Annotated in this window: 102 protein-coding genes and 1 pseudogene (2 of these 103 running past the window's edge); 63 read left to right on the top strand and 40 right to left on the bottom strand. The window is 75.5% G+C overall.

Annotation, left to right across the window (positions count from 1 at the left end; genetic code table 11):
* Positions 1-3058 carry the 5' portion of a methionine synthase gene (gene metH / locus A2CP1_RS00515; protein ID WP_012631549.1) on the bottom strand. It extends 395 nt beyond the left edge of the window, so 3058 of the gene's 3453 nt are visible here — the first part of the coding sequence; the start codon lies at positions 3056-3058; the stop codon falls past the left edge of the window.
* Positions 3059-3232: 174 nt separating this feature from the next.
* Between metH and amrS the strand changes: the two genes are divergently transcribed.
* Positions 3233-4303, top strand: coding sequence for an AmmeMemoRadiSam system radical SAM enzyme (amrS, locus tag A2CP1_RS00520; RefSeq protein WP_012631550.1), 1071 nt, complete (start codon positions 3233-3235; stop codon positions 4301-4303).
* A 391-nt stretch (positions 4304-4694) separates the two neighbouring features.
* Here amrS and A2CP1_RS00525 read toward each other — a convergent pair.
* A pseudogene (locus A2CP1_RS00525) lies at positions 4695-5403 on the bottom strand (IS1182-like element ISAde2 family transposase); the annotation flags it as partial.
* A gap of 65 nt (positions 5404-5468) precedes the next feature.
* Positions 5469-5831 (bottom strand): hypothetical protein, encoded by a 363-nt coding sequence (locus tag A2CP1_RS00530; protein WP_012631552.1) that lies wholly within the window; start codon positions 5829-5831, stop codon positions 5469-5471.
* A 263-nt stretch (positions 5832-6094) separates the two neighbouring features.
* Between A2CP1_RS00530 and lolA the strand changes: the two genes are divergently transcribed.
* The 5 genes from lolA (at position 6095) to A2CP1_RS00555 (ending at position 11338) form a co-directional block, all read left to right on the top strand.
* Entirely contained in the window at positions 6095-6775 is a 681-nt protein-coding gene (lolA, locus tag A2CP1_RS00535) for an outer membrane lipoprotein periplasmic chaperone LolA (RefSeq protein WP_012631553.1), read from the top strand.
* Between the two features lie 16 nt (positions 6776-6791).
* Complete coding sequence (locus tag A2CP1_RS00540) at positions 6792-8264, top strand: helicase HerA-like domain-containing protein (protein ID WP_012631554.1); 1473 nt, start codon at positions 6792-6794, stop codon at positions 8262-8264.
* 100 nt (positions 8265-8364) lie between these two features.
* Positions 8365-9783: a sensor histidine kinase gene (locus tag A2CP1_RS00545; RefSeq protein ID WP_012631555.1), complete on the top strand. Its 1419-nt coding sequence runs from the start codon at positions 8365-8367 to the stop codon at positions 9781-9783.
* A 9-nt stretch (positions 9784-9792) separates the two neighbouring features.
* Positions 9793-10647: a DUF1684 domain-containing protein gene (locus A2CP1_RS00550; protein WP_012631556.1), complete on the top strand. Its 855-nt coding sequence runs from the start codon at positions 9793-9795 to the stop codon at positions 10645-10647.
* A gap of 256 nt (positions 10648-10903) precedes the next feature.
* A complete protein-coding gene (locus A2CP1_RS00555; protein WP_245529936.1) occupies positions 10904-11338 on the top strand; it encodes a bacteriohemerythrin in 435 nt (144 codons plus the stop codon).
* Between the two features lie 12 nt (positions 11339-11350).
* Here A2CP1_RS00555 and rimO read toward each other — a convergent pair whose 3' ends face one another.
* From rimO to A2CP1_RS00570, 3 genes are all read right to left on the bottom strand, one after another.
* Positions 11351-12760: a 30S ribosomal protein S12 methylthiotransferase RimO gene (gene rimO, locus A2CP1_RS00560; RefSeq protein WP_012631558.1), complete on the bottom strand. Its 1410-nt coding sequence runs from the start codon at positions 12758-12760 to the stop codon at positions 11351-11353.
* Positions 12761-12844: 84 nt separating this feature from the next.
* Positions 12845-13333 carry a YajQ family cyclic di-GMP-binding protein gene (locus A2CP1_RS00565; RefSeq protein WP_012631559.1) on the bottom strand — a complete coding sequence of 163 codons (489 nt, stop codon included), beginning with the start codon at positions 13331-13333 and terminating at the stop codon, positions 12845-12847.
* Between the two features lie 39 nt (positions 13334-13372).
* Positions 13373-15025, bottom strand: a complete 1653-nt coding sequence (locus A2CP1_RS00570; protein WP_245529938.1) for a ribonuclease J — start codon at positions 15023-15025, stop codon at positions 13373-13375.
* Positions 15026-15121: 96 nt separating this feature from the next.
* On the opposite strand from A2CP1_RS00570, the gene A2CP1_RS00575 reads away from it, so the two are divergent.
* The 5 genes from A2CP1_RS00575 to glgC all read left to right on the top strand — a co-directional run bounded on the left by A2CP1_RS00575 (position 15122) and on the right by glgC (position 21763).
* On the top strand, positions 15122-16249 hold the full coding sequence (locus A2CP1_RS00575) for a hypothetical protein (protein ID WP_012631561.1): 1128 nt from the start codon (positions 15122-15124) through the stop codon (positions 16247-16249).
* Between the two features lie 22 nt (positions 16250-16271).
* Positions 16272-18665, top strand: a complete 2394-nt coding sequence (locus A2CP1_RS00580; protein WP_012631562.1) for an ATP-dependent helicase — start codon at positions 16272-16274, stop codon at positions 18663-18665.
* A 96-nt stretch (positions 18666-18761) separates the two neighbouring features.
* Complete coding sequence (gene add / locus A2CP1_RS00585) at positions 18762-19892, top strand: adenosine deaminase (protein ID WP_012631563.1); 1131 nt, start codon at positions 18762-18764, stop codon at positions 19890-19892.
* Positions 19889-20374, top strand: coding sequence for a methylated-DNA--[protein]-cysteine S-methyltransferase (locus A2CP1_RS00590; RefSeq protein WP_012631564.1), 486 nt, complete (start codon positions 19889-19891; stop codon positions 20372-20374). Before add ends, A2CP1_RS00590 begins: the two co-directional genes overlap by 4 nt.
* Before the next feature lie 147 nt (positions 20375-20521).
* On the top strand, positions 20522-21763 hold the full coding sequence (gene glgC, locus A2CP1_RS00595; protein WP_012631565.1) for a glucose-1-phosphate adenylyltransferase: 1242 nt from the start codon (positions 20522-20524) through the stop codon (positions 21761-21763).
* Between the two features lie 130 nt (positions 21764-21893).
* Here the strand turns inward: glgC and A2CP1_RS00600 are convergent, their stop codons facing one another.
* On the bottom strand, positions 21894-22280 hold the full coding sequence (locus A2CP1_RS00600) for a response regulator transcription factor (RefSeq protein WP_011419161.1): 387 nt from the start codon (positions 22278-22280) through the stop codon (positions 21894-21896).
* 138 nt (positions 22281-22418) lie between these two features.
* On the opposite strand from A2CP1_RS00600, the gene A2CP1_RS00605 reads away from it, so the two are divergent.
* The 3 genes from A2CP1_RS00605 to A2CP1_RS00615 all read left to right on the top strand — a co-directional run bounded on the left by A2CP1_RS00605 (position 22419) and on the right by A2CP1_RS00615 (position 26515).
* On the top strand, positions 22419-23795 hold the full coding sequence (locus tag A2CP1_RS00605) for a M16 family metallopeptidase (protein ID WP_012631566.1): 1377 nt from the start codon (positions 22419-22421) through the stop codon (positions 23793-23795).
* A complete protein-coding gene (locus A2CP1_RS00610) occupies positions 23792-25354 on the top strand; it encodes a M16 family metallopeptidase (protein ID WP_012631567.1) in 1563 nt (520 codons plus the stop codon). Before A2CP1_RS00605 ends, A2CP1_RS00610 begins: the two co-directional genes overlap by 4 nt.
* Positions 25355-25585: 231 nt before the next feature.
* Positions 25586-26515 carry a PD-(D/E)XK nuclease family protein gene (locus A2CP1_RS00615; protein ID WP_012631568.1) on the top strand — a complete coding sequence of 310 codons (930 nt, stop codon included), beginning with the start codon at positions 25586-25588 and terminating at the stop codon, positions 26513-26515.
* Here the strand turns inward: A2CP1_RS00615 and A2CP1_RS00620 are convergent.
* From A2CP1_RS00620 to A2CP1_RS00665, 10 genes are all read right to left on the bottom strand, one after another.
* On the bottom strand, positions 26512-26931 hold the full coding sequence (locus A2CP1_RS00620) for a GNAT family N-acetyltransferase (protein WP_012631569.1): 420 nt from the start codon (positions 26929-26931) through the stop codon (positions 26512-26514). The genes A2CP1_RS00615 and A2CP1_RS00620 overlap by 4 nt on opposite strands.
* A gap of 74 nt (positions 26932-27005) precedes the next feature.
* A complete protein-coding gene (locus A2CP1_RS00625; protein WP_012631570.1) occupies positions 27006-28385 on the bottom strand; it encodes a sigma-54-dependent transcriptional regulator in 1380 nt (459 codons plus the stop codon).
* Between the two features lie 2 nt (positions 28386-28387).
* Positions 28388-29884: an ATP-binding protein gene (locus A2CP1_RS00630; protein ID WP_012631571.1), complete on the bottom strand. Its 1497-nt coding sequence runs from the start codon at positions 29882-29884 to the stop codon at positions 28388-28390.
* Complete coding sequence (locus tag A2CP1_RS00635) at positions 29881-30810, bottom strand: cytochrome c3 family protein (RefSeq protein ID WP_012631572.1); 930 nt, start codon at positions 30808-30810, stop codon at positions 29881-29883. The genes A2CP1_RS00630 and A2CP1_RS00635 overlap by 4 nt, the downstream gene beginning before the upstream one ends.
* Positions 30811-30927: 117 nt before the next feature.
* Positions 30928-32628, bottom strand: a complete 1701-nt coding sequence (locus tag A2CP1_RS00640; RefSeq protein ID WP_012631573.1) for a cytochrome b/b6 domain-containing protein — start codon at positions 32626-32628, stop codon at positions 30928-30930.
* A gap of 254 nt (positions 32629-32882) precedes the next feature.
* Positions 32883-33191, bottom strand: a complete 309-nt coding sequence (locus tag A2CP1_RS00645) for a hypothetical protein (RefSeq protein WP_012631574.1) — start codon at positions 33189-33191, stop codon at positions 32883-32885.
* Positions 33192-33386: 195 nt separating this feature from the next.
* Positions 33387-35132 (bottom strand): M14 family zinc carboxypeptidase, encoded by a 1746-nt coding sequence (locus tag A2CP1_RS00650; protein WP_012631575.1) that lies wholly within the window; start codon positions 35130-35132, stop codon positions 33387-33389.
* Positions 35133-35390: 258 nt separating this feature from the next.
* A complete protein-coding gene (locus A2CP1_RS00655; RefSeq protein ID WP_012631576.1) occupies positions 35391-36425 on the bottom strand; it encodes a rod shape-determining protein in 1035 nt (344 codons plus the stop codon).
* Positions 36426-36557: 132 nt separating this feature from the next.
* A complete protein-coding gene (locus A2CP1_RS00660) occupies positions 36558-37592 on the bottom strand; it encodes a rod shape-determining protein (protein WP_012524199.1) in 1035 nt (344 codons plus the stop codon).
* A gap of 50 nt (positions 37593-37642) precedes the next feature.
* On the bottom strand, positions 37643-39667 hold the full coding sequence (locus A2CP1_RS00665; RefSeq protein WP_012631577.1) for a dipeptidyl-peptidase 5: 2025 nt from the start codon (positions 39665-39667) through the stop codon (positions 37643-37645).
* A 96-nt stretch (positions 39668-39763) separates the two neighbouring features.
* Here A2CP1_RS00665 and A2CP1_RS22720 point away from each other — a divergent pair, with 96 nt between their 5' ends.
* On the top strand, positions 39764-41536 hold the full coding sequence (locus tag A2CP1_RS22720; protein ID WP_012631578.1) for a serine/threonine-protein kinase: 1773 nt from the start codon (positions 39764-39766) through the stop codon (positions 41534-41536).
* A gap of 51 nt (positions 41537-41587) precedes the next feature.
* On the opposite strand, the gene rplI is transcribed toward A2CP1_RS22720, so the two are convergent.
* From rplI to ispE, 8 genes are all read right to left on the bottom strand, one after another.
* Complete coding sequence (rplI, locus tag A2CP1_RS00675) at positions 41588-42037, bottom strand: 50S ribosomal protein L9 (protein WP_012524202.1); 450 nt, start codon at positions 42035-42037, stop codon at positions 41588-41590.
* A 12-nt stretch (positions 42038-42049) separates the two neighbouring features.
* Positions 42050-42451 (bottom strand): 30S ribosomal protein S18, encoded by a 402-nt coding sequence (gene rpsR / locus A2CP1_RS00680; RefSeq protein WP_012631579.1) that lies wholly within the window; start codon positions 42449-42451, stop codon positions 42050-42052.
* Positions 42452-42453: 2 nt separating this feature from the next.
* On the bottom strand, positions 42454-42900 hold the full coding sequence (rpsF, locus tag A2CP1_RS00685; protein ID WP_012524204.1) for a 30S ribosomal protein S6: 447 nt from the start codon (positions 42898-42900) through the stop codon (positions 42454-42456).
* 106 nt (positions 42901-43006) lie between these two features.
* On the bottom strand, positions 43007-43585 hold the full coding sequence (gene pth / locus A2CP1_RS00690; protein WP_012631580.1) for an aminoacyl-tRNA hydrolase: 579 nt from the start codon (positions 43583-43585) through the stop codon (positions 43007-43009).
* 9 nt (positions 43586-43594) lie between these two features.
* The gene (locus A2CP1_RS00695; protein ID WP_012631581.1) at positions 43595-44317 is read right to left on the bottom strand and encodes a 50S ribosomal protein L25/general stress protein Ctc; all 723 of its coding nucleotides are present in this window, start codon (positions 44315-44317) and stop codon (positions 43595-43597) included.
* 379 nt (positions 44318-44696) lie between these two features.
* Entirely contained in the window at positions 44697-45662 is a 966-nt protein-coding gene (locus tag A2CP1_RS00700) for a ribose-phosphate pyrophosphokinase (RefSeq protein WP_012524207.1), read from the bottom strand.
* A 147-nt stretch (positions 45663-45809) separates the two neighbouring features.
* A complete protein-coding gene (gene spoVG / locus A2CP1_RS00705) occupies positions 45810-46115 on the bottom strand; it encodes a septation regulator SpoVG (protein ID WP_012524208.1) in 306 nt (101 codons plus the stop codon).
* Complete coding sequence (gene ispE / locus A2CP1_RS00710) at positions 46055-46996, bottom strand: 4-(cytidine 5'-diphospho)-2-C-methyl-D-erythritol kinase (RefSeq protein ID WP_012631582.1); 942 nt, start codon at positions 46994-46996, stop codon at positions 46055-46057. The genes spoVG and ispE overlap by 61 nt, the downstream gene beginning before the upstream one ends.
* Before the next feature lie 149 nt (positions 46997-47145).
* Here ispE and A2CP1_RS00715 point away from each other — a divergent pair, with 149 nt between their 5' ends.
* The 13 genes from A2CP1_RS00715 to A2CP1_RS00775 all read left to right on the top strand — a co-directional run bounded on the left by A2CP1_RS00715 (position 47146) and on the right by A2CP1_RS00775 (position 61103).
* Positions 47146-47499, top strand: a complete 354-nt coding sequence (locus tag A2CP1_RS00715) for an SH3 domain-containing protein (RefSeq protein ID WP_012631583.1) — start codon at positions 47146-47148, stop codon at positions 47497-47499.
* 161 nt (positions 47500-47660) lie between these two features.
* Entirely contained in the window at positions 47661-48008 is a 348-nt protein-coding gene (locus A2CP1_RS00720) for a cupredoxin domain-containing protein (RefSeq protein WP_012524211.1), read from the top strand.
* A 94-nt stretch (positions 48009-48102) separates the two neighbouring features.
* Positions 48103-48918 (top strand): uracil phosphoribosyltransferase, encoded by an 816-nt coding sequence (locus tag A2CP1_RS00725; RefSeq protein ID WP_012524212.1) that lies wholly within the window; start codon positions 48103-48105, stop codon positions 48916-48918.
* A complete protein-coding gene (hpt, locus tag A2CP1_RS00730; RefSeq protein WP_012524213.1) occupies positions 48911-49438 on the top strand; it encodes a hypoxanthine phosphoribosyltransferase in 528 nt (175 codons plus the stop codon). Before A2CP1_RS00725 ends, hpt begins: the two co-directional genes overlap by 8 nt.
* A gap of 59 nt (positions 49439-49497) precedes the next feature.
* Positions 49498-50304: a hypothetical protein gene (locus tag A2CP1_RS00735; protein WP_012631584.1), complete on the top strand. Its 807-nt coding sequence runs from the start codon at positions 49498-49500 to the stop codon at positions 50302-50304.
* Positions 50305-50393: 89 nt separating this feature from the next.
* Positions 50394-53231, top strand: a complete 2838-nt coding sequence (locus A2CP1_RS00740) for a coiled-coil domain-containing protein (RefSeq protein ID WP_012631585.1) — start codon at positions 50394-50396, stop codon at positions 53229-53231.
* A gap of 12 nt (positions 53232-53243) precedes the next feature.
* Positions 53244-53777, top strand: a complete 534-nt coding sequence (locus A2CP1_RS00745) for a PilZ domain-containing protein (RefSeq protein ID WP_012631586.1) — start codon at positions 53244-53246, stop codon at positions 53775-53777.
* A 50-nt stretch (positions 53778-53827) separates the two neighbouring features.
* Positions 53828-56008 (top strand): glycoside hydrolase family 57 protein, encoded by a 2181-nt coding sequence (locus tag A2CP1_RS00750; RefSeq protein ID WP_012631587.1) that lies wholly within the window; start codon positions 53828-53830, stop codon positions 56006-56008.
* A gap of 47 nt (positions 56009-56055) precedes the next feature.
* Positions 56056-56925, top strand: coding sequence for a diguanylate cyclase (locus A2CP1_RS00755; RefSeq protein ID WP_012631588.1), 870 nt, complete (start codon positions 56056-56058; stop codon positions 56923-56925).
* A 131-nt stretch (positions 56926-57056) separates the two neighbouring features.
* Entirely contained in the window at positions 57057-58253 is a 1197-nt protein-coding gene (locus A2CP1_RS00760; protein ID WP_012631589.1) for an MFS transporter, read from the top strand.
* A 6-nt stretch (positions 58254-58259) separates the two neighbouring features.
* Positions 58260-59261 (top strand): galactose-1-phosphate uridylyltransferase, encoded by a 1002-nt coding sequence (locus tag A2CP1_RS00765; protein ID WP_012631590.1) that lies wholly within the window; start codon positions 58260-58262, stop codon positions 59259-59261.
* A gap of 28 nt (positions 59262-59289) precedes the next feature.
* On the top strand, positions 59290-60723 hold the full coding sequence (gene glgA / locus A2CP1_RS00770; RefSeq protein WP_012631591.1) for a glycogen synthase GlgA: 1434 nt from the start codon (positions 59290-59292) through the stop codon (positions 60721-60723).
* Between the two features lie 50 nt (positions 60724-60773).
* Positions 60774-61103 carry a hypothetical protein gene (locus tag A2CP1_RS00775; RefSeq protein ID WP_012631592.1) on the top strand — a complete coding sequence of 110 codons (330 nt, stop codon included), beginning with the start codon at positions 60774-60776 and terminating at the stop codon, positions 61101-61103.
* An 18-nt stretch (positions 61104-61121) separates the two neighbouring features.
* Here the strand turns inward: A2CP1_RS00775 and A2CP1_RS00780 are convergent, their stop codons facing one another.
* The 4 genes from A2CP1_RS00780 to A2CP1_RS00795 all read right to left on the bottom strand — a co-directional run bounded on the left by A2CP1_RS00780 (position 61122) and on the right by A2CP1_RS00795 (position 65386).
* Entirely contained in the window at positions 61122-62363 is a 1242-nt protein-coding gene (locus tag A2CP1_RS00780; RefSeq protein WP_012631593.1) for a metallopeptidase family protein, read from the bottom strand.
* Positions 62364-62572: 209 nt separating this feature from the next.
* Positions 62573-63493: an SIR2 family protein gene (locus tag A2CP1_RS00785; RefSeq protein WP_012631594.1), complete on the bottom strand. Its 921-nt coding sequence runs from the start codon at positions 63491-63493 to the stop codon at positions 62573-62575.
* A gap of 57 nt (positions 63494-63550) precedes the next feature.
* On the bottom strand, positions 63551-64681 hold the full coding sequence (thiO, locus tag A2CP1_RS00790) for a glycine oxidase ThiO (protein WP_012631595.1): 1131 nt from the start codon (positions 64679-64681) through the stop codon (positions 63551-63553).
* 93 nt (positions 64682-64774) lie between these two features.
* The gene (locus A2CP1_RS00795) at positions 64775-65386 is read right to left on the bottom strand and encodes a TetR/AcrR family transcriptional regulator (RefSeq protein ID WP_232288331.1); all 612 of its coding nucleotides are present in this window, start codon (positions 65384-65386) and stop codon (positions 64775-64777) included.
* 91 nt (positions 65387-65477) lie between these two features.
* Between A2CP1_RS00795 and A2CP1_RS00800 the strand changes: the two genes are divergently transcribed.
* Genes A2CP1_RS00800 through A2CP1_RS00810 form a run of 3 tightly spaced genes read left to right on the top strand, consistent with a single transcriptional unit; the run spans position 65478 to position 68334 of the window.
* Positions 65478-66734 carry a DNA polymerase IV gene (locus A2CP1_RS00800; protein WP_012631596.1) on the top strand — a complete coding sequence of 419 codons (1257 nt, stop codon included), beginning with the start codon at positions 65478-65480 and terminating at the stop codon, positions 66732-66734.
* 48 nt (positions 66735-66782) lie between these two features.
* A complete protein-coding gene (locus A2CP1_RS00805) occupies positions 66783-67646 on the top strand; it encodes a nucleotidyltransferase family protein (RefSeq protein ID WP_012631597.1) in 864 nt (287 codons plus the stop codon).
* Positions 67579-68334, top strand: a complete 756-nt coding sequence (locus tag A2CP1_RS00810) for a metallophosphoesterase family protein (RefSeq protein ID WP_012631598.1) — start codon at positions 67579-67581, stop codon at positions 68332-68334. Before A2CP1_RS00805 ends, A2CP1_RS00810 begins: the two co-directional genes overlap by 68 nt.
* 139 nt (positions 68335-68473) lie before the next feature.
* Here the strand turns inward: A2CP1_RS00810 and A2CP1_RS00815 are convergent, their stop codons facing one another.
* Together A2CP1_RS00815 and A2CP1_RS00820 are read right to left on the bottom strand one after the other, a co-directional pair.
* Positions 68474-68854 carry a response regulator gene (locus A2CP1_RS00815; protein WP_012524230.1) on the bottom strand — a complete coding sequence of 127 codons (381 nt, stop codon included), beginning with the start codon at positions 68852-68854 and terminating at the stop codon, positions 68474-68476.
* Entirely contained in the window at positions 68851-69816 is a 966-nt protein-coding gene (locus tag A2CP1_RS00820; protein ID WP_012631599.1) for a DHH family phosphoesterase, read from the bottom strand. The genes A2CP1_RS00815 and A2CP1_RS00820 overlap by 4 nt, the downstream gene beginning before the upstream one ends.
* A 298-nt stretch (positions 69817-70114) precedes the next feature.
* On the opposite strand from A2CP1_RS00820, the gene hprK reads away from it, so the two are divergent.
* The 20 genes from hprK (at position 70115) to A2CP1_RS00920 (ending at position 95299) form a co-directional block, all read left to right on the top strand.
* Complete coding sequence (gene hprK, locus A2CP1_RS00825) at positions 70115-71080, top strand: HPr(Ser) kinase/phosphatase (RefSeq protein ID WP_012524232.1); 966 nt, start codon at positions 70115-70117, stop codon at positions 71078-71080.
* Positions 71077-71961, top strand: coding sequence for an RNase adapter RapZ (gene rapZ, locus A2CP1_RS00830; RefSeq protein WP_012524233.1), 885 nt, complete (start codon positions 71077-71079; stop codon positions 71959-71961). The genes hprK and rapZ overlap by 4 nt, the downstream gene beginning before the upstream one ends.
* Positions 71962-72073: 112 nt before the next feature.
* Positions 72074-72490: a PTS sugar transporter subunit IIA gene (locus tag A2CP1_RS00835; protein ID WP_012524234.1), complete on the top strand. Its 417-nt coding sequence runs from the start codon at positions 72074-72076 to the stop codon at positions 72488-72490.
* Between the two features lie 43 nt (positions 72491-72533).
* On the top strand, positions 72534-73028 hold the full coding sequence (locus A2CP1_RS00840) for a PTS sugar transporter subunit IIB (RefSeq protein ID WP_012631600.1): 495 nt from the start codon (positions 72534-72536) through the stop codon (positions 73026-73028).
* 16 nt (positions 73029-73044) lie between these two features.
* Positions 73045-73740 carry a PTS sugar transporter subunit IIC gene (locus tag A2CP1_RS00845; protein WP_012524236.1) on the top strand — a complete coding sequence of 232 codons (696 nt, stop codon included), beginning with the start codon at positions 73045-73047 and terminating at the stop codon, positions 73738-73740.
* The gene (locus A2CP1_RS00850; RefSeq protein WP_012524237.1) at positions 73737-74504 is read left to right on the top strand and encodes a PTS system mannose/fructose/sorbose family transporter subunit IID; all 768 of its coding nucleotides are present in this window, start codon (positions 73737-73739) and stop codon (positions 74502-74504) included. The genes A2CP1_RS00845 and A2CP1_RS00850 overlap by 4 nt, the downstream gene beginning before the upstream one ends.
* Positions 74505-74506: 2 nt before the next feature.
* A complete protein-coding gene (locus tag A2CP1_RS00855; RefSeq protein WP_012524238.1) occupies positions 74507-74779 on the top strand; it encodes an HPr family phosphocarrier protein in 273 nt (90 codons plus the stop codon).
* Entirely contained in the window at positions 74776-76572 is a 1797-nt protein-coding gene (gene ptsP, locus A2CP1_RS00860; RefSeq protein ID WP_012631601.1) for a phosphoenolpyruvate--protein phosphotransferase, read from the top strand. The genes A2CP1_RS00855 and ptsP overlap by 4 nt, the downstream gene beginning before the upstream one ends.
* A gap of 157 nt (positions 76573-76729) precedes the next feature.
* Positions 76730-77902, top strand: coding sequence for a methionine adenosyltransferase (gene metK, locus A2CP1_RS00865; protein ID WP_012631602.1), 1173 nt, complete (start codon positions 76730-76732; stop codon positions 77900-77902).
* 267 nt (positions 77903-78169) lie between these two features.
* Entirely contained in the window at positions 78170-79150 is a 981-nt protein-coding gene (locus A2CP1_RS00870) for an ArsR/SmtB family transcription factor (RefSeq protein ID WP_012631603.1), read from the top strand.
* Between the two features lie 52 nt (positions 79151-79202).
* Complete coding sequence (gene ahcY / locus A2CP1_RS00875) at positions 79203-80678, top strand: adenosylhomocysteinase (RefSeq protein ID WP_012631604.1); 1476 nt, start codon at positions 79203-79205, stop codon at positions 80676-80678.
* 12 nt (positions 80679-80690) lie between these two features.
* Positions 80691-81569: an undecaprenyl-diphosphatase gene (locus A2CP1_RS00880; RefSeq protein ID WP_012631605.1), complete on the top strand. Its 879-nt coding sequence runs from the start codon at positions 80691-80693 to the stop codon at positions 81567-81569.
* A complete protein-coding gene (locus A2CP1_RS00885) occupies positions 81566-82156 on the top strand; it encodes an NUDIX hydrolase (RefSeq protein WP_012631606.1) in 591 nt (196 codons plus the stop codon). Before A2CP1_RS00880 ends, A2CP1_RS00885 begins: the two co-directional genes overlap by 4 nt.
* On the top strand, positions 82153-83241 hold the full coding sequence (locus A2CP1_RS00890; RefSeq protein WP_012524245.1) for a mannose-1-phosphate guanylyltransferase: 1089 nt from the start codon (positions 82153-82155) through the stop codon (positions 83239-83241). Before A2CP1_RS00885 ends, A2CP1_RS00890 begins: the two co-directional genes overlap by 4 nt.
* Before the next feature lie 169 nt (positions 83242-83410).
* A complete protein-coding gene (locus A2CP1_RS00895; RefSeq protein WP_012631607.1) occupies positions 83411-84781 on the top strand; it encodes a phosphomannomutase/phosphoglucomutase in 1371 nt (456 codons plus the stop codon).
* A 3-nt stretch (positions 84782-84784) separates the two neighbouring features.
* Entirely contained in the window at positions 84785-85747 is a 963-nt protein-coding gene (locus A2CP1_RS00900; protein WP_012524247.1) for an ROK family protein, read from the top strand.
* A 549-nt stretch (positions 85748-86296) separates the two neighbouring features.
* Positions 86297-87841, top strand: coding sequence for an NFACT RNA binding domain-containing protein (locus tag A2CP1_RS00905; RefSeq protein WP_012631608.1), 1545 nt, complete (start codon positions 86297-86299; stop codon positions 87839-87841).
* 41 nt (positions 87842-87882) lie between these two features.
* Complete coding sequence (locus A2CP1_RS00910) at positions 87883-88626, top strand: hypothetical protein (protein ID WP_012631609.1); 744 nt, start codon at positions 87883-87885, stop codon at positions 88624-88626.
* Between the two features lie 116 nt (positions 88627-88742).
* A complete protein-coding gene (locus tag A2CP1_RS00915) occupies positions 88743-90776 on the top strand; it encodes a BamA/OMP85 family outer membrane protein (RefSeq protein ID WP_012631610.1) in 2034 nt (677 codons plus the stop codon).
* Positions 90776-95299 carry a translocation/assembly module TamB domain-containing protein gene (locus A2CP1_RS00920; protein ID WP_012631611.1) on the top strand — a complete coding sequence of 1508 codons (4524 nt, stop codon included), beginning with the start codon at positions 90776-90778 and terminating at the stop codon, positions 95297-95299. The genes A2CP1_RS00915 and A2CP1_RS00920 overlap by 1 nt, the downstream gene beginning before the upstream one ends.
* Here A2CP1_RS00920 and A2CP1_RS00925 read toward each other — a convergent pair.
* A complete protein-coding gene (locus A2CP1_RS00925; protein ID WP_012631612.1) occupies positions 95277-96467 on the bottom strand; it encodes a membrane protein in 1191 nt (396 codons plus the stop codon). The genes A2CP1_RS00920 and A2CP1_RS00925 overlap by 23 nt on opposite strands.
* 102 nt (positions 96468-96569) lie before the next feature.
* Here A2CP1_RS00925 and A2CP1_RS23180 point away from each other — a divergent pair, with 102 nt between their 5' ends.
* The 4 genes from A2CP1_RS23180 to A2CP1_RS00940 all read left to right on the top strand — a co-directional run bounded on the left by A2CP1_RS23180 (position 96570) and on the right by A2CP1_RS00940 (position 99175).
* Entirely contained in the window at positions 96570-96722 is a 153-nt protein-coding gene (locus A2CP1_RS23180; protein ID WP_012524254.1) for a lmo0937 family membrane protein, read from the top strand.
* A gap of 71 nt (positions 96723-96793) precedes the next feature.
* The gene (locus A2CP1_RS00930; RefSeq protein WP_012631613.1) at positions 96794-97456 is read left to right on the top strand and encodes a DedA family protein; all 663 of its coding nucleotides are present in this window, start codon (positions 96794-96796) and stop codon (positions 97454-97456) included.
* Complete coding sequence (locus A2CP1_RS00935; RefSeq protein WP_012631614.1) at positions 97453-98436, top strand: transglutaminase domain-containing protein; 984 nt, start codon at positions 97453-97455, stop codon at positions 98434-98436. Before A2CP1_RS00930 ends, A2CP1_RS00935 begins: the two co-directional genes overlap by 4 nt.
* A gap of 67 nt (positions 98437-98503) precedes the next feature.
* A complete protein-coding gene (locus A2CP1_RS00940) occupies positions 98504-99175 on the top strand; it encodes a tetratricopeptide repeat protein (protein ID WP_012631615.1) in 672 nt (223 codons plus the stop codon).
* Between the two features lie 95 nt (positions 99176-99270).
* Here A2CP1_RS00940 and A2CP1_RS00945 read toward each other — a convergent pair whose 3' ends face one another.
* Positions 99271-100419 (bottom strand): M20 family metallopeptidase, encoded by a 1149-nt coding sequence (locus A2CP1_RS00945; RefSeq protein ID WP_012631616.1) that lies wholly within the window; start codon positions 100417-100419, stop codon positions 99271-99273.
* Positions 100420-100534: 115 nt separating this feature from the next.
* Between A2CP1_RS00945 and argC the strand changes: the two genes are divergently transcribed.
* The gene (argC, locus tag A2CP1_RS00950; protein WP_012631617.1) at positions 100535-101599 is read left to right on the top strand and encodes an N-acetyl-gamma-glutamyl-phosphate reductase; all 1065 of its coding nucleotides are present in this window, start codon (positions 100535-100537) and stop codon (positions 101597-101599) included.
* On the top strand, positions 101596-102414 hold the full coding sequence (gene argB, locus A2CP1_RS00955; protein ID WP_012631618.1) for an acetylglutamate kinase: 819 nt from the start codon (positions 101596-101598) through the stop codon (positions 102412-102414). The genes argC and argB overlap by 4 nt, the downstream gene beginning before the upstream one ends.
* 22 nt (positions 102415-102436) lie before the next feature.
* Here argB and A2CP1_RS00960 read toward each other — a convergent pair whose 3' ends face one another.
* From A2CP1_RS00960 to A2CP1_RS00975, 4 genes are all read right to left on the bottom strand, one after another.
* Complete coding sequence (locus A2CP1_RS00960; RefSeq protein WP_012631619.1) at positions 102437-102970, bottom strand: hypothetical protein; 534 nt, start codon at positions 102968-102970, stop codon at positions 102437-102439.
* A gap of 82 nt (positions 102971-103052) precedes the next feature.
* A complete protein-coding gene (locus tag A2CP1_RS00965; RefSeq protein WP_012631620.1) occupies positions 103053-104918 on the bottom strand; it encodes a sulfatase-like hydrolase/transferase in 1866 nt (621 codons plus the stop codon).
* 12 nt (positions 104919-104930) lie between these two features.
* The gene (locus A2CP1_RS00970) at positions 104931-106085 is read right to left on the bottom strand and encodes a sensor histidine kinase (protein WP_012631621.1); all 1155 of its coding nucleotides are present in this window, start codon (positions 106083-106085) and stop codon (positions 104931-104933) included.
* Positions 106086-106269: 184 nt separating this feature from the next.
* Positions 106270-106698, bottom strand: a complete 429-nt coding sequence (locus A2CP1_RS00975) for a hypothetical protein (RefSeq protein ID WP_012631622.1) — start codon at positions 106696-106698, stop codon at positions 106270-106272.
* A gap of 77 nt (positions 106699-106775) precedes the next feature.
* On the opposite strand from A2CP1_RS00975, the gene A2CP1_RS00980 reads away from it, so the two are divergent.
* Entirely contained in the window at positions 106776-107369 is a 594-nt protein-coding gene (locus tag A2CP1_RS00980; RefSeq protein WP_012631623.1) for a class I SAM-dependent methyltransferase, read from the top strand.
* Between the two features lie 230 nt (positions 107370-107599).
* Here A2CP1_RS00980 and A2CP1_RS00985 read toward each other — a convergent pair whose 3' ends face one another.
* Both A2CP1_RS00985 and A2CP1_RS00990 read right to left on the bottom strand, forming a co-directional pair.
* A complete protein-coding gene (locus tag A2CP1_RS00985) occupies positions 107600-108397 on the bottom strand; it encodes an outer membrane protein OmpK (protein WP_012631624.1) in 798 nt (265 codons plus the stop codon).
* Positions 108398-108442: 45 nt separating this feature from the next.
* Positions 108443-109489 carry an arginine N-succinyltransferase gene (locus A2CP1_RS00990; RefSeq protein ID WP_012524267.1) on the bottom strand — a complete coding sequence of 349 codons (1047 nt, stop codon included), beginning with the start codon at positions 109487-109489 and terminating at the stop codon, positions 108443-108445.
* Positions 109490-109644: 155 nt separating this feature from the next.
* Between A2CP1_RS00990 and dtd the strand changes: the two genes are divergently transcribed.
* Both dtd and A2CP1_RS01000 read left to right on the top strand, forming a co-directional pair.
* On the top strand, positions 109645-110094 hold the full coding sequence (dtd, locus tag A2CP1_RS00995) for a D-aminoacyl-tRNA deacylase (protein WP_174315299.1): 450 nt from the start codon (positions 109645-109647) through the stop codon (positions 110092-110094).
* A 12-nt stretch (positions 110095-110106) separates the two neighbouring features.
* The gene (locus tag A2CP1_RS01000) at positions 110107-110451 is read left to right on the top strand and encodes a histidine triad nucleotide-binding protein (protein ID WP_012631626.1); all 345 of its coding nucleotides are present in this window, start codon (positions 110107-110109) and stop codon (positions 110449-110451) included.
* Between the two features lie 16 nt (positions 110452-110467).
* Here A2CP1_RS01000 and A2CP1_RS01005 read toward each other — a convergent pair whose 3' ends face one another.
* On the bottom strand, positions 110468-111286 hold the full coding sequence (locus A2CP1_RS01005; protein ID WP_012631627.1) for a hypothetical protein: 819 nt from the start codon (positions 111284-111286) through the stop codon (positions 110468-110470).
* 106 nt (positions 111287-111392) lie between these two features.
* Between A2CP1_RS01005 and A2CP1_RS01010 the strand changes: the two genes are divergently transcribed.
* From A2CP1_RS01010 to A2CP1_RS01020, 3 genes are all read left to right on the top strand, one after another.
* Entirely contained in the window at positions 111393-112286 is an 894-nt protein-coding gene (locus A2CP1_RS01010) for an HpcH/HpaI aldolase/citrate lyase family protein (RefSeq protein WP_012631628.1), read from the top strand.
* Between the two features lie 72 nt (positions 112287-112358).
* Positions 112359-112712 (top strand): chorismate mutase, encoded by a 354-nt coding sequence (gene aroH, locus A2CP1_RS01015; RefSeq protein ID WP_012524272.1) that lies wholly within the window; start codon positions 112359-112361, stop codon positions 112710-112712.
* A gap of 28 nt (positions 112713-112740) precedes the next feature.
* Positions 112741-113548, top strand: partial view of a prephenate dehydrogenase gene (locus A2CP1_RS01020; protein WP_012631629.1) — the 5' portion only. Its footprint extends 59 nt past the window's final position; the window shows 808 of its 867 coding nt (coding positions 1-808); its start codon is at positions 112741-112743; its stop codon lies off the right edge, out of view.

Below are 113548 nucleotides of genomic sequence, written 5' to 3' on the forward strand. Positions count from 1 at the left end.
CGGCGCCGCGCTCCTCGCGGAAGTAGTCGGCGAGGCAGAGGTTGCGGTCGTCGGGCTGGCGCGGGAACTGGAGGCGCGCCACCTCGGCCTTGCGGTGCGCGGGGTCGAGCACCACGAGGTCGTTCCCCTCGGCGTGGCACGGGAAGTAGCCGTAGACCACCTTCGGCACCAGCCACCCCTGCGCCTGCGCCTCGGCCTTCAGCTCCTCGAGCTTCGGGCCGAACTCCTCGCGGATGAGCCGCTCGTACTCGGCCCCCTTCGCCTTCACGCCCCACTGCAGCTTGAACAGCTCGGCGAGGTCGAGGTGCGGCCACACGTCGGCGAGCGCGATGCTGCCGGACGGCACCACCCGCGGGCCCCAGAACGGCGGCGCCGGCACGCGCGCGGCGGGCGCGACCGAGCCGGTGCGCCGCGCCGGCGCCTGCGCCACCGGCTCGGCGGCGGGCCGGGACTTCTCCGCGACGGCCTTCTGCAGCACCTCGCGCCGGAGCGCCTCGCGGCGGGCCGGGTCCACCAGCGCCTCCACCACCTCCAGCCCCTCGAACGCGTCCTTCGCGTAGAACACGCCGCCCGCGTACGGGGTGCCGTCCTGCGCGAAGTGCGTGCGGTAGCCGAAGCGGCGGTTGATGGCGGCGCCGCCGATGATCACCGGGAACGAGAGGTTGCGGCGGTGCAGCTCCTCCACGCAGAACGGCATCTGCTTGGAGGTGGAGACGAGCAGCGCGGAGAGGCCGATCGCGTCGGCGTTCACCTGCAGCGCCTTGTCGAGCACGGTGGCGACCGGCACCTGCTTGCCGAGGTCGTGCACGGTGAAGCCGTTGTTGGAGAGGATGGTCTTCACCAGGTTCTTGCCGATGTCGTGGACGTCGCCGTAGACGGTGGCGAGGACCACGTTCCCCTTGGTGGCGCCGGCCTTCTTCTCCAGGAACTGCTCCAGGTGGGCGACCGCCTTCTTCATCACCTCGGCGGACTGGAGCACGAACGGCAGGATCAGCTCGCCCGCGCCGAACCGGTCGCCCACGTCCTTCATGGCGGGCAGGAGCACCTGGTTCAGCACGTCCACCGCGGAGCGGCGGGTCAGCGCCTCGTCGATGAGCGCCTCGATGCCCTCCGGCCGGCGGTGCAGGATCTGGAGGTGGATACGCTCCTCGGCGCTCTTCCCGCCGGCGCCGGCGAGCGGGTCCACCGCGGCCTTCTCCGGCGCGCCCTTCGCGCCGAAGTGGGCGATGAGCCGCGCCAGCGCGTCGGGCCGGCGGTCGAACACCAGGTCCTCCGCGAGCGCCCGCTCCGCCGCGTCGATGGCGGGGTAGGGGAGGATGTCCTTCGGGTTGACGATGGCGAGGTCGAGGCCGGCCTGCACCGCGTGGTACAGGAAGACCGAGTTCACCACCTCGCGCGCGCTCTTCGCCAGGCCGAAGGAGACGTTGGAGACGCCGAGGGTGGTGAGCACGCCCGGGTTCTCCGCCTTGATGCGGCGGATGCCCTCCAGCGTCTCGACCGCGCTCCGGCGGTACTCCTCGCCGCCGGTGGCGAGCGTGAAGGTGAGCGCGTCGAACACCAGGCTGTCCGGCGGGATGCCGTGGTCCTTCGCCACCGCCACGATGCGCCGGGCCACCTCGGCCTTGCGCTCGGCGGTCTGCGCCATGCCCTTCTCGTCGATGGTCATCGCGACCACCGCCGCGCCGTAGCGGCGCACCAGCGGCAGCACCCGGCGCACCCGCTCCCCGGACTTCTCCAGGTTCACCGAGTTCACGATGCAGCGGCCCGGGTAGACCTTGAGCGCGCCCTCGATCACGTCCGGCTCGGTGGAGTCGATCATGAGCGGCGCGTCCACCGACTGCGCCAGCAGCTTCGCGAGCGTGCGCATCTGCGCCGCCTCGTCGTCGCGCTCGTTCAGCGCCACGCACACGTCGAGCACGTGCGCGCCCGCCTCCACCTGCCCGCGCGCGATCTGCACCAGGCCGGCGTAGTCGTCGGCGAGCAGCAGCTCCTTCACCTTGCGCGAGCCCTGGCTGTTCAGCCGCTCGCCCACCACCAGCGGCCGCGGCTCCATGGCGAGCGGGACCGCCTTCATGGCGGAGGAGAGCTCGGCTGCGGGCGCGGGGCGGCGGCGGCGCGGCGCGGGCCGGGCGCGCAGCGCCTCGACCACCTTGCGCAGGTGCTCGGGCGTGGTGCCGCAGCAGCCGCCCACGATGTCCACGCCGTACTCGGCCACGAAGCCGACGAGCGCGCGGGCGAGGTCGTCGGGCGAGAGCTTGTAGACCGCCCGCCCGTCCACGTTCTCGGGCATGCCGGCGTTCGGCAGCACCGAGACGAAGTGCGAGCACTTCTCGGCGAGCGCCTTCACCGAGGCGCGCATCTCGTCCGGCCCGGTGGAGCAGTTGAGGCCGACCGCGTCCACCGGCAGCCGCTCCAGCGTGGCGACCGCGCTGCCGATGTCGGTGCCGAGCAGCATGCGGCCGTTCGCGTCGATGAGCGTGGGCTGGGCGATGACGAACACGTCGCGCAGCGCCTCGCGCCGGACCGCGTCGCAGGCCAGCACCGCGGCGCGGAGCTCCAGCATGTCCTGCTGCGTCTCGATGATGAGGGCGTCCACCCCGCCCTCCACCAGCCCCTTCGCCTGCTCGAAGAAGATCCGCTCCAGCGCGTCGGAGGTGATGTTCCCGAGCGCCGGGTCGGAGGACGACGGCAGCATGCCGGTCGGGCCGATCGAGCCGGCCACGAAGCGCGGGTGGTCCGGAGTCGAGTAGCGGTCGGCGGCGCGGCGGGCCAGGATGGCCGCCCGGCAGTTCACCTCGTAGGTGCGGTGGCCGAGCCCGTACTCGTCGAGCTTCAGCCGCGAGGAGCCGAACGTGTTCGTCTCCACCACGTCGCAGCCCACCGCGAAGTAGCGCGCGTGGATCTCCTCGATGAGGTCGGGGCGGGTCAGCGTGAGCAGGTCGTTCGCGCCCTCCTTCCCGCCGAACTCCGCGGCGGTGAGCTGGTGGCGCTGGATCTGGGTGCCCATGGCGCCGTCGAACACGAGCGGGCGGCGTTCGAGGGCTTCGCGGAAGTTCACGGGGTCGTCCGTTCGGAGAGGGCGGGGCGGAGGGCTGGAGGCGCGTCCGCAAAGTTAGAGAGATAACACCCTGGCCCCGCGCGATCGAGCCCGCCTGCAGGCCCACCGCACCGGCGGGAGGGGCCCCGCCCGCCCCCCGGTCGCTTCGCGCGGCCGCGGCGCTAGGATCGCTCCATGATCCACGAGGCGCGCTACTGGGAGCCCGCGGCCGCCGGAAAGGTCCGCTGCACGCTGTGTCCGCGCGACTGCCGGATCGGGGAAGGGCAGGCCGGGTTCTGCTTCGTCCGGCGGAACGAGGGCGGCAAGCTCGTCACCTCCGCCTGGGGCCGATCGACGGGGTTCGCCGTCGATCCCATCGAGAAGAAGCCGCTCGCGCACTTCCACCCGGGGGCGCGGGTGCTCTCGTTCGGCACCGCCGGGTGCAACCTCGGCTGCCGCTTCTGCCAGAACTGGGACATCTCCAAGGCGCGCCTCGACGAGCTGCACTCCGAGGTGGACTGGACGCCGGAGCGGGTGGTGGCGCTGGCGCGCGAGGCCGGCTGCCCGGGCATCGCCTTCACCTACAACGACCCCATCATCTGGGCGGAGTACGCCATCGACGTGGCCGACGCGGCGCGCGCGGCGGGGCTGTTCACGGTGCTGGTGACGAACGGCTACGTCTCGCCCGACGCGCGGCGCGATCTGTTCGCGCGCGCCGACGCGACCAACGTGGACCTGAAGGCGTTCACCGAGGAGTTCTACCGGCGGCAGACGTTCTCGCACCTCGCGCCGGTGCTCGAGACGCTGGAGTGGCTGGCGCGCGAGACGGACGTCTGGACCGAGGTGACGACGCTCCTCATCCCCGGCCTGAACGACGGCGACGCCGAGCTGCGCGACCTGGCCGGCTGGATCCGCGATCACATGGGCCGGGAGGTGCCGCTCCACTTCAGCGCGTTCCACCCGGCGTACAAGCTGACCGACCGGCCCCGCACGCCGCCCGCCACGCTCACCCGCGCCCGCGCGATCGCCCGGGCCGAGGGGCTGCGCCACGTCTACACCGGCAACGTCCACGACCCGGAGGGCGACACCACCTTCTGCCCGGGCTGCGGCGCCCGGGTCATCGAGCGCGACGGGTTCGCGGTGAGGGCGGTGCGGATGAAGGGCGGCGCCTGCGCGGCCTGCGGGACGCGCATCGCCGGGCGCTTCGGCGACGAGGGGGTCCGGCTCGACGACGGGATCCCGCTGCCGCTCGGCGTCCCGGTGTGACCGGGCCGCGCGGGAGGCTCAGAGCGCGTGAATCCATCCCCGGACCGAGCCAGGCGGTCGAGCCGCGAGCAGCGCGAGGCGCGACGACCGAGCATGCCCCGAGGCATGTGAGGGAGGAGCAACGACGCGATGCGACGCGGATCGGCCGCCGCGGCGACCGGAGGGGATGGGTTCACGTGCTCTCAGGGACCGTGAAGTAATCCGTCCGCGCTGCGGGTGCGGCGCGGGCAGGCGCCCGGGGTCGAGACGCGCCCACCTTCGGGGACGCGGGGGCGTCGGAGGGCTCGTTCAGCCGGCGGAGCTCGGTCCGGCGCCGGGAGTCCCGTCCGGAGGCGATTAGGCCGAGAGTCTGCTCGCGATGAGACGCATGATGTTGAAGCTGATCGCGGCGAGCAGCACGAGGGCTTCTTCTCGTCTCGCTCGACGCGCTGCTTCTCGACGACTTCGACCTCCGCAAGTGCGGCCTCGACGGCATCGAGCCGAGCTTGCGCGGCCCGCTCCTTCGCAGCCTGAACACGCTTCGTCGAAGCTGACGGATCGCTCTCGATCTCGCGCCTGAGCTTTCGGACCTGTTCCTCGGCTTCTTTGCGGCAGCGCTCCAGTGACTGACGACGCCGGAAGCTCGCCGCGCCGGCGCTCGCCCGGACCTTCATCCCGTCCTGCGCCACGCGCCGGAGCTGCACCACGCCTTCCTTCATGAGCGCGGCCAGCACCTGCGTCATGAGCCGGTCGAGCTTCTTCCCGTGCTCCACGCGAAAGTCGGCGAGCGTATGGTGGTTCACCGGCACCCCGCCGCAGATCCAGCGGTAGGGCGCGTCCCGCTCGCACAGCCGCTCGAGCAACCGCGCGCTCCCCACGCCCTCCGAGTTGGCGAACAGCCACAGCGCGAGCAGCACCGCCGGGTCCGTCGCTGGCCGCCCAGCATTGCTGCCGCGCGACGCGATCTCGTCGTAGAACGCCGACAGGTCCAGCCGCTCGACCAACGTCCAGATGGCGCGAACCGGGTGCTCGTCCGGGACCAGCGCTTCGAGGTCCGTCGGCTGCAGCGAGAGTTGATTTCGGACCGGCCTCACCACCCGCGGCGCGTCGTGTTCGCTCACGCCCCGAGAAGATCACGGCCGGCGGCCACAGTCCATGGGGCACCGGCCGATTCCTTCACGCTCTCTCAGGGCTCGACCGACTGGACCGGCTCGCCCTCGAGCGCGGCGGCCGCGGCGGGGATGCAGGCCGTCTCCGGCTCGTCCGACGACAGGCCGCAGGAGGCCTTGCCGCAGGCGGTGTTGATCCACTCGCAGAACTCGGCCCCGTCCGGCGCGCGGCAGGTCTTCAGCCGCTGGTCGCAGAGGTGCTCGACGTCCTTCGACGGGTTGTGGTTCTGCAGCTGCTCCTTCACGCTCCGCTCGCAGGCGTCGCGCGTGGTGCCGACGCCCACGCACCGGCAGAGCCGATCGCCCAGGTCCTGGCAGGGACCGGAGCAGCCGGCGAGGGCGAACGTCAGGGCGATGGGGACGAGGAGCAGGCGGCGCATTCGGAGGGCGGGAGGATCACCCGAGCGTCCCCGGCCGTCAAGGACCGCCGACCGGCTGAGAGCACGTGAACCCATCCCCTCCCGTCGCCGCGGCGGCCGATCCGCGTCGCATCGCTTCGGTTGCTCCTCCCTCACATGCCGACGGGCATGCTCGGTCGTCGCGCCTCGCGCTGCTCGCGGCTCGACCGCCTGGCTCGGTCCGGGGATGGATTCACGCGCTCTGAATGCGCCGCCGCGACGGGCCGTCTGGTATCTAGACCGCCATGACCTCGAGCTTCCTCCTCGCCCTGCCCGTCGCGCTCGCCCTCGCCGCGTCCGGTCCGGCCCCTGCCGCGGCGGAGCCCGGCGGCGCCGCGGCGGCGCGCACGCTCGAGGATCCGCGCGCGCTCGCCCGGAAGGTCCAGGCGTTCTACGAGCGGACCCGCGACCTCGAGGCGCGCTTCCGCCAGGCCTACACCTACGCCGGCTTCGGCCGCCGGCAGACGTCCTCGGGCACGCTGCGCGTGAAGAAGCCCGGGATGATGCGCTGGGACTACGAGAAGCCGGCGGCGAAGACGGTCGCGGTGAAGGGCTCGCGGCTGGTGCAGTACGAGCCGGAGGAGAACCAGGCCTACGTGGACGAGGCGTTCGACAGCTCGGCCATGAGCGCGGCGGTGACGTTCCTGCTCGGCAAGGGCGACCTCCTGCGCGAGTTCGACGTCTCGCTCGACGGCTCGGGCGCGCTGCTGCTCCGGCCGAAGGAGTCCGATCCGCGGGTCGAGTCCATCGCGCTCACCGTGGCGGCGGACGGGCAGGTGACCGCCACCCGCGTGGTGGACGGCGCCGGGAACGCGAACGAGATCCGCTTCGAGGACGTCCGGCGGAACGTGGGCCTGCCCGACGCCGCCTTCGAGGTGAAGCTCCCCCGGGACGTCCGCCGGATCGCGGCGCCGAAGGCCCAGTAGTCGTATCCTGGGGCCCATGTCCGACCCCATCCTCGTCGCGAAGGCCGCCCGCGCGGGCGCCGGCTTCACCGACCTCGCCCTGCTGCCCCGGCTCGCCAACCGGCACGGCCTGGTGGCCGGCGCCACCGGCACCGGCAAGACCGTCACGCTCCGCGTGCTGGCCGAGGGCTTCAGCCGCCTGGGCGTGCCGGTGTTCCTGGCCGACGTGAAGGGCGACCTCTCCGGCATGGCGCGCCCGGGCGGCGAGGCGCCGAAGCTCGCCGAGCGCGCGCAGCAGCTCGGGATCGCGCTCGCGCCCGAGGCCTGCCCGGTGGCGTTCCTCGACGTGTACGGCGAGGCCGGCCACCCGCTCCGGACCACCATCTCCGAGATGGGGCCGCTGCTGCTGGCGCGCGTGCTCGGGCTGAACGACGTGCAGGCCGGCGTGCTGAACGTGGCCTTCCGCGCGGCGGACGAGGGCGGGCTGCTCCTGCTCGACCTGAAGGATCTGCGCGCCATGCTGGAGCACGTCTCCGAGAACGCGGCGGCGCTCCGCGCGCGCTACGGGAACGTCTCGCCCACCAGCGTGGGCGCCATCCAGCGCGCGCTCCTCGCGCTCGAGTCGCAGGGGGCCGACCGGCTCTTCGGCGAGCCGGCGCTGGCGCTCGAGGACCTGCTCCGCACCGACCTCTCCGGCCGCGGCCAGGTCACCATCCTCCACGCCGAGAAGCTGATCCGCGCGCCCACGCTCTACGCCACGCTGCTCCTGTGGCTGCTCTCCGAGCTGTTCGAGCAGCTCCCGGAGGTGGGCGACCCGGAGAAGCCGCGCCTGGTGTTCTTCTTCGACGAGGCCCACCTCCTGTTCGACGACGCGCCGGACGAGCTGCGGCAGAAGGTCGAGCAGGTGGTCCGGCTGGTCCGCTCGAAGGGCGTGGGCGTCTACTTCGTCACCCAGAACCCGCTCGACGTGCCGGACGTGGTGCTGGGCCAGCTCGGCAACCGGGTGCAGCACGCGCTGCGCGCGTTCACCCCCCGCGACCAGAAGGCGGTGCGCGCCGCCGCCGAGACGTTCCGGGCCAACCCGGGGGTGGACGTGGAGCGCGCCATCACCGAGCTGGGCGTGGGCGAGGCGCTGGTCTCGTTCCTGGACGAGAAGGGAACGCCGCACCCGGTGGAGCGGGCCTGGGTGCTGCCGCCGCGGTCGAGGCTCGCCCCGCTCACCGCCGAGGAGCGCGCCCAGGTCGTGGCGTCCTCCCCGCTGCGCGGGCGCTACGACGCGCCGGTGGACCGCGAGTCGGCCTACGAGCTCCTGCAGCGCCGCGCCCGGGCGACCGTCGCCGAGCCCGCCCCGGGCGGCCGGGCCGCGCCGGCGCCGCGCACCGTCGGCACCGAGGCCGCCTCGGCCCTGGGCAAGATGGCGCAGAGCGCGATGCGCGCGGCCGGGACGCAGCTCGGCCGGGAGATCATGCGGGGCATCCTCGGGTCGATGTTCGGCGGGCGCCGGCGGTGAGCGTCCCGCCGCCGGCGTGGGAGGCGGCGGCCCGATCTCCGTCGAGCACGTACCCGGAGCGAACGCGCCCGCCGTTATGATGGCGGGCGGGGGTTCTGGGATGCTCGAAGCGGCAGACGCGGCGCTCCGCGCGGCGGTGGCGGACGCGGTGCGCGAGGCGCGGAGGCGCAGCGCGGAGGCGGTGGCCTGGATGCGCGTGGCGCTCCGCGGCGCCATCCTGCTCGTCTACCTGCCCGGCTGGCACGAGCCCGCCCCGTGGCACGCCGCGGCGCTCCGGGTGAGCGTCGCCTACCTGGCCTTCGCGGGGGGCGTCCTGGCGCTGCTGCGCCGTCGGTGGCGCTGGGAGGCGGTGGCGCTCGGGGCCGCCGCCATCGATCTCGCGGTGGTCGCGGTGGGCAGCTGGCGCGTGGTCGCGCTGGCGGGCGGCAACCTGGCGCTCGCGGTCGCGGCCGGCGCGGGCAACGGCATGATGCTGATGGTGATCCTGTTCGCCGCGCTGGCGCTGCCGGCGGCCCCGGCCGCGGCGATCTCGGCGGTCGCGGTCGCGAACCAGATGGCGCTCGCGGCGCACTCCGACGTGTCCTGGCGGCTGGTGCTGGTGGTCGGCCTGATGCTGTCGGCGGCCGCGTTCGTCGCCATCCGGAACACCATGCGCGCGACGGCGCTGGCGGCGCGGCTCGCGGCCGAGACCTACACGGCCTCGCTCTGCCGCGCGCACGGGGAGGCGATGGCGCGGGCGAGCGCGGAGGCGGTGGCGCAGCGCGACGAGGTGGTGGCCGCGCACCGCCAGGCCCGCGACCTGGTGCGCCTGATGGTGCACGACCTCAAGAACCCGCTCGCCGCGCTGCTGCAGTACCTGCGCCTCGCCGAGGTCGAGCTGCGCGGCCAGCCGGGGGCGGGGCCGGTGCGCGAGGACCTGGCGCAGGCGGAGGGCGAGGGGCAGCGGCTCTCCGAGATGATCGGCGACCTGCTCGCGATCTCGCGCCTGGAGACGGGGCCGGTCCGCCTGGCCGCGGATCCGGTGTCGGTCGGGGACCTGCTGCAGGCGGTGGCGCGGAGCTGCGCGCCGCACGCGCGGGAGCGCGGGGTGACGCTCTCGGTGCGCGGCGGGGAGGACCTGGTGGTCCGGATCGACCGCGACCTCTCGCGCCGCCTGCTCGAGAACCTGGTCTCGAACGCGCTCCGGCACTGCCGGACCGGGGACCGGGTCGAGCTGGCGGGCGAGGCGGACGGGGAGGGGGTGCGGCTCGCGGTCCGGAACTCCGGGCCGCCGGTGCCGGCCGCCATCCGCGCCCACCTGTTCGAGAAGTTCGCGCCGGGCGAGGCGCGCGAGTGGACCAGCGCCGGCCTGGGGCTGTACCTGTGCCGGCTGGTGGCGGAGGCGCACGGCGGCGGGGTGGCGCTGGTGGACACGCCGGGCTGGACCGTCAGCTTCGAGGCGCGCCTCGCGCCGCCGCAGGCCGGCGGGGAGGCGGCGCCGCACGCGGCCGCGCTGGCGCCGGAGCGCCGGCCGGGCTAACACCCGGCCATGCCCGGGAACCTCGCGCCGCTCTCGCTGGTCCTCCTCCCGCTCGTGCTCGCCGCGTGCAACCGCCGCCCGCCCGCCGACCCGGCGTTCGCGGCGGAGTGGAAGGCGTGGCACGACCGCCGCGAGGAGCGGCTGCGGACGCCCACCGGCTGGCTCGCGCTCACCGGCCTGCACTGGCTCGAGCCGGGCGAGAACCGCATCCCCGGCCTGCCGGGGACGTTCACGCTGGAGGCCGGCCGGGTGACGCTCGCCGCCGCCCGGTCCGACGGGTACGTGCTGGGCGGCGCGCCGGTGGAGCGGCGGGCGCTGGCGCCGGACAGCGCCGGCGAGCCGGATCGGGTCCAGGTGGGCTCGGTGACGCTGGCGGTGATCGAGCGCTCGGGCCGGTTCGCGGTGCGGGTGTGGGACGCGGCCGCCCCGGCGCGCACCGGGTTCCGCGGCATCGAGGCCTACCCGCCCGATCCGCGCTGGCGGATCGAGGCGCGCTGGGAGGCGTATCCCTCGCCGCGCGAGGTGGAGGTGCCGAGCGTCATCGGCGTCGCGACCCGCGAGCTGGCGCCCGGGCGCGCCCACTTCACCGTCGAGGGCCGGGAGCTCACGCTCGAGCCGACCGCGGAGGAGGACGGCGGGCTGTTCTTCGTGTTCAAGGACGCGACCTCGCGCGACGCGACCTACGGCGCCGGCCGCTTCCTCTCCGCCGGGGCGCCGCGCGAAGGGAAGGTGGTGCTCGACTTCAACCGCAGCGTGAACCCGCCCTGCGCGTTCTCCGCGTTCGCCACCTGCCCGCTCCCCACGCCGGAGAACGTGCTCCCGGTCCGGATCGAGGCGGGCGAGAAGCGGTACTCGGATCACTAGGGGTTCACGCAGCGTCCGCGCTCGCGCCGTCCCCCGGCGGCGCCCGATATCGCCGATCCCCCGGGCGGGCGAGTCGCCGGGCACGCACGGCGTGACCCGGGGGTCGCGCCTGGCGGCAGGTCTTGCGCGGGCCGCGCCCGCGGCGGTGGCGTGCGATCCAGGGATTCCGCGGCCGTGCTCGCGGGGGCCGCACGGTGCGTGGAATGGGCCGGGTGCTTGCACGGACGTGCGGCCGGAGGGGGCTCCGCACATGGGCATGGAATGGACCGCGCGCCTCGCGGTCGGCATCGACGACATCGACGCACAGCACCGGGAGCTGTTCCGCCGGGTGAACGGGCTCGTGACCGCCATGGGCGAGCGCCGCGGCCGCGAGGAGCTCGCCGAGGTGGTGGCGTTCCTGCGCGCGTACGTGGACGTCCACTTCGAGGCGGAGGCGCGGCTCATGGCACGCACCCGCTACCCGGGCCGCGCGTTCCACGCGGCCGAGCACGCGCACTTCCGCGCGCAGGTGGAGGAGGTCGCGTCGCGCATCGCCGCGGATGGGGCCGAGTCGCACCACGCGGTGAAGCTGGCCGGGCTCCTGTGCGAGTGGCTCCGGCAGCACGTGCTGCTCACGGATCGGCAGCTCGCCGATCACGTCCGGGCGGAGGACTTGCTCGACGACCGGTGGCGGGGCGGGGGGGAGGGTTGACGCGGGCGCCGGCTAGCCGAGCACGTTCAGGCCGCCCTTGCGCGGCGCGGGGGGGCGCGGGGCGGCGGGCAGCGGGCGGGCGGCGCGCGACGGGTCGCGGGCGACCACGCGGCCGACGAGGTCGTACTCGGCGGCGTCGGTGATCTCCACGGTCACGATCTCGCCGGGGTACGCCACGCCGTCGTTGATGTACGTGAGCCCGTCGATCTCGGGCGCCTGCTGGGCGTGGCGGCCGGCGAGCAGGTGCTCGGTCTCCTCGGCGCGACCCTCCACCAGCACCTCGACGCGGCGGCCGATCATGGCCTGCTGGTGGGCGCGCGAGATCGCCTGCTGCACGGCCATGATCCGGTCGCGCCGCTCGCGCTTCAGCGCGTCGGGCACCTGGTCCGCCATCTCGGCGGCGGGGGTGCCCTCCTCGGCGGAGTACTCGAAGACGCCGAGCCGCTCGAAGCGCTGCTCCTCCACGAAGCGGAGCAGGTCCTCGAAGTCGGCCTCGGTCTCGCCGGGCAGGCCGACGATCAGCGCGGTGCGCAGCGCGAGGCCGGGGATCCGGGAGCGGAGCCGCGCGAGCAGGTCGCGCAGGAACACCGAGTCGCGGCCGCGCTTCATGGCCCGGAGCAGCCGGTCCGAGCTGTGCTGGAGCGGCATGTCCAGGTACTTCACGATCTTGGGCTCGTCGGCGATCGCGGCCACCAGCGCGTCGGGCACGTCGCGGGGGTAGGCGTAGTGCAGGCGGATCCAGCGGATGCCGTCCACCTTCGCGAGCTCGGGCAGCAGGTGGTGCAGGCGCACCTTGCCGGGCAGGTCCTGCCCGTACGCGGTGAGGTCCTGCGCGACGAGCGACAGCTCCACCGTCCCCTGCGCGGCGAGCGCGGCGGCCTCGGCCACCAGGTCGTCGATGGGGCGCGAGCGCTGGCCGCCGCGCAGCTTGGGGATGATGCAGAACGCGCAGGCGTTGTCGCAGCCCTCCGCGATCTTGAGGTAGGCGGTGTGCGACGGCAGCGAGTTCACCCGCGGCGTCGCGGACGAGTGCACGAAGTCGGGGTCGGGGACGACCAGGCGCTTCGCCTGCGCGTCGGAGACGATCCGGGCCACGTCCTGGTAGGCGCCGGTGCCGAGGAAGTGGTCGACCTCGGGCAGCTCGCGGGCGAGCTCCTCGGCGTGCCGCTGCACCAGGCACCCGGTCACGACCAGCTTGCGGCACCGCCCCTCGCGCTTCTGGTCGGCGAGCTCGACGATGGCCTCGACCGACTCCTCCTTGGCGCTCTCGATGAAGCCGCAGGTGTTGACGACGATGACCTCGGCCTGCGCCGGGTCCTGCACCAGCCGGTAGCCGGCCTCGGCGAGCGTGCCGAGCATCACCTCGCTGTCGACCCGGTTCTTCGGGCAGCCGAGGGTGTGCATGTAGACGCGGGTGGCCATGGGGAGGCGCGATCTAACAGACCGGGGGGCCCGGGGCAATCCAGCCCCCTCCCCAGGCCGGGGGAGGGGCGGCGCGGCGCCGGGTCAGTCCCGGAAGTTCTGGAACTGCAGCGGGATGGGGAACGCGGCCGCGCGGATGGCGTGGATGGCGGCCTGCAGGTCGTCGCGCTTCTTGCCGGTCACCCGCACCGCCTCGCCCTGGATGGCGGCCTGCACCTTGATCCCGCTCTCCTTCACCTTCGCCACGATCTTCCGGGCGTCCTCGATCTTCAGCCCGCGCTTCAGCTTCACGAGCTGGCGCACGTGGCCGCCGGAGGCGGGCTCGAGCTTCTGCGGGTCGAGCGACTCGAGCGCCACGCCGCGCTTCGCCAGCTTCTCCATCAGCACCTGCAGCGCCGCCTCGGCCCGCCCCTCCGAGCCGGCCCGGATCAGCACGTTCTGCTCCTTGTCGCGCTCGAGCTCGGTGTGGGTGCCCTTGAAGTCGAAGCGCTGCGCGATCTCCTTGCGCGCCTGGTTGAACGCGTTCTCGACCTCCATCAGGTCCACCTCGGACACGACGTCGAAGCTCGGCACGGCTGCCTCCAGGCTCTCGGCGGCGCGGGGCCGCCCGGTTCACAGCTCCAGGACCACCGGTAGCACGGGCGGCTTCTTGCCGGTGGTCCGGCGGAAGAAGCGGCGCACCGCGAGGCGCACCGCCTCCTGCACCTCGGCGGGATCGGTGCGCGCCTTCGGCGAGAGGTCGCCCAGCCCGGCCAGGATCTCGGCGCGGAGCTCCTCCTCCGCCCCCTCGAACCCGGCCACGCCGCGCGCGAACAGCTCCGGGCCGCGCACCACCGCGCCGGTGGTCCGCTCGATGGCCAGCACCGCGATGCACAGGCCGGTCTCGGCGAGCAGGCGGCGGTCGCGCACCACCAGCGCGCCGATGTCGGCGCCGAGGAGCGCGTCGCGGTCCGTGTACACGCGGCCGGTCGCCACCGGCTCGTCCAGCACCCGCACGCCGGCGTCGGCGAGCTCCAGCACCTGCCCGTCCACCAGCACGTCGCGTCCGGCCACGCCCTCGGCCGCGGCGTGGGCGGCGTGCCGGGAGAGGTGCCGGTACTCGCCGTGGATGGGCACGAAGTGGGCCGGGCGGGCGAGCCGGATCAGTCGGCGCTGCTCGTCCGCCTGGGCGTGGCCGGACACGTGGAGCGGCGCGAGGCCCTCGTACGCGACCTCGGCGCCGCGCCGGCAGAGCTCGTTCACCACCTGGCCGATCGCGATCTCGTTCCCGGGGATGAAGCGCGACGACAGCACCACCAGGTCGCCCGGCGAGACGGCGAGGTCCGGGTGCTCGCCGCGGGCGAGGCGCGCGAGCGCGCTGCGCGGCTCGCCCTGGGTGCCGGTGGTGAGGACGCACAGCTCGCGCGGCGGCAGCGTCCTCGCCTCCTCGGGCGACACCGGCATCCAGCCGGGCAGCTCGAGGTACCCGAGCTCCTGCGCGAGCCGCGCGTTCGCCTCCATGGAGCGGCCCAGGAACGCGACCCGCCGGCCGAAGGCGCGCGCCGCGTCCACGATCTGCTGCAGCCGGTGGACGTTGGAGGCGAAGCAGGCCACGAACACCCGGCCGCGCGCCAGCTCGAACGCCTGCTCCAGCGCCGGGCCCACCTGCGACTCCGAGAGCGAGGTCCCCTCGCGCTCGGCGTTGGTGGAGTCGGAGAGCAGGAGCCGCACGCCCTTGCGCCCGAGCGCCTCGATGCGGCCGAGATCCATGCCGGGGCCGCGCACCGGCGCCGGGTCGATCTTGAAGTCGCCGGAGTGGAGCAGCGTCCCCTGCGGCGTCGAGAGCGCCAGGCCGCAGGCGTCGGGGATGGAGTGGGTGACCGAGAAGAACTCGGCCGCGATGGGCGAGGCGTCGCCGGCGGGCCGGACGTCGCCGGGGCGGACCTCGCGCAGATCGGCGCGCACGCCCGCCTCGTCGAGCCGCGGGCGGAGCAGCGCGAGCGTGAAGCGCGTGCCGTAGACCGGCACCGGGACCTCCCGGAGCAGGAACGGCAGCGCGCCCAGGTGATCCTCGTGGCCGTGCGTGAGGAACACCGCGCCCACCTGCTCGCGCCGCTCGCGCAGCCAGGAGAGGTCCGGCGCGATCAGGTCGACGCCCAGGCTCTCGTTCGGGAAGAGCACGCCGCAGTCCACCACGGCGATCCGGCCGTCGCACTCGACGGCCATGCAGTTCATCCCGATCTCCCCGAGCCCGCCCAGGGGCACGATCCGCACCGGCGCCGCCACGGGCCCAATCTACCGCCGGTCGCGCCCGGACGCAGCGCGCGCGCGCCGGCCCTCCGGGCTGCGGCCCCCCGGCGACCGTGGTAGCCTGCCCGCCCCGTGGTCGCCGCACGCCGCATCCTCGCGCTCCCGCTCGCGTTCGCGCTCGCCGCCCTGCCGGCGGCGCCCGGCGCCGACGGGCCGGCCCGCGGCGCGACGCCGGCCCCGCCCGCGGCCGAGGCCGAGCCGCGGGCCGCCGGCCCCGAGCTCGTGCGCCTCCGCTGGGCCTGGCCCGCGCCGCTCGAGGCGCAGGTGACCTGCCGCCGGACCCGGGTCCGCACCGGCGCGCCGCCCTCGGTGTTCACCGCGCGTTATAGGCAGCGCGCCGCCCTCGCCGGCGCCGGCGAGCCCGGGCTGGCCATCTCCACCCGCGGCACCACCTGGGAGGGCGATCTCCCGTGGGCGCCGCCGGTGGCGCGGCAGGCGCTGCACGCCTCCGAGCAGCTGGTGCAGCGCATCGGGCCGGACGGCGCGTTCGCGGCGCTGGAGGGCGCCGAGGCGCTGCGCCCGGCGCTGCGCAGCCTCGTGGACGGCGCGGGCGTGCAGGGCGCGCAGGCGGAGCGCGCCGTGGCGCGCGCGGAGGCCGCCGCCCGCGGCGAGGCCGAGGAGCTCTGGAACCTGTCGGTGGGGTTCTGGATCGACGCCGACCTGGTGCTGGGGCAGGAGTACGTGATGCCCTCGGAGACCGAGCTGCCGCTCCTCCCCGGCGTGCGCGGCCCGGCCTCGGTCGAGTTCGCGGTGCGCCGCCGGGTGCCCTGCGCCGCCGCCGAGCGCGCCGCGCGCTGCGTCGAGATCGTGCTCCACGCCACCCCGGAGCCGGCGGCGCTGGCCCGCCACGCGGCCGCGCTCCGGGCGCGGCTCGCCGAGGGCGCCGAGGGGCCGGTGGCGGTCCCGGCGGCCCACGGCCGCGACGGCGGCGAGCTGGAGGCCGAGGGCACGCTGGTGCTGGTGACCGATCCGGCCACGCTGGTGCCGCGGCGGGTGGCCTGGACGCGCGCGGTGCGGCTCGCGACGGGGGACGACGGCGCGCCCGCGCTCGAGCACGTGGACCGGGTCGAGTACGACTACCGCTATCCGGGGAAGGCGCCGGCCGCCCCGCCCGCCCATCGCCGCCGCCGCGTCCCGGGCACGCCGCTCGAGCCCGCCCCGGTGCCAGCCCCGGTGCCCGTGCAGTTGCCGGCGGCGTAGACCCCCTGCGGCCGCCGCCGCGTTGGGCTATCTTCCGGCCCCCGTGGCCGAGGACCTGCTCCAGGATCTCAACGACGCCCAGCGCGAGGCGGTGCTGCACGACGACGGCCCGCTGCTCGTGCTCGCCGGCGCGGGCAGCGGCAAGACGCGCGTCATCGTGCACCGCATCGCCCGGCTGGTGCGCGATCGCGGGGTGGTGCCCTGGCACGTGCTCGCGGTCACGTTCACCAACAAGGCCGCCGGCGAGATGCGCGAGCGGCTCGAGCGCCTGCTCGGCCCGCTGGCGCGCGAGCTGTGGGTCCAGACCTTCCACGCGTTCGGCGCCCGCTTCCTGCGCCGGGAGGCCGCCCGGGCCGGCCTCTCGCCCTCGTTCGCGATCTACGACGACGACGACCAGCTCCGGCTGGTGAAGGGGCTCCTCTCCGAGCTGGGCCTCGACGAGGGCGAGGGGCTCACCCCGCGCCAGGTCCTCTCGCAGATCGACCGCTGGAAGAACCAGGCGCTCCGCGCCGCCGAGGTGAAGGTCGCCGGGCTCGATCCGGAGGCCGCGCGCACGAAGGAGGTCTACCACCGCTACGAGCAGGCGCTGGCGCGCGCGGGCGCGGTGGACTTCGGCGACCTGCTGCTCCGGCCGGTGCGGCTGCTGGAGGAGGACGCGGCGCTGCGCGCCCGGTGGGCCGGCCGCTTCCGCTACCTGCTGGTGGACGAGTTCCAGGACACGAACCCGGTCCAGTACCGGCTGCTGCAGCTCCTCACCGGCCCGCGCCGCAACGTCTGCGTGGTGGGCGACGACGACCAGGCCATCTACCGCTGGCGCGGCGCCGACGTCTCCAACATCCTCGGCTTCGACGGCGACTTCCCGGGCACGAAGGTGGTGAAGCTGGAGCAGAACTACCGCTCCACCCGCACCATCCTCGACGCGGCGCACGCGGTGATCTCGCGGGCCCGGCGCCGGCGCGACAAGCGGCTCTGGACCGAGTCCGGGGCGGGCGCGCCGCTGGCGCTGCTGGTGGGAGAGGACGAGCACGCCGAGGCCGAGCGGATCGCGCGGGCGGTCGCGGCGGAGCGCGGCCGCGGCACCTCCGGCGACGAGATCGCGGTGCTGTACCGGACGAACGCGCAATCGCGGCCGCTCGAGGCGGCCATGCGGGCGGCGCGCATCCCGTACGTCATCGTCCGCGGCACGAGCTTCTACGAGCGGGCCGAGGTGCGGGACGCGGCCGCGTACCTGCGCCTCGCGCTCTCGCCCGCGTCCGACCTCGACCTCGAGCGGGTGGTGAACCGGCCGCCGCGCGGCATCGGGGACAAGACGGTGGAGCGGCTGCGGGCCCACGCCGCCGCCCGGGGCCTGCCGCTCGTCGAGGCGGTGGCGGAGCGCGACGCGGTGGCGGAGCTGAAGCCGGCCGCGCGCCGGGCGCTGGCCGAGTTCCACGCGCTCGTCACCGGCCTCGCCGCCGACGTCCCGGCGCTCGACGCCGGCGTGGCGGTGCAGGAGGTGCTGAAGCGCTCCGGCATGCTGGCGCGCCTCGAGGAGGAGCACACCGACGAGGCGGTGGAGCGGGCCGAGAACCTGGCCGAGCTGGTGGCCGCCGCGCGCGAGTTCGACGAGTCCATCGCCGGCGAGCCGCCGCCCGGCGATCCGGAGGAGGTGCGCCCGCCGCCGCTGGCCCGCTTCCTCGAGCAGATCGCGCTGCTCGGCGAGGCCGACGCCGCCACGCCGGAGGGGCGCGTCGCGCTCATGACGCTGCACGCGGCGAAGGGGCTCGAGTTCGAGGCGGTGTTCCTGGCCGGCATGGAGGACGGGACGCTGCCCTACGAGCGGCCCTGGGCCGACCAGACCGCGTCGGAGCGGGACGAGTCGCTCGACGAGGAGCGGCGCCTCTGCTACGTCGGCATGACCCGCGCCAAGCGGCGCCTCACGATCTCGCTGGCGCGGCGGCGCATCGGCTACGGCGAGAACGGCCCCTCCTACCGCAACATGGAGCCCTCGCGCTTCCTGCGCGACCTGCCGCCGGAGCTGTTCGGCGACGCGGTGGCGCGCGAGGTGCGCGCGCGCGAGGCGGCCCGGGCGGCGCCGGTGGCGCGCCCGCCCACCATCCGGCGGCTCCCCGGCGCGCTCGAGGGCGAGCCGCACATCGAGCTCGACGGCGACGAGCTCTCGCAGCCGGCCGCGCCCGCGCCGCGCGCCCGCCCGGCGGCGCCGCGCGGCGAGCCCACGGTGGACTACTCGTTCGACCAGCGCGGCGACGCCGGCGCGGCCGCCTTCTCGCGGGGCGAGCGGGTGGCGCACGCCTCGCTCGGCGAGGGCGTGGTGCTCGCCTGCGACGCGGGCGGCGCGGACGCGAAGGCCACCGTGCGGTTCGCCTCGGCCGGCGACAAGCGCGTCCTGGCGCGGTTCCTCCGGAGAGCCTTCTAGCGCGCCTGCCCCGTTCGCCGGGCGCGGGCCCCACCTCGCCGGGCGGCGCCCCCACCCGCCCCTCCCTCCGAGGCGGCGGCGGCGTATGATCCGGGCATGGCCCAGGCCGCCGCGACGACGCTCCCGCAGGTGACGGAGGCGCTCGTCCGCGACCTCCCCAAGACCGACCTGCACTGCCACCTCGACGGCTCGGTCCGGCTCGCCACCGTGCTGGACCTCGCCGCGCAGCAGGGGGTGCGCCTGCCCGCCGAGACGCCCGAGGGGCTCGCGAAGGCCATCCACATGGGCGAGGTGTGCGCCTCGCTGGAGGACTACCTCACCGCGTTCGACGTCACGCTCGCGGTGCTCCAGACCGAGGAGGCGCTGTACCGGACCGCCTACGAGCTCGCGCTCGACGCGGCCGCCGAGAACGTCCGCTACCTCGAGGTCCGCTACTCGCCGGTCCTGCACACCAGGAAGGGCCTGAAGCCCACCTCCATCGTGGACGCGGTGCTGGCCGGGCTGCGGGCGGCGCGGCGCGAGACCGGGATCGAGTCGAACGTCATCATCTGCGGGATCCGCCACATCGATCCCATGACCTCGGTGCGCCTCGCCGAGCTGGCGGTCGCGTACAAGGGCAAGGGCGTGGTGGGGTTCGACCTCGCCGGCGCGGAGGAGGGCCACCCGGCGCGGCGTCACCGCGACGCGGTCCAGCTCATCCTCGACAACAACGTGAACGTGACCATCCACGCCGGGGAGGCGTTCGGACCGGAGTCCATCGCGCAGGCGGTGCACTGGTGCGGCGCCCACCGCATCGGCCACGGCGTGCGGCTGCGCGAGAACGGCGACCTGCTCAACTACCTGAACGACCACCGCATCCCGCTGGAGATGTGCCCGTCGTCGAACGTCCAGACCGGCTCGGTGCAGGGCTTCGCGAGCCACCCGCTCAAGTTCTACTTCGACTTCGGCCTGCGGGTCTCGGTGAACACCGACAACCGCCTCATCACCGACACCACCGTCACGAAGGAGCTGCTGGTGGCGCACCGCGAGATGGGCTTCACGCTGGAGGACCTCTGCACCGTGCTGGTGCAGGGCTTCAAGAGCGCGTTCCTGCCGTTCCGCGACAAGCAGGAGCTGCTCCGGCGGGTGAACCTGGAGATCGCGCAGGTGCTCGCGCGCCACGGCGCGCCGGCGCCGGTCGCGGGCGACGGCGCGGCCCGCGCGGCGGTCGAGGCGGGGACGCCGTGACCGCGCGCCTGCGCTACCGCTCGCCGGTGGGGATCCTCACGGTCGAGGCGAGCGACGAGGGGGTGTTCGGCCTTTCGTTCGGCGATCGCGGGCCGTCGCGCCCCGGCCCGTCGGCGCGTGCGCGCGCCCACCTCGACGCGGCGGCGCGGGCGCTCGACGACTACTTCGCGGGCCGGCCGCCCTCGCTCCCGCCGCTCGTCCTCCAGGGGAGCCCGTTCCAGAAGCGTGTCTGGGACGCGCTCCTCGCCATCCCGTGGGGCGACACCCGCACCTACGGCGAGGTGGCCGAGGCGCTCGGCGCCGCGGGCGGCGCCCGGGCGGTGGGCGGCGCGAACCACGAGAACCCGGTCGCGATCCTGGTGCCGTGCCACCGGGTGGTGCAGGCCCGCGGGCGGCTGGGCGGCTACGGCGGCGGCGTGGAGGTGAAGCGCTGGCTGCTCGCGCACGAGGCGGCGCACGGCCCGGCGCTCCGGCCGGCGTGACCTCGCCGCGCCGCCCCCCCGACGAGGCGCGCGCGGGGGCGCAGCGCGGGCCGGGATCGCGCCGCCGCCCGCGCGCCCGCTTCCTTGCCCTGCCCCGAGCCGGTGCGTAGCATCGGAGGTGTTCCTCACCCTGGACCGGAGTCACGGATGGCGAAGCTGCTCGCGATGATCCTCGCCGGCGGAGAGGGGCGCCGGCTGGACCCGCTCACGCGCGATCGCGCGAAGCCGGCGGTGCCGTTCGGCGGCCGCTACCGGATCGTGGACTTCGTCCTGTCGAACATGGCGAACTCCGGCATCCTCAAGATGAAGGTGGTGGTGCAGTACAAGTCGGAGTCGCTCAACACGCACGTGCAGCGCGCCTGGCGCCTCACGTCGCTGCTCAACCAGTACGTGGAGCTGGTGCCGGCGCAGATGCGGGTCGGCCCGAAGTGGTTCGAGGGCTCGGCCGACGCCATCTACCAGAACCTGAACATCATCACCGACGAGGAGCCCGACTTCACGTTCGTGTTCGGCGCCGACCACGTCTACCGCATGGACGCGCGGCAGATGCTGGAGTTCCACCTCGACCGCAAGGCCGAGCTGACCGTGGCGGCGGTGCCCATCCCCGTCCAGGAGGCGAGCGAGTTCGGCATCATCGAGGTGGACGCCGACGGCCGGATGATCGGCTTCGTGGAGAAGCCGCAGTCGGCCCCCAAGACCATCCCCGGCGACCCGACCCGCTGCCTGGCCTCGATGGGCAACTACCTGTTCTCCACCGACGCGCTGGTGCAGGAGATCGTCCGCGACGCGGGCGACCCGTCGAGCGCGCACGACTTCGGCAAGTCCATCGTGGCGTCGATGTACCAGCGCAAGCGCGTGTACGTGTACGACTTCGCGCGGAACGTGGTGCCGGGGCAGACCGAGCGCGAGCGAGGCTACTGGCGCGACGTGGGCTCCATCGACGCCTACTTCCAGGCGAACATGGACCTGGTGGCGGTGGACCCGGTGTTCTCGCTCTACAACGACGAGTGGCCCATCTTCACGGTCCAGTACAACTACCCGCCGGCCAAGTTCGTGTTCAACAACGAGAGCGACCACCGCGTCGGGCGCGCCACCGACTCGCTGGTGTCGGAGGGCTGCATCATCTCCGGCTCCCACGTCCACCACTCCATCCTGTCGCCGAAGGTGCGGGTGAACAGCTACGCCACGGTGGACGAGTCGATCGTGTTCGAGAACGTGAACATCGGCCGCCACTGCCGGATCCGCCGCGCCATCATCGACAAGCACGTGGACATCCCCGCCCACACCACCATCGGCTACGACCACGAGAAGGACCGCAAGCACTTCCACGTGACCGAGAGCGGGATCGTGATCATCCCGAAGGGCATGCGGATCGAGGCGGGACGGTAGCGGGCGGCCCCTCGACTCCGCCCGCCTGCGGCGGTCCCTCGACTCCGCCCGCCTGCGGCGGTCCCTCGACTCCGCCCGCCTGCGGCGGGCTACGCTCGGGATGATCGAAGGTCCGGCCGGGCTCGGCGGACTACCGGCGCGCCAGCCGCTCGGCCTTGTTGAACGCGATCTGGAGATCCACCGGCTTCTCCATCACGTCCCAGGCGCCGAGCCCGAGCATCAGCTCGCGGAGGTTCTGGTCGGACCCGTGCGCGCTGATCACGAGGACGGGGATGCCCTGGGTCCGCGGGTCGGCCTTCAGGCGGCGGAGCGCGTCGCGGCCGTCCACCTTCGGCATGGCCACGTCGAGGAGGATGAGGTCGGGCCCCTGGTCGGCCGCGGCGCTGAACGCCTCGGCGCCGTCGTGGGCGACGAGGACGGTGTGCCCGCGGCTCTGCGCGTAGGCGGTGTACAGCCGGGCCACCGCGGGATCGTCCTCGGCGACCAGGATGCGCAGCGGGGAGGGTTCGGGGGCCATCCGGGGGGAGGATACCTCCGCCGCCGGCCGGCGCAACGACCGCCCCGTCGTGCCTCGTGCGGGCGGGGGCATGTCCGGCAGGTCGGCCACCGGCGGGCCGTGACGGGCGGCCGGTCGCGGCATATAACGCGAGGCGCCATGATCGCGAGCCCGCTCCTCGTCGCAGCGCTCCTCACCGCAGCGCCCGCGGCCGCCGCCCCGCCGCCCGGCGACGCGCCCGAGATCCCGTACACCATGTTCACCCTCGGGAACGGCCTCACCGTGATCCTGCACGAGGATCACACCGCCCCCCTCGTCGGCGTCCACGTCCAGTACGACGTGGGCTCGAAGGACGAGCGCCCCGGCCGCACCGGCTTCGCGCACCTGTTCGAGCACCTCATGTTCCAGGGCAGCGCGCACCTGCCCAAGGGCGAGGCCGACCGGCTGGTCGACGCGGCCGGCGGCGAGGCGAACGGCGGGACCAGCCCGGACAGCACCGTGTACTGGGAGCAGGTGCCCTCCGGCGCGCTCGAGCAGATGCTGTTCATCGAGGCCGACCGGATGGGCTGGATGTTCCCCACGCTCACCCAGGAGAAGCTCGACAACCAGCGCGACGTGGTGCGGAACGAGCGGCGGCAGTCCTACGAGATGCAGCCGTACGGCCTCGTGTTCGAGAAGCTCCTCGCGAACCTGTGGGATCCCGAGTTCCCCTACCACTGGCAGACCATCGGCACGCACGAGGACCTGGAGGCCGCCACCCTCGCCGACGTGAAGCAGTTCTTCGAGCGCTGGTACGGGCCGGAGAACGCGGTGCTCGCCATCGCCGGCGACATCGACCCGGCGCGGACGCGCGCGCTGGTGGAGAAGTGGTTCGGGCCCATCCCCGGGAAGGCGCGGCCGGCGCACCAGCCGCCGGCGCCGAAGCCGCTCGCGGCGGAGCAGCGCGTCTCGATGGACGACCGCGTGCAGCTTCCCCGGCTGTACCTCGCCTGGCAGACGCCGCGGGTGTTCGCGCCGGGCGACGCGGCGCTGGACGTGCTCTCGAGCGTGCTCTCCGACGGCAAGAGCGCGCGCCTGGTGAAGCGGCTGGTGATGGACGAGCAGATCGCGCAGGGCGTCTCGGCCGGGCAGATGAGCCAGGCGCTCGCGAGCATGTACCTGGTGGTCGCGACGCCGAAGCCGGGCATCCCGCTCGAGCGGCTGGAGCGCGAGATCGACGAGGAGCTGGCGCGGATCGCGCGCGAGCCGCCCTCGGCCGAGGAGGTGCAGCGCGCCAAGAACAAGATCGAGGCCGGCGCGGTGTTCGGCCTCGAGCCGGTGGGGGGCTTCGGCGGGCGCGCCGCCTCGCTGGCCGGCTACTACGTGCGCACCGGCGACCCCGGGTACCTCGCGAAGGACCTGGCCCGCTACCGCGCGGTGACGCCCGCCGACGTCTCCGAGGCCGCCCGCCGCTTCCTGCGCAAGGACGCGCGCGTGGTCCTCACCGTCCACCCCAGGCCGGCGGCCGCCGGCGCCGCCGCCGGGAGCGCCCGATGACCCGCAGCCTCCGCCTCCTCGCCGTCCTCCTCGCCGCCGCGCTCGGCTGCGCCGGCTCCAGGCCGGCCCCTGCGCCGGCCGCGCCCGCCGCGGCGCCGCAGCCGCAGGCCGCCGCCGCGCCCGCCGGCGCGGATCGCACGCAGGTCCCGGCCGCGGGCGAGGCGCCGGAGCTGCACCTGCCTCGCCAGCAGCACTTCGCGCTCGCGAACGGCCTGCGGGTGCGGCTGGTCGAGCACCGGCGCTTGCCCATCGTGGCGCTCAACCTGGTGGTGCGCGCCGGCGCGGTGAACGACCCCGCGGGCCTCCCCGGCCTGGCCAGCTTCACCGCCAGCATGCTCACCGAGGGCGGCACCCGCAGCCGCACCGCCACCCGGCTCTCCGACGAGGTCGGCTTCCTGGGCGCCTCGCTCGGCGCCGGCACCGGCCAGGACGCCGCCTCGCTCTCCGGCTCCTCGCTCTCGCGCCACCTGCCGAAGCTCCTCGACCTGTTCGCCGACGTGGCCATGAACCCCGCGTTCCGGGCGAAGGACTTCGCGCGCGTCCAGGACCAGCGCAAGGTGACGCTGCTCCAGCAGCGCGACCAGCCGGCCACGATCGCGGGCAAGGCGTTCCTGAAGGCCTACTGGGGCGAGGGTCACCCCTACGGCCACTACGTGCTCGGCGACGAGGCGTCGGTGGCGGCCACGCGCCCGGCCGACCTGGCCGCGTTCCACGCGCGCTTCTGGCGGCCCGCCAACGCCGAGCTGGTGGTGGTGGGCGACGTCTCGGAGGCCGAGCTGCGGCCGCTCCTCGAGCGGACGCTGGGGAAGTGGCCGGCCGGCACCGCCGCGGCCGCGCCCCGCGCCCCCGCGCCGGCCGCGCCGCACGTGACGCTCCTGCTCGACAAGCCGGACGCGCCGCAGACGCTCGTGATGCTGGGCATGCCCGGGCTGGCGCGCGCCTCGCCGGACTACGTCGCGGCCACGGTGGCGTTCCAGGTGCTGGGCGGCGGGATGTCCTCGCGGCTGTTCCGCACGCTCCGGGAGGAGAAGGGCTACACCTACGGCATGGGCGCCGGCGCCGACGCGCGCCGCCTCGGCGGCGTCAGCATCGTGCACGGCAACGTGAAGGCGGAGGTGACCGGCGCCGCGCTGGGCGACCTGCTCGGTGAGATCCGCAAGCTGCGCGATCAGCCGGTGGGCGACGCGGAGCTGGCCGACGCGCGGAACGCGCTCGTCCGCTCGCTGCCGGCCGACTTCGCCACCGTGGGCGGCATCGCCGGGCGCGTGGCCGAGCTGGTGATCCACGGCCTCCCCGACGACTACTGGAACGGCTACGCCGACGCCGTCCGCGACGTCGCCCCGGCGGACGTGCAGCGCATCGCCGAGCGCTACCTCGACCCGGCGCGCGCCACCCTCGTGCTGGTGGGCACGCCGGCCGCGGTGCGGCCGCAGCTCGAGGGGCTCGCCATCGGCAAGGTCGAGGTCCGCCCGGTGCCCGGCGCCGCGCCGGTCCGCGCGCCGCCGCGGAGCCCGCGGGTCCGCACGCAGCGGCCGCCCACCTCCTCGCCCGCGCCCTAGGCCGAGACCGCTCGGCCCGGGCCGCTGCTGCGGCGGGCAGACACGTCCCTGCGCTGCTCGACGTGCCTGCGGGCACGCCTGCGCTGCTCGGACCTCGTGTGCCCGGTCGCCGGACGCCACCGTGTGCCTCGCGACGCGACCAGATCGACCGGGCTCGGCGAGCCCCCGCCTGTCGGCCCCCTCGGCTACACTCGGGCACCCGGCGGTCCCCCCGACCGCCGGGCCCTGCCCATGGCCGATCTGCAGAACGAGTTCTCCTGGTCGAAGTCGCGCCACGAGAAGTTCGCCGAGTGCCGGCGCGCGTACTTCTACGCCTACTACGGGAGCTGGGGCGGCTGGGAGGCCGCGCACGGCACCCCGGTGCGCGAGCTCTACGTCCTGAAGAAGCTCTCCTCCCGCTGGCAGTGGGCGGGGTCGGTGGTGCACGGCGCGCTGAAGCAGATGCTCTCGGCGGCGCGGGTGAGCGGGACGTTCTGGCCGGCGGAGAAGCTGCTCGACCGCACCCGCCGCAAGGCGCGCGCCGAGTGGGCCTCGTCGCGCGACAAGTCCTACTGGCGCGAGGCCTCGCGCATCACGGGCCTGGTGGAGCACGAGTACGGCGAGCCGGTGTCGGACGCGGACTGGAAGCGGCTGTTCGAGCAGGTGGTGGACGGCGGGCTGCGCGGCTTCTACGCGAGCGAGGCGTTCGAGGCGATCCGCGCCACGCCGCGCGACCGCTGGCTCTCGGTGGACGAGCTCGACGCCTGGGACTTCGAGGGCACGAAGATCTGGGTGGCGGTGGACTTCGCCTACCGCGACGCCGAAAGCCGGGTGCAGATCCTCGACTGGAAGACCGGCCGCGAGCGGACGGTGGACCACACCCAGCTCGGCATCTACTCGCTCTACGCGCAGCGGAAGTGGGGCGCCGCGCCGGACGCGGTGGTGGGCGGGCTCGTGTACCTGGCCGCGCCCGAGGACGGTGGCGCCGGGCGGGTGTCGGTGGCGGTGGACCCGGCCGCGCTCTCGGCCTGCCAGGACGCGATGCGCGGCTCCATCGCCTCGATGCGCGCGGCGCTCGCCGACCCGGCGCGGAACGTGGCGGTGGAGGACGCGTTCCCCCGGCCCGACGACCGGGTCGCCTGCCGCCGCTGCCCGTTCCGCCGCCCCTGCGGGCGGCTCTAGCCCGTCGCGAGCGGCTTGCGCATCCAGCGCGCGGGCAGCCCGAGGCCGCCCGGGAGCGGCGCGCGCGCGGCGCGGCCGGGGCGGAACCCGAGCCGGGCGTAGAAGCCGATCGCGGGCGCGGCCGCGAGCACGCGCAGCGCCCGGAAGCCGTCGTTCCGAGCTCGCCGCTCCACCGCGGCGACGAGCGCCGCGCCCACCCCGCGGCCCGCCGCGGAGGGCCGGACGAACACCGCGGTCAGCTCCGCCCCGCGCCAGGCGGCGTACCCGGCCACCCGGCCGCCGCGCTCGGCCACGAGGTACCGCTCGCCGCCCGCGCTCATGGCCCACAGGTGATAGAGCGGCGGGAGCGAGGCCCAGGCGGCGCGCAGGCGGTCCGGGAGCGCGCCGGCGGGGACCCCGCGCACCGCGGCGCGCATCGCCCGCGCGATCGCGGCGGCGTCCGCGGGCCGCGCCGCGCGGACGCGGGGCGCGCCGGGGCGGCGGTCCCGCGTCAGGGCTTCGCGTCCTTGTCGGCGAGCCCGTGCCGCGCGAGCTTCTCGTAGAACGTGGATCGGTGCAGCCCGGACAGCTCGGCGGCCCGCGCCACCTGCCCGCCCGCCTCGCGCAGCACGTCCTCGAGGAAGCGCTTCTCCCAGGCGTCGCGGGCGCGCCGGTAGCGTCCCTCGTCGGCGCCGCCGGCCGCGTCGCCGGAAGGCGTGAGCTCCGGCGGCAGGTCGGCGAGCGCGATGGCCTCGCCGCGCGCGAGCAGCAGCCCCCGCTCGATGGCGTGCTCCAGCTCGCGGATGTTGCCCGGCCATGGGTGGTCGAGGAGCGCCCGCATGGCCTCGGCGTCGGGCTGGAGCGGCGGGCGCGAGAGCCGGAGCGCGTGCTTCTGCACCAGGTGCTCGACGAGCAGCGGGATGTCCTCGCGCCGCTCGCGGAGCGGGGGCAGGCGCAGCGGGACCACCCGGAGCCGGAACCAGAGGTCCTCGCGGAACTTCCCCTCCTTCACGCGCCGCAGCAGATCCTCGTTGGTGGCCGCCACCACCCGCACGTTCGCCTTGCGCGCCTTGCGGCTGCCGACCGGGATGAACTCGCCATCCTGCAGGACGCGCAGGAGCTTCGGCTGGAGCGCCGGGGGCAACAGGCCGATCTCGTCGAGGAACAGCGTGCCGCCCTCCGCCGCGGCGAAGAACCCGGCCCGCGGCTGGTCGGCGCCGGTGAACGCGCCCTTCTCGTGGCCGAACAGCTCCGACTCGGCCAGGTTCTCCGGGATCGCGCTCATGTTGAGCGCGACGTACGGCCCCTGCGCGCGCGAGGAGAGCGCGTGGGCGGCGCGGGCGAGCAGGTCCTTGCCGGTGCCGGACTCGCCCTCGATGAGGATGGGCACGTCGGACGGCGCGATGCGCTCCAGCATCGAGACCAGGTCCTTCATGGACTGCGACTTGCCCACGATCCCGTGCACGCTGAACTGGCCGGCGAGCGCGGAGCGGAGCCGGGCGTTCTCCTTCTTCACCCGCGCGTGCTCCACCGCGCGCGCCACCACCAGCTCCAGCTCCTCCGGCTCGAACGGCTTCTTCAGGTAGTCGAACGCGCCCGCCTTCATCGCCTCGACCGCGGTCTCCACGGTGGCGAACGCGGTGACGAGGATCACCGGGATCTCCGGCACCTTCGCCTGGAAGCGGCGCAGCCCTTCGATGCCGTCGATGCCCGGCATGCGCAGGTCGGTGACGATGCAGTCGAAGTCGGCGCGCTCCACCGCCGGCACCGCCTCCGCCACCGAGGGGAAGTCGTAGACGTCGTAGGAGCGGGCCAGCGTGCGCTTCATCATCTGGCGCGCGCTGTCCAGGTCGTCGATGACCATCAGGTTGGGCTTCTTCGCGCTCGCCATGGCTACCCCGCGCCTCCCGCCGCGGCGTCCGCGGCGGCGCCGGCCTCGGCGGCCGGCAGGTGGACCCGGAACGTGGCACCGGCGCCGGGCGCGCCGGCCACCTCCACCGTGCCGCCGTGCGCCTCGGCGGCCTGGCGCACGATGGCGAGGCCGAGGCCCGTCCCGCTCGCCTTGGTGGTGAAGAACGGCTCGAACACGTGCGCGGCCGCCTCGGCGTCGATGCCGGGGCCGGTGTCGTGGAACTCGACCACCAGGCCGCCCGGCTCGCGCAGCGCCCGGACGGTGAGCTTCCCGCCGCCGCGGTCCTGCATGGCCTGCACCGCGTTCACGCCCAGGTTGAGGAACGCCTGCCGGAGCAGCTCCGCGTCGGCGAGCACCTCGGGCAGGCCGGGCTCGACCTCGACCGCGCGCTCGACCTTCGCGTGCGCTGCGGCCGGACCGAGCACCTCCACCGCCTCGCGCAGGATGGGCTCGACCGGCTGCACCAGCGGGTGGACCGTGCGCGCCCGCGCGAACACCAGGAACCGCTCGATGAGCCCCGCGGCCCGCGTCACCTCCCGCCGGATCGCCTCCACGTCGGAGCGGTGCGGCGAGTCGTCGGGCAGCTCGCGCGAGGTGACCGCGGCGTAGCCGCGGATGACGTTGAGCGAGTTGCCGAGCTCGTGCGCGAACCCGGCCGCGATGCCGCCCAGCGTGGCCAGCCGGTCGGCGCGCAGCACCTCGCGGGTCTTCTGCGCCACGCGCTCCTCCAGCTCGGCGATGAGCCGCTGGTTCTCGGCGCGCCGCTCGTCGAGCCGGGCGGACATGTGGTTGAAGGCGCGGACGAGGTCCACGAGCTCCCGGTCCTCGGGCTCCTCCAGCCGGACGCCGCGCTCCTCGGCGAGCGACTCGGCCGCGCTGGCGAGCGAGACGAGCGGCTGGGTCACCTGGCGGATGAAGATGGCCGCGAGCAGGTGTCCGAGCGCGATCCAGAACGCCGCCACCGCGGCGGCGCCCCAGGCGAGGTCGCGGGCGGCGCCCACCACCTCCTCGTGCGTGAAGTCCACCCGCACCGCGCCCACCACCGCGCCGGCGCGCACGATGGGCGCGGAGGCGACGATCCCCTCCGGCCGCACCAGGCGCGAGAGCGTCTGGAGCGGCCAGTCCGCCGCCTGGAACTCGCTCGGCGGCACGCCTTCGGGGCAGGGCTCGCCGGTCCGCGACACGCACGCGAGCACCTTGCCGGCGGAGTCCACGATCCAGGCGCGGTCGAGCGGGGCCGAGGAGACCAGCCGCTCGAGGAGCGCCGGCAGCGCCTCCGGGCCGCCCGGATCGACCCCGCCCTCGCGCACCCAGTGCGAGGCGCCGGTGGCGGTGGTCGAGGCGAGCGCCACGCCCTCGCGGAGCAGGAGCTCCTGCCCGCGCACCAGCTCGCGCCAGAGCGCCACCGCGGTCACGCCGGACATGGCGAAGATGATGACGCCGGCGATGAGCACGAACAGCTTCAGCCGCAGCGTCATCGCGCGCCCCCCTCGTCGGTCGGGAAGGTCGGCAGCGGGGCGCCCACGAACGCGTGGCAGGTGGTGCAGGCGGTGCCCTCGGCGTGGGCCTTGCCGGACGGGTGGCAGCGCAGGCAGTCGGCCTGCTCGGCGGTCCAGGTGTGCGGCTTGTGGCACTCGAGGCAGGTGCGGTGACCCGGGATCGCGTGCAGGCCGCCCTTTGCCATCGCGTCGGAGCCGTGGCACTCGGCGCACGCCGCCAGCGTCTGGCCCGCGGGCCGGTGCGGCCGGTGGCAGGCGCTGCAGCTCATCTCCATGGGCGCGCCGTGCGTCGCCCCGTGCTCGTTCATGGGCGCGTGGATGCCCTGGGCGGTGTGGCAGCGCATGCAGTCGCGGCGGGTGGGGCGCAGGCCCTGCTCGCTGCCGAGGAACTCGTGGCAGGCGAAGCAGTGCAGGGCGGCCATCTTCTCCACGCCCACCGCGTGCCTCGGGTGGCACTCCTCGCACTTCTTCGCCACCGGCTCGAAGCCGTGCATCGAGGCGGCGTGGCAGCGCACGCAGGCGATGCCGCGCTCCTGGTAGTGGATGCGGTGGCCGCGCGAGTTGCCCACCTGCGGCCAGCGCGGGTCATGGGAGAAGTGGCACTGGGCGCAGGCCCCCACCTCCACCTCGGCGTGCTTCCCCTTCGGCTTCTGGCCGGCCAGGAACGCGCGCAGCATGGCGAGGCCCTGCTCCGGCGTGGAGTGGTGGCAGCGCTGGCAGGAGACGCTCCGGTGCGTCCCGCCCATCCACAGCGCGAACTCGGGGCTGGCGCGGTGGCAGGTGGCGCACAGGCGCGGGTCCTCGTCCACGAACTCCTTGAAGCGGAGGAACCCCGCCACGAGCCCGACGAGCGCCAGCGCGGCGAGCCCTGCCAGGATCGTCTTCGCGTTCCTCGAGAGGCGCATGCGATCCCGCGATTCTAGCCCGTTCCGCCGTTTTCCCGGAGCCTGGCGCCGGAAACGGAAGGGGCCGCACGGCATCCCGTGCGGCCCCCCCGTCAGCTCGAGCCGGCGAGCGGCCGGCTAGCCGTTCTGCTCGTCCTTGAGCCGGTCGTACTCCAGCGGATGCTCGTGCTTCATCGCCTCGATCGAGATGCGCCCGTTCAGCCAGGCCCAGTTCATCGGGAAGATCGAGGGCTTCAGGTGCACGTTGTAGAAGTGGACCGTGAAGAGGAACAGGATGGCGAGCGTCGCCTCCTCGCCATGGATGATCTGCGCGGCGGTGATGAGCCAGCCCGGCGCCCAGCTCGCGAACCAGACCGGGAACCAGAAGATGAACCCGGTGCCGACCATCATCACGATGCCCCAGAACACGGCCCAGTAGTCGAACTTCTCCAGGTACATGTACCGGTCGAACTTCGGCCGCTCCTTCTTCACGCCCATCATGAAGAGGAGGTTGTCGCGCATGTCGAGCGCGTCCTTCGGGACGGGGAGCATCGACAGCGGGAGCCGCTTCTTGGAGGCGAGGAACGTCAGGTAGAACAGGTGGTAGACGGACGAGATGATGATGAGCACCGCGCCCACCCGGTGCCAGGTCGCCGCGCCCTCCGCGCCGCCGAACACCTTCATGAACGCGCGCGAGTAGGCGGCCGCCTCGGCGTCTCCGGCGCCGCGCAGCGGCCAGCCGGTGATGCCGAGCAGGATGACGCCCGAGAGCATGAACCAGTGCTGGATGCGCTGGTGGAGGTCGAACCGGATCACCGAGCGGATCGCGTCGGCGCTCGGGCCGTGGCCGGCCTTCTTCGCGAGCCGGCTGCGCAGCTCGTAGATGAAGTCCACCAGCACGTGGAAGGCGAAGAACAGCAGCGTGAGCGTGGTGAGCCAGGAGAACGCCACGTGGACGATGTGCGGGATGACGCTCCCGCCGGTCTCGTGCAGCGGCTTGTGGGCCACCAGGCCGGCGAACGTGTCGGTCGCGCCGGCGTGGCAGCGCGCGCACGCCTGCTTCTTGTTGGCCGCGCTCACCGTGGAGGCCGGATCGGTCTTCGAGACGATCGCGTGCGTGCCGCCCGCGTCCTTCGCGGCCGCGTGGCAGCTCACGCACGTCGGCGCGGCCGCGTTGCCGACTCGCGTCAGGCGGCCGTGGATCGAGTCGTGGTACGTGATCACCGCCTCCGGGTCGAGCCCGGCGGCCTCGGCGAACGCCTCGTTCCCGTGGCAGGCCTCGCAGCGCTTCGTCATCTCGCGGCGGTCGGCCGGCACCGGCACGCGCTTGCCGTCCTTCGGCGCGTACTCGGCGAGCTTCGCCGGGATGGCGTGCGGGGAACCGTGGCAGGAGGCGCAGGTCGCGCCCGGCGCCCTGGTGTCGCCGGCGAGCCACTTGCCGTGGACCGACGTCGCGAACGCCTCGGCCTCGGTGGTGTGGCAGTTCTGGCAGGCGAGGTAGGCGCGCGGCGCGGTCACGCCGTGCTTCGCCTCGCCCTCGCCCCAGGCGCCCTTCGCCAGGCGCGCCACGGTCGCCTGCTCGGCGGCGGAGAGCGCGGGAAGCTCGCCCTCGTGCGGGCCCTCCTTGTAGCCGGCATGGCAGTCGGTGCAGCCCACCTCGTTCTGGCCGTGGACCGAGCCGGGGAAGGCCTTGAAGTCGACCTCGGGCGCGCCGCCGCCCTTGTCGTGGCACATGAGGCAGGACTCGGCGTCGGCCGGCAGCGCCGGGGCGGGCTTCGCCTCCTCGGCGCGGGCAGCGGTCGAGAGGAGAAGCGCAATCGCAAGGAGGGTGGCTCGCATAGGCGTGGTCCGCGTGTGCAACCGATGTGCCCCGGTCCTGTGCCGGGTCGAAGACTCAACCAGCGGAAACGACTCTGGTTTGCGTGAGGTCAAGGGACGGAATGACGCAGGGTTTGCGCGGCGCGGGGGTGCGGCGGAACGGATCTGCGCGTTGGCGCGCGCGCCCGTCCGCACACGACGGGATTCCCCCAGTGTAGGGGAACGAGGTGGGCCCGGCCTCGCGGCCGGGCCCCGGGGTCCCCGCCCGCAGAAGCTCAGCGGCCCGACTGCTCCTGGGCGACCGGCCGGCGCCCGGCGATCGCGAGCAGCGCGCCCACCGCCGCGCCGGCGGCCGCGCCGGAAACCGCGAACAGCGAGGCGACGCCCACGACGCCGAGGCCCATGCCGAAGACGATCAGGCCGCGGACGAGCAGGGTGGGCTGCACCGGCGTGCCGACGATGCCGCCCGCGAGCAGCAGGCCGGCGTAGCCGCCGTAGAGCAGCGCCGGGAGGAGCGCGATGGCGAGGAACAGGGCGAGGCCGATGCCGGCGCCGATGAGGGAGGGGAGCTTGTTCTGGGCCATGGCGTTCTCCTGGAGTGGCTGCGGGTTCGAGGTCTCGGGGCCGCCACCGTGGCGCGCCGCCGTCGTCTCTCCGCATTTGCAGGAGCGCGGCCAACCGCGCGCCACGCGATCTCGCGGGGTTGGCCGCGGCCGTGTCGGGAAGTCCCGACCCGCTGCCGGGCCTGCGGGACGTGGACCGGCGCGGGCGGCGGCGGGTCAGGGCCGGCGGTCGGCGCGCAGCACCGGGTAGAGCCGGTAGGCCTCGTCGTGGGCCGGGTGGCGCCGCCAGAAGAAGTCGAGCCGCGCGGCCGGGTCCTTCGCGAACGCCGGATCGGCGAGCCGGCGCTCGAACTCCGCCTTCACCGCGGGATCCCGCGCCAGCAGCGCGCGCGCCCAGGGCTCGAGCACGTAGTCCTCGATGTACTCCTTCTTCTCGAACGCGGTGGCGAACGCGCCCCAGGCCACGAACGCGTCGGGCCCGGCCGGATCGAGCAGCATGGCGGCGAGCGTCCCGAGCGGCTGCGCCGAGGGGATCCACAGCCACCCGGCGGCGAGGTCGCGCGCCTCCGGCGCCCAGGCGCCGGTGAGCGCGGTCTGGTGCCGGCCCTCGAACGACTGCGCCTTCACCTCGACGCCGGTGGCGCGGAACGCCTCCACCTGGGCGGCGGCTCGACGGGACGCCATCCGCTCGAAGGCGATGCCGTGCAGCCGGAGCTTCCCGGCCACCCACCCCGCGTGCGCGGCCGGGACGATCCAGCCGCCCACTGGGACGCGCGCCCGCGCGGTCACCACCAGCTCGTCCACCACCGGGACGTTCCACACCTCCGGCCGCGTCTCGTCGTAGCGCGGGACCTTCTTCCCGAGCACCGGCGAGTCCTCGCGGACGTAGGCGTAGCCCTGGAACGCGAGCGGCCGCGTGCGCGATCCGGGCGCCCAGCCGAGCTCCACCTCCCGCCCCCGCGCCGCCGCGCCCTCCCGGTCCGCGCGGTCGGCGGCGGCGCGCCAGCGGCCGCCCCGCTCGGCGGCGAGGTCGAGCAGCGCGCGCACGAAGTGGGCGGTCGCCTTCACCCGGTGCGGATACGGCCGCCAGGAGTGGGTCTCGAGCAGGATGCCGAAGCGGTTCCGCGCGGCCCAGTAGCCGTGGCCGAAGCGGATGGGCGCAGGGTAGGGGGCGAAGCCGGAGGCGGGATCGCCGTCCTCGCGGAGCGAAGGGTAGAAGTCGAGCGGCAGGTGGCCGGCCGCGGCGAGCCGCTCGACCAGCGCGGCCGAGAGCGCCGCGCCCTCCTCGCGCATGGCCGGCGAGTAGCCCTGGCGCGGCTCGACCATCACCGCGAGGTCGTGCTGGAACTGCGCGCCGTCGGTGACGTGGAGGTCGCCGAGGGCGATGGGGTCCCAGGCGTCCATGAGCCGGAGCACCGCCTGCGTCTCCGGCGCCTGCGCCGCGACGTAGTCGCGGTTCAGGTTCAGGTTCTGCGCCGTCGTGCGCCAGCCGGAGGTCTCCGGCCCGCGCTGGTTGGGCCGGTGGTTCGGCCCGAAGCGCTCGTGCCCGTCCGCGTTCAGCACCGGCACGAACAGCGCGGTGACCTTCGCGAGCGGTCCGCCGTCCCGCGAGGCGAGCAGCTCGCGGAGCACCAGGAAGCCGGCGTCCTTCCCGTCGATCTCGGCGGCGTGGATGCCGCCCTGCAGGAGCACCACCGGCCGCCGCGCAGCCCGCGCCGCGCGGGCGTCGAGCCCCCCGCCCGCGCTCGCCACGAGCGCCACCAGCGGCCGGCCCTCCGGCGTCTCGCCGAAGGTGAGGCAGCGGGCGCGGGCCGGGTACGCGGCGGCCAGCCCGCGGCAGAGCCGGACCGCCTCGTCGTAGCGGCCGGTCTCCCGGAAGCCGGTCCTCTCGGCGGTGGTGGTGAGGTCGGGGCCGGCGGAGAGCGCCAGCGCGAGGAGCGGGGCGAGGGTGGGCGCGAGCATGGTGGGCGCAGATCCTAAGCGCCCCACCGGCCCGCAATCCACCTCGTGTGATGAGGCGCCGGGGACGGCGCTCGGCCCTGCGCCGTCACGGCGCTCAGAGCGCGTGAATCAATCCCCGGACCGAGCCAGGCGGTCGAGCCGCGAGCAGCGCGAGGCGCGACGACCGAGCATGCCCGTCGGCATGTGAGGGAGAAGCAACGACGCGATGCGACGCGGATCGGCCGCCGCGGCGACGGGAGGGGATGGGTTCACGTGCTCTCAGCCCTGGGCGGTGACCTGGCGGAGGATGTCGAGCTCCTCGAGCGCCTTGCCCGCGCCGATGACGACGGCGGAGAGGGGATCCTCGGCGAGGAAGACGGGGAGGCCGGTCTCCTCGCGGAGGAGGACGTCGAGGTTCTTGAGGAGGGCGCCGCCGCCGGCGAGGACGATGCCGCGGTCGGCGATGTCGCCGGCGAGCTCGGGGGGCGTGCGCTCGAGGGTGACCTTCACCGCCTCGACGACGCCGTTGATGGGCTCGGCGAGCGCCTCGCGGATCTCGGAGGAGGTGACGGTGAGGGTGCGGGGGACGCCGGCCACGAGGTCGCGGCCCGTGATGTCCATCGTCAGCTCCTCCTCGGTGGGATAGGCGGTGCCGATGCCCATCTTGATGAGCTCGGCGGTGCGCTCGCCGATGAGGAGGTTGTACTTGCGCTTGACGTGCTGGATGATCGCCTCGTCCATCTTGTCGCCGGCGACGCGGACCGAGCGCGAGTAGACGATGCCGCCGAGGGAGATGACGGCGACGTCGGAGGTGCCGCCGCCGATGTCGACGATCATGTTGCCGGAGGGCTCGGTGATGGGGAGCCCGGCGCCGATGGCGGCGGCCATGGGCTGCTCGATGAGGTAGACCTCGCGGGCGCCGGCGGACTCGGCGGCCTCGCGGACGGCGCGCTTCTCGACCTCGGTGATGCCCGACGGGATCCCGATGATGATCCGGGGCTTCACGAAGCTCTTCCGGTTGTGCGCCGCCTGGATGAAGTACTTCAGCATCGCCGCGGTGACCTCGAAGTCGGCGATGACGCCGTCCTTCATCGGCCGGATGGCGACGATGTTCCCGGGCGTGCGCCCGAGCATCTCCTTCGCCTCCTTCCCGACGGCGAGCACGCGGCGGCTGCCGCGACCGTCCGCCTGGACGGCCACGACGCTGGGCTCGTTCGACACGATGCCCATGCCGCGGATGTAGATGAGGGTGTTGGCGGTCCCGAGATCGATCGCGAGATCGCGCGACAGGATGTTGTGGACGAAGTTCAGCACGGTGGTTGCCTACTACAACACGGTCCGCGGCCAAACCCTTTCTGCGAGTTGCGCGCGGATCGCGGATTCGCCCACCCCCGATCGCGGGAAACGCCTCACCGGACGTGAAGGCGCCCGCCCGGTCGGAGGAGATCAGCCCTGGGCGGTGACCTGGCGGAGGATGTCGAGCTCCTCGAGCGCCTTGCCCGCGCCGATGACGACGGCGGAGAGGGGATCCTCGGCGAGGAAGACGGGGAGGCCGGTCTCCTCGCGGAGGAGGACGTCGAGGTTCTTGAGGAGGGCGCCGCCGCCGGCGAGGACGATGCCGCGGTCGGCGATGTCGCCGGCGAGCTCGGGGGGCGTGCGCTCGAGGGTGACCTTCACCGCCTCGACGACGCCGTTGATGGGCTCGGCGAGCGCCTCGCGGATCTCGGAGGAGGTGACGGTGAGGGTGCGGGGGACGCCGGCCACGAGGTCGCGGCCCTTGATGTCCATCGTCAGCTCCTCCTCGGTGGGATAGGCGGTGCCGATGCCCATCTTGATGAGCTCGGCGGTGCGCTCGCCGATGAGGAGGTTGTACTTGCGCTTGACGTGCTGGATGATCGCCTCGTCCATCTTGTCGCCGGCGACGCGGACCGAGCGCGAGTAGACGATGCCGCCGAGGGAGATGACGGCGACGTCGGAGGTGCCGCCGCCGATGTCGACGATCATGTTGCCGGAGGGCTCGGTGATGGGGAGCCCGGCGCCGATGGCGGCGGCCATGGGCTGCTCGATGAGGTAGACCTCGCGGGCGCCGGCGGACTCGGCGGCCTCGCGGACGGCGCGCTTCTCGACCTCGGTGATGCCCGACGGGATCCCGATGATGATCCGGGGCTTCACGAAGCTCTTCCGGTTGTGCGCCGCCTGGATGAAGTACTTCAGCATCGCCGCGGTGACCTCGAAGTCGGCGATGACGCCGTCCTTCATCGGCCGGATGGCGACGATGTTCCCGGGCGTGCGCCCGAGCATCTCCTTCGCCTCCTTGCCGACCGCGAGCACCTTGCGGCCGCTCCGCGACTCCTGCTGGACCGCCACCACGCTGGGCTCGTTCGACACGATGCCCATGCCGCGGATGTAGATGAGGGTGTTGGCGGTCCCGAGGTCGATCGCGAGATCGCGGGACATCATGTTGTGAAGCCAGTCGAGCACGGCGGGTCCGGACTATAGCAGGGGGTTCGGGGGCGACAAGGTCCCGGCCTTCACCGCGGCGCGCTCGCCTGCGGGGCAGGCGATTCCAGCCACCGGCCGATCCAGCCGAGCACCTCGTCGTGGAACACCTTCGCGTTGCGCGGCTTCAGCACCCAGTGCCCCTCGTCCGGGAACACCATCAGCCGCGAGGGGACCCCGCGCCGCTGGAGCGCCGTGAACGCGGCGAAGCCCTGCGTCACGGTGACGCGGAAGTCCTTCTCGCCGTGCGAGATCAGCGTCGGCGTCCGCCACCGCCCCACGAACGCGCTCGGCGACCAGCGCTCGAACGCCTCCGACGCCTCCCACGGACGCCCCAGCTCCCATTCGGGGAACCAGAGCTCCTCGGTGTCGTAGTACGCCATGCGCAGGTCGAAGTTGCCCGCGTGCGCCACCAGGCAGCGGAACCGGTCGGTCTGGCCGTTGATCCAGTTCACCATGTACCCGCCGTAGCTCGCGCCGGCGGCGCACATCCGGTCCCCGTCGGCGGCGCCGGTGGCGACGGCCGCGTCGGTGAGCCGCATGATGTCGTCGTACGGGGTGCCGCCCCAGTTCCCCCGGACGGCGTCGGTGTAGGCCTGACCGAAGCCGGTCGAGCCGCGCGGGTTGGGCAGCACCACCGTCCAGCCCCGGGCGGCGTACAGCATGGGGTTCCAGCGGAAGCTCCAGGCGTCGTTCCAGGCGCCCTGCGGGCCGCCGTGGACGAGCACCACCGCGGGGTGCCGCTGGCCGTCGCGGTGGCCCGGCGGCAGCACCATCCACCCGTGCAGCGCCTGTCCGTCCTTGCCGGTGGCGGCGAGGGGGCGGACCTCGCCGAGCGCGACCCCGGTGAGCCCCTTCGCGCCGAAGCCAGTGAGCAGGCGCGGCTGCGGCCCGCGCGCGCCCGGCTCGAGCACCGCCACCTCCGGCGGCGCCGCCAGCCCGTCCACCAGCGCGGCGAGGCGCGCGCCGTCGCGCGACCAGCTCACGCGGGCGAGGTTCCGGCCGCGGTACAGCTCGGTCACCTTGCCGGCGAGGTCCACCTCGTAGACCGCGTGGACGCCCTCGCTCTCGGCGGTGAACCGGAGCGCCTTGCCGCCGCGGGCCCACTCGAGATCGGCCGCGGAGCGGTCGAAGCCGGCGGTGAGGTCGCGCGCGCCCGACCCGTCCGCCGCCGCCACCATCACGTGGAAGCGGTCGGCCTCGTAGCCCGCGCGCGGCTGGGCCAGCCACGCAAGCCGCTTGCCGTCCGGCGACGGGCGGGGCGAGCCGTCCCAGCCCGGCGCGGTGGTGACGCGGCGGGGCGTCCCGCCGGCGAGCGGGACCGCGTACACGTCCCCGTTCGTCGAGGTGGCCTCCACCGGATCCGAGACCGCCACGTAGTAGAGCGTCTTCCCGTCCGGCGAGAAGGCCAGGTCGTCGCCCGAGCCGCGCTGCACCGGCGGAGCGTCGCGGTCGCCCGGGGTGAGGTCCACCGCGGGGCCGCCGTCGAGCGGCACGCGGACGAGGTGCGTGCGCACGCGCTCGCGCCACTCGTTCCAGTGCCGGAACAGGAGCCGGTCGGTGAGGTGCGGGCGGACCTCGGCGGCCGCGTCCGCCTTCCGGTTGCAGGCCGCGTCGGCGCCGCAGGCCGGGTCCACGTCGCTCGCGACGACCAGCGCGGCGCCGTCCGGGGTGAAGCGGAGCTCGGAGACGCCGCCGGGCAGGTCCGTCACCCGCCGGGCCTCGCCGCCCTGGAGGTCGAGCACCCACGCCTGCGTGCCGCCCTTGCGGTTGGAGAGGAACGCGATCCGCCGCCCGTCGGGCGAGAACGCCGGCGAGGTCACCCGCTCCTCGCCGAACGTGAGCCGGCGGGCGGCGCCGCCCGCGGCGGGGACGAGGTGCAGCGCCGAGACGAGCTTCTCGCCGCCCGCCGACGAGGTGGCGACGGTGTACGCGACGCTGGCGCCGTCCGGCGAGACGGCCGCGTCCCCCGCGCGCTCGAGCGCGAGCAGGTCATCGACGGTGAAGGGGCGGGGGACCGATGCGAGGGCGAGCGCGACGAGCGCGGCGGTGAGCATGGGGCGGACTTTCTACCACGTCGCACCGGCGCGCGATCCCGATGCGGCCGGGACTTTCCGGGTCCGGCGGCGCCGGGATACTCTCGCGGCGAGCGCATGCCCGGCCCCCTGGCGATCCCCGACCTCCGCGCCCCGTGCCCCGGCTGCGGACACCTCGCGGAGCCGACCGGCGGGCCGCTGAACTTCTGCCCGCGCTGCGGCCTCGACCTGCGGGAGACGGCGCGCCGCGCGCCGCCGGCGGACCCGCTGGTGGGCCGGGTGATCGCGGACCGCTACCGGCTCGTCTCCCTGCTCGGCGAGGGCGGGATGGGCGCGGTCTACCGGGCCGAGCACGTGCAGATGGGCAAGGCGCTCGCGGTGAAGGTGCTGCGCGGCGACTTCGCCCGCGACCCGTCCGCCGCGGAGCGCTTCCGCGCCGAGGCGCGCATCGTGTCGCGCCTCTCGCACCCGCACACCATCGCGGTCTTCGACTTCGGCGAGCTGCCCGAGCGCGGCTTCTACCTCGCCATGGAGTACGTGCCCGGGCAGGACCTGGCGCGGGCGCTGCGCGAGGGCGGCGCGCTCTCCGAGGCGCGGGCGGTCGGCATCGCCCAGCAGGTGCTCGGATCGCTGGCCGAGGCGCACGAGTCGGGCGTGGTCCACCGCGACATGAAGCCCGCGAACGTGATGCTGATGCAGGCGCGGCCGGGCGAGGACTTCGCGAAGGTGCTCGACTTCGGGATCGCGAAGCTGCGCGACGAGGCGGGCGGCGCCACCACCGGGGCGGGCGCGGTGGTGGGCACGCCGAGCTGCCTCGCGCCGGAGCAGGCCCGCGGCGGCCCGGTGGACGCGCGCGCCGACCTCTACGCCATGGGCTGCCTGCTGTACGAGCTCGTGTCCGGGCGGCCGCCGTTCACCGCGGCGAGCCCGGTGGCGGTGATCACCGCGCACCTCCACGACGCGCCGCCGCCGCTCCGGGAGGTCGCCCCGGGCGTCTCGCGCCGGCTCGCCGAGGTGGTCCACCGCGCGCTCCGCAAGGATCCCGCCGAGCGGTTCCCGAGCGCGGACGCGATGCGCGACGCGCTCGCGGGGCCCGGGCACGCAGCCCGGCCGTCCCGCCGCCCCGCGCTCCCCCGGGCCGCGGGCGAGCTGGAGCTGGCGAGCCGGGAGGACTTCCGCGACGGCCTGGAGCAGGGCGCCCTGGAGCGGCAGGTGGGCGTGCTGCGGCCGCCGCGGCTCGTCACCCCGGCCCGCGCCGCGCTGGCCATCGCCGCCGCGCTCGCCGCCGGCGCGGCCTGGCGCTGGGACGACCTGTACGCGGCGCTCGCGGCCGCCGCGCCCGCGATCGCGACGCAGGTGCCGGCGGCGCTCCGCCCGGACGCGGCCGCCTGGGTGGAGCGCGAGCCGAACGACGGCGCGGCGGAGGCGACGCCGCTCCCGCTGCTCCCGCGGGCGGACGGCGTGCCCGCCGCGGAGGTCCGCGGCGCCATCGGCGCGCCGCGCCGGCCGGACGAGGGCGACCTCGACGTCTACCGGCTGGTGGTGCCGGACGGCGCGGGCGGCCGCGTGCTGCGGGCGCGCTGGCACGCGGCGGGGGCCGCGCCGGACCAGGGCATCCCGGGGCTCGCGGTGACGCTCTCGCTCAACCGGGCGCCGGCCGGCGCCGAGCGCGCGCCGCTGGTGGCCGCGGCGGGCGAGGGCGGCCCGGGCGCGGCCGAGGCGCTCTCGGCCGAGGTCGAGCCGGGCACCTACTGGCTGTCGGTGCGCGAGCGGCACGCGGCGGGCGCCGCGCCGGCGGCGCGCCCGGAGGCGCCGTACGCGCTCGAGGTGGAGCTCGCGCCGCGCGCGGCGAGCGAGGCCGCGGGCGAGGGCGACGGACCCCACAAATGAGAAGGGCCGGCGGGAGCCGGCCCTTCGGAGCATCGGGATGGCGCCGGGCGGCTACTCCGCCTCGGCCTCGACGGTGACCTTGACCTTGCCGGCCACCTCGGAGTGCAGCTTCACCGGCACCTCGAACTCGCCCACGGTCTTGATGGGCTCGTCGAGGACGATGGAGCGGCGGTCGAGCTGCACGCCGCGCGCGGCGAGCGCCTCGGCCACGTCCAGCGCGGTGACCGACCCGTAGAGCTTGTCCTGCTCGCCCACCTTGCGCTTCAGCGTGACCGGGGTCTCGCTGAGCCGCTTGGCGACCGCCTGGGCCGAGGCCTTCAGCTTCGCGGCCTTGGCGGCGGCGACCGCCTTCTGGTGCTCGAGCTCCTTCACGTTCTTCGGGTTCGCGGTGACCGCGAGCCCGCGCGGCAGGAGGAAGTTCCGCCCGTAGCCGGGCTTCACGTCCACCAGGTCGCCGCCCTTTCCGAGATTCTCGACGTCTTCACGGAGGATGAGCTTCATGGCGGCGCTCCTTTACATCTGCCCCACGGTGTAGGGCAGGATCGCGAGCATGCGGCCGCGCTTGATGGCGGTGGCCACCTCGCGCTGGTGCTTCGCGCAGTTCCCGCTGATGCGGCGGGGGATGATCTTGCCGCGCTCGGTGAGGAAGTACTTCATCTGGCCCTGGTCCTTGTAGTCGACCTTCAGCGCCTTGTCGGCGCAGAACCGGCAGACCTTGCGCCGGCCGAAGCCGCGCCGCCCGCCGCCCTCGTCGCCGCCGCGGTCGTCGCGGTCCCCGCGGTCGCCGCGATCACCGCCGCGGCCGCCGCCGAACCCGCCACCGCCGAAGCCGCCACCGCCGCCGCCGCCGAAGCCGCCGCTGCGAGGACCGCCGAACCCACCCGTCTTCGGACCACCCATGTCAGGACGCGCCATGGCTACTCCTCCTGCCCTTCCGGCGCCTCGGCCTCGAACGGCTCCTCGCCGCCCTCGGGGCGCTCCTCGCGAGGCTTCTGCTCGTCCTCGACGGCCTGGACCTTCACGTCGGCCTCGACCTGGCGGGCGTCGAAGTCCACGCCGTCGGCCAGCTTCACCGACTGGAACTTCGTGACCACGTCGATCATCTTGAGGTTGCGCTCGAGCTCGGTCACGAGCCCGGGCTTGCCGACGTACAGGCAGTGCATGTACAGGGCCTTCGCGTTCTTCGCGACCGGGAAGGCGGTCTTGCGCTTGCCCTGGTTGGTGAACCGGATCACCTTCCCGCCCTGGCGGCTCACCACCCCGCGCAGGCGCTCCTTGATCTCGTCCACCTGCTCGTCCGGCGTCTCGGCCTTGAGCAGGTAGATGGTCTCGTACTCGCGCACGAGCTGCTTCGTCTCTGCCATGTCGCTCCCCTCGGGTTCGGTAGCGGCGGTTCGCCCGCCGCGAGGAGTCGTTCCCGCCAATCCCGGCCCGCCGGCCCCATGCCGGCGCGTCCGGTGCTGCCGTGCTTCAGTCCGCCGCGCGGGAGCGGCGGTTCACCTGGTTCATCGCCCTGGCGGCGCCCAGCTCGACCGCGAGCCGCGTCGCCTCGACCGCCTGCTCGACGCACAGGTCGAGCTCGGCATCCTCGCCCTTCGCGAACTTCCCCAGCACGTAGTCGGCCGGGTCCATCCGCGGCGGCGGGCGGCCCACGCCCACGCGCACGCGCGCGTACTCGGGGCTGCCCACGTGGGCGTTCACGCTCTTCACGCCGTTGTGCCCGCCGTGGCCGCCGCCGACCTTGAGCTGGACGCGATACGGATCCAGCTCCAGGTCGTCGTGCACCACCACGAGGTCGTCGAGCCCCAGCTTCCAGAACCGCAGGGCCGCGCCGACCGCCTCGCCGGAGTGGTTCATGTAGGTCTGGGGCTTCATGATCCAGACCCGCTCCGGCCCGAGGCGGGCCTCGGCGAGCTCCGCCGCGAACTTCTTCGCGGAGAAGCTCGCCCCCGCGAGCTGCGCCAGCCGATCCGCCACCACGAAGCCGACGTTGTGGCGGGTGCGGGCGTATTCCTCGCCGGGGTTGCCGAGGCCGACCACGAGCTTCAAGCGACGCCCTTACTTCTTGGCCTTGTCGCCGCCCTTGGCCTCGCCGCCCTTGGCAGGGGCAGCGCCCGCGGCCGGGGCCGCGCCGCCGGCCGGAGCCGCAGCGCCCGCGGCCGGAGCCGCGCCCTCGGCGGGAGCCGCGCCCGGGACCGCCGCAGCGACCGGCGCCGCGACCTCCTCCTTCTCGGGCACCGCGACGAACACGACCACGTAGTCCGTCTGGAACTTGAACTTGCAGCCCTCGGGCGCCTTCAGCTCCGAGACGTGGAGCGACCGGCCGATCTTGAGCTCGGTGACGTCCACCTCGATGCGCACCGGGATCTTGTTCGGCAGCGCCTCGACCACGATGGCGTGGGTGGCGACCGAGAGGATGCCGCCCTCGGCGACGCCGGCGGCGCGGCCCACGGTGACCACCGGGACGTTCACCTTCACCGGCTGGTCCATGCTCACCTCGAGGAAGTCCGCGTGCAGCAGCTTCCGGGTGACCGGATCGACCGTGTAGTCCTTGAACAGCACGTGCTTCGAGGCGCCGTCCACCTGGAGCTCGAGCAGCGTGTTGAACTTGTGGGGCGTCTCGATGGCCTTCAGCAGCGTGGCCGGGTCGAGCGCGACGTGGGTGGGCTCCCGCTTGCCGCCATAGACGACCGCGGGGATGAGGCCCTGCTGGCGAAGCCGGCGGGCGGGACCCTTGCCCTGCTCGGTGCGCTTCTGGGCGCTGAGGACGTTCTCTGCCATCTTTTCCTCCCAATGGACTCGCGCCTCGCTCCGGAGCGCGCGGGGGGCCGTCGCCGAAAAGCGCATGGGCCCTGGGTGGTTGTCGGAGGCCACTCGCTCGTCGAGGGGCCGTCGGGAACGCGGGGAATTAGCCGAAAACCCCCGCGAGGTCAAGGGTTCTGGATCGCGCCCGGCGCGACCCCCGCAGCTCCGGTCGCGATCGGCCGGGATCGAAGGCCAGCAGGGAGGGGCCCCAGCCGCAGGCTGGGGAGGGGTGCAACCCCTCCCGGCGGGGATCGCTCGCGTGCCCGCGCACGCGGGCGCGAGCGATCACGGGCTCCGCGCAGCAGGAGTGGGGCCCCGACGGCTCCGTCGGCGGGGCGAGGGCGCAGCCCTCGTCCTAGACGAACAGCGAGCTGAGCGAATCGGCCGAGTGGATGCGGCGAATGGCCTCGGCGAGCAGGCCGGCGACCGAGAGCGTCCGGATCTTCGGGCAGGCCGCGGCGGGCGGGGCGAGCTGGATCGAGTCGGTCACCACCACCTCCTCGATCGGGCTCTTCATGATCCGGTCCACCGCCGGGCCGGACAGCACCGCGTGCGTCGCGTACGCGAACACCCGCGTCGCGCCCTTGTCCACGAGCGCGTTCGCCGCCTGGGTGAGCGTGCCGGCGGTGTCGATCATGTCGTCGAGCAGCACCGCCACCTTGCCGTTCACGTCGCCGATCACGTTCATGATCTCGGCGACGTTCGGCTTGGTGCGCCGCTTGTCCACGATGCCGAGGCCCGCGCCGAGCCGCTTCGAGTAGGCGCGCGCCCGCTCGACGCCGCCCGCGTCCGGCGAGACGATGACGAGGTCGTGCGCGCTGCCGTCGAAGCGCTTGCGCATGTGCTCGAGCAGCACCGGCGCGGCGTAGAGGTGGTCGAAGGGCACGTTGAAGAAGCCCTGGATCTGCCCGGCGTGCATGTCCATCGAGACCACGCGCGTCGCCCCGGCGGCCTCGATGAGGTCGGCGATCAGCTTCGCGGTGATGGGCACGCGCGGCGCGACCTTCCGGTCCTGGCGCGCGTAGCCGTAGTAGGGCAGCACCGCGTTGATCGAGCCGGCCGACGCGCGCTTCAGCGCGTCGATCATGATGAGCAGCTCCATCAGGTTGGTGTTCGCGTCCGGCGAGGTGGACTGGATGATGAACGTGTCGAGGCCGCGGACGTTCTCGCCGATCTCGACCTGGATCTCGCCGTCGGAGAAGCGGCCCACGGTGGCGCGGGCCAGCGGGCGCCCGAGCTCCTTCGCGATCGCCTCGGCCAGCGGCCGGTTCGCGTTGCCGCAGAAGACCCGGTAGTCCGGATAGTGACCGTTGCTCGCCATGGCGCCGTGCTCCCTTCAATCCCGCGAAGATGGAAGGCGACGCGCACGCCCGGAGGCTCTCGCCGGACGTCGGGTCGTCGAAAGGGCGCCCTTATACCGGATGGGTCCCACGCCGTCGACCGGGCGCTGCGTGAACCGCATCCGCGGTCAATCCTCGTGGGGGTCCGTGCCCGTGGCACGTGCCGGCGCCGCCCCGCCCTTCTTCAGCTCGCGGTCGTACTCGGCGAGGATGGTGCGCTCCATCTTCTCGCGCGTGTCCGAGTTGAGCGGATGGGCGATGTCCTTGAACGTGCCGTCCTTGCGGCGCTTGGCCGGCATCGCGATGAACAGGCCGGTGTTGCCGTGGATCACCTTCAGGTCGCGGATCACGAAGCAGTGATCCAGCGTGATCGTCACGTAGGCCTTGAGCTTCTCCTCGTTGACCGGGAAGACGCGGACCTCGGTGATCTCCATGGCGATACCCTCGGATGCCGTCGCACCGTCCGCGCAAGGAGGACCTGCACGCCAGCCGCGCCCCCCTTCGCCCTGCCCTGGATCGCTAACGCCGCCCCGCGCGCCGCGCCTCGGCCCGGGAAGATTCCGAAGACGGTCGGCCCGCTGCCGGACATTATAGCGGCCGTCGCCCCCGCCCCCACAAGCAGCCCAAGCAGCGCCTGGAGCGCGGGCTTTCGCGCCACGCAGGGCGCCTGGAGATCGTTCCCCAGCAGGGTCGGACGCCACCGCCCCGGACGGCCCAGACGCCGCGGGGCCTGCGACCCGCTGGCGCGCGCCTCGTCCAGCCAGCGGTAGGCGTCGCCCGCCCGGATCGCGAGCGAAGGATCGGCCGGATACACGAGCACGAGGTCGAGCGGCGGCACCTCGGCGCGGGAGAGCCGCTCGCCGCGCCCCGCCGCCCACGCCGGCCCGGGGCCGAGGAAGAACGGAACGTCCGAGCCGATCTCGAGCGCGAGCGCGGCGAGCGCCGCGCCGTCGCGCACCCGCAGCGCGCGGGCGAGGCAGCGGAGCACCGCCGCCGCGTCGGAGGAGCCCCCGCCCAGCCCGGCGGTCACCGGCGTACGCTTCTCGATCCGGATCGACACCGCGCGATCGACGCCGAAGCGCCGGCGGAACGCCTCGGCGGCGCGCGCCGCCAGGTTCTCCGGGCCGTCCAGCTCCGGCCGGCCCGGCACCGTGCAGCGGACCGGCCCGCGGCGCGGCGACACGCGGACGTCCACGCGATCGCCGAGGTCGAGCGGGACCATCAGCGTGCGGAGGTCGTGGTAGCCGTCCGCGCGGACCGGGCCCACGCGGAGCACGAGGTTCACCTTGGCCGGGGCGAGCGTGACGAGGCGCACGGAGAGGCCTCTACCACGGTCGCGCGCGCCGGTGCGCCGGGCCTGCGCGCGGATGCACGTGTCACGGAGGTGCGCGCGCTTACTCCTTCTCCCCGAGGGCTCGGACCGCCATGCGCGGCCGGCGCGCCTCTTCTCGGAGGAACACCGAAATGAACCCGACGTTCGCCCGCGCGGCCGCCTGTGCCGCGCTGCTCGCCGCGGCCGGTTGCCGCAGCGCCTTCGCTCCCGAGCCCGTGCTCAAGCTCTCCTCGGCGCCCGCCGCCGAGCACCCCGCCACCGTGGTCCAGGCCGCCGAGCTCCGCTCCGGTCCCGACGGGCTCGCCAAGGTGCTCGGGACCGTCGCGGCCGGCACGACGGTGACCGCGTCCGACAAGCCCATCCGCGGCTTCCTGCGCGTGCGCACCGCCGACGGCAAGTCCGGCTACGTGCCGCAGGCGGCGGTCTCCGCCACCGCCGCGGCCAGCGCGCCGGCGTCGGCGCCGACCGGCGCGGCCGCGCCGTAGCGGCGGGCGCGACCCGAGCGCCACGGGCGCGGGGGCGGCCTCGCCTCCGCGCCCGCGACGTTCCGGGCCCCGCGCGCTCCGCGGCGGGAGCGGCCGGGCCGCGCTAGGATGCCTGCGCCCCGCGGCCTCCGCCGCGGCGCGACGCCCGGAGGCGCTCCGCCATGTCCCGCACCGCGATCCTGCCGCTCGCCGCCCTCGCCGCCGTCCTCGCGCTCGCCCCTGCCTGCAAGGGCGACGACGCGAAGGAGCAGGTGGTGAAGATCACCGTCACGAAGAACGGCTACGAGCCCTGGCGCATCGAGGCCAAGGCGGGCCGGCCGCTCACGCTCGTCATGACCCGCGTCACCGACCAGACCTGCGCCACCGAGATCGTGATCCCGGACCTCGGGATGAACGTCCCGCTGCCGCTCAACGAGACGGTGATGGTGCGGGTCGTGCCGCAGAAGACGGGCGAGCTCCGCTTCTCCTGCGGCATGAAGATGTTCCAGGGCGTCATCGACGTGAGGTGAGCCGCCGCCAGGTGCCCCCCGCGCCGGCTCCCCGCGCCCGGGGCGCAAATTTGGCAGGACGCTTCCGGGCCGAGCCGCATTATGCTCCCGGCCCGTGCGAGACCTGAGCTACGACCACGTCCCCTACCGGATGAGCGAGATCGAGCACCGGTACGGCGAGAACGTCCACATCGTCGCGAACCCCTTCCTGCTGGGCGCGCTCGCCACGCTGTGCTCGAAGGAGACCCGCCAGCCGGCCATCAACCGGCTGGTCCGGCTGCTGTACGAGGACCTCATCCGCACCGTGATGAACCACGAGTTCCCGCGGCGCCGGGTGGCGGTCCCCACCCGCATGATCGACAGCTCGCCGCAGGCGATCTTCGAGGGCGAGGTGGTCGACCGGCAGGTGCGCGCGGTGACGGTGAACATCGCCCGCGCCGGCGCGGTCCCGTCGCAGCTCGTCTACGACCTGCTCAACGAGACGCTCGAGCCGTCGCTGGTCCGCCAGGATCACATCATCATGAGCCGGATGCTGGGCGAGAACGAGGAGGTCGTCGGCGCCGGCATCGGCGGGATGAAGATCGGCGGGGACGTGGACGACGCGTTCCTGCTCTTCCCGGACCCGATGGGCGCGACCGGCTCGTCGCTCGCGACCGCCATCGAGACCTACAAGAAGAAGGTGCCGGGGAAGGCGAGGCGGATCGTGAACATCCACCTCATCGTCACCCCCGAGTACCTGCGCAACATGACGAAGGCCCACCCCGACGTGCGGATCTACGCGATCCGGCTCGACCGCGGCCTCTCCCCGCCCGACGTCCTCGCGACCGTCCCCGGCACGCGCTGGGACGAGGAGCGCGGGCTCGACGACCACCAGTACATCGTCCCCGGGGGCGGCGGCTTCGGGGAGATCATGAACAACGCCTATGTCTAGCAGCCGCGCCGGCCTCGACGTGCTCATCTCCGAGGCGGACCTCCGGGCCCGCGTCGCGCAGATGGGCGCCGACATCACCCGCGACTACGCGGGGAAGAACCTCGTCGTCATCGGCGTGCTGAAGGGCAGCTTCATCTTCCTCGCCGACCTGGTGCGCGCGGTCGACCTGCCGCTGTCGGTGGACTTCATCGGCATCAGCTCGTACCAGGGCACCCGCACCACCGGCGTCGTCCAGATCACGAGCGACCTCACCCGGCCCATCGACGGCAAGGACGTGCTGCTCGTCGAGGACATCATCGACACCGGCCTCACCATGCGGTACCTGCTCGAGAACCTCTCGACCCGCAAGCCGGCCAGCGTGCGCATCGCCGCGCTCCTCGAGAAGCCCGCGCGCGCGCAGGTGAAGATCCCCATCGACTACCGCGGCTTCGTCATCGGCGACGAGTTCGTGGTCGGCTACGGGCTCGACTGGGACGGCAAGATGCGGAACCTGCCGTTCATCGGGGTGCCGCGGACCTGAGCCGCGGGCGCGGCGCCGTCGCGCAGCCCCTCTCTCTCGGCAACCGGAGGACCTTCGACATGGCGGACGAGACCCCGCGCGCGCGCGCCGGATCCGGCGTGAAGGCGCTGCTCGCCTGGGTGGCCATCCTGGGCCTCGCCGGCGTGGTGGCGTGGCTCGCCTCCGAGCGGAACGCGCGCACCTGGTACCTGGTGCCGGACGAGGGGCGCCTGGTGGTGATGAAGGGCCTCATGCTGCCCATGGGGCGGCAGGCCTTCTCGACCGACGACCCGGCGCTCGCCGCGGCCTACGCGCCGCTCGTGCCGCCGCCGGGCAAGCCGCTCCCGGCCGAGCGCGCCTTCGAGGAGCGCAGCCTGCTCGACCAGGGGCTGTTCGACCTGCTCGCCGGCTGGGCGCGCGAGGAGGTCGCCACCGGCGACCCGGCCCGGCTCGAGCGCGGCCTCGGCTACCTCGGGCGCGCCGAGCGGCTGGCCGGGATCTCGCCCGCGCAGCGGGACGAGCTCGGCGCCATCCGCGCCGAGTCCGGCTACCACGAGGCGCGGCGGCTGCTGGAGCGCGCCGCCGCCGAGCTGCGCGACGCGGCCGAGAAGCTGCGCGTCACCGCCGGCTCCCGCTCGTCGCGCGCCATGGACGCGCAGCTGCTCCTGAAGCAGCTCGAGCCGGCGGTGGACGCCACGCTCGGCGCGATCCGCACCGCCGCCCGGTCCGAGCCGGCCGCCGCGGAGAAGGGCGCCGGGCCCCCGCCCGCCGCGGGCGAGCCGGCCCCCGCCGCCGCCCCGGAACCGGGCCAGGCGCCGGCCGCGCAGCCGTCCGCCGCGCCCGTCGCACCGGCCGGGCAGCCGCCCCCGCCCGGCGACGGGCGGTAGGGCGGCCGCGCACCTCCGGCGCCGCGTCGGCGGGCAGGGCCCGGGCGCCGCGCGCGGACCGGCCCTCCGCCGGTGTACCATCCGGCGCCATGGCCTCCTTTCACGCCCGGAACGGCACCGGCGAGCTCCTCGCGCGCTACGCGTTCGTCGAGCCCCTCCTCGAGGGGCGACGGATCCTGGAGATCGGCGCGGCGGCCGCCACCGAGGGCGCGACGGCCGCGTTCCTGGCCGAGCGCGGCGCGGCGGAGGTCCTGTCGATCGAGGACGACGGCGCCGCGCTCGCCGCCGCGGTGCGCGGCCCGCACGAGCCGTACGTGCAGTTCCGCGCCGCACGCCCCGAGGACCTGCCCGCCGGCGCGTTCGACGTGGTGCTCCTCGCGGACGGCGCGGCGCTCGCCGCCGAGCCGGCGCGCGCGGCGGCCCTGGCGCGCCTGCTCGCGCCGGGCGGCCGGCTCGTCACCGCGGTGGACGCGGGCGGGCCGGGCCTGGCCGAGCTCGCCGGCGAGCCGCGCCGGGCGGCGCCGCCGGGGTACGAGGCGTTCGTGGGCGCGCTGCTGGGCCGCTTCGCGCAGGTGGAGGTGGCGGCGCAGTCGGCCACGCTGGGCTGGGTGTTCGGCATGGGCGGCGGCGACGAGCCGGAGCTGGCCATGGACGGCTCGCTCGCCGGGACCGCCGAGACCGCCGCGTACGTGGCGGTGTGCGGCGACGCGCCGTGCGGCCTGTCGGGCTTCACGCTGGTGGCGCTGCCGGCGGGGCCGCTCCTCGAGGAGGGCGCGGCCGGCGCGGCGTCCGCCGCGGCCCGGGCGCTCGCCGCGGACGCGCTGCGCGAGCGGGCCGAGGCGCTCGCGGCGCGCGACCTCGCGCTGGGCGAGCGGGACGCGGCCGCCGAGGCGCGGGAGCAGCTCCGCGCCGAGCTGGACGCGGCCGCCGCGGCCGCGCTCGACGCCGCGCGCGCCCGCGACCGCGTGCTCGCCGACGCCGCCGCCGATCGCGACCGCGCCGCCTGCGCCGAGCAGGCGGCCGCGGCAGCCGCCGAGGCGCGGGACGAGGCGCTCGCCGCGCGCGACGGGCTGGCGCGCGAGCTGGAGGCGCTCCGGGCCGGCGTGGACGACCTGCGCCGCTCGCGCCAGGCGGTGGAGGCCGAGGTGGATCGCCTCCGCGCCGGGGCCGAGCTCTCGGCGGCGCGGGCGCGGGAGCTGGAGGCGACGCTCGACGCCGAGCGCGGCGGCGGGGCGGACGCGCGGGCCGAGCTGGAGCGGGCGGAGGGCGTCATCGCGGAGCGCACCCACGAGCTCGCCGAGGCGCGGGCCGCGCTCGCGACGCAGGCCGCGGCGGTGGCGCAGGCGGACGAGGCGCGCGCGCGCGCCGACGCCGCGCTGGCCGAGCGGCGCGAGGCGGCCGCCGAGGCGGAGGCCGCGCTGCAGGCGGCGCGCTCGGAGGCGCAGGCGGCCAAGGCCGCGCTGGAGGCGGCGCTGGAGCGCGCCTCGGTGGGCGAGGCCCGGCTGCCGGAGCTGGAGGAGGCGGTCGAGGCGCGCGCGCACGAGGCGGCGGAGGCGCAGGCGGCGCTGCGCGAGGCGCGCGACCGGATCTCGGCGCTGGAGGCCGAGGCGGAGCGCGGGCGCGAGACGCTGGCCGAGGCCCGCGCGGCGGAGGAGGTGGCGCGCCTCGACGCCGGCTCGGCCCGGGCCGAGGCCGACCGGGCGCTGGTGGACGCCGAGGCGGCGCGGGAGGAGACGGCCCGGCGGGCCGCCGAGCTCCGCACGCTCGAGGCCGCCCGCGCCCAGGTCGCCGCGGAGGCGGACACGCTGCGCGCCGAGGCCGGCGCGGCCCGCGCGCGCGCCGAGCGGCTCGCCGGCGAGGCGGAGGCCGCGCGGGCCCGGGCGGCCGAGCTCGAGGGCGCCGACGCCGCCCGCGACGCCGAGCAGCGCGAGGCGGCCGAGGCGCGGGCCGAGGCGCTCGCCGCGCGCGCCGGGGAGGTGGAGAAGCTCACCGCCGAGCTGGCCGGGGCGTCGGCCGCGGCCGGAGAGGCCGCCGCGCTGCGCGAGGCGCTCGAGGCCCGCGTGGCCGAGCTGGAGGCCCGCCTGGAGAGCGAGGCGGAGCGCGCGGGGCTGGTGGAGGCGCGCGCGGCCGAGGCGCTGGCGCGCCTGGAGAGCCTGGAGGAGGCCGGCGCCGCGCGCGAGGCCGAGCAGACCGCGGCGGTCCGGGCGGTCACGGCGCGCGCCGAGGCCGCGGAGGCGGCCGCGCGCGACGCCGAGGCCCGCGCCGCCGCGGCCGAGGCGCGGCCGGCGGCGCCCGCGCCGGACGCGGGGCTCGAGGCCGAGCTCGCCGCGGCGCGCAGCGCCGCCGACGTGGCCGGCGCGCAGGCGGCGGAGCTCGAGGCCGAGCTGCAGGCGGTCCGTTGGGAGAAGGACGAGATCGAGCAGCGGCTGCAGTCGCTCACCGCCTCGGGCGCGCTGGGCGGCGCCGGCGAGGTGAGCCGGCTGCGGGACGAGCTCGCCGCACGCGCGGGGGACGGCGCGCTGCTGCGCAAGGAGCTCCAGCGCCTCGAGGCGCAGGTGGCCGAGCTGACGGCACGCCCGCTCGCCGCGCCCGCGCCCGCCGAGGAGGCCGAGGCGGTGCGCCGGGCCGCCGCCCACGCCGCAGAGCTGGAGGAGCGCCTGGCGGAGGCGCTCCGCCGCGCCGCGGACGCGGAGGCCGCCGCCGAGGCGGCCCGGGCCGCGCCGGCGCCCATCCCGGCGGTCGCGGCGGGCGAGGCGCTGAAGCGCGTTGCGCAGGAGAAGGACGCGATCGCCGCGCAGGTCGCCGAGCGCGACCAGAAGATCGCGCGGCTGCAGCGCGAGGTGGCCGACAAGACCGAGCGGCTGGGCCGGCTCGCCAAGGAGATGGGCGAGCTGAAGGCGCGCGGCTTCGGCAAGATCTTCCGCTAGGGGTATCGCACCGTGACCGAGCCACGCCGCTACGAGCGCATCGACGTCGAGCTTCCCTGCCGGCTGTACGTGCCGGGCGAGCGCGGCCTCAAGTTCGAGGCCCACTGCACCTCGCGCAACCTCGGCCTGGGCGGCGTGTTCCTCTCCTCGTCGTTCCTGCTGCGCGAGGGGCTGGAGCTGTTCGTGGAGCTGGGGCTGCCGGCCGGGCCGCTCGCGATCCGCGCCCGGGTGGCGCACACCGTCCCGGGCGATCACCCGGAGCTGGAGGGCGGCTTCGGCGTCGAGTTCCTCGACGTGGACGCGGCCGGGCGCGAGACCCTGCTCCGCTACTTCACCCCGCTCCGCTACCACGAGTTCTACCGCGCCTTCGCCGGCGAGTTCCCGCACCTGCGCGACCGCGTGCCGGTGGCCGACGTGGCCCTGCTCCTGAACCTGTGGGAGGAGTGGAAGGCCGTCGGCGAGGGCGGCCCCGCCTTCACCGCGTCGGGCGCGCCGCCCGCGCCGGCGAGGGCCGGCGCGGGGCCGGCGCGGCGCGGAAGGCGCTGAGCACCGGCCGCATTTGCGCGCGGCGCGCCCGCGTTCTACCGTCCCGCCAGATGACGCCCGTCCGCCTCGCGTTCCTCTGGCACATGCACCAGCCCCCCTACCGCGAGCCGGAGACGGGCGCGTACCTCATGCCGTGGGTCCGGCTGCACGCCACCCGCGCCTACCACGACATGGCCTGGATGCTGGAGCGCCATCCGGGCGTGCGCTGCACCGTGAACTTCACCCCGGTGCTGCTCGAGCAGCTCGAGGACTACGCGCAGGGGACCGCGCAGGACCGCCTGCTGGAGCTGAGCGCACGCCCGCCCGCCGATCTCGGCGCCGAGGATCGCCAGCAGATCCTGCGCTCGTTCTTCATGGTCGGCTGGGAGACGAACGTGAAGCCCTTGCCGCGCTACTGGGAGCTGCTCCAGAAGCGCGGGCGGGAGCTGCGCGGGGTGGACCTGGCCCGGCTCGCGCACTCGTTCGGCGACCAGGAGCTGCAGGACCTCCAGGCGCTGTTCAACCTCGCCTGGATGGGCTTCGCGGCGCAGGCCGACGAGCCGGCGGTGCGGGCGCTGCGGGAGAAGGGGCGGGGCTACACCCGCGCCGACGTGGACGCGCTGCTCGAGGTGCAGCGGCGCATCGCGGCGGGCGTCGTGCCGCGCTGGCGCGCGCTGCAGGACCGCGGGCAGGTGGAGCTCTCCACCACGCCGTACTACCACCCCATCCTCCCGCTGCTCTGCGACACCGACGCCGCGCACCGCGCGCTGCCCGGCATCCCGCTCCCCCCGCGCTTCGCCCACCCCGAGGACGCGCGCTGGCACGTGCGCGAGGCGATCGCCGCGCACGCGCGCCGCTTCGGGCGGCCGCCCGCGGGCATGTGGCCGGCCGAGGGCTCGGTCTCGCCGGAGGCGCTCGAGATCCTGGCCTCCGAGGGCGTGGGCTGGGCGGCGAGCGACGAGGGCGTGCTGCTGCAGTCCCTGCCGGCGGCGGCGCCGCGCCTGCGCTCGGTGTACCGGCCCTGGCGCGTCGCGGCCGGCGCGGGGCGCGAGGTCCGGATGCTGTTCCGCGACCGCGCGCTCTCCGACGTCATCGGCTTCACCTACGCGAAGGTCCCGGCGCGGGACGCGGTGGCGGACTTCACCGCGCACGTGCGGGCGGTGGCCGACGCGTGGGCGCGCGACGGGCAGCCCGGCGCGCCGACGCTGGGCGTGTTCCTCGACGGCGAGAACGCCTGGGAGCACTACCCGAGCTCGGGCCACGAGTTCCTCGACCGGCTCTACGACGCGCTGGAGCGCTCCGACCGCGTGCAGACGGTGACGCTGTCCGAGGCGACCGCCGCCGCCGAGGGCCCGCCCATCGCGCGCGTCCACACCGGCTCCTGGATCGAGGCCTCCTTCCGGATCTGGATCGGCCACCGCGAGGACCGCGAGGCGTGGGCGGCGCTGGGCCGGGTCCGCGACGCGCTCGCGCAGGCGGAGGAGCGCGGCGAGGTCCCGGCCGAGCGGCTCGCCCGCGCGCGCCAGCACCTGTACGCCGCCGAGGCGTCGGACTGGTACTGGTGGTACGGCGAGGACTTCACCACCGAGCAGGCGGCGGAGTTCGACGCGCTGTTCCGCGCGCACGTGAACCGGGCGGCGCTGCTCTGCGGCGTGGACCCGCCGCCGGAGACGCAGGCGCCCATCAAGCGCGCCGGCGCGCCGGCCCCGGGCGCGCTCGAGGCGAAGCCGCTCCGCGAGCCGGTGATGCTGCTCACGCCGACCCTGGACGGCCGCGAGACGACCTACTTCGAGTGGCAGGGCGCCGGGCTGTACCGGCCCGGCCAGCACCGCGGCTCGATGTACGGCGGCGCGCAGGCGTTCCACGTGCTCCGCTTCGGCTTCGACCTCGCCGCGCTCTACCTGCGGCTCGATCCGGCCGAGTCCGCGGCGCGCGCCGCCGAGGTCGCGACGCACGTGCGCGTGTCGGTGCGCTCCCGGGACGGTCAGCGCTGGGTGGACTTCCCGCTCGAGCCGGACGGCGCGCCCCGCCCCGGCGCGTGGCGCGGCCAGGCGCTCGGCCGGCTCGCGTTCGCGCAGGTCGCGGAGCTCGAGCTGCCGTTCGCCGCGCTGGGCCTCGCGCCGGGCGACCGGGTCGACCTCGCCGTCCACGCGCTCCGGGGCGAGGTCGAGGTGGAGCGGCTGCCGCGCTACGGCTACCTCGCGCTCACCGTGCCCGACCAGGACTTCGAGCGCATCCACTGGCGGGTGTAGCGCATCGCGCGCCCGGCGCGCGGGGCCCGGTGTAGACTCGCGGTCGCATGGGCGACGACCCCACCCGCGTCCGGACCCCGGAGGAGCGCGCCGCCGCCGCGGCCGGCCACTGCCTCGTGTTCGTGGCGGGGGACGGCGCGCTCGGCCTGCGGGTGCCGCTCGACGGCGAGGTGGTGCTCGGGCGCGATCCGTCCTGCGCGGTGGCGCTGCCCGCCTCCGACGTCTCGCGCCGGCACGCCCGCGTGGTGCCGGACGGCGACGGCCACCTGGTGCTCGACCTCGGCTCCACCAACGGCACCTGGGTGAACGGCCGCGAGGTGGCGGTGCACCGGCTCGCCCCGGGCGACCGGGTGCAGGTGGGCGCGTTCGTGGCGCGCTACCTGCGGGCCGGCGACGCGGAGGAGTCGGAGCTCGCCGCGCTGGCCGACCTGGCGCTGCGCGATCCGCTCACCGGCCTCCCCAACCGCCGCGCCTTCGAGGAGTCGCTCCGCCGCGAGGTGGCGCGGGCGCGGCGCGGCGGCGACCGGCTGGCGGTGGCGGTGCTCGACGTGGATCGCTTCAAGGACGTGAACGACCGGCACGGCCACGCGGCGGGCGACGTCGCGCTCGCCGAGGTGGCGCGCCGGGCATCGGCGGCGCTGCGGGCCGGGGATCTCCTGGCGCGCATCGGCGGCGAGGAGCTCGCCGCCATCCTGCCCGGCGCCGACGTGGCGGCCGCCGCCGAGGTGGCCGAGCGCGTCCGTCGCGCGGTGGGCACGGAGCCGGTGCAGGCGGGCGGGCAGGCGATCCGCGTGACCGTCTCGCTCGGCTGCGCCGAGCTCGCGCCCGACGACGCCGACGGCGCCGACCTGTTCGCACGGGCCGACGGCCACCTGTACCGCGCCAAGCACGCCGGCCGCGATCGCGTGGAGTTCTGATCGGCCGGCGGCGGCGCCCGGGTGCGCCGCCCCGCGATCCCCCGCCCTCACCCGAACGCGCCCGGCGGCGCGCGCCCGGCCCGGCAGGAAAGCCTGCGCCCCGTCCCTGGCCGGGTTATCCTCGCGCCCGCGTGAAGAACCGGTCCGCCCTCGCGATCCTCTTCGTCATCGTCTTCATCGACCTGCTCGGCTTCGGGATGGTCATCCCGGTGATGGCGCTGTACGCCGAGCGGCTCGGCGCGCCGGACGCGCAGATCGGGTGGCTGATGACCGGCTACTCGGCGATGCAGTTCGTCTTCACGCCGATCTGGGGCCGGCTCTCGGATCGCCACGGCCGCCGGCCGCTCCTGCTCCTCTCGATCGTGATGACGGCGGTCGGGTTCCTCGGCTACGCGCTCGCCCCGAGCTTCGCGTGGCTGCTCGTCTCGCGCCTGTTCGCCGGCGCCGCCACCGCCAACATCGCCATCGCGCAGGCGTACATCGCCGACGTCACGCCGCCGGAGGGGCGCGCGCGCGGCATGGGGCTCATCGGCGCGGCGTTCGGGCTCGGCTTCGTGCTCGGGCCGGCCATCGGCGGCCTGCTCTCGGCCATCTCGCTCTCCGCGCCCGGCTACGCGGCGGCGGCGCTCGCGGCGGCGAACGGGGTGGCGGCGTTCTTCGTGCTGCCCGAGCCGGCCGCGCACGTGCAGGCCGAGCGCCGGCCGCACCTCGAGGCGCTGCTCGGCGGCGTGAGCCGGCCCGGGATCCGCCGGCTCATCCTCATCTACTTCATCGCCATCCTCGCGTTCAGCGGGATGGAGGCGACGTTCGCGCTGCTCGCGGTCCACCGCTACGGGCTCGACCAGCGGCAGGTGAGCTACGTGTTCGCGCTCATCGGCGTGGTCGCGACGGTGGTCCAGGGCGGCCTCATCGGCCCGCTCAGCCGCCGCTTCGGCGAGCGGGCGCTGCTCGTGGCCGGGCTGCTCTTGCAGGCGGCCGCGCTCGCGGCGCTGCCCTACGCCGGCTCGGTGGCGGGCCTGCTCGTCGCCACCGTGCCGCTCGCGTTCGGGTCGAGCCTGACCACCCCGTCCCTGACCTCGCTCGTCTCGCGCTCGGCGCGCGCCGAGGACCAGGGCGGCACGCTCGGCATCGGCCAGTCCGCCGCCGCGCTCGGGCGCATCGCCGGCCCCATCTCCGCCACCCACGCCTACAGCCAGCTCTGGTTCGCGGCGCCCTACCTCGGGGGCGCGGCGCTCATGCTCGCCGGCGCCGCGGTGGGCTCGACGCTCCGGCGCCCGCCGCGCCACGAGCCGGTCGAGCCGGGCGCCGCGCCGGCCGAGGAGGGGTAGCGCCGCATGCCGGATCTCCGCCGCGATCCCATCGTCGGCCGCTGGGTGATCATCGCCACCGAGCGCGCCCGCCGTCCCTCCGACATGCAGCGCACCGCCCCCGCGCCGCAGGGCGGCCTGTGCCCGTTCGATCCCGGCAACGAGGGGATGACGCCGCGCGAGGTGTACGTGGCCGGGCGGCCGCCGTCCGCGCCGCCCAACGCGCCGGGCTGGAAGGTGCGGGTGGTGCCGAACCGGTTCCCGGCACTCAAGATCGAGGGCGAGCTGGACCGGCAGGCGGAGGGCATCTACGACCGGATGAACGGGATCGGCGCCCACGAGGTGATCGTCGAGACCCCGGACCACGACCGGGCCATGGAGGACCTCACCCCGGCCGAGCTCACCGAGGTGCTGTTCGCGTTCAAGGCGCGCATCCTCGACCTGCGCAACGACCTCCGCTTCAAGTACATCCTGCTGTTCAAGAACCACGGCCACCTGGCCGGCGCCTCGCTCGAGCACGCGCACTCGCAGCTCATCGCGCTGCCGGTGGTGCCGCGGCAGGTGATCGAGGAGATCGAGGGCGCCCGCCGGCACTTCGACCTGAAGGAGCGCTGCATCTTCTGCGACATCGTCGGGCAGGAGCGGAAGGAGCGGGCGCGGCTGGTCCTCGAGAACGACGAGTTCGTGGTGTTCGCCCCCTGGGCCCCGCGGAGCCCGTTCGAGACCTGGATCATGCCGAAGCGCCACCAGTCGAACTACGAGGCCGAGCCCAAGGAGCGGCTGGCGCTGTGCGCCGAGGCGCTGGGCAGCACGCTGCGCCGCCTGGGCGGGGCGCTCGGCAAGCCCGCCTACAACTTCATGGTCCACTCCAACCCGCTCCGCGACGCCCAGAGCCCGAGCTACCACTGGCACATCGAGGTGATGCCGGCGCTCACGCAGGTGGCCGGGTTCGAGTGGGGCTCCGGGTTCCACATCAACCCGGTCCCGCCCGAGGAAGCGGCGGAGTTCCTGCGCAAGGTGCCCGGCTAGCGGCGCCGGAAGGTCCATACTGACGTCGATGCAGATCCTGTTCGTCGCCTCGGAGGTCGGCCCGTGGTCGAAGACGGGCGGGCTCGGGGACGTGGCCGGCGCGTTGCCGCAGGCGCTCGCCGAGCGGGGCAACGAGGTGGCGGTGGTGACGCCGCGCCACGGGTCGATCGACCCGCACGCGGCCGGGCTCCAGCCCGTGCGGACGGCGCTCCACGTGCGGGGCGAGCCGGTGGCGCTCTGGGTGAAGCGGGGGCCGGCGCCGGTCTACTTCGTGGAGCACCCGCACCTGTTCGGCAGCCGCCGCGGCCTGTACGGCGAGGGCGGGCGCGACCACGGCGACAACGCCGAGCGCTTCGCGTTCCTGACCCGGGCCGCGCTGGCCCTGCCCGCCGCGCTCGGGCTCCGCCCCCGCATCCTGCACCTGAATGACTGGCAGTGCGGCCTCGGGCCCTGGCTGCTGCGCCACGAGCACGCGCGCGACCCGGCGCTCGCCGGCGCCCGGACGGTGTTCACCATCCACAACCTCGCCTACCAGGGGCTGTTCCCGAAGCAGGTGCTGCCCGCGCTGGGCCTCCCGTGGGAGGTGTTCCGCTGGGAGGCGATGGAGTTCTTCGACCAGCTCTCCTTCATGAAGGCCGGGCTCGCGTTCGCCGACGCGCTCACCACCGTCTCGCCCACCTACGCGCGCGAGATCCTCACGCCGGAGGGCGGCGCCAGCCTCGACGCGCTGCTCCGGCACCGCGCCCGGGACCTGCACGGCATCCTGAACGGCATCGACGTGCACGCCTGGGACCCGGCCCGCGACCCGCACCTGCCCGCGCACTTCGGCGCCGGCGACCTCACCGGCAAGGCGGCGTGCAAGGCCGCGCTCCAGCGCGAGGTGGGGTTGCCGGTGCGGCCCGAGGTCCCGGTGGCGGGCCTGGTGACCCGGCTCGCCGAGCAGAAGGGGATCGACCTCGTGGCGGCGGCGCTGCCGGCGCTGCTCGCCCGCGACGTGCAGGTGGTGCTGCTCGGGAGCGGCGACGCGGCCTACGAGCAGGCGTTCGCGCGCGCCGCGCGCGAGCACCCCGACCGCGTGGCCGCGCGCATCGGGTTCGACGAGGGGCTGGCGCACCGGATCGAGGCGGGCGCGGACCTGTTCCTCATGCCCTCGCGGTTCGAGCCGTGCGGCCTGAACCAGATGTACTCGCTGCGCTACGGCACCGTCCCGGTGGTGCGGGCGGTGGGCGGCCTCGCCGACACGGTCGAGGACTTCGACGGCTTCGCCCGCGGCACCGGCTTCCGCTTCTCCGAGTACACGCCGCAGGCGCTCCTCACCGCGACGCGCCGCGCGCTGGACGTGTTCCGCGACCGGCGCGCCTGGCGCGGGCTGGTGGAGCGCGGCATGGCCGAGGACAACAGCTGGGAGCGGAGCGCGGCGAGGTACGAGGCGCTCTACCGGACGCTCGCGCCGGGGCGCTGACCGGCCCGACGCGCCTTCCCGGCGACCCGCGCGGTGCGCAGCGTGCGGTCATGGCCACCGCACCCCACGACGACCCCGAGCCGACCGCCCGCCCGACCGACCGGCTGCCGCGCGAGCTGCTCGAGGAAGAGGACGAGAAGCTCGTGCCCGCGAGCAACGTGGGCGGTGCGGCCCCCACCGCGCTCGGCGCCGACTCCGGGGGCGACCTGCCCGGCTCGGAGGACGACCTCGCCAACATGTCCGAGCCTGAGCCGCCCGAGCCGCCGGAGGTGGGGGCGGTGCACGTCCGCCGCGGCGCCGCGGGCGAGGAGGAGGGCGAAGGCGGCGAGGCCGGCGACGACGAGGAGGCCGGGCCCGGCGCGCCGCGGACGCGGCACTGACGCGGCCTGCGCCGCGACCTACTCGAGGCCGCGGTCGCGCAGCTCGTCGTCCGACTCGCCGTGCAGGTGCCCGAGCTCGTGCAGGAGCGTCACGCGCACCTGCTCGGTGAGCTCGGCCCGGTCGCGCGCGAAGCGGAGCAGGTTCTTGCGGTAGAACACGATGCTCCGGCAGCGGGGCCCGTCGGCCTCGGTGCAGGCCTCGTCGGCGGGCGGGCCGCGGTACAGCCCGAGGATCGACGGCGAGAGCGGCGGCTCGACCGCGGTGAGGTCCTCGGTGTCGGGCAGGTCCTGGATCTCCACCGGCGCGAGCTTCAGCGCCTCGCGCTCGGCCGCGGGGAGCGCCGCCACCGCGGCCTCCACCTCGGCCCGGAACGCGCCCGCGTCCACCGCCAGCTCGTCGCGGAAGTCGTCCGGCGCGAGCGTGCGCGCCCGCGCCAGGAGCGCCGCGGCGCGCCGGCCGTCGCCGCTGCGCTCGGCGACCAGGCCGAGCTGGTGGATGGCCCACGCGTCGTCGGGCGCGATCGCCAGCGCGCGCTCGAAGGCCCGGCGCGCCTCGCCGAAGCGGCACAGCTCGAACAGGGCCACGCCGCGCTCGTAGAGCGCGTCCGGGTCCCTGGGCCGGGCCGCCAGCGCGCGCTCGAGGTGCGCGAGCGCCAGGTGGCTGCGCCCCAGGTCGTTCTCGGCCATCCCGGCGACCAGCTCGAGCCGCGCGGCGAGGTCCTTGTCCTTGCGCGGGGGGCGGGTGGCGCTGCGCGCGCCGCGCACCGCGTACTCGAGGCCGGCCTCGAGCGCGTCGCGGGCGGCGCCCAGCCGGCGGACGTGCAGCTCGGCCGCGCCGAGCAGCGCCTCCGGCTCGTCCGGATCCACCGCCAGCGCGCGCGCGAAGGCGAGGCGCGCCTCGTCGAGCCGGTCGAGCGCGGCGAGCGCGGCGCCGCGCGCGGTGAGCGCCGGCACCATCCGCGGCGCGAGCCGCAGCGCCTCGTCGGCGCAGGCGAGCGCGCGCTCCCGGGCGCCCGCGTCCAGCGCCGCGACCGCCTCCTCGGCGAGCGCGCTCGGGGCCGCGAACGGCTCGCCGGGCAGGCACGCCTCGGGGCGAGCGCGCGACCCGCGGGCGGGCGGCGGGACGTAGCGGGCCGGGGTGATCGTCCCGCGCGCGACATGGTTCGCCTGCGGCGCCGCCGGGGCGGGCGCAGGAGCGGTGGAGGGGGTGCAGGCCGCAGCGAGCAGGAGGACCGCCGCACGGCGGAACGGCAGAGACATCGCCGCGAGCTTGCCACAGCCCTCGGGGGCGCGCCAGCCGGGGTCCCGCGCCGCGAGCGCCCGCGCGGCCGGCCGAGGGCAGAGGGCGCAGGCGGCGCCCGACGGCGCCTGCGGGGCACCGCGCTGCCCGCTCCGGGGGGGGCGTCAGGGCGCGTGAGCCGATCCCCGCCCGCCGCCGCGGCGACGGGCGGGGACGGGGTGGCGTGCGCTCATCGCGGGAACGGGCCCAGCGCCGCCTCGCACCGGTCGGCGAGCGCGCCCAGGAACGCGAGCAGCTCCGGCGGGTGGACCGGGTCCGAGGCCCGCAGGTCCACCCGGGCGATGCGGTCGAGCTCGAAGGTGGCGAGGTCGAGGTCGGTGGAGGTCCCGAGCTCCAGGAACCAGGCCACCGGGAGCACCTCCAGGTCGCGCAGCTTGGTCCAGATCCAGCGCAGGTTCGGGTCGTTGAAGCCGTAGCCGACGAGCAGCAGCTCGCGGCCGACCGCGTCGGAGCAGAAGCGCAGGTCGATCGCGTTCGCGGCCAGGCTGGCGCGCCGCTGGAAGTCGGTCTCGCTCACCACCAGCGTGGCGGGCCGGTCGAGCGTGCCGTGCAGCTTGTAGACGGGGAACCGCGAGACGAAGCGGCCGCCGGCGGGGTCGAGCCGCCAGCGCTGCAGGTCGTCCGCCGCCGCCACCACCTGGCAGGCGCGGCCCGCCCAGGCGAAGGTCCGCTCCAGCAGGTCGTCGAAGTTGGTGGTGTAGAGCGCGGGCACGAACGCGGCGAGCCGGACCAGCAGCCGGTGCAGCGGCAGGGCCGCCGGATCGATGCGCGAGGTATCGAACAGCCCCGCGAGCCGCTCCACCAGCCGCGCCTCGCCGCAGAGCGCGCGGTGCGCCTCCGGGACGCGGAGCAGCGTCTCCAGCGCCACCGGGTCGTCCGGCCCCGGCGGCGAGAAGCGCGCCGGCGCGTCCGGCAGCCGCTCGCGGAGCACCGGCACGAGGTCGCGCGCCAGCGCCACGACGGCCTCGCGCCAGGACGGCAGCCCGGCCCAGCGCGAGGCGCCCGCGCCCACCAGCAGGAGGAGCTGGCCCTGCGCGAGCCGGTCGAAGAGGTGGTCCTGCACCTCCCGGATGTCCGGCGCGCCGCGCATGGGCCGGTGAAAACCTGCGGCCCGGCGCGGCCGCGGGCAAGCCGGGGGAGCCCGCGCCTACCTGCGGCCCGCCGCCTGCGGCCGGCCCGCCCCGAGGCGCGCCGGCGAGAACGGCGCGAGGTCCACCGGCGGCGGCGTCCCGAGCACGGCCGCCGCCACCGCGTCGGCGGTGACCGGCGCGAGCAGGATGCCGTTCCGCGTGTGGCCGGTGGCGTAGTACAGGCCGGGCACGGTCCCGGCGCCGAGGATGGGCGAGCCGTCCGGGCTGGCGGGGCGGAAGTTGGACCAGGTCTCGACCACCGGCGCGGCCGCCAGCGCGGGCGCGATCTCGAGCGCGATGTCGAGGACGCGCCGCAGCCCGCCCGCGGTCACCGCCTTCTCGTGCCCGACCTCCTCCATGGTGGAGCCGCACAGGATCCGCCCGTCGGCGCGCGGCACCACGTAGCCGTTGGCCGAGAACACCACGCGCGAGAGGAGCGGCGGCCGGGTGTCGAGGAGCGCGATCTGCCCGCGCACCGGGCGCACCGCGCCGGGCGGCAGCCCGTTCCCCTCCACCTGCATGCTCCAGCTCCCCGCGGCGAGCACCACCGCGTCCGCCTCGATGCGCCCGGCGTCGTGGTCCACGCCCACCGCCCGCCCGCCCGCGTGGACGATCCGCTCCACCTTGCCGGTGACGAAGCGGGCCCCGGCGCGCGCCGCCGCCACGTACACGGCCCGGCCCAGCAGCCGCGGGTCCACCGAGGCCTCGTCGGCGAAGTACAGCGCGCCGCGCGTCTCCGGCGACACGCCCGGCTCGAGCCGGCGCACCTCGGCGTCGTCCAGCACCTCCACCGCCAGCCCGGCCTTGTGGAGCTTCTCGGCGCGCCCGGCGAGGAGCCGGGCCTCCGGATCGTCCACCGCGATCTCGAGCGTCCCGCCGCCGCGGAGGCCGACCCACATGCCGCTCGCGGCCTCGACCTCGCGCGCGAACGCCGGGTAGCGCGCCAGCGAGGCGGCGCAGAGCGCGTAGAACGGGCCCGGCTCGAGCGCCTCCACGCCGGGCGAGAGGATGCCGCCGGCCGCGTAGGACGCCTCGGCGCCCGGCACCGCCCGCTCCAGCACCACCACCTGCTTGCCGGCCTGCGCGAGGCGCAGCGCCACCGAGGCGCCCTGCAGCCCGGCGCCCACCACCACCACGTCCGTCTTCATGGTGCGCGAGCCTACGCCCGCCCCGGCGCGCCGGAAAGGCTCGCGTGCCCCCGCCGGGACGGCGGGCCGGGCGCGCAGACGGGCGGCGGGCGCTCAGCCGCGCGGGCCGGCGCGCGGGGCGAGCCCGTTCGCGAGCACGTGCAGCACGTGCGCGCGCCAGGCCTCGGGCGCGAGCTGCTGGCCGACCATCGGCAGCATCGCCTCCCGCGAGGACGCCACCAGCGCGGCGAGGCCGCCCACGGTCACGACGGCGAGCACCGGATCGACGCCGCCGTCGGTGCCCTCCGCGATCACCGCCGCCGCCCGCCGGAGCGGGTCGAGCAGCGCCGGCTCGGCGGTGGTGAGCTGGGACAGGTAGGGGGCGCCGTCCAGGTACTCGCGCACCAGGATCTGCGCGCCCATCGCGTCGTGCATCATGGCGTCGAGGTAGGCGGCGATGACCGCCTCCGGACCGCCCGAGCCGTTCTCGACGAAGCGCGACAGCTCGTTCGCCGCCGAGAGCCACACCGCCCGCAGGATGTCGAGGTAGAGGGCCCGCTTGGAGGCCCAGTGGCGATAGATGAGCGCCACGTTGCAGGACGCACCGCGTGCGATCCCCTGCACGCGGGCACCGTGGTACCCCCGCTTCGAGAACTCGGCCCTGGCCGCGTCCCAGATCCGCTCCGCGATCCCGGCCCGCGGAGGACCGATACGGCGGGTAGCCACCGATCCGTCCATGCAAGCCGCTACTTACCGGGCCACTTGATCAGGATCAAGTGGCGCGGCGTCCCCGTTGGGCACGGCAGGGGGTTGTCCTATGTACAGGGCGATGGATCCGGGGCCCCGCACCATCCTCCACCTCGACCTCGACGCGTTCTACGCGTCGGTGGAGCAGCTCGACCACCCCGAGCTGCGCGGCCGGCCGGTGATCGTGGGGGGGACCGGCAACCGAGGGGTGGTGTGCGCGGCGAGCTACGAGGCGCGGAAGTTCGGCGTCCGCTCGGCGCTGCCCACGGCCCGGGCCCGCCGGCTCTGCCCGGACGGCGTGTTCCTCCCGCCCCGGTTCGGCCGCTACTCGGAGCTGTCGCGGCGGGTGTTCGACGTCTACCGGCGCTACACGCCGCTGGTGGAGCCGCTCTCGCTCGACGAGGCGTTCCTCGACGTCAGCGCCAGCCGGGCGCTGCACGGCACCGGGCCGGAGATCGCGCGGGCCATCAAGGTGGCGGTCCGGGGCGAGTGCGGCCTGGCGGTGTCGGCCGGCGTGGCCGAGGTGAAGATGGCGGCCAAGATCGCCACCGACCTCGGCAAGCCGGACGGGCTGGTGGTGGTGCCGGCGGGCGGCGTGGCGGCGTTCCTGGCGCCCTTGCCGGTGGGGCGGCTGTGGGGCGTGGGCGAGGTGACCGAGGCCACGCTCCGGCGCATCGGCGTCGCCACCATCGGCGACCTCGCCCGCATGCCGGAGTCGGCGCTCGCCGCGGCGCTCGGGCCCAACCACGCGCGCGGGCTGCGCGCGCTCGCGCGAGGCGAGGACGCGCGCGAGGTGGTGCCGGACGAGGAGGCGAAGTCGGTCGGGGCCGAGGACACCTTCGACCACGACCTGCTCGGCCGCACGGCGCTCGAGCGCGAGCTGCTCGCGCAGGCGGGCACGGTGGGGCGGCGGCTCCGCGCGGCCGGGCTCGCCGGCCACGTGGTGACGCTCAAGGTGAAGTACGCCGACTTCACGCTGGTGACGCGCCGGGTGACGCTCGAGCGGGCCACCGACGACGACCGCGCCATCTTCGAGGCGGCGCGCGCGCAGCTCGAGCGCGTGGACCTGCGCCGGCCGGTGCGCCTCACCGGCATCTCGGTGTCCGGCTTCGCCGGGGACGAGGAGCGCGGGCAGCTCGGACTCTTCGGTGGGGCGCCCGCTCCCCCGCCGCCCGAGGCGTCCCGGCGCAAGGCGCTCAACGCGGCGCTCGACGCGCTGGCGGGCCGCTTCGGGGAGGGCGCGGTGACGCGGGCCGACCTGGCCGGCCGGCCGCCCCGGCGGCGCCACGGGGATCCCGGGGACGGCGGCGAGGATCCCGACCGGTGAGGGAGCCGCGGTTTGCCCCGTGGCGCGCGGCGCCGCAGGTTGACGGGCATGGCCGCAGCCATACGTCCGGGCGAGGACCTCGCCATCCGGGAGCGGAGCCAGGGGGAGCTCGACGCGCGGGCGACCGCGCTGCGGGCGCTCGCCGGCTCGGGCGTCCCCTTCCTGGTGGCCGGGGCGTACGCGTTCTTCGAGTACACCGGCATCTTCCGGGACACGAAGGACCTCGACCTGTTCCTGCGGGAGAAGGACCTCGAGGCCGCCTTCCGCGTGCTCGAGGAGGCGGGCTTCCGCACCGAGCTCACCGACGCGGGCTGGATCGGCAAGGCCTGGCAGGGCGAGTGGTTCGTGGACCTCATCTTCTCGTCGGGCAACGGCGTGGCGGTGGTGGACGACCTCTGGTTCACTCACGCGCGGCCGGGGCGGGTGATGGACGTGGAGGTGCTGCTCGCGCCGCCCGAGGAGATCATCTGGTCGAAGAGCTTCGTGCTCGAGCGCGAGCGCTACGACGGCGCCGACGTGAACCACCTGCTGCACGTCTGCGGCCCCGGCATGGACTGGGACCGGCTGCTCCAGCGGTTCGACCGGTACTGGGAGGTGCTGTTCTCGCACCTGCTGCTGTTCCAGTTCGCGTACCCGGGGGCGCGCTCCACCGTGCCGGACTGGGTGACCGAGGAGCTGGTGGGCCGCACGCTCGAGAACCTGCGCTCCGGCGACCACCCGGTGGCGATGTGCCGGGGGAGCCTCATGTCTCGCGTGCAGTACCAGCACGACGTGGACCGGCTCGGGCTCCACGACGGGCGCCGCTGGGACGAGGCGGAGCGGGGGCCGGCGGGGAGGGCGGGACATGGCGGAGCAGCAGGCACCGACGCAGCAGCAGGCGGAGCGGACGTTTCGCCTGGCGGCGGCGGCTGACCTGCACTGCCGCTCCGACCAGCACGGCCGGTTCCGCGAGCTGGTGCGGATGGTGAACGGCGAGGCCGAGGGGCTGGTCCTCGCCGGCGACCTCACCGACCACGGCACGCTCGACGAGGCGAAGACGCTCGCGGAGGTGCTCTCGCAGCTCCGCGTCCCCTGCGCCGCGGTGCTCGGGAACCACGACTACGAGGGCGGCGTGGTGCGCGACATCTGCCGGGTGCTGACCGAGGCCAAGGTCACCCTGCTCGACGGGGACCACGCCGTGTTCGACCGCCGCCTCGGCATCGCCGGCGTGAAGGGGTTCGGGGGCGGCTTCGAGCGCGGGATGCTGCAGGCGTTCGGCGAGCCGGCCATCAAGGCGTTCGTGCAGGAGGCGGTGAACGAGGCGCTGAAGCTCGAGGCCGCGCTCGCGCAGCTCGAGATCCAGAAGAAGGTGGTGATCATGCACTACGCCCCGGTGTTCGAGACCACCGAGGGCGAGGACCTGCAGCTCCGGCCGTTCCTCGGCTCGAGCCGCCTCATCGGGCCGTGCGAGGCGTTCGGGGCGCGGGCCGTCTTCCACGGTCACTCGCACCACGGCACGCTGGAGGCGCGCACGCCGAAGGGCGTGCCGGTCTACAACGTCGCCATGCCGCTGCTGCGCAAGCTGATGGACGACCGGCGCTTCCGCGTGTTCGAGCTGTAGCCCTTCGACTCCGGCGCGCTCATCAGGGTGACCCTTCGACTCCGGCGGGCCTGCGGCCCGCCTACGCTCAGGGAGAGCGGAGATCGATGGCGCTCATCCCGAGCGTAGCGCGGCCTCGAGGCCGCGCGGAGTCGAGGGATCAGTGCCGCATGGGCGGCGGCCCGGCGGCCTTGCGCACGCGCTCCAGGATCTCGTCCATCCCCACCGACTTCGGGATGTAGCCCTGGGCGCCGAGCAGCTCGGCCTCCCACTCGAAGCCGTACGCGGACAGGATGAGGATCGGGATCGCGGCGCTCTTCGCGTCGCCGCGCATCCGCTCCATCACGCCCCAGCCGTCGAGCACCGGCATCTTGAGGTCGAGCAGCACGATGCCCGGCGCCTCCTCGTCCACCTTGGCGAGCGCGACCTCGCCGTTCTCGGCCTGCTGGACCGGGTAGCCGGCGTCCACGAGCACCTCGGAGAGCGCCTCGCGGAAGTCGTCGTCGTCGTCCACCACCAGGATGTACTGGCCCGGGGTCATGGTGCGTTCGGCTCCCCCCGGAGCGCGGAGGCGATCTCCGCGGCGATCCGGCGCGCGTCCGCCAGCCGGTCCGGCGCGAGCGACACCGCACCGACCACCGGGTGCCCGCCGCCGCCGTACCGCTCGCAGAGCTTGGAGATGTCGTGCGTGCGCTGCTCGCGGGCCCAGGGGTTCGAGCCCACCGACACCTTGGTTCGCTTCGGATCCTTCGACACGACCACCGTGTAGCGCGCCTCCGGGAACAGATCGTAGGCGATGAACTTGTTCGCGGCCTCGAGGCCGGTGTCGCCGAGGTCGATCTCCACCACCCCGTCCCGCACCCTGGCCTGGCGCCGCACCACGTCGATGGCGCCGCGGTGCCGCTCCAGGATCGGCGCGAGCGGCCCGGTCACCCAGTCCTGCGCCGCGATCTCGGCGAGCGGCAGCCGCTGCATGGCGCCGATGAGCCGGGTCGGGAGCGCCGGGTCCTTGGTGGCCTCGAGCAGCGTCATGATGCGGAGCGCGGGCGCCTCGAGCCGCACCGCCACCGCGGCCGACTCGAAGCGGGCCGCGTCGATGACGTCGGCCCAGCGCACCAGCTCGTCCAGCTCGGCGGCGCGCCAGCCGAACCGGTCCGCCAGCGTGCGCGCGATGAAGCCGGTGCAGCTCGGCGCGGCCGGGTCCCAGAACTTCCGGCCGGTCGCGTCCCGCTCGAACGACGCGCGGTCCGCGGGCGTCGGGAACGCGCTGGCGTGGTGGTCGAACCACCAGTCGAGGCGGGGCGAGTAGCGGAAGTCGACGCACGCGTTCACGTCCGCGCCGAAGGCGTCGGCGGGGAACGCGTCGCCCTGCTGGTGCTGCACGGGGCGGTAGCGGACGCCGGCGAGGCGCGCCCCCTCGCGCTCCTGGAACCAGCGTCCGAAGAGGGCGGCCGAGGCGCAGCCGTCGAAGCAGTTGCCGTGGTAGAGGAGCTCGAGCTGCATGGCGGGCCGGGCAATCTAGTGACGTCGGGAGCATAGCGTCAACGCGTGTTGCAGGCCCGGCCGGCGATCTGTACCCAGAGGGGGAAGCCGCGTCGGCGCCTGCCTCCGGCGCGGGCCGCGCGTGCGCGCGCGTTCTCTGTGGGTGAACACGCTCGGAGCGTGCGGGGCGGGGGTCCGGCGGCCGGCGCGGGGCGCGCGAGCCCTCGCCCCCGCCGCCACGGGCGCGCCCGGCCCCGGCCCCGCCGGCGCGCGCCGAAGGTGGCGGGCCCGGGTTTCGCCGGGTTAGACTCGGCACCCCATGGATGCGATCCGCGTCGGGGCGCTCCTCGACGACACCAAGTTCGATCTGCGGCTCACGCTCGTCGCGGGCAAGCAGGGCCTGTCGCGCCGGATCAGCTCCTCGCGCATCCAGAAGCCCGGGCTGGTGCTCGCCGGCTTCACCGAGTACCTGCACAAGGAGCGCGTGCAGGTGTTCGGGAACACCGAGATGAGCTACCTCGCCACCCTGCCGCGCGAGCGCTCGGTCGAGGTGCTGCGCAGCTTCTTCGGCCAGGACGTCTCCTGCCTGGTGGTGACGAAGGGGCTGCAGCCGCCGCCCGAGATGATGGCCGCGGCGGACGAGGCGGGGGTGCCGCTGCTCCGCACCAGCCACCTCTCCTCCAACTTCATCGAGTCGGTGCAGAACTGCCTGGAGGACGTGCTCACCGCGCAGACCTCCATGCACGGCGTGCTGCTCGACGTGTTCGGCGTCGGGATCCTGCTGCTCGGCAAGTCCGGCATCGGCAAGAGCGAGATCGCGCTCGACCTCATCATGCGCGGCCACCGCCTGGTGGCCGACGACATCGTGGACGTGAAGCGCAAGACGCCGGAGTCGGTGTTCGGCGCGGGCTCGGAGATCATCAAGCACCACATGGAGATCCGGGGCCTCGGCATCATCAACATCAAGGACCTGTTCGGCGTCGCCGCCATCCGCGAGCGGAAGAAGATCGAGATCGTGCTCGAGCTGGTCGAGTGGGATCCGAACGTGGAGTACGACCGGCTCGGCGTCGAGGAGCGCAAGTTCCGCATCCTCGACGTGGAGATCCCGATGCTGGTCGTCCCGGTCCGGCCGGGCCGCAACATGACCACCATCGTGGAGGTGGCCGCGCGCAACCACCTCCTCAAGCTCCAGGGGCACCACTCCGCCCGCGAGTTCCAGGAGCGACTGAACCGCGCCATCGCGCTCGCGCCGGGCGGGCGCGTCGGGGAGATCGACGTCGAATGACCGCCACGGTGAGCCACGCCGGGCCGCAGGTGGTGATCCTCACCGGCGTGTCCGGCTCGGGGAAGTCCACCGCGCTGCGCGCGCTGGAGGACGCCGGCTTCTACTGCGTCGACAACCTACCCATCGTCTTCCTCGAGAAGCTGCTCGAGCTCTCCGGCCACACCGCCGGCGAGGTCTCGCGCATGGCGCTCGTGGTGGACGCGCGCGAGGGGCGCTTCCTGGTGGAGGCGCCGCGGATCATCCGCGAGCTCCGCCAGAAGGGCGCCGACGTGGAGGTGCTGTTCCTCGACGCCTCCGACGAGGCGCTGGTCCGGCGCTACTCCGAGACGCGCCGCCGCCACCCGCTGGCCGGGGAGGGCGGCACCGTCCCCGACGGCATCGCGGCCGAGCGGCTGGCGCTCGCGGACGTGCGCGGCATCGCCGACGAGGTGATCGACACCACCACGCTCAACGTCCACGAGCTGAAGCGGCTCGTCACCCGCCGCTTCGTGGCCGGCGAGGGCGCGAAGCTGGGCGTGACGCTCGTGTCCTTCGGGTTCCGGTTCGGCATCCCGACGCACGCCGACCTGGTGCTCGACGTGCGCTTCCTGCCGAACCCGTTCTTCGTGCCGGAGCTGAAGCCGCACCCCGGGACGGATCCGCGCGTGGCGGAGTTCGTGCTGGGCCAGGCGGACGCGAAGGCGTTCCTGGAGCGGCTCACGGACCTGCTCGGCTTCCTGCTGCCGCGCTACCGGAACGAGGGGAAGAGCTACCTCACGATCGCCATCGGCTGCACCGGCGGCAAGCACCGCTCGGTGGCGCTCGCCGCCGCGCTCGCCGAGCGGCTCGAGGGCTCCGGCCAGCCGGTCCGGCTCTGGCACCGCGACGTCGAGAAGGAGTAGCCGCGCCCGGGCGTTCGGCGCTGGCCGCCGGGGCCCGCGGCGTATATGGTACGCGCGCGCCGGGGGGGCCGGACGCGGCCGGCCGCTCATCCGCCGCGAGGACGCTGAGGACATGGTCGGACTGGTGGTCGCCACGCACGGACGGCTCGCGGAGGAGCTCCTGCTCACCGCCGAGGGGATCGTCGGGCGCCTGGAGCGCTGCGAGGCGGTGAGCATCGTGGCCGGCGCGTCGATGGACGAGGCCCGCCAGCACATCGCCGAGGCGGTGAAGCGGGTCGATCAGGGCAGCGGCGTGCTGGTCCTCACCGACATGTTCGGCGGGACGCCCGCGAACCTGGCGCTCACCTTCCTCGGGGACAAGCTGGAGGTCGTCACCGGGGTGAACCTCCCCATGATCATGAAGCTCGCGACCGCGCGGGGCGAGGACGTCTCCCTCCACTCGGTGGCCGAGCTCGTGACCGCGTACGGGCAGAAGAACATCACCCTCGCCTCCGAGCTGCTGCGCACGCGCGCGCGGAGCCGGACGTAGCCGACCGCTGAATGGCCGGCCGGGAGCGACCGTCGAGTCTCACGTGATCCCCCTGGTCCGCGTCGACAACCGCCTGCTGCACGGCCAGATCCTCGAGACCTGGGTGCCCCGCCTGCGCATCGACCAGGTGATGGTCGCGGACGACGAGGCGGCCGCCAGCTCGCTCGCGCAGGCGGCCATGACCCTGTGCGTCCCGCCGGAGCTGCCGGTGCGCATCCGCCGGGTGGCGGAGGTCGACTACGCGGGGCTGGCCGCGGGCGGCGCCAAGGTGCTCCTGCTGGTGCGCGACGTGCCCGGGCTGGCGGCGGCGCGCGCCGCCGGCCTCGGCGCCGCGCTCGCACCGCGGGTGAATCTGGGCAACCTCCACTTCGGGCCGGGGCGGCGCCTGGTCACGCCCTCGGTGTTCGTGTCGGAGGAGGACCTGTCGGTCCTGCGCCGGCTTGCCGCGGAAGGCTTCGAGGTGGAAGCTCGCGCGATTCCTTCCGAATCCCCCACGGGTTTGGTCGAGATCGAACGCCGGTACGCCGCGGGCCATTAGGTTACACTCGTCCGGCTTGGGTCTTCTCTTCCTAGGGCTCGTGGCGGGCCTCGCCGCCGTGGAGCGCAAGGGGTTCCTGCAGGCCATGCTGTCGCGCCCCATCGCGCTGGCCCCGGTGGCAGGCTGGGTGCTCGGCGACGCGGCGGGCGGGCTGGTGGTCGCGGCGCCGCTCGAGCTGCTCTGGCTCGGCGCCGTCAACCTCGGCGCGGCGGTGCCGGTGCACGAGGCGCTCGGCGCCGCCGCCATCGCCGGCGGCGCGGTGCTGGCCGGCCGGGCGGCCGGGTCCGGGGTCACCCCGGAGATCGCGGTGCTGGCGGTGCTGCTCGCGGCGCCGGTCGCGCTCCTGGGGCGGCGCGCCGACAAGGCGGTGGAGGGCTGGAACGAGCGGCTGGCGCGCCACGCCGAGGCGGCGCTCGCGCGCCACCGGGTGGCCGAGGCCGCGCGCTCGAACCTCTACGGCCTGGCCGCGCCGTTCGCGATCGCCGCGGTGCTCGCGCCGCTCTCCGCCTGGCTGGCCGAGGCGCTCATCCCGCGCTTCCTCGCCGCCGCGCCGGGCGCGGCCGCGCCGCTGCGGGTGGGCTGGTTCGCGTTCGCCGCGCTGGCCTGCGCCGCCGGCGCGAAGGCGCTCCGCTCGCGCGCCGCCCCCCGGCTGTTCTTCGCCGCGTTCGCCGCCGCCTTCGCGGCGCTCCTCACCTGGAGGCTGCTCGGGTGAGCGCGCGCGTCCCGAGGGCCACGCTGGTGCGCGTCTTCTGGCGCTGCCTGTTCCTGCAGGCGGCCTGGAACCGGCGCGGCATGCAGAACCTGGGCTTCGCCTACGCGATCGACCCGGCGCTCCGCGCGCTCTACCCCGACCCGGCGCGGCGCGAGGAGGCGCTCGGGCGGCACCTCGGCTTCTTCAACTGCCACCCGTACATGGCCGCCGCCATCGTGGGCGGCGCCATCCACCATGAGGAGCGGGTGGCGGCGGGCGCCGAGCCGGGGCAGGCGCCGCTCGCCTACAAGGCCACGCTGCAGGGGCCGCTCGCGGCGCTGGGCGACGGCTTCTTCTGGACCGCGCTCCGCCCGTTCTTCGGCGCGCTGGCGGTGGTGGGGGCGCTCCTGCTCGGCGTCCCCGCCCTCGTCGCGGCGCTCCTCGTCTACAACGCCATCCACCTCGCCCTGCGCATCGGGCTGTTCCGCGCCGGCTACCTGCGCGGCGACGCGCTCGTCGGGACCATCGCGCACCTCAACCTGCCGGTGGTGGCCGACCGGCTCCGCGCCGGCGGCGCGGCGCTGTGCGGCGTGGCGGGTGCGGTGTTCCTCATGCGCGGCGCGGCGGTGGGCGGACCGCCGGCCGCGGCGCTCGCGGCGGCGGCCGCGGCCGGCGGCTACGCGGCGCTGGCCCGCGGCGCCCGCCTGCTCCCCACCGCCTACGTCGCCACCCTGGCCGGGGTCGGCGCCGCGCTCCTCCTCGGCCACCTCCACGGGAGCAGCTAGGGATGCCGCACCAGGAGCGCACGTTCGTCATCGTCAACACGCTCGGCCTCCACGCGCGCGCCGCGGCGCAGCTCGTCCAGACCTCGAACCGCTACCGGTCCGAGATCCACGTCGAGAAGGACGGCATGCAGGTGAACGGGAAGAGCATCATGGGCGTGCTCACGCTCGCCGCGGCCAAGGGCTCGCAGATCACCGTGACCTGCGACGGCGACGACGCCGACCAGGCCATGACCGCGCTCGCCAAGGTGATCGAGAACGGGTTCGGGGAGACATGAGCCGGTCGTCCGCCACCACGCTCGTCGGCATCGGCGCCTCGCCCGGCATCGCCATCGGGCGCTGCTGGACGATCGAGCGGCGGCGGGTGCGGACCCCCAAGCGCCGGCTCACGCCGGAGGAGGTCGAGGCCGAGCTGGCGCGGCTGCGCACCTCGCTCGAGATCTCCGACGTGCAGCTCGCCGAGGTGCGCGGCAAGGTGGAGGAGTCGCAGGCGCCGGGCAGCGCCGAGCACACCGCCATCATCGACATGCACCGGATGATGCTGAAGGACGAGATGCTCGTCCTCGAGGCGCAGCGGCAGATCCGGGAGGAGCGGCTCAACGCGGAGTGGGCGGTGAAGCGCGCCACCCGCAAGATCAAGAACGCGTTCCACGAGCAGGCCGACGACTACTTCAAGGAGCGCCGGGCCGACGTGGACTTCGTGGGCGAGCGGATCATCAAGAACCTGCTCGGCCAGGCGCCGGACGTCGAGGACGTGCCGCCCGAGGGCGTGATCGTGGTGGCGCACGACCTCTCCCCCGCAGACACCGCGCTGCTCCTGCACGAGCACAAGGTGGCCGCCTTCGTCACCGACGCCGGGGCCAAGACCTCGCACACCGCCATCGTGGCGCGCGCGTTGGAGGTGCCGGCGGTGGTGGGGGTGGGCCGGGTGACCGCCGTCGCCGACCGCGGCGACTGGATCGTGGTGGACGGCGGGCGCGGGCTGGTGGTCATCAACCCGAGCCCGGGCGAGCGGGCCGGCTACGAGGCCGCCCGCGAGAAGCAGCTCGCCGGCGAGCAGGCGCTGCTCGCCACCCGCGACCTGCCCGCCCGGACGCTCGACGACCTCACCGTCCGGCTGGCCGGCAACATCGAGTTCGCCGAGGAGGTCCCGAGCCTGATCGCGCACGGCGGCGAGGCGGTGGGGCTCTACCGCACCGAGTTCCTGTTCATGGGCCGGTCCGACCTGCCCGGCGAGGAGGAGCACTACCAGAACTACCGGCGCATCCTCGAGGCGCTCGCGCCGCGCCCGGTCACGATCCGCACGTTCGACCTGGGCGGCGACAAGCTCCCGGCCGGCATGCGCGTGACCGCCGAGAACCCCGCGCTCGGCCTGCGCGCCATCCGCTACTGCCTGCGCCAGCCGGAGATGTTCCGCGCCCAGCTCCGCGCGCTGCTGCGGGCGTCGGTGCACGGCAACCTGCGCGTCATGTTCCCGATGATCTCCGGGGTGGCGGAGCTGCGGGCCGCGAAGCACGCGCTGCGCCAGGCGGCCGACGAGCTGCGCGCCGAGGGCGTCGCGTTCCGGCAGGTGCCGGTGGGGATCATGGTGGAGCTGCCCAGCGCCGCCATGATCGCGGACCGGCTCGCGGCCGAGTGCGACTTCTTCTCCATCGGGACGAACGACCTCATCCAGTACACCATCGGGATCGACCGGCAGGACAAGGACGTGGCCTACCTGTACAAGCCGCTCCACCTGGCGGTGCTGCGCCTGCTGAAGCTCGTCTGCGACGCCGGCCGCGCCGCCGGCGTGCCGGTGTCGATGTGCGGGGAGATGGCGGGCGAGCCGGTGAACGCGCTCGTGCTGCTCGGCCTCGGCGTCGCCGAGCTGTCCATGAACGGCCCGTCCATCCCGCTCGTGAAGCGGGTCGTCCGCGCCGCCCGCGCCGAGGACGGGCGGGCGCTGGTGGACCGGCTGCTCGCCCTCACCACCGCCGACGACATCGAGCACGAGGTCCAGGCCGAGATGGCCCGCCGCTTCCCCGGCCTGCTCGACGGGGACGACGACGCCGAGCCGGCCGGCCAGGGCTGAGCCGGCGGGGCGGTCGGCGCCCGGCCGCCACGTCCGGCGGGGTCGCCCTCCGATCGGACGGACGCGGCGGCAGCGTGTCCGCCATATTGACACCACGCGCGCCGGGCGCGTACCTTGCCCGTCCCGCCCGGGCACCCCCGCCTCCGGAGGAGAACACATGCCGCTCCAGGACTTCCTCTTCACCTCCGAGTCGGTCACGGAGGGCCATCCGGACAAGATGGCGGACCAGATCTCCGACGCCGTGCTCGACGCGGTGCTCCGCCAGGACCCGAAGGGCCGGGTGGCCTGCGAGACGCTGCTCAAGACCGGCTACGTGATGATCGCCGGCGAGATCACCACCAAGGCGCGCATCGACTACCCGAAGCTCGCCCGCGAGACGGTGCGCCGCATCGGCTACACCAGCGGCGACATGGGCTTCGACGCCAACACCTGCGCGGTGCTGGTGGCGGTGGACCAGCAGTCGCCGGACATCGGCCAGGGCGTGGACACCGGCGGCGCCGGCGACCAGGGCATGATGTTCGGCTACGCCTGCGACGAGACGCCGGAGCTGATGCCGGCGCCCATCCAGTACGCGCACGCGGTGACGAAGCAGCTCGCGAAGGCGCGCCGCGCCGGCCTCGACTTCCTCCGCCCCGACGGCAAGAGCCAGGTGTCGGTCGAGTACCGCGACGGCCGGCCGGTCCGCATCGACACGGTGGTGGTCTCCACCCAGCACGCCGAGTCGGTCTCGAACAAGCGGCTGCACGAGGCGGTGCGCGAGCAGGTGATCGCGAAGGCGCTCCCGAAGCGGCTCCTCGATCGCAAGACGCGGATCCTCATCAACCCCACCGGCCGGTTCGTGATCGGCGGCCCCATGGGCGACACCGGCGTCACCGGGCGGAAGATCATCGTCGACACCTACGGCGGCATGGGCCGCCACGGCGGCGGCGCGTTCAGCGGCAAGGACCCGTCGAAGGTGGACCGCTCCGCCGCGTACATGGGGCGCTACATCGCGAAGAACGTGGTCGCGGCCGGCCTGGCCTCGCGCTGCGAGGTGCAGGTGGCGTACGCCATCGGCGTGGCCGAGCCGGTCTCGGTGATGGTGGACACGTTCGGCACCGCCAAGGTGCCGGAGGGGAAGATCGCCCGCGCCGTCCGCGAGGTGTTCGGCCTCACCCCGCGCGCCATCATCGAGGGGCTCGACCTGCTGCGGCCGGTGTACGAGAAGACCGCCGCGTACGGCCACTTCGGCCGGACCGAGAAGACGTTCACCTGGGAGCGCACCGACAAGAAGGACGCGCTCGCCGACGCCGCCGGCCTCTCGAAGATCCGGGCGGTCGCGTCCGTCTGACGGGGCTGCGCCCCGCCCCCCGGAGCGGAGCTCCGCGGGGCCCACCTTGCTGCGCGCGTCCCGTGACCTCGCGCGCCCGCCTTCGCGGGCTCGCACGAGGTCCCCGCGGGCGCGGCTGCGCCGCGCGCGATCCCACGTGGCTGCGCCCCGGCCGCTCGCGGCCCGTCCGGTCCCACCGGGCGGGCCGCCTCGTTTGCGGGGCACCGCGGCCCGGGAGTTGACCACGCCGGCCGGGTGGACTAGCTATCCGTCCATCCGGATGCATTGATGCCTCGACCCGCCCCCGCCCGCCCCGCCGCCCCGAGCCGCCGCCCCGAGGCCCTGCTCGGCTGGATGGAGCTGCTCTCGGACCCGATCCGGCTCCGCGCGCTGCGCGCGCTCGAGCCGCGCGAGCTGTCGGTGCTGGAGCTCCGCGAGGTGCTGGCGCTCCCGCAGTCGACCGTGTCGCGCCACCTGAAGACGCTCTCCGACGCGGGCTGGCTCTCCGCCCGGCGCGAGGGCACCCAGAGCCTGTACGGCTGGGCCGCCGAGCTCGCCCCCGGCGCCCGCAAGCTCTGGCAGCTCGCCCGCGCCGAGAGCGACGGGTGGGCGGTGGTCCGCGCCGACGCGGTGCGGCTCCGGGCGGTGCGCGCCCGCCGCGACGAGGCGCAGCGCTTCTTCGCCGGCGCGGCCGGCGCCTGGGACGGGCTGCGCGCCCGCGTGTACGGGCGCGGGGTCGCCGCCGAGGCGCTGCTCGCGCTCGTGCCCCCGGGCTGGACCGTGGCCGACCTGGGCTGCGGCACCGGCGCGGTCGCCGCCGAGCTGGCGCCCCGCGTGCGGCGGGTGATCGCGGTGGACCGCTCCGCCGCCATGCTCCGCGCGGCACGCCGCCGCACCGCCCGCTTCGACAACGTCGAGCTGCACGAGGCCGACCTCGCGGCGCTGCCGCTCGAGGACGGCGGCTGCGACGCGGCGCTGCTCGTCCTCGTGCTCGCCTACCTGGACGATCCCGCCCCGGCGCTGGCCGAGGCGGTGCGGGTGCTGCGCCCGGGCGGGCGCCTCGTGATCCTGGACGCCGCGCGCCACCAGGACGAGGCGCTCCGGCGCCGCATGGGCCAGGCGCACCCCGGCTTCGAGCCGGACGCGCTCGCCGCGCTCGTCCGCCGGGCCGGCGCGGCCGGCGTCACCGCGCGGGCGCTGCCGCCCGAGCCGGGCGCGCGAGGCCCGGGGCTGGTCGCCTGCACCGGCGAGCGGCCCGCCCGGCCCTGACCGCGCCTCACCACCGACCTTCGACCCTCGTTCCACGCAAAGGAGAAGCACCATGGCCGTGTCCGCCGCGAAGAAGAAGCCCACCCCGAGCGCCCCTGCGCCGCTCGAGCACAAGGTGAAGGACCTCTCCCTGGCGGGCTGGGGACGCAAGGAGATCGAGCTCGCCGAGAAGGAGATGCCGGGCCTGATGGCGCTCCGGCGCGAGCACGCGCGGCAGCGCCCGCTCGCCGGCCAGCGGATCACCGGCTCGCTGCACATGACCATCCAGACCGCGGTGCTGATCGAGACGCTGGTGGACCTCGGCGCCGACGTCCGCTGGGCGAGCTGCAACATCTTCTCGACGCAGGACCACGCCGCCGCCGCCATCGTGGTGGGCCGCGAGGGGACGCCCGAGGCGCCGCGCGGGGTGCCGGTGTTCGCCTGGAAGGGCGAGACGCTGGAGGAGTACTGGGACTGCACCGAGCGCGCGCTCGACTTCGGCGGCGGCAAGGGCCCCACGCAGATCGTCGACGACGGCGGCGACGCCACCCTGCTCATCCACAAGGGCGTCGAGTACGAGAAGGCGGGCAAGGTGCCGCCGCCCTCCAGCGCCGACTCCGAGGAGCTGGAGGTGGTGCTGCGCCTGCTCGCCCGCGAGCAGAAGAAGGACCCGCGCCGCTGGACCCGGGTGGCGAAGGCCTGCGCCGGCGTGACCGAGGAGACCACCACCGGCGTGCACCGGCTCTACGAGATGCAGAAGGCCGGGACGCTGCTGTTCCCCGCCATCAACGTGAACGACTCGGTCACGAAGTCCAAGTTCGACAACCTGTACGGCTGCCGCCACTCGCTGGTGGACGGGCTGAACCGCGCCACCGACGTGATGCTGGCCGGGAAGCTCTGCGTGGTCTGCGGTTACGGCGACGTGGGCAAGGGCTGCGCCCAGGCGCTGCGCGGCCAGGGCGCGCGGGTGGTGGTCACCGAGATCGACCCCATCAACGCGCTGCAGGCGTCGATGGAGGGGTACCAGGTGGTGCGGCTCGAGGACGTGGTGAAGGACGCCGACGTGTTCGTCACCGCGACCGGCAACCTGGACGTCGTCACCGTGGAGCACATGAAGGCGATGAAGGACTGCGCCATCGTCGGCAACATCGGCCACTTCGACAACGAGATCGACATGGCCGGGCTGCGCAAGCTCACCACCCGGGTGAACATCAAGCCGCAGTACGACGCGTTCGTGTTCCCGGACGGCCACCGGGTGCTGGTGCTGGCCGAGGGGCGGCTCCTCAACCTGGGCTGCGCCACCGGCCACCCGTCGTTCGTGATGTCGAACTCGTTCACCAACCAGACGCTGGCGCAGATCGAGCTGGCGGTGAACCGCGCCGCCTACGCGAAGCAGGTGTACGTGCTCCCGAAGCACCTCGACGAGAAGGTGGCCGCGCTGCACCTCGAGCAGATCGGCGCCCGCCTGACGAAGCTCACCAAGAAGCAGGCGGCCTACATCGGCGTGCCGCAGTCCGGCCCGTTCAAGCCCGACCACTACCGCTACTAGGCCGGGCGGACGATGAGCCTCGTCTCCGCGGCGCTGTTCGGGCTGCTCCAGGCGCTCACCGAGTTCCTCCCGGTGAGCTCCACCGCGCACCTGCTGGTGTTCGGGGAGCTGCTCGGCCACTCGCTCGACGACCGGCGCTTCCGCGCCTTCGTCACGATCATCCAGGCCGGCACCACGCTGGCGGTGCTGGTCTACTTCCGCGCCGACATCGCGCGGCTGGTGGCGGCGGCGGCGCGGGGGCTGGCCCGGGGCAGGCCGTTCGGGACGCCGGAGGCGCGGCTGGGCTGGTACATCGTGCTCGGCACGGTGCCGGCCGCGCTGGCGGGGAAGCTGCTCGAGCACCGCATCGAGGCGCTCGGCAACTGGGTCATCGCGGGCTCGCTGGTGGCGCTCGGCCTGGTGCTGCTCGCGGCCGAGCGCCTGGCCAGCCACCGGCGCCGCGTGGAGGACGTGGGCGCGGGCGACGCGCTCCTCATCGGCGTCGCCCAGGCGCTGGCGCTCGTGCCGGGCAGCTCGCGCTCCGGCACCACCATCACCGGCGGCATGCTGCTCGGCTTCACCCGCGAGGCGGCGGCGCGCTTCAGCTTCCTGCTCTCGGTCCCCATCACGCTCGCGGCCGGCGCGTACAAGCTCTGGTCCACCGTCCCGGACCTGCGGGGCGAGGCGGCCTGGACCGTCGCGACGGTGGTCGGTACCGTGGTGTCCGCCGTGGCCGGCTACCTCGTCATCGACTGGCTGCTCGCGTGGCTGCGGACGCGCACCACCTACGTGTTCGTGGTCTGGCGGCTCGCCGCCGGCGCCGCCATCGCGGCGCTCATCCTCTCCGGCGTCCTCCCCGCCGGCGCCGAGGCGCCCCCGCCGCCTCCGCCGGCCCTGCACGCGGCCCCGTGACGCTCGACGATCTCGCCGCGGCGCTGGTCGCCCGCGAGCCGGGGATCGCCCCGGTGGACCGGATCGCGCAGGAGCACCTGCCCCGCGGCGGCTTCGCGTCGGCGGCGGTGCTGGTGCCGCTGCACGTGCTCGACGGCGAGGTGCACGTGCTCATGATCCGCCGGCCGATGAAGATGTCCCGCCACGCGGGGCAGATCGCCTTCCCCGGCGGCAAGATCGACCCGGGGGAGGAGAGCCTCGCCGCCGCGCTGCGCGAGGCGCACGAGGAGGTGGGGCTCGAGCCGGCGCGCGCCGACGTCATGGGACAGCTCAGCGAGACGCTGGTGCTCGCGTCGGCCTTCCGCTTGACGCCGTGGGTGGCTTCCGTGCCATATCCCTACCCGTACGCGGCCGCGCCGCACGAGGTGGACGAGATCCTGCACGTCCCGCTCTCGGCGCTCTCCCGCCCCGGCGCGCACCGGGTCGAGTGGCGCGAGGTCTACGGCCTGAGGCTCGACGTGCACTTCTTCTCGGTCGGCAAGGACGTGATCTGGGGCGCGACGGGTCGCGTGCTCGCCGAGCTCCTGTCCATCTGGAGGGCGTCGTGAAGATCTACCCGGTGATCATGGCGGGCGGCTCGGGCACGCGGTTCTGGCCGCTGTCGCGCCGCAACCGCCCGAAGCAGTTCCTGGCGCTCGCCGGCGACGCGCCGCTGCTCGCCGCCACGGTGAGCCGGCTCCCGCCGCTGTCGCGGCCCAGGGACACGTTCGTGGTGTGCGGGCCGAAGCACGCCGCCGCCGCCCGGCGGATGGTGGCGCAGCTCCCGAAGGAGAACTTCATCGTCGAGCCGTGCGCGCGGAACACCGCGCCCTGCGTGGGCCTCGCCGCCATCCACGTGGCCGCGAAGGACCCCCGCGGCGTCATCGCCATGCTGCCGGCCGACCACCACATCGGCCGGCCCCCGGCGTTCCGCGACGCGCTGGCCGCGGCCGCCCAGCTCGCCGAGGCCGGCTCCATCGCCACCATCGGCATCCGCCCCTCGCGCCCCGAGACCGGCTACGGCTACCTGAAGCTCGGGCCGCGCCTGGCCGCGCGCGCGAAGGGCAAGAAGCGGCTGGTGGCGCACAAGGTCGAGCGCTTCGTGGAGAAGCCGGACGTGGTCACCGCCGCGCGCTACCTCGCCGACGGCAGCTACCTCTGGAACTCGGGCATCTTCGTGTTCCGCGCCGACGTGATCCTGGACGAGATCCGCCGCGCCATGCCGGTGCTGGGCGAGCAGCTCGAGGCCATCCGCCGCACGCTCGGCACGCCGAACTACGCGCGCACGCTGAAGCGCGTCTTCCCCGACTGCCCGTCCATCTCCATCGACTACGGCGTGATGGAGAAGAGCCAGCGCATCGCGGTGGTGCCGGCCGAGTTCGGCTGGAGCGACGTGGGCAGCTTCGCCGCGCTCTCCGACGTCCGCGTCACCGACGACCTCGGCAACGTGGCGGAGGGCGACGCGCTCGTCATCGACGGCCGCAACAACGTGGTGCTGGCCGGGAAGGACCGGCCCATCGCGCTCATCGGCCTCGACGACGTCATCGTGGTGGACTCGGGCGACGCGCTGCTCGTGTGCCGCCGCGACCGGGCCCAGGACGTGCGCAAGGCGGTCGAGGAGCTGGGCCGCCGCGGCCGCGAGGAGCTCCTCTAGCGCGCCCCGCCCCCCGCGTCCCCGAGGGACGCGCGGCCCCCGGTCCGAGGTGCTATACAGCCGCCCGGCGGCCCGCCCCGGGGGGAACCGGGCGGCGCCGGCGCTCCCCGGGCACGGAGCCTGCCCGCGGCGCCTCACGTCACGACATTCACGACCGAGGACCGACCCCATGGCCAAGCTCTCCCCGACCATCTTCCGCGAGTACGACATCCGCGGGCTGGTGGACCAGGATCTCCCCGAGGAGGCGGTCTCGCTCGTCGGCAAGGCGCTCGGCACGCGCATCCGGGGCGCGGGCGGGAAGCGTGCCGCGGTGGGGTGGGACGCGCGCCTCTCCGGGCCGAAGTTCGCGAAGGCCATGATCGAGGCGCTCACCTCCACCGGCGTGGACGTGGTGAGCCTCGGGGTGGTGCCGACGCCCCTGACCTACTTCGCCGCCCACACGCTCGACGTGGACGGCATCTGCATGATCACCGGCTCGCACAACCCGCCGGAGTACAACGGCCTCAAGGTCGGGCTCGGCTCGGCCACCTACTACGGCGAGGAGATCCAGGCGCTGCGCCGCGAGGCGGAGGCCGGGCGCTTCGCCACGGGCCAGGGGACCGTCCGCGCGCACGACATCGTCACGCCCTACCGCGAGCACGTCCGGCAGAACCTCCGGCTCGGGAAGCGCCGGCTGAAGGTGGTGGTGGACGCCGGCAACGGGACCGGCGGCGTGGTGGCGGTGCCGCTGTTCGAGGCGCTCGGGTTCGAGGTGGTGCCGCTGTTCATCGAGATGGACGGCAACTTCCCGAACCACCACCCCGACCCGACCGTGGAGAAGAACCTCGAGCACCTGCGGCGCAAGGTGCTGGAGACCGGGGCGGACGTGGGCATCGCCTACGACGGCGACGCCGACCGGGTGGGCGCGGTGGACGAGAAGGGCAACGTGCTCTGGGGCGACCAGATCATGATCCTGTTCTCCCGGGCCCTGCTCGCCGAGGAGCCGGGCGCCGCCATCGTGGGCGAGGTGAAGTGCTCCTTCACGCTCTACGACGACATCGCCGCCCGCGGCGGGCGGGCCATCATGTGGAAGGCCGGGCACAGCCTCATCAAGGCGAAGATGAAGGAGGAGCACGCGCTCCTCGCCGGCGAGATGAGCGGCCACATCTTCTTCGCCCACCGCTGGTTCGGGTTCGACGACGGCATCTACTCGTCGGCGCGGCTGCTCGAGCTGCTCACCCACACCGACCTGCCGATGTCGGCGCTGCTCGCCGACGTGCCGCGGACGTTCTCCACGCCCGAGCTCCGGGTGGACTGCCCCGAGGAGAAGAAGTTCGAGGTGGTGCGCCGCGCCCAGGAGTTCTTCGCCGCCCGCTACGACGCGGTGACGGTGGACGGCGTCCGGGTGGTCTTCCCCGACGGGTGGGGCCTGGTGCGCGCCTCCAACACGCAGCCGCTGCTGGTCCTGCGCTTCGAGGCGAAGACCGAGGCGCGGCTCGCCGAGATCCAGGCGCTGGTGCGCGGCAAGGTCGACGAGCTGCTGCGCGAGCTGGGGGCGTAGGCCGTGAAGGGGCTCGCGCTGGGCGTTGACCTGGGGGGCACCAACGCGCGCGCCGCGGTGGTGGACCGCGCCACCGGCGAGATCGTGGCCTCGCACAAGGAGCCGCTGCGCGAGCGCGGACCCGAGGCGGTGGTCGCGACCGTCCTCCACGCGCTCGGGCAGGCGGCCGGCGCCGCCGGGATCGCGCCGGCGTCCGCGGGCCGGGTCGGGGTGGGCGTGGCCGGGCAGGTGCTCGGCGCCACCGGCGTGGTGATGAACGCGCCCAACCTGGGCTGGCGCGACGTGGCGTTCGGCACGCTGCTGGAGAAGGCGCTCGGCGTGCCGGTGCGGGTCGCGAACGACCTGTCGGTGGCGGCCTGGGGCGAGAAGCGCTTCGGCGCCGCCCGCGGCATCGAGGACGTGGTGCTGGTGTTCGTCGGCTCCGGCGTGGGCTCCGGCCTCATCCTCGGTGGCCGGCTGCACGACGGCGCCCAGGGGGTGGCCGGCGAGCTCGGGCACATCAAGGTGCGCCTGCCGCGCCCGGGGTTCACGCCGCGCCGCTGCGGCTGCGGCCAGCTCGGCTGCCTCGAGGCGTACACCTCGGGGGTGAACGTGGCCGCGCGCGTGCGCGAGGAGATCGCGGCCGGCGCCGCCACCCGCGTGCTCGAGCTGGTGGAGGGCGACCTCGCCCGCGTCACCGCCAGCGTGGTGGAGGAGGCGCACGCGCTGGGCGACGCCTACGCCGTGGCGCTGTGGGACGAGGTCGCGGAGCTGCTCGGCCTCTCCGTGGCGAACCTGGTCACGCTGCTCAACCCCGCCCGGCTCATCCTGGGGGGCGGCGTGCTGCTGGGCGCACCCCGCCTCGCCGACCTGACGCTCCGCCGCTTCGACGAGGCGGTATCGCGCTCGGCCACGCGGGGGCTCACCGTGGAGCGCGCGTGGCTCGGCGACGACGCCGGGGTCATCGGCGCCGCCGTGCTCGAGTAGATCGAAGGGGTGTCCGCGAAGGCCACGCCTGCCCGGCGCCTCGACGCGTCGGGAGGCGCGCCGCGCGCGCGCGGAGACGCGGCCGGGCCGCGCCGCGGGCCGCGCGCCACGGCCGCCGCGAAAGCGCTGCGCCCCAACGATTTCCATCGACCTCGTCGCGCGCCTCGCGGCGCCGCTCCACGATCACGGTGAGTGGATTGACGCAGCGGCGACGCCGTCGGCGGCGCGGGATCCATCCGGGTGCGCGACGCCTCACGGCGGAGATCGCGCGCGCGAAACGCGTGTCGCTTCCTTGACGTGCGAGATCGCGCGCTGCTAACCTCCGCACAACTTGTCCATTCCTGAGTGTCCATCGACATCGAATGGACGTTCCGAGGAGGGAACAGATGGCTGCGAAGAAGAAGACCGCGAAGAAGACCGCTGCGAAGAAGCCGGCCGCGAAGAAGAAGGTCGCGAAGAAGGGCAAGAAGTAACGCAGGGCTTCAACCCAGCGTAGCGCCGCGGCCGCCTCCGGGCGGCCGCTGCTTTTCCGGGCTAGGAAGAGGCGCGATGTCGCTCACCGCACGCGAGCTCGCCGAGGTGGTCGCCGAGCTCGCCCCGCTCGCCGGGGCGCACGTGGACGCGGTGCGCATGCACGCGGAGCGGGCGCTCACGCTCTCGCTCCGCGGGCGCGCCGGCGACGCGCTGCTGCTGCTCTCCGCCGAGCCCGACGTCACCCGCCTCCACGCCGTCGGCCGCCGCCCCCCTCAGCCCGACACCCCCTACGCCGCCCAGGCGGTGCTCCGCCGCGAGCTGGAGGGCGCGCGCCTCGCCGGCCTGGAGACGCTCCCGGGCGACCGGGTGGTGGCGCTCTCCTTCGAGCGCGCCCCGGCGCGGGGCGGGCCGGTGCGCCTGGTGGCGGAGCTCACCGGCCGCCACGGCAACCTGTTCCTGGTGGACGCGGCCGGGGTCATCCGCGCCGCCGCCGCCCGCAACCTCTCGCAGCGCCGCGACCTCGCGGTGGGCCGCCCCTACCAGGCGCCCTCGCTGCCGCCCGGCGGCGCCGGCACCGACGCCGGCCAGGGCGCGCTCCGGTTCCCGCCGGTGCCGGGCGCGCGGTTTCCGCTCTCGGCCGCCATCGAGGCCGCCTACCTCGCGCGCGAGGAGGCGCGGCGCCTGGCCGAGGCGCGTCGGCGGCTGCGCGAGCCGGTGCGCGCGGCCCTGGCCCGGGCCGGCCGCGCGCTCGTGAAGCTGGCGGACGAGGCGGCGCGGGTGCCGGCCGCCGAGGCGGACCGGCGCGCCGCCGACCTGCTCAAGACCCACCTGCGCGCGGTCCGGCGCGGCGCCACCGAGGTGACGGTCACCGAGTGGACCGAGGAGGGCCCGCGCGAGGTGCGCGTGGCGGTGGATCCCGCGCTCACGCCGCAGGCCAACCTGGAGCGGTACTACCGGCGCTACCGCCGCATCGTGGAGAGCGCCGCGCGGGTGGAGGCCCGCGCCGCCGAGGTGCGCGCCCGCGAGGCCGCGCTGCGCGCGCTGCTCGCCCGGATCGACGCGGCCGGCGCCGCCGACCTGCCCCGGCTCGAGCGCGAGGCGCGCCGCCTCGCCGCCGGCCCGCGCCCGGCCGCACCGCCGCGCCGCAAGCACGACGAGCCCGCGCCGCCGTACCGCACGTTCCGCTCGCTCTCCGGCGCGACGGTCCTCGTCGGGCGCGGCGCGGCGGAGAACGACGCGCTCACGCTGCGGGTGGCCCGCGGCAACGACCTGTGGCTGCACGCGCGCGGCCTGCCCGGCGCGCACGTGGTGGTCCGGCTGGAGAAGGGGAAGGCGCCGGACGCGGACACGCTGGTGGACGCCGCCCACCTCGCGCTGCACTTCTCCGACGCCCGCGGGGCGCCGCAGGCCGACGTCGCCTACACCCGCGCCCGCTTCGTGAAGAAGCCGAAGGGCTCGGCGCCGGGCGCGGTCACCTACAGCCAGGAGAAGGTCATGCTCCTGCGCACCGAGCCCGGGCGCGTCGAGCGCCTGCTCGCCGAGGAGGAGGGCGAGCAGGGCGAACGGGGCACGCCGGTCTGCCCGCGCCCCGCGCGTCCGCCCGGCGCGCGGCAGAGGTAGCCCTTGATGGACGGGCGCCCCCTCCGTAGGATCGGCGCCGCGTGCGCCCCAAGGAGTCGAGCCGTCAGCTGACGCTGTTCTCCCCGGAGGCCCGCCGCTCCGCCGCGCACCTGCTCGCCGACGCGCTCTCCGGGATCCTCACCGAGCGGGTCCGCCTCACCGTCCACGACAACCGGTCCACCATGGTCTCGTTCCGCCGGCGGCCGGGCGAGATCCACTACCGCGTCCACCACATGTTCCTGGAGGCGCCGGGCGAGGTCGTGTCCGCGCTGGCCGCGTTCGCGGTGGCGGGCCGCGGCGCCGCGGGGGCGCGCCGGCGGCAGGCGGGCAGCCGCATCGACGCCTACGTGAAGGAGCACCGGGCCCGGATCGCCGCCCCGCGCGCCGAGCGGCTCCAGCCGCGCGGACGGGTGCACGACCTCCAGGCGCTGTTCGACCGGCTCAACGCCGAGCACTTCGGCGGGGCGATCGAGGCGCGCATCGGCTGGGGTCCGGTCCGGCTGGGGCGGCGGCGGCGCACCGTGAAGACCGGCGTCTACGTGCAGGACGCGCGGCTCATCCGGATCCACCCGACCCTCGACCGGCCCGAGGTGCCCGAGTTCTACGTGGCCGCGGTGGTGTTCCACGAGATGCTCCACCAGGCCGTCCCGGCGGTGGAGGTGAACGGCCGCCGGGTGGTGCACGGGACCGCGTTCCGCCGGCGCGAGCGCGCCTACCCCGACCACGAGCGCGCCAAGGCGTGGGAGGACCGGAACCTGGCGCTGCTCCTCTCCTCGCCGGCGTAGCCCCGCGCCCCGCGCTGCGGCGCGGTGACCCACCGTGCGAGCCCCATCCGCGCGCCGCGCGCCGCCCGTTTCCGGCCGGCGCCCGCGCACCGGGTGTGCCATGATCCCGTGCGCCCGTGCCCCGACGCCTCGCCCTGCCGCTCGTCGCGCTGCTCGCGCTCTCCGCCGCCGGGTGCATGGCCGCGCGGGCGAAGCCCGGCGAGGAGCCGGTCCTGTACGGGCTGGAGATCCAGGGCACCCACGCGCTCGACGGGGACGACATCGCCGAGAAGCTCGCCACCCAGCCCTCCGACCGCTGGGCCTGGCAGGAGGTGCGGCGGCTCGACGCCGACGCGCTCGCGGTGGACCGCAAGCGCGTCGAGGCCTACTACCGCGAGCGCGGCTTCTACGACGCGAAGGTGGTCGACGTGCAGGTGCGGCCCGACGGGCCGGGCCGGGCGAAGGTGGTCATGCGGGTGGAGGAGGGCGAGCCCATCCTCGTCCGGAGCGTCGAGGTCTCGGGCCTCGACGCCGCCCCCGAGGCGAAGGCCCGCGTCGGCGCGCTGCCGATCCGCCCCGGCGAGCGGTTCACCGAGCGCGACTACGACGGGGCCCGCGGCGCGCTGCTCCACGCGCTCCGCAACACCGGCTGGGCGGACGGCGCGGTGACGCAGCGCGCCCAGATCCTGCCCGCCGAGCACGCGGCCGAGGTCCGCTACGAGGTGACGCCGGGCACCCGCTACCGGTTCGGCCCGGTGTTCGTGGCGGGCACCGCCGCGGTGCCGCGCGACCGGGTGCGCGAGCAGGCCGGCATCGAGATCCACCCCGGCGACTGGTTCGCGGAGGACCGGCTGGCGAAGGCGCAGGCGCGGGTGTTCGACCTGGGCGTCTTCGGCGCGGTGCGCGTCACCCGCGGCGCCCCCGACCCGCAGCGCGCGGTGGTGCCGATCGTGGTGGCGGTGCGCGAGGTCCCGTTCCGGACGCTCCGCGCCGGCCCGGGCGTGGGCGTGCAGGCGAACACCCGCTGGGACGTGAACGGCACGGTGGGCTGGAGCCACCGCAACTTCATGGGGGACCTGCGCAAGCTGCAGCTGGAGCTGCGCGCCGGGTACGCCTGGCTGGTGGCGCGGCCGCGGAAGGAGGGGCCCATCGCGCTCGCCACCGCCGAGTTCTCGCAGCCCGGCGCCATCAGCCGCCGCATCGACGCCACCGCGCGGCTCGAGATCGAGCGCGGCCTGGAGCAGGCGTACGACTTCTGGTCGGAGCGGCTGCGGGTGGGGTTTCCGTTCCGCCTCGCCCGCCGCCTGACGCTGGTGCCCAGCTGGAACCTGGAGGTCTACCAGCTCCAGAACGCGGTGAGCACGTTCGATCCCACGCAGCCGGCGAAGCAGGGGCCGGAGCTGCAGAACTGCCAGGGGAGCGTGTGCCTGCTGTCCTACCTGGAGCAGCGGGTGGGCTGGGACGGGCGCAACGACCCGCTCAACCCGCGCCGCGGCGTGTGGGTGATGCTGGCGGTGCAGGAGGGCTTCAACGTCGGCGGCTACGGGTACCGCTACCTGCGGTTCCTGCCCGAGGCGCGCGGCTTCGTGCCGCTGGGCCAGAAGCTGGTGCTGGCCGCCCGCGCCCGGGTGGGCGCGCTCGTCCCGGTGAACCAGGCCGGCGAGCCGCCCATCGTGGCCCGCTTCACCGCCGGCGGCCCGCAGTCGATGCGCGGCTACTACACCGGGCGGCTCGCCCCCATGGTGCTGCGCGACGGCGACTGGGTGCCGGTGGGCGGCAACGGGCTCGCCGACGGCTCGCTGGAGCTGCGCCTCGACCTGACGCGGAGCTGGGGCGCGGCGCTCTTCGTCGACGGCGGCAACGTCTCGCGCCCCTCCGGCGTCCCCACCGCCTACCGCGACGTGCTCGACCCGACCCAGGTCCAGTGGGCGGGCGGCCTGGGCCTGCGCTACCGGACGCCGTTCGGCCCGGTGCGCTTCGACGTGGGCGTGCAGCTCCCCACCAACCTCGCCGCCGGCGTGCCCTTCCACCAGCGCTTCCCGACGGTGCCGAGCGTCGAGAACGCCGGCGCACCCATCTACGACAAGGCCGGCAACCTGGTGGGCACCGTGCCGGCCACGCACCGCGAGCCCTGGATCGCGTTCCACCTCTCCATCGGCGAGGCGTTCTAGTGGGCCGCGGGGCCTCCATCGGCGCCGCCCTGGGGGCCGTCGCCGGCGCGGTGGGCTGGCTCCTGCTCGGGCTCGCCGCGCTCGCCGGCGTGGCGCTCTCCGGCGCCGTCCTGGTTGCGTCCTGGGGGGTGGGCCGCCCGGTGGTCGCGAACGCGCTGGTGCGCGTCGCCGACGACGCGCTGGCCGGGAGCTTCCAGCTGGAGCGGATCACCGTCCTCCCGCGGGGCGGCATCGAGCTGCACGGCCTGCGGGTGTTCGATCCGGAGGGCCGGCTGGTGCTCGAGGTCGGGCGCGCGGCGGTGTTCGCCGACCTCACCCGGCTCCGCAACCGCGTCATCGGCGTCACCGCCGAGCTGGACCGGCCCTCGGTGCTCGTCGAGGAGGGCGAGGGCGGGCTGTCCATCGCGCGGGCCTTCGCCCCCAGCCACCCCTCGCCGCCGCGCCCGCCCGGCGCCCCCGCGCCGCGTGACGACGGGTCCGGCTGGACGCTGCGCGTGGAGCGGCTCACGCTGCGCGGCGGCGACCTGTGGTGGGTGGACGGCGACGGGGCCACGCGGCTCGAGGCGCAGGCGCTCGACCTCGACGCGCGCGGCGTGATCGGGCCGCGGCGGGCCCGGGTCCAGCTCCGGCTGCGGGGCGCGGCCGACCTGCCGGTGCCGGGCGCGCTCGCGCTCGACGTGCGCCTGGCGCGCGACGGCGACCTCCTGCGGGTCTCGGTGCTCCGCGCCCGCCACGGGGACACGGTGCTGGAGGCGATCGGGGAGGGCGACCTCGCCCGGCGCAGCGGGCGGCTGGCGATCACGCGGCTCGGGGTCGACTCGGAGAAGCTCCGCGCGCTCGCGCCGGGAGTGGCGCTGGGCGGCGACCTCGCCGCGGCGGGCTACGCCGAGTCGGATGGGGACGTCGCCACCGCCGCGCTGCACGTGGCGCCGCGGGCCGGGGAGTCGCGGGGCGGCGGCGACGCGGCGGTGGCGGTGCGGCTCGACGGGTCCCGCTCGCTCGGCGCCGAGGTGGCGCTCGACGCGCTCGACCCCTCGCGGATCTGGTCGGGCCTGCCGCGCGGCGCGGTCACGCTGCGGGCGCGCGGCGGGCTGTCCGGCACGACCCTCGACGACCTGCGCGGCCGCGCCCAGGTGTCGCTCGCGCGCTCGACCTTGCGCGGCGGGGAGCTCGGCCCGGGCGAGCTGACGGCCCGCGCCGACCGCGGCAGCTGGGAGGTGGAGCGGCTCACGCTCCAGGCGCCGGGGGTGGCGGTGCTCGGGTCGGGCCGCTGGCGCGAGGGGGCGGGGGTCTCCGGTCGCATCTCCGCCGACGCCGGCGACCTGGCCCGCCTCGCCGCGAACCTGGAGCGGCTGCTGGGCCAGGCGCTGCCGCCGCTCGCCGGGCGGGCGCGGGTCGAGGCGACGCTCTCCGGCACCTCGCGCGCCCCGGTGCTGGACGGCACGGTGGAGGGGCCGCACCTGGCGGTGGGGAGCTTCGCGCTCCACGGGGCGAAGGGGAGCGGGCACGTGGCCGGGCCGTTTCGGGCCGTCACCGGCCGGCTGCACCTCACCGCCGACCGGGTGCGCAGCGGCGGGGCCGAGCTGGCGCGCGCGCTGCTGCTCGACGCGGAGCTCGCGGCGGCGGACGCGCGCCTGGACGCCTCGGCGGACGTCCCGGCGCTGGGGCGGGAGCCGGTGGCGGTGCAGGCGCGCGCGCTCCGCACCGAGCGCGGCGACGAGGTGATCCTCCGCGAGCTCGCCATCGCGTACCCGGGCACCCGTTACGCGCTCACCGCGCCGGCGCGGCTGTCCCTCACCGGCCCGCGGGTGGACCGGCTCGAGCTCGCCTCCGGCGCCCAGCGCATCCGGCTGGAGGGCGGGATCGGGGCGCGCGGCGCGCTCGACGCCCGGGCCGAGGTCGAGGCGCTGCGCCTCGAGGGGCTGCCGGTGGGGGTGCTCCCGAGCGGCGCCGGGCTGGCGGGCGAGCTGAGCGCGCAGGCGTCGGCCTCCGGCACCACGCGGCGGCCGGTGGCGCAGGCGCACCTCACGCTCGCCGGGGCTCGGTTCCGCGGGCTCGACGGGCTGCGCGCCGTCGCCGACGCGGCCTGGGACGGCGGCGCCCGGCGCGCCCGGCTGGAGCTGTCGGCGGCGCGCGCGGCGGGCGGCACCGCCGACGTGCGCCTCGACCTGCCGCTGCCGCTGAAGGGCCGGCCGGGCGAGCCGGTGTCGGCCCGGGTCCGCGGGGAGGCGCTGCCGCTCGGCCCCATCCTGCAGGCGGGCGGCGCGGCGCTGCCCGCGAGCGGCGAGGTGTCGCTCGAGGTCGCGCTGGAGGGGGCGATCGGCGCGCCCTCGCTCCGGGCCGAGGCCTCGCTCACCGGCGGCGCGTGGGACGACCTGTCGGCCATCGGCCTCGGCCTCACGGCGGAGGCGCCGGGCGAGCGGCTTACGGCCAGGCTCGAGGCGACGCTGGAGGGGCGCCCGGCGGTCTCGGTGCGCGGCGAGGTGCCGCTCGACCTGTCCGACCTCCTTACCCCGCCCGCCGCCGCGCTCCGCGCGCTCCGCGCCGGCCACGCCGCCGTGGACGCGCGGGTGCCGGGGCTGGACCTCGCGGCGCTGGCGGGGCGGCTGGGCCTGCCGGACGATCTCGCCGGCCGGCTGAGCGGCGACGCGCGGCTGGAGGGGACGCTGTCGGCCCCGCGCGGGCGGGCCGCGTTCCAGGTGGACGGTGGGGCCGCGAGCGGGGTGAGCGGGCTGGAGGTGGCGCTCGAGGCGGAGGCCGGCGCGCACCGGGTGGGCGCCACCGTCCGCCTCGCCATGGGCGGCGTGGAGGTGCTGCGCGGCGAGGGGTCGCTCGCGGCGGCGCCGGAGCGGCTGCTGGCGCGCGGGGGGCTGCGCAGCGCGCCGCTCTCGGTGGTGCTGGTGGTGCCGCACGCGTCGCTCGCCCGCACCTCCACGAGCACGCTCCTCGTCGAGGGGACGGTGGACGCGCGGCTCACCGCGGACGGGACGCTCGCGCTCCCCCGGCTCTCGCTCGAGGCGCAGGGGCGCGGGCTGCAGATCGAGGGCCGGCCGCTCGGCGACGTGACCTCCCAGGCGCGCTGGGCGGACGGGCGCGGCAGCGCCCGGGTGACGCTCGCGGCGAGGGCCGGCGGCACGCTCGAGGCGACCGCGGCCGTGGACGCGCCGCTCGGCCTCGACACCCGCGCCGCGGACCTGCGCCGCGCACCGGCGGAGCTCGCGCTGCGGGCCCGCGACCTCGACCTCGGGTTCCTGCCGGCGGTGCTGTCCGGCTGGGTGCGGACCGCCTCCGGGAAGCTGCAGGCGGACGTGACCGCGCGGGGCCCGCTCGCGCGCCCGTCGCCGCGCGGGACGGTGCGGCTCGCCGACGGGCGGCTGGCGGTCTCGGAGTACGGCGACTGGACGCAGATCCAGGTGGACGCGTCCGTCACCGACGATGCGGTCGAGATCCGCCGGGTGGCGGCGCGCCGCGCGCACGGGTCGTTCGAGGCGCACGGCGCGCTGCGCGGGATGGGAGGGCCGGACGCGCGCCTGGAGGGCCGGATCGTCAGCCGCGAGCTGCCCATCATGCGCGCCGGCATGGAGCTCGCGACGCTCGACCTGCAGGTGGACGCGACCGGCGGCTACCAGCCAGGGGCGCTGCAGGTGAAGCTCACCGTGCCGCGCGGGACCATCCGGCTGCCGAAGCGCGCCCCCCGTGCGCTGCAGCCGCTGGAGCGCCGCCGCGACATCGTGGTCGGGCGCCAGCCGGAGCCGAAGCGCGCGCCGCTGCCGGTGCCGCGCGGTCCGGGGGATCGGCCGTTCACGCTCACCGCCCAGCTGGTCGCGCCGGGGCGGCTCATGGTGGTGAGCGACAACCCGCGCATCCGCGTCGAGCTGAAGGCGAACGTCACGTACGAGCTCTCCGGCGCGAACGACTTCGCCACCGGCACCATCGAGGTGGTCCGCGGCGAGGTGGAGCCCATCGGCGGCCGCAACTTCCAGATCGAGCGGGGCAAGGTGACGTTCACCGGCGGCCCGCCCAGGGCGGCGCTGCTCGACGTCGAGGCGACGTACGACAACCCGGTCGCCAAGGTGACGGTGGCGGTGGCCGGCCCGGTCTCCGATCCGGAGATCCGCCTGTCCTCGCAGCCGCCCATGGACGACGGGCAGATCGCGCTGCTCATCGCCACCGGCCGCACCGAGCTGAAGCCCGGCTCGGGCGGGGTGGGGACGCTCACCGGCGAGGAGGCGGGCCGGGCCGCCCTGGGCGCGGTCGCGACCCAGGCGTTCAAGAACCTCGTCGCCGACAAGCTCCCGCTCGACACGGTGGCGGTGGACGCGGGCGCGCTGCGCGCCGGCAAGTACGTCACCGACAAGATCTACGTCGGCTACACCCGCCGCTTCGACGTGCAGCTCGAGCAGGGCCAGAACGTGAACGAGGTGCGGGTGGAGTACCAGATCACCCGCCGCTGGACGTTCGAGTCGCGCTACGGCGACGCGCAGTCCGGCGGCGCCAGCCTCATCTGGTCGAGGGACTACTGACCGCCTCGGCGTGCGCCTCCGCCGGCGCGGCCCGCGCGCAGCGCCACAGCTCGCGTGCGATCCAGGCGGCGAGCAGGAGCCAGAGCAGCGAGCGCACCACGCCGTCCGGGTGGAACACGTGGTCCCGGAACCAGGGCTCCCAGCGCCGCGCCCGGACCTCGAACGCGATGTGGAAGTCGGCCACCGAGGCCGCGCAGAGCACGAGGAACAAGCCGGCGGGGGCGGCGGCGAGCGCGCCGGCCAGGAACCCGTACAGCGCGTACTGCGGGCTCCAGACCTTGTTCGTGGCGATCCAGGCGGTGAGCGCGAGCGCGACGCCGAGCCGCACCGCCCGCCCGGCGTCGCCCCCCGACCGCGCGGCGCGCCAGGCCGCGGCGCAGGCGAGCGCCACCGCGAGGAGCATCGGCCCGGTGGAGAGGACCTCGAGCAGCGGCCCGCGCCCCACCCCCAGCGCGTCCCAGATCGAGTTCTCGGCGCCGCGCCCGGCGTTGAAGCGGAAGAACCAGCTCCAGCCCGCCGGCGCGGCGAGCGCGAAGGGCAGGTTCACCGCGAGGAGCGCGGCGGCGAGGCCGGCCCCGAAGCGGAGCAGCGGCGCGCGCGCCCCGTCGCCGGCGAGCGCGAGGAGCGCCGGCGGGGCGAGCACGCCCGGGAACAGCTTCGCCGAGGTGCCGAGGGCGGTGAGCGCCCCGCCCGCGCCGGGCCGGTCGCGCGCGAGCGCGAGCAGCGCCCCGCAGAGGAGCGCGATCGGCAGGAGATCCCAGTTCAGCCCGGCGTAGTACACGAGCGCCGGCGTCGCCCCGAGCCAGAACGGGCGCGCCCCGGGCAGCCGCTCCAGCGCGAGCAGCGCCGCGAACAGGCACAGCGCCAGCACGGCGTAGCTCACGGTGAAGTGCCCGAGCGCGCCGCCCGGGGCGAAGCTGGGGAGCCAGAGCGCGATCCCCAGCAGCACCGGGTACTCGATCCGATCCTCGAGGTACGGCAGCGGCCGGCCGCCGCCCAGGTAGCGGTCGCCGTGCAGGGCGATGACGTCGGAGTAGCAGTGGTGCTGGAACGACCAGAAGCGGTAGCCCGCGCCGGCGTGCGAGGTCCCGCGCGCGACGTTCAGGTAGCCGATCGCCAGCCACGCAGCGGCGAGGCCGAAGGTGAGGAGCCGGGCCCGGGAGGTCACGCGGGCGCGACGTTAGCACGCGGCGGGCGGGCGCCGGCGGGGAAGGCGGCCGGGCGGGCGCGGGCGCGGCCCAGGGCCGAACATGACACGCAGGAGGTCGCGATGCTCTGGCTGCTGGCGTCGGTGCTGCTGCTCGTCTGGATCGTCTCGCTCGCGTTCAAGGTGACGGTGGGCGCCATCCACCTGCTCCTCGTCGCGGCGCTGGTGCTCTACGTGCTGGGCTTCGTCCGGGGCCGCCACCGGACGGTCACCTGACGGGCGGCCGCGGGTCGGGGTGCCGCGCGGGCGGCGCGCCGCCCGCGCGCCTCGGGTAACATCGCGCGCCGGTGACCCCGCTCCAGCGCCTCGCCGACGCGCTCGCCGCGCTCGTCTCGACCACCGGGCCGTACGCGCCGGGGATCCTGTTCCTCGCCACCCTGGTCGAGTACGTGTTCCCGCCATTCCCCGGCGACCTGCTGGTGGTCCTCGGCGCCTGGTACGCGGTGGAGGGCGCCATCTCCTGGCCGGTCACGTTCGTCTCGGTCACCGCCGGCGGCCTGGCGGGCGCGTGGCTGGACCACCGGGTCGGTGCGGCGCTCGGGCGGCGGCTGGACGCGCGCGCCGCCCGCCACGGCGCGCTCTCGGTGCAGGCCCGGCGGCTGGCGCGGTTCGAGGCGAGCTATAGGCGCTGGGGCGGGTGGCTGCTCGTCGCGAACCGCTTCCTGCCCGGCGTCCGGGCGTTCATCTTCATCGGCGCGGGCGCGTCCCGGATCCCGCTCCGCCGCGTGCTCCTCCTCGGCGGCCTGTCCGCCGCGCTCTGGAACGCCGTGCTGCTCGCGGCCGGCGCGTTCCTGGCGCACAACCAGGAGGAGCTCATCCAGCTCGTGCAGCGGTACACGAACGCGGCGTGGGCCGCGCTCGCCGCCTGCGCGCTGCTCTGGGTCCTCGGGCTCGCCTGGCGCCGGGCCGCCCGGCGCCGCGCCGCGGCGGACGGCGAGGAGGAGGCGTGATCGCGCTCGCGGCGGCGGCGCTGCTCGCGGCGCTCCCGGAGGGGCAGGCGCGCTACCGCGTCGAGCTCTCCGGCGAGCCGGTGGGCGCGGCGGAGCTGCGGGTCGCCTGCGCCGGGGCGCGGTGCGTCCTGAGCTTCGGCACGTGGCTGCGAGCGCCGGAGGAGGCCGGCGGCGCGGTGCGGGTGCGCCGGATCGAGGCGGAGGTGGATCGCGAGGGGCGGCTTTCGGGTGCGGTGCGCCGGACCGAGGACGGCGCGCCGCGGGCGGCGAGCGCGCCGCCGGGGCGGGTGCCGGCGTCGGCGGCGGAGCTGGCGCTCCTCGCGGCGTCGGCGCGCGCGGCCCGGGGCACCGCGGCGTGCCTCGCCGCCTTCGACGAGGAGGGCGGGCGCGCCGGCCTCGCCTGCGCCGGGCCGGCGCTGGCGGACGGGGCGGTGGTGCTCGACGTGCTGGGCGAGCGGGAGGAGGTGCGCCCGGGCCCCGACGGCTTCCCCGACGAGGTGCGGCTCCCGGAGCAGGGCGCGCGCTTCGTCCGCGATCCCGCGGCCGCGCCGCCGGCCCGGGCGCCGCGGCTGCCGGTCCGCGTGGCCGGCCCGGCCGATCCGGGCCGCGCCCGCGCGTTCTGCGGGCGCGCGGTCGACGCGCCGGCGCCGGCCCCGCCGCCCGCCGCGGCCCCGCCCGCGCGGCCGGGGCCGGGCGACTGCCGCGCGCAGGCGGCCGCCTGGATCGCGGCGGCGCGGCGCGCCGGGCTCGAGGCGCGCCAGGCGGTGGGCGTGGCGCACGACGGGGCCGGCTTCACCTGGCACGCCTGGGCGGAGGTGCGCGGCCCGTCGGGCTGGATCGCGATCGACCCGGCCTTCGGCGAGGCGCCCGCGCGGGGGCCGCGCTTCACGGTGGCGCGGTTCACGATGGGTGACGAGGCCGCGCGCGCCGCCGCGGGCCGCGAGATCCTCGCCTGCTGGGGACGGGGGCGGGTGAGGTAGGCGCCGCGCCCACTCGCCGTGGAACGCCGCCGTTCCGGACCGGGCGGACGCAGCGTAGGATTCGCCGGTGCGCAGCCGCACCGCCCATCGCCCCGCCCGCAAGGCCCCGCCCACCATCGACCGCACCGCGACGCTCGCGCTCGCCGACCGGGCCCGCGCGCGCGGCCGCCGCCGCAAGGCGGTGGCGCTGTACCAGCGCGTGCTCGCGCAGCACCCGGACGACCTCGCGGTCCACGGCAAGGTGGCGCCGCTGCTCGCCGCGCGCGGCGATCGCGACGGGGCGCTGCGCAGCTTCCGCGCCGCCATCGACGGGCACCGCCGCGCCGGGTTCGTGGACCGCGCGCTGGCGGTGCTGGCGCAGGCCACCGAGGCGTTCCCGCGCGACGACGCCCTGTGGGACGAGATGGCGAACCTGGAGCTGTCGCGCGGGCGGCGCGCCGACGCGGTGGCGGCGCTGGTGCGCGGCGGCCGCACGCTGCTCGCGGCGCGCGCGCTCGGCCCGGCGGAGCGGCTGCTGCACGCGGCGGGACGGCTCGAGCCCTGGCACGGCGAGGCCACGCTGCTCCTCGCGCGCGCCTGGGCGCGCTCCGGCCGCCGCCGCGACGCGGTCCGGCTGCTGGAGGGCCTGGCGGAGCGGACCGGCGGGCGCACCCGCGCCGCGGCCCGCGCGCTCGCGCTGCGGCTCTCGCCGACGCCGTCGCGGCTCTGGCGCTGGCTGCGGCGCGGCGCCGCCGCCTGAGGGGCGGCGGACCCGTCCGCCGGCTGCGCGGGACCGTGATCTCGCGCCGCCGCGTTCGCGGGCTCGCGCGAGGTCCCCGCGGGCGACGGCGGCGGTCAGCCCGCGCGCCGCGCCAGGAAGCGCGCCAGCGCGCTCGCCTTCGGCACCAGCGAGCCGAGGTCCACCTCCTCGCCGGGCGTGTGGAACGCCTTGCCGCGGGGGCCGAGCGCATCGATGGTGGGGATGCCGAGCGCGCCGGTGGTGCAGGCGTCGGAGCCGCCCCCGGCGAGCGGGGCCTCGCCCTGGCCCAGGCCGCACTCGCGCTGGCAGTCGCCGTACTCCTTCGCGAGCGCCGACGAGGCCGGGGTGCGCTCCAGCGGATCGCGCCAGGCGCCCGCGGTCACCTCGAGCTCCGTCCCGGGGATGGCGGCCTCCCGCGCGGCCGCCTCCACCGCCTCGCGCAGCGCCTGCCCGTCCGCCACCGTCTCGAAGCGCAGGTCCACCTCGCACGAGGCCGAGGCCGGCACGGTGTTCTTGGTGGTGCCGCCGGCGATGGTCCCCACGTTCACGGTCAGCCCGCGCGCGTAGTCGGTGAGCGCCTGGGCGCGATCGACGAACCGCGCCAGCGACCAGATCGCGCTCCGGCCCTTCTCGTGCTCGTTCCCGGAGTGCGCCGCGACCCCGCGCGCCTCGACCCGCACCGACGCCACGCCCTTGCGGCGGGTGACCACCAGGTCGCCCGGGCGCCCGGACTCGAAGCCGAGCGCGCAGGCGGCGCCCGCCGCGTGGGCGCGGATCACCGCCTGCGACTCGGGGGAGCCCACCTCCTCCTCGGAGACGAGCACGCCCCGCACCGCGACCCGCTCCAGCAGCCCGGCGCGCTTCGCCGCGGCCAGCCCGAACAGCATCGCCACGATGCCGCCCTTCATGTCGAAGGCGCCCGGCCCCCGCGCCCGGTCGCCGTCGCGGCGGAAGCCCTCGAACGTGCCCGGCGGGAACACCGTGTCGGTGTGGCCGAGGAGGAACACCGGCGCGCCCGCGGCGCGGCCGGTGAACAGGACGTGCGGTCCGTAGTGGTGCGAGGGGCGCAGCTCCACGTCCATGGCGAGCGTGCGGAGCTGCCCCGCCACCACGTTCGCGACCGCCTCGACCCCGGCGCGGTTCTGCGTGAAGGAGTTCTGCGCCACCAGGCGCTCCAGCAGCGCCTCCATGGCGCCGCGCTGTCCCTGCAGCCAGGTGAGCGCGTCCTCGATGCGAGCGGCCATCCGTGTCGTCCCCGGCCCGGCGACGCCCGCCAGCGGCGGGCGCGCGGGGCAAAGCCCGCGCGGGCGGCGCGTCGGCGCTGGCCGGGCGAGGGCGCTCCCGGTATAAGGGCGGCGCATGGCGACCGGCAAGCGCTTCAAGGCCGCGGTCATCGGCGGCTCGGGCTACGGCGGAGCGGAGATGATCCGCCGGCTCCTCGTCCACCCCGACGTGGAGCTGGTCCGCGTCGCGTCCATCGACTTCGTGGGCGAGCCGCTCTCGGCCGCCGATCCCGCGCTGGAGGCGGTCACCGACCTCACGTTCGAGGGCATCCCCCCGGCGCAGGCCGCCGCGGGCATGGACGTGGTCCTGCTCGGCCTGCCGCACACGGTGGCGGCCTCGAAGGTGCCGGAGCTCGCCGCGCTGCCGGGCGTGAAGGTCGTGGACATGAGCGGCGACTTCCGGCTGAAGGACGCCGCCGCGTACGAGCGCTGGTACAAGCACGTCCACCCCTGCCCGGATCGGCTGGCCGACTTCGTCTACGGCCTGCCCGAGCTGAACCGGGAGCGCATCCGGTCCGCGCGCTTCGTCGCCTCGCCGGGCTGCTTCGCCACCACCATCGAGCTCGCGCTCCTGCCGCTCGCGCGCGCCGGGCTGCTCGAGGGCGTGGTCCACGTGCAGGGCATCACCGGATCCTCCGGCTCGGGGGTGGCGCCCTCGGCCGGCACGCACCACCCGGTCCGCGCCGGAAATCTCAAGACCTACAAGCCGCTCGAGCACCAGCACGTCCCGGAGATCACCGAGACGCTCGCCGCCGCGGGCGCGCGCGACCTCGCGCTGCGCTTCGTGCCGGTGTCGGCGCCGCTCTCCCGCGGCATCCTCGCCACCGCGTTCCTGGAGCTGCCGGAGCAATGGACGCAGGACCGGCTCGACCGGCTCTACCGCGAGGCGTACGCGGGCGAGCCGTTCGTGCGCGTCCCGCGCAAGCGGCTGCCGGAGGTCGCGGCGGTGTCCGGCTCGAACTACGCCGAGGTGGGCGTGGCGGTGGGGTCGGCGCTCCGCGGGCGGCGCACCGTCACCCTGTTCGGCGCGACCGACAACCTGGTGAAGGGCGGGGCAGGCCAGGCCATCCAGAACATGAACCTCGTGCTCGGGCTCGACGAGAAGGCCTCGCTCGCCGACCCCGGCCCCTGGCCTCCATGAAGACCATCGTCCTCAAGCTCGGCGGCGAGATCGTCCACTCCCCGGAGCTCGACCTGGTCGCGCGCGACCTGCGCACGCTCGTCGACGGCTGGAACCGGGTCGCCATCGTCCACGGCGGCGGCCCGCAGGCGACCGCGCTGCAGAAGCGGCTCGGCCTCGAGACGCGCATGGTGGCGGGCCGGCGGTTCACCGACGAGGCCACCCTCGAGGTGATGAAGTACGTGGTGGCCGGGCGGCTCAACGTCGATCTGTGCGGCCGGCTGCTCGCGAACGGCGTCATGCCGGTGGGGCTGCACGGCGCGAGCGGCCACGCCATCCAGGCCACCCGCCGGCCGCCGCGGGTGATGCAGGGCGCCGGGCCGGAGCCGGTGGACCTCGGCCTGGTGGGCGACGTGGTCGGGTTCAACCTGCCGCTCCTCGGCGACCTGTTCGAGCGGCGCTACGTGCCGGTGCTGGCGTGCCTGGGCTGCGACGACGCCGGCCAGGCGCTCAACATCAACGGCGACACGGTGGCGAGCCAGCTCGCCGGCGCGCTCCGCGCCGACGCGCTCGTGCTCGTCACCTCCACCCCGGGCGTGCTCCGCGACGTGAAGGATCCCTCGAGCCGCATCCCGCGCATCACCCGCGCCGAGTTCGAGCGGCTGGTGGCGGACGGCACCATCTCCGGCGGCATGATCCCGAAGCTGGAGGAGTCGTTCGAGGTGCTGCGCGGCGGCGCGAGGTCGGTCGTGATCCTGGGGAAGCTCGCGCCCGGCGATCTCGAGGCGGCGCTGCTCGAGCCCGGGTCGGCGGGCACGGTGCTCGTGGCGGACTAGCGCGGGGCCCCGCCTCCCTCGCCTAGCGCGCCGGCACCTTCTCCAGCACCACCGTGACCGGCTGGAGCCGGCCGCCCACGTACACACCCTCCTCGGCGAGCGTCACCTTCAGCACCTCGGGGTTCGGCGCCCGGTCCGGGCCGAGGACGTCCACCGGGCCGAAGTCGGCGCGGAACCGGATCACCTCGCCGGGCGAGAGCGTGGCCACGAAGCCGCGCGAGGCGCCGCCCGCGGCGCAGCGCGGGGTCGCCTCCAGCAGGCAGGCGCGCACCAGCGGCAGCTCCTCGCCGCTCGCCGAGCGCAGGCGCACCCGCCCCAGGTCCACCCGCACCGGCGCGTCGCCGAGCGCCGCCACGCTGCGCTCCAGCGACAGGTCCGCCTCACCGAGCGAGGCCGACACGAGCCGGTACTCGGCGCCGCCGCCGATGGGCTCGGCGTGGAGCGGCGGGGCGCCGTCGCCGAACGTGCCCTCCTCGCGGTAGCGCCACAGCGCCTCGCGCGAGGCGCAGGCGGACGCGAGCGACAGGGCCAGGGCGGCGAGGGCGAGCCGGCGCATGCCCGGAGCAGAGCATGGGCCCGGAGCGTCCGTCGAGGCGGCGGCCGGCGACGCGTGTGCGCGCGGGTGTGCGCGCGACCGTTCAGGGCGCCGGCGCGGCGGCGGCGCGGGGGGCGGGCTCGGCCTCGCCCCGGAGCGCGCGCAGGATCCGGCCGGCCTGCCGGGCCATCCGGGCCGGCCCGTCGGGGAGCGGCCGGTCGTCGGGGTCGGTGATCTGCGCGCCACCCATGCCGGCGTACATCGTGACCTTCAGGTCCTTGCCGATGGCGGCGTAGCGCGGCTCCCAGCCCACCGTCGAGACCACGAAGCGATCCTCGGGCGCCTCGAACATGGAGAGGCCGTCGGCGTACAGCGAGGCCGGGTGGCGCTCGCCGAGCAGCGAGAACAGCGTCGGCACCACGTCCACGTGGCTGGTGACCGCGTCGCGCACGCCGGCCGGCACGCCCGGCCCGAGCCACACCGCGGGCACGTGGATCTGCTCGTCGGTCACCGCCGAGCCGTGGCCGAGGTGCCCCTTCTGCCGGAACTCCTCGCCGTGGTCGCCGGTGAAGACGACGAGCGGCTCGCGCCCGCGGGTCCGCGTGAAGTCGTCGAGGAACGCGTCCAGCGCGCGGTCGAGCGCGTGCGCCGCGTTGCGGGCGCGGTGCTCGATCTCCACGCCCGGCGCGCGGGTGGCCTTCAGGCCGCCGGCGCCGTCCCAGGCCGGCGCGAACACCTGGTCCTCGGGATCGTGGAAGTAGTTGAAGTGGGTGCCGAAGAAGAAGAGGAACAGGAACACCGGGCGCGCCGGGTCGGCCCGCGCCGTGAAGGCGCGGGCGCTCTTCAGCATCTGGGCGTCGCGGGTGGACGGGTCGTTGCCGTCGCACCAGGTCTCGAGATCGGACACCCCGCCGAACACGGTCTTCTGCAGGTCCATCCAGTCCACGCAGGAGGCCGCGCTCACCTTCACCTGGTAGCCGTTCTCGGTCAGCGCCGGGAACAGCGTCGGCTGGCGCCCGGCGCCGACCACCGCCTCGAGCTTCTGCGCCTGCAGCCCGTACACGAGCGAGAAGAGCGTGTAGTTGGTGGAGCTGGCGGCGGCGTAGTGCCGGGTGAACCGCGCGCCGTGCTCGGCGCGCGCCCAGAGCCGCGGCATGGTGCGCGCGTCGAGGTGCTCGGCCGGCAGGCTCTCCGCCACCACGAACAGGACGTCGGGCCGGTGCTCGAAGCGGAGCTCGGCGGGGTCCACGCCGGCCGGCAGGCGCTTCGAGGCGTTCGCGCCCTCGAACGGATCGTTGGTGCGGTCGCCGAACACCGAGCGCGCCAGGCCCTGCATGCGGATGGGCACCTGGAGCGGCAGGGTGGTCGAGGCGGCGAACACCGACGACCCGGCGAAGTAGGTGAGCCCGCCGCCGTAGACCCGCTCCGCCGCCGAGAGCAGCAGGAGCGCGAGCGCCCAGGGCCAGGCGCGGCGCGCCGGGGCCGCGAACCGGCGCACGAACCAGGCGCCGGCGAGGACGTCCACCGCCACCAGCGCGAGCGCGCCCCCGAGGAACAGGAGCACGTCGGAGAGCGGCACGCCGGTCTCGCGGAGCGCGTTCGGCTGCAGCATGACCCGCAGGAAGAAGCCGTTCAGGTGGAAGCCGACCGACTGCAGCACCTTCGCGTCCACCGCCAGCCCGCCGGTGAGCAGCCCGGCCGCGGCCCCCACCGCGAAGCGGTAGGCGCGCGGGGCGAGCGAGAACGGCAGCGCCAGCGCGAACGCCACCAGCGCGAGCAGCAGCGCCTGCGGGACGAAGGTGGGCCAGAGCCAGGCGCGGTACGGCGCGGGCGTGGCCTGGACGGCCTGCCCGATGGACGTCGCGTAGAGCGCGAGGAAGACGGGGACGTGGAGGAGCGCCCAGAGGAACGCCGGGAACCTGAGGCCGGACGGGCCCCCCCGCGGCGCGCCAGCGGGGTGCAGGAGCATCGGGCGCGGAACCTAGCACCGGCGGCTGCGCCACGCCAGCCAGCGCAGCGCCCGCGCCGGCGCCCGGGCCAGCGCGCCCCCCGCCGCCCGGGGGAGGCGGCGCAGCGGCGGCGCCGCGCCGGCGGGCAGCCGCAGCGTGAACTCGGCGCCGTGGCCGGGCCGGCTCTCCACCGTGACCGTGCCGCCGAGCGCGAGCGCCTCGCGACGCGCGATCCACAGGCCGAGCCCGAGGCCGCCGTAGTGGCGGGCCGACACCGCGCGCGCGTAGCGGTCGAAGATGGCGGCGCGCCGCTCCGGCGGGATGCCGATGCCGTGGTCGCGCACCGAGAGCCGGGCCTGGGCCCCCTCGGCGCGGACCGTCACCTCGATCGGGCGCCCCTGGCCGTACTTGGCGGCGTTCGCGAGCAGGCTGGCGAGCGCGCGATCGACCCGCGTGCGATCCCAGCGCCCGCTCACCGGGCCCTCGGCGCGCACCGTGACGTCGCAGCGGGCGCGATCGAACAGCTCGCGGCGCGCGTCCACCGCGTCGTTCGCGAGCGATCCGAGCTCCACCTCCTCGAGCGCGAGCGGCTCCGCGGCGGCGCGCGCGTCCACGAGCAGCCGCGAGACCAGCTCGGCGAGCCGTCGCGCGGCGCGGTCGGCGCGCGCGAGGTGGCCCTGCACGGGCTCGTCGCCGCGGCGAGTGGCCTCGCGCCCGGCGGCGCCCAGCTCCAGGAACAGCGCGGTGAGCGGCGTCTTCAGCTCGTGGGCGGCGAGGCCGAGGAACTCGTCGCGGGCGCGCAGCGCCGCCTCGGCCTGGGCGCGCCCGTCGCGGTCGGCCCGCGAGGCGCGGATCGCGCGGACCAGCGTCACCGAGGCGAGCGCGCCGCCCAGCACCGCCGCCGCGAGCGAGGCCCCGAACAGCACGCCGTCGTGGTCGCCGCCCGGCAGGAGCGCCTCGCCCCCGCCCAGGCCGAACGCGGCGAGCAGCGCCGTCTCGGCCGCGAGCAGGGCGCACAGGCCGAACATGGCGAGCGCCGGCCACGCCTCCGGGCGCACCGCCGCCGCCACGGCGCGCGGGGTGGTGATCTGTCTTCCGGGGACGGCCTCGCCGTCCTCGCCGTTCCCCCGCCCCGGCTCGACCGTCTCCGGCCGCACCGGGCCCCGGCTCGCTGCGCTGCTGATCATCGGGGTCACCTCGAGCCCGCGCGGTCGCACGGCTCGACAAGAGCGGGCGGCAGGATACTCCCTGGAGCCGGGAGCGGAATTGCCCCCGCGGGTCGGCGCCCGCACGAGGAAGCCGCGGCGCGGACGCGCGCTCGCCCGCTCGGGCGCGAGAGCGGGGCGCGCGTCGGCGCTCGTGGATCGGCCGTCAGCGAGCGGGCGGGGCGAGCCGCATCGCGAGCAGCGGGCGACCGCAGCCGGGGCAGGTGGGATCGCCCGGCTCGTCGGAGAACAGCTCGCAGGCGGGGCAGTGGTGGCGCACGGCCGAGCCACCGGTGCCGGGGGCGTCGTGCGGGTACATCGCCGCGAAGCCGCGCGCCAGCGCGGAGAAGTAGGCGTACCTCGCCTCGGGCGTGAGGTCGTCGGGCAGCGGCGCGCGGCGGAAGGTGCGCCCCGCGACCACCCAGGGCGCGCCGTCGCCGCGCGCGGCGGCGAGCGCCTCGGGGGTGCGCCGGGGCCAGGGGAGGTCGGTGAACCAGCGCGCGCGGAACGCCATCCACCCGGCGGGCGCGCGGACCTCGGCCAGCTCGGCCTGGAACGCCTCGAGGCGGGACATGAAGGCGGGCTCGAACGGCATGCGGGGCGATCTTGCGCCCGGGGCGGGCGCGGGACAAGAAGGGGTGCGCGCCGCCCGCGGCGGCGCCGGAGGATGCCATGGCCGACTCGCAGCGCCGCGTGTTCGACGATCGCTACCGGGAGGGCACGCCGCCCTGGGACATCGGGCGTCCGCAGGCCGAGCTGGTGGCGCTCGCGGAGGCCGGCGAGATCGTCGGCGACGTGCTCGACGTGGGCTGCGGCACCGGCGAGAACGCGCTCCACCTCGCCGCGCTCGGCAAGCGCGTCCTAGGCGTGGACGGCTCGCCCACCGCCATCGCGCGCGCCCTCGAGAAGGCGGCCGCGCGCGGGCTGCAGGTGCCGTTCCTGGTGGCGGACGCGCTCGACCTGAAGGCGCTCCACCGGCGCTTCGAGACCGCGGTGGACTGCGGCCTGTTCCACGTGTTCGATCGCGCCGACCGGCGGACCTACGCGCAGTCGCTCACCGAGGTGCTCTCGCCCGGCTCGACGCTGCACCTGCTCTGCTTCTCCGACGAGGAGCCGCCGGGCCCCGGCCCGCGCCGGATCTCGGAGTCCGACGTCCGCGACGCGTTCCGGTCGATCTTCGCGCTGACCCGGCTCCGCGAGGCGCGCTTCGAGCGGCTCGGCGCCGACCCGGCGCGCGCCTGGCTCGCCACGCTGGTACGGATCTAGGAACGGAGCGGCCGCGCCCCCTCGCAGGAGCGCGGCCGTTCACCGGAAGTCGCTACCGGGGAGGGGCCCCAGCCGCAGGCTGGGGAGGGGTGGAACCCCTCCCCGCGGGGACCGCTCGCGCGCCCGCGCATGCGGGCGCGAGCGGTCACGGGCCCCGCGGAGCAGGGGTGGGGCCCCGACGCCCTTCGGCAAGCTCAGGGCGGCGGGGCGGGGACGCAGTCCCCGTCAGATCAGAACACCGTCCACTGCACCATCGCCTGCGGCGCCGAGGTGGTCTCCTCGAACGAGCCCAGGCTGTAGTAGTGCAGCCACCACTCGACGCCGACGTACAGCTTGCCGGCCTTGCCGCCGAACGGCGCGAGCGCGTCCACGAGCAGCTGCGGCTGCGACCAGATCTCCACGCCGTTGTCCGACCCGGTGTAGAAGCCGCCCTCGTCCTTGAGGCCGTTCACGTCGATGAAGCCGGTGAACAGGAACGGCACCTTGCCGACCGCGAACGGCACCGTCCAGAACGGCGACACCTGCCAGCCGTGCCGGTTGAAGTTGTCGTAGCGGTAGTACGTGTTCAGGCCGAGCACCCAGCCGGCCGGCACGGCGAAGTCGAGGCCGAGGCCGCCCATGTACGCGTAGAAGCCGGCGCCCTGGTTCACCTCGCCCGCGAAGCCCCAGTTCCGGATGACGCCGAACAGCGGCTCCTTCTGGCCGAGGAGCTGGTTCACGAACAGGCGCGGGTGCCACTCGACGTAGGCGTCGGTCCACTGCGAGTCGTCGGCCTCGAAGCGGCCGCGCGACAGGTCGAAGAACGCGAAGTTGTCGCCGTACTCCCACGTCGAGAAGTGGTTCAGCGTCAGCGTGGTCTTGGTGCCGTCCTTCAGCTTGCCGGCGAACGAGGTGTCGATCGCCTTGTCGAAGTTCCAGCCCTGGAGGAGCTGGACGTTGGTGGTGGAGAAGCCGCCCGCGCGCGCCGCCGGAGCCGCGGCGACGAGGGCGAGCAGGAACGAGGCACGGAGGAGGCTGCGAAGGGTCATGCCGCGCCTTCTAGCCCACTCAAAGGGCAGACCGGAAGGGGCTTCTCAGCGCGCCCCGCCGTCGAACGGGACGACGTGCACCCGCTCGCCCGGCCGCCCATCCAGAACCTCGCGTGCGCGCTGGGGAATCCAGACGTTCGTCCCATCCAGCCGCGCGCCGGTGCGCACCGCCCGAAAGCGGGTCCGACCCTCGCCGCGGGTCACCGCGATCAGGCAGTCCTCGCCGCCGTGCAGCTCGCCGTCGAGCGGCTCGGGCGCGAGGCGGGCGCGGCGGTAGGCGCGCACGAGCGTGATGTCCGCGAGCGTCGCCTCGTAGTGCGGGCCGCCGTCGAACGGGTCGATGCGGTCGACGTAGCGGAAGCCGATCTTCTCGAGCATCCGCCGGACCGGCTCGGTGTCGGGACCGACCTTCCCGAGCAGGCGGCGGACCGCCGGCGGGAACAGCGTCGCGTACACGTCGGAGGGCGGGAAGAGCTGCTGGATGAACTCCTTGTTCTCGCGGCTCTTCTTGTCGGCCTCCTGGTAGTCGAGGTCGGTGAAGCGCTTGCCGAACGCCTCCCAGAACAGGCTGCGGCCGTCCTTCGTGAGCGGCGGCATGAGCTCGGCGAGGACGCGCTCGCGGAAGCGGTCGCGGAACATGGCCATGTAGAGGAAGCGCACGAACGCGAGCTGCTTGCCGGCGCGCGCTTCCCCGCCGCGCAGGCCCGGGTGCACCACCAGGCCGCCGATCTCGGTGGGGCCGTCGAAGTGGTAGCCGATGGAGAGGACCTGGTGCTTGAAGTGCCGGTCGATGGTGGACGAGTAGTGCTCGCGCTCGGAGACGTCGAAGAACGTGCAGGGCGACTCGCGCGTGCCGTGCTGCGCGATGATCATCGAGGTGCCGACGATCCGCCTCGTGCGCGGCTCCTCCGCCACGAACACGTAGGCCCGCTCCAGCGGATCGCGGATCTTCCCGGCGAAGCTCCGCACCGAGCGATCGACGATCCCCGAGAGCGCGCGCTCGTCGTAGGGGAGGTTGACCGTGTTCAGCACCTTCGCCAGGGCGGCGAGCCCCGCGAGGTCCGTCTTCTGGGCGTCCCTGAGGAGCAGCATGCGGACCGGATCCGTGGCTGGAGGCGGGCCCGGGTCTAGCACGGGGCCAGGGGCCTGTCACGGAGCGCAACGGGCCCCGGGGAGGCGCCCGCCGCCCGCCGCAGCGCGGCGCTCCGGCGTTGAAAGCCGGGCCGGCGCGTGCCATGGAAGGACGCGTGCGGGCGGTGATCCAGCGGGTCTCGAGGGCCGAGGTGCGGGTGGGCGGCGCGGCCACCGGCGCGATCGGGCGCGGGCTGCTCGTCCTGCTGGGCGTGGCGCGCGACGACGGCGCCCCGGACGCGCGGCTGCTCGCCGACAAGATCGCGGCCCTGCGGATCTTCGAGGACGCGGCCGGCAAGATGAACCTGGCCGTCGCCGAGGTGGGCGGCGCGGTGCTGGTCGTGTCGCAGTTCACGCTGCTCGGCGACGCGCGCCGGGGGAACCGGCCCGGCTTCAGCGACGCGGCGCCGCCCGAGGCGGCGAACGCGCTCTACGAGTCGGTGTGCGGGATGCTCCGCGAGAAGGGGCTGCGCGTCGAGACCGGGGTGTTCCGCGCCGAGATGGAGGTCGAGCTGGTGAACGACGGTCCGGTCACCATCCTGCTCGACTCGCGGCGGCTGTTCTAGAGAGGGCGACCGATGAGCGACTGCCTGTTCTGCAGGATCGTGCGGGGCGAGATCCCCGCCAAGCTGGTGCACCAGGACGCCGACACGGTGGCGTTCGTGGACATCAACCCGCAGGCGCCCACGCACCTGCTCGTCATCCCGCGCAAGCACATCCCCACCGCGAACGACCTCGCCCCCGAGGACGAGGCGCTCATGGGGAAGCTGTACCGGGTGGCGGCGGCGCTCGCGAAGGAGCGCGGGATCGACGGCTCCGGCTGGCGCGCGGTCGTGAACACGCACGGCGACGCCGGCCAGACCGTGTTCCACGTGCACCTGCACCTGCTGGGCGGCCGCCGCATGGGCTGGCCGCCCGGGTAGGCGCGTTCACGTTGCGTCAAGGCGCCGGCGCCGCGCCCTGGCGCGCCAGCCGGTTCGCCGCGGCCGCGGAGCGCGCGGCGTTCGCGAGCAGGAGCCGCGCCTGGTACAGGTCGCCGCGCGCGAGCGCCTCCCGCGCCGCGGCCAGGCTGCGCGCGCCGGCCTCCGCCTGTGCCGCCTCCTCCGCCGAGCCGCGCCGGCCGGCCTCGGCCCGCGCCGCCTCGAGCGCGGCCGCGTCCCCGGCCAGCGCCGCGTCCACCCCGCTCGCGTCTCCCGCCGCGAGCGCGCGCAGCGCGCCGTCCATGCGCTGCAGCGCCCCGCCGGTCGCCTGCGCGCGCTCCGCCGGGGAGCGGGCGGCGGCGTCGGCCTCGGCGGCACGCCGGGCCCGCGCCTCGGCCAGCTCCTGCTCCACCGCGGCGGTGTGCGCGTCCGCCTCGGCGCCGGACGCGCGCAGCGCCTCGACCTCGGCCCGCAGCGCCTCCACCTGTGTCCGGAGCTGGTCCAGCTCGGCCTGCGCCGCGGCGGCGGCGCGCTCGGCCTGGGCCGCGTCGGCGGCGGGCTCGGCCTGGGCCGCCGCGGCGGCGGGGTCCGGCTGGGCCGCCGCGTCGTCGCGGGCCGGCGCGTCGAGCCGGCGCTGCGCGTCGCGGCTCCCGCCAGCGCCCGGCTCCTCGGTCGCCTCGCGCGGCCGCGGGCCCGCCGCCGGCGGCGCCGTCCCCTGCGCCGCGGACGCAGCCGGCGGAGCGGGCGAGGCGGCCTGCCCCGCGTCGCCACCCCGCTCCGGCGCCGCCTGCCCGAGCGCGAGGCCGAGCCCGAGCGCGATGGCCGGGAGCGCCGTCATGCCTCCAGGATCGTGACGGCGGGCGGGGGCGACAACCGCATCCCCGCTTCCGCGGGGCGGCCCGCTCTGGCACGCTCGCCTCGTTCGTCCCGCCGAGGAGCCCTCGATGCCCGTCGTCCGCCCCCGCCGCAGCGCCCTGTACCTGCCCGGCTCCAACGCGCGCGCCCTCGAGAAGGCGCGCACGCTCCCCGCCGACGCGCTCCTCCTCGACCTGGAGGACGCGGTGGCGCCCGCCGCCAAGGACGCCGCCCGCGCGCAGGTGGTGGCCGCGCTGGCGCAGGGCGGCTTCGGCCGGCGCGAGCGCGTGGTGCGCGTGAACGGGCTCGGGACGCCGTGGGGCGCGGCCGATCTGGCGGCGCTGGCCCGCGCCGGCGCCGACGCGATCTGCCTGCCGAAGGTGGAGCGCGCCGCCGAGGTGCACGCCGCGGTGCAGGCGCTCGCGGCCGGCCACGCGCCGGCCGGCCTCGCGCTCTGGTGCATGGTCGAGACCCCGCGCGGCGTGCTGGCGGCCGACGAGATCGCCGGCGCGTCGCCGAGGGTGGCGTGCCTGGTGGCCGGCACGAGCGACCTCGTGAAGGACCTGGGCGCGCGCCACACCGCCGGCCGCGCCGAGGTCCTCACCAGCCTGTCGCTCGTCCTGCTCGCCGCGCGCGCCCACGGGCTCGCCGCGCTCGACGGCGTGTTCCTCGACCTCGAGGACGCGGCGGGGCTGGAGGCCGCCTGCCGGCAGGGGCGGGACCTCGGCTTCGACGGCAAGACGCTCATCCACCCGAAGCAGCTCGAGGCGGCGAACCGCGCCTTCGCGCCGGACGACGCCGAGCTGGAGCGGGCGCGGCGGGTGATCGCGGCGCACGCCGAGGCCGAGGCGGCCGGGCTGGGCGTCACGGTGGTGGACGGGCGCCTGGTGGAGGCGCTGCACGTCGCGGCGGCGCGCCGGACGGTGGCGCTCGCCGAGGCCGTCGCGGCCGGGCATGGCGGGCCGGACCCGCACGGCGGGTGATCCAAGAGCGCGTGGATCCGGCGGAAAGCGGGTGGACACCCGCGCGCCCGTTTCCTACACTGTTCGACTCCCATGCGTGGCATTCGAGGCGCGACCCAGTGCTCGGCCAACACGGTCGAGGCGATCGAGGATGCGGTGAAGGAGCTGTGCCGCGAGATCACCTCGCGCAACCAGCTCGAGCCGCAGCAGATCGTATGGGCGATCTTCACCGTCACCCATGACCTCGACGCCGACTTCCCGGCGCGCGCCGCGCGCGTGCAGGGCTGGAACGCCGTCCCGATGATCTGCTCGCAGGAGATCCCGGTCCCCGGCTCGATGCCGCGGATCGTCCGGGTGCTGCTGCACGTGGACTCCGACGGTCCGCGCAACCACGTGTACCTGCGCGGCGCGCAGGCGCTCCGGCCCGACCTCCACGTGCGGCCGTGACCGGCGCGGCCGGGGAGCGGAGGCGAGCGTGAACGTCCCGACGAACAGGCCGCTCCCCGCGCTCCCGGGCCACCTGGGCGTGGTGGGGCTGGGCCTCATGGGCGCCTCGCTCGCCCGCGCCGCCCGCCGGGTGGACCGGGGCGTGCGCATCACCGCGGTGGAGCCGCGCGCCGAGGTCCGCGCCCGGGCGCTCGCCGACGGCGTGGCCGACCAGGTGTCCGCGGAGCCCGACGCCGCGCTCGCCGGCTGCGGGGTGGTGGTGCTGTGCACGCCGGTCGCGACCATCGAGGCGCTGCTCGCGCCGGTCTCGGCCCTGCTCGCCGACGGGGCGGTGCTCACCGACGTGGGCGGCGCGAAGGAGCGGGTGGTGACGCTGGCGCGCGAGCGGGTCCGCCCCGGCGTCGCCTTCGTGGGTGCGCACCCCATGTTCGGCGGCCACGGCGGCTACGACGGCGCCACCGCGGAGAAGTGGTCGGCGGGCGGCACGGTGGCGATCTGCACCGACGGCGATCCGGGCGCGGTGGACCGGGTGGCGGCGCTGCACCTCGCGCTCGGCGCGAAGGTCGAGCGCTGCACCGCCGCCGAGCACGACGCGGCGGTGGCGATGGTCTCGCACCTGCCCTACCTCGTCGCCTCGGCGCTCTCGGTGGCGGTGCGCGAGGCCGGCCCGCTCGCCATGCACCTCGCCGGCCCCGGCCTCAAGGACGCGACGCGCCTGGCCGAGTTCCCGTTCGACATCCAGGGCGAGGTGGCCCGGCGCAACGCCCACCTGCCGGAGGCGGCGCGCCGGCTGGAGCGGCACCTCGCCCGCCTCCTCGCCGCCATCGCCGAGTCGC

Origin of the sequence: Anaeromyxobacter dehalogenans 2CP-1 (genome assembly GCF_000022145.1) — a bacterium.
Classification (GTDB): Bacteria; Myxococcota; Myxococcia; order Myxococcales; family Anaeromyxobacteraceae; genus Anaeromyxobacter; species Anaeromyxobacter dehalogenans.

Coding starts and splice junctions, on each gene's coding strand:
- amrS (WP_012631550.1), top strand. CDS start 3,233: ATGATCCACGAGGCGCGCTACTGGGAGCCCGCGGCCGCCGGAAAGGTC.
- A2CP1_RS00530 (WP_012631552.1), bottom strand. CDS start 5,831: ATGCGCCGCCTGCTCCTCGTCCCCATCGCCCTGACGTTCGCCCTCGCC.
- lolA (WP_012631553.1), top strand. CDS start 6,095: ATGACCTCGAGCTTCCTCCTCGCCCTGCCCGTCGCGCTCGCCCTCGCC.
- A2CP1_RS00540 (WP_012631554.1), top strand. CDS start 6,792: ATGTCCGACCCCATCCTCGTCGCGAAGGCCGCCCGCGCGGGCGCCGGC.
- A2CP1_RS00545 (WP_012631555.1), top strand. CDS start 8,365: ATGCTCGAAGCGGCAGACGCGGCGCTCCGCGCGGCGGTGGCGGACGCG.
- A2CP1_RS00550 (WP_012631556.1), top strand. CDS start 9,793: ATGCCCGGGAACCTCGCGCCGCTCTCGCTGGTCCTCCTCCCGCTCGTG.
- A2CP1_RS00555 (WP_245529936.1), top strand. CDS start 10,904: ATGGAATGGACCGCGCGCCTCGCGGTCGGCATCGACGACATCGACGCA.
- rimO (WP_012631558.1), bottom strand. CDS start 12,760: ATGGCCACCCGCGTCTACATGCACACCCTCGGCTGCCCGAAGAACCGG.
- add (WP_012631563.1), top strand. CDS start 18,762: ATGGCCCAGGCCGCCGCGACGACGCTCCCGCAGGTGACGGAGGCGCTC.
- glgC (WP_012631565.1), top strand. CDS start 20,522: ATGGCGAAGCTGCTCGCGATGATCCTCGCCGGCGGAGAGGGGCGCCGG.
- A2CP1_RS00600 (WP_011419161.1), bottom strand. CDS start 22,280: ATGGCCCCCGAACCCTCCCCGCTGCGCATCCTGGTCGCCGAGGACGAT.
- A2CP1_RS00605 (WP_012631566.1), top strand. CDS start 22,419: ATGATCGCGAGCCCGCTCCTCGTCGCAGCGCTCCTCACCGCAGCGCCC.
- A2CP1_RS00610 (WP_012631567.1), top strand. CDS start 23,792: ATGACCCGCAGCCTCCGCCTCCTCGCCGTCCTCCTCGCCGCCGCGCTC.
- A2CP1_RS00615 (WP_012631568.1), top strand. CDS start 25,586: ATGGCCGATCTGCAGAACGAGTTCTCCTGGTCGAAGTCGCGCCACGAG.
- A2CP1_RS00620 (WP_012631569.1), bottom strand. CDS start 26,931: ATGCGCGCCGCGGTGCGCGGGGTCCCCGCCGGCGCGCTCCCGGACCGC.
- A2CP1_RS00625 (WP_012631570.1), bottom strand. CDS start 28,385: ATGGCGAGCGCGAAGAAGCCCAACCTGATGGTCATCGACGACCTGGAC.
- A2CP1_RS00630 (WP_012631571.1), bottom strand. CDS start 29,884: ATGACGCTGCGGCTGAAGCTGTTCGTGCTCATCGCCGGCGTCATCATC.
- A2CP1_RS00635 (WP_012631572.1), bottom strand. CDS start 30,810: ATGCGCCTCTCGAGGAACGCGAAGACGATCCTGGCAGGGCTCGCCGCG.
- A2CP1_RS00640 (WP_012631573.1), bottom strand. CDS start 32,628: ATGCGAGCCACCCTCCTTGCGATTGCGCTTCTCCTCTCGACCGCTGCC.
- A2CP1_RS00645 (WP_012631574.1), bottom strand. CDS start 33,191: ATGGCCCAGAACAAGCTCCCCTCCCTCATCGGCGCCGGCATCGGCCTC.
- A2CP1_RS00650 (WP_012631575.1), bottom strand. CDS start 35,132: ATGCTCGCGCCCACCCTCGCCCCGCTCCTCGCGCTGGCGCTCTCCGCC.
- A2CP1_RS00665 (WP_012631577.1), bottom strand. CDS start 39,667: ATGCTCACCGCCGCGCTCGTCGCGCTCGCCCTCGCATCGGTCCCCCGC.
- A2CP1_RS22720 (WP_012631578.1), top strand. CDS start 39,764: ATGCCCGGCCCCCTGGCGATCCCCGACCTCCGCGCCCCGTGCCCCGGC.
- rplI (WP_012524202.1), bottom strand. CDS start 42,037: ATGAAGCTCATCCTCCGTGAAGACGTCGAGAATCTCGGAAAGGGCGGC.
- rpsR (WP_012631579.1), bottom strand. CDS start 42,451: ATGGCGCGTCCTGACATGGGTGGTCCGAAGACGGGTGGGTTCGGCGGT.
- rpsF (WP_012524204.1), bottom strand. CDS start 42,900: ATGGCAGAGACGAAGCAGCTCGTGCGCGAGTACGAGACCATCTACCTG.
- A2CP1_RS00695 (WP_012631581.1), bottom strand. CDS start 44,317: ATGGCAGAGAACGTCCTCAGCGCCCAGAAGCGCACCGAGCAGGGCAAG.
- A2CP1_RS00700 (WP_012524207.1), bottom strand. CDS start 45,662: ATGGCGAGCAACGGTCACTATCCGGACTACCGGGTCTTCTGCGGCAAC.
- spoVG (WP_012524208.1), bottom strand. CDS start 46,115: ATGGAGATCACCGAGGTCCGCGTCTTCCCGGTCAACGAGGAGAAGCTC.
- A2CP1_RS00715 (WP_012631583.1), top strand. CDS start 47,146: ATGAACCCGACGTTCGCCCGCGCGGCCGCCTGTGCCGCGCTGCTCGCC.
- A2CP1_RS00720 (WP_012524211.1), top strand. CDS start 47,661: ATGTCCCGCACCGCGATCCTGCCGCTCGCCGCCCTCGCCGCCGTCCTC.
- hpt (WP_012524213.1), top strand. CDS start 48,911: ATGTCTAGCAGCCGCGCCGGCCTCGACGTGCTCATCTCCGAGGCGGAC.
- A2CP1_RS00735 (WP_012631584.1), top strand. CDS start 49,498: ATGGCGGACGAGACCCCGCGCGCGCGCGCCGGATCCGGCGTGAAGGCG.
- A2CP1_RS00740 (WP_012631585.1), top strand. CDS start 50,394: ATGGCCTCCTTTCACGCCCGGAACGGCACCGGCGAGCTCCTCGCGCGC.
- A2CP1_RS00750 (WP_012631587.1), top strand. CDS start 53,828: ATGACGCCCGTCCGCCTCGCGTTCCTCTGGCACATGCACCAGCCCCCC.
- A2CP1_RS00755 (WP_012631588.1), top strand. CDS start 56,056: ATGGGCGACGACCCCACCCGCGTCCGGACCCCGGAGGAGCGCGCCGCC.
- A2CP1_RS00765 (WP_012631590.1), top strand. CDS start 58,260: ATGCCGGATCTCCGCCGCGATCCCATCGTCGGCCGCTGGGTGATCATC.
- glgA (WP_012631591.1), top strand. CDS start 59,290: ATGCAGATCCTGTTCGTCGCCTCGGAGGTCGGCCCGTGGTCGAAGACG.
- A2CP1_RS00775 (WP_012631592.1), top strand. CDS start 60,774: ATGGCCACCGCACCCCACGACGACCCCGAGCCGACCGCCCGCCCGACC.
- A2CP1_RS00780 (WP_012631593.1), bottom strand. CDS start 62,363: ATGTCTCTGCCGTTCCGCCGTGCGGCGGTCCTCCTGCTCGCTGCGGCC.
- A2CP1_RS00785 (WP_012631594.1), bottom strand. CDS start 63,493: ATGCGCGGCGCGCCGGACATCCGGGAGGTGCAGGACCACCTCTTCGAC.
- thiO (WP_012631595.1), bottom strand. CDS start 64,681: ATGAAGACGGACGTGGTGGTGGTGGGCGCCGGGCTGCAGGGCGCCTCG.
- A2CP1_RS00800 (WP_012631596.1), top strand. CDS start 65,478: ATGTACAGGGCGATGGATCCGGGGCCCCGCACCATCCTCCACCTCGAC.
- A2CP1_RS00805 (WP_012631597.1), top strand. CDS start 66,783: ATGGCCGCAGCCATACGTCCGGGCGAGGACCTCGCCATCCGGGAGCGG.
- A2CP1_RS00810 (WP_012631598.1), top strand. CDS start 67,579: ATGGCGGAGCAGCAGGCACCGACGCAGCAGCAGGCGGAGCGGACGTTT.
- A2CP1_RS00815 (WP_012524230.1), bottom strand. CDS start 68,854: ATGACCCCGGGCCAGTACATCCTGGTGGTGGACGACGACGACGACTTC.
- A2CP1_RS00820 (WP_012631599.1), bottom strand. CDS start 69,816: ATGCAGCTCGAGCTCCTCTACCACGGCAACTGCTTCGACGGCTGCGCC.
- hprK (WP_012524232.1), top strand. CDS start 70,115: ATGGATGCGATCCGCGTCGGGGCGCTCCTCGACGACACCAAGTTCGAT.
- rapZ (WP_012524233.1), top strand. CDS start 71,077: ATGACCGCCACGGTGAGCCACGCCGGGCCGCAGGTGGTGATCCTCACC.
- A2CP1_RS00835 (WP_012524234.1), top strand. CDS start 72,074: ATGGTCGGACTGGTGGTCGCCACGCACGGACGGCTCGCGGAGGAGCTC.
- A2CP1_RS00855 (WP_012524238.1), top strand. CDS start 74,507: ATGCCGCACCAGGAGCGCACGTTCGTCATCGTCAACACGCTCGGCCTC.
- ptsP (WP_012631601.1), top strand. CDS start 74,776: ATGAGCCGGTCGTCCGCCACCACGCTCGTCGGCATCGGCGCCTCGCCC.
- metK (WP_012631602.1), top strand. CDS start 76,730: ATGCCGCTCCAGGACTTCCTCTTCACCTCCGAGTCGGTCACGGAGGGC.
- A2CP1_RS00870 (WP_012631603.1), top strand. CDS start 78,170: ATGCCTCGACCCGCCCCCGCCCGCCCCGCCGCCCCGAGCCGCCGCCCC.
- ahcY (WP_012631604.1), top strand. CDS start 79,203: ATGGCCGTGTCCGCCGCGAAGAAGAAGCCCACCCCGAGCGCCCCTGCG.
- A2CP1_RS00880 (WP_012631605.1), top strand. CDS start 80,691: ATGAGCCTCGTCTCCGCGGCGCTGTTCGGGCTGCTCCAGGCGCTCACC.
- A2CP1_RS00895 (WP_012631607.1), top strand. CDS start 83,411: ATGGCCAAGCTCTCCCCGACCATCTTCCGCGAGTACGACATCCGCGGG.
- A2CP1_RS00905 (WP_012631608.1), top strand. CDS start 86,297: ATGTCGCTCACCGCACGCGAGCTCGCCGAGGTGGTCGCCGAGCTCGCC.
- A2CP1_RS23180 (WP_012524254.1), top strand. CDS start 96,570: ATGCTCTGGCTGCTGGCGTCGGTGCTGCTGCTCGTCTGGATCGTCTCG.
- A2CP1_RS00945 (WP_012631616.1), bottom strand. CDS start 100,419: ATGGCCGCTCGCATCGAGGACGCGCTCACCTGGCTGCAGGGACAGCGC.
- argC (WP_012631617.1), top strand. CDS start 100,535: ATGGCGACCGGCAAGCGCTTCAAGGCCGCGGTCATCGGCGGCTCGGGC.
- argB (WP_012631618.1), top strand. CDS start 101,596: ATGAAGACCATCGTCCTCAAGCTCGGCGGCGAGATCGTCCACTCCCCG.
- A2CP1_RS00960 (WP_012631619.1), bottom strand. CDS start 102,970: ATGCGCCGGCTCGCCCTCGCCGCCCTGGCCCTGTCGCTCGCGTCCGCC.
- A2CP1_RS00965 (WP_012631620.1), bottom strand. CDS start 104,918: ATGCTCCTGCACCCCGCTGGCGCGCCGCGGGGGGGCCCGTCCGGCCTC.
- A2CP1_RS00970 (WP_012631621.1), bottom strand. CDS start 106,085: ATGATCAGCAGCGCAGCGAGCCGGGGCCCGGTGCGGCCGGAGACGGTC.
- A2CP1_RS00975 (WP_012631622.1), bottom strand. CDS start 106,698: ATGCCGTTCGAGCCCGCCTTCATGTCCCGCCTCGAGGCGTTCCAGGCC.
- A2CP1_RS00980 (WP_012631623.1), top strand. CDS start 106,776: ATGGCCGACTCGCAGCGCCGCGTGTTCGACGATCGCTACCGGGAGGGC.
- A2CP1_RS00985 (WP_012631624.1), bottom strand. CDS start 108,397: ATGACCCTTCGCAGCCTCCTCCGTGCCTCGTTCCTGCTCGCCCTCGTC.
- A2CP1_RS00990 (WP_012524267.1), bottom strand. CDS start 109,489: ATGCTGCTCCTCAGGGACGCCCAGAAGACGGACCTCGCGGGGCTCGCC.
- A2CP1_RS01000 (WP_012631626.1), top strand. CDS start 110,107: ATGAGCGACTGCCTGTTCTGCAGGATCGTGCGGGGCGAGATCCCCGCC.
- A2CP1_RS01005 (WP_012631627.1), bottom strand. CDS start 111,286: ATGACGGCGCTCCCGGCCATCGCGCTCGGGCTCGGCCTCGCGCTCGGG.
- A2CP1_RS01010 (WP_012631628.1), top strand. CDS start 111,393: ATGCCCGTCGTCCGCCCCCGCCGCAGCGCCCTGTACCTGCCCGGCTCC.
- aroH (WP_012524272.1), top strand. CDS start 112,359: ATGCGTGGCATTCGAGGCGCGACCCAGTGCTCGGCCAACACGGTCGAG.